This window comes from Avibacterium sp. 21-586, from assembly GCF_026226775.1.
Classification (GTDB): Bacteria; Pseudomonadota; Gammaproteobacteria; order Enterobacterales; family Pasteurellaceae; genus Avibacterium.
Map to the genome: position 1 here is coordinate 977,844 of NZ_JAKKOD010000001.1, position 115,343 is coordinate 1,093,186.

Annotated in this window: 84 protein-coding genes, 4 tRNA genes, 3 rRNA genes and 7 pseudogenes (2 of these 98 cut by a window edge); 51 read left to right on the forward strand and 47 right to left on the reverse strand. The window is 39.7% G+C overall.

Annotated elements, in window-relative coordinates; all coding sequences use genetic code 11:
• From csm2 to L5B71_RS04480, 6 genes are all read right to left on the reverse strand, one after another.
• Positions 1-225: the 5' portion of a type III-A CRISPR-associated protein Csm2 gene (gene csm2 / locus L5B71_RS04455; protein ID WP_265757187.1), read on the reverse strand. Its footprint begins 192 nt before the window's first position; the window shows 225 of its 417 coding nt (coding positions 1-225); its start codon is at positions 223-225; its stop codon lies beyond the left edge, outside the window.
• A gap of 9 nt (positions 226-234) precedes the next feature.
• Positions 235-2,532, reverse strand: a complete 2,298-nt coding sequence (gene cas10, locus L5B71_RS04460) for a type III-A CRISPR-associated protein Cas10/Csm1 (RefSeq protein WP_265757188.1) — start codon at positions 2,530-2,532, stop codon at positions 235-237.
• A gap of 574 nt (positions 2,533-3,106) precedes the next feature.
• Positions 3,107-3,222, reverse strand: a 5S ribosomal RNA gene (gene rrf / locus L5B71_RS04465).
• Positions 3,223-3,344: 122 nt separating this feature from the next.
• Positions 3,345-6,243, reverse strand: a 23S ribosomal RNA gene (locus L5B71_RS04470).
• A 213-nt stretch (positions 6,244-6,456) separates the two neighbouring features.
• Positions 6,457-6,532 (reverse strand) — tRNA-Glu (locus tag L5B71_RS04475).
• A gap of 98 nt (positions 6,533-6,630) precedes the next feature.
• Positions 6,631-8,171 (reverse strand): 16S ribosomal RNA (locus L5B71_RS04480).
• The 16S, 23S and 5S rRNA genes sit together here with 1 tRNA gene alongside, the layout of an rRNA operon.
• A gap of 458 nt (positions 8,172-8,629) precedes the next feature.
• On the opposite strand from L5B71_RS04480, the gene L5B71_RS04485 reads away from it, so the two are divergent.
• Positions 8,630-8,968, forward strand: a complete 339-nt coding sequence (locus L5B71_RS04485; RefSeq protein WP_265757189.1) for a YegP family protein — start codon at positions 8,630-8,632, stop codon at positions 8,966-8,968.
• 139 nt (positions 8,969-9,107) lie between these two features.
• Positions 9,108-9,938, forward strand: a complete 831-nt coding sequence (locus L5B71_RS04490; protein ID WP_265757190.1) for a DUF5718 family protein — start codon at positions 9,108-9,110, stop codon at positions 9,936-9,938.
• 62 nt (positions 9,939-10,000) lie between these two features.
• Here L5B71_RS04490 and birA read toward each other — a convergent pair whose 3' ends face one another.
• Positions 10,001-10,933: a bifunctional biotin--[acetyl-CoA-carboxylase] ligase/biotin operon repressor BirA gene (birA, locus tag L5B71_RS04495; RefSeq protein WP_265757191.1), complete on the reverse strand. Its 933-nt coding sequence runs from the start codon at positions 10,931-10,933 to the stop codon at positions 10,001-10,003.
• A gap of 174 nt (positions 10,934-11,107) precedes the next feature.
• On the opposite strand from birA, the gene guaB reads away from it, so the two are divergent.
• The 9 genes and pseudogenes from guaB to L5B71_RS04540 form a co-directional block, all read left to right on the forward strand.
• Positions 11,108-12,571, forward strand: coding sequence for an IMP dehydrogenase (gene guaB, locus L5B71_RS04500; RefSeq protein WP_265757192.1), 1,464 nt, complete (start codon positions 11,108-11,110; stop codon positions 12,569-12,571).
• 31 nt (positions 12,572-12,602) lie between these two features.
• Positions 12,603-13,319 (forward strand): hypothetical protein, encoded by a 717-nt coding sequence (locus L5B71_RS04505; RefSeq protein ID WP_265757193.1) that lies wholly within the window; start codon positions 12,603-12,605, stop codon positions 13,317-13,319.
• An 8-nt stretch (positions 13,320-13,327) separates the two neighbouring features.
• Positions 13,328-13,453: pseudogene (locus tag L5B71_RS04510) on the forward strand (glutamine-hydrolyzing GMP synthase); the annotation flags it as partial.
• A 150-nt stretch (positions 13,454-13,603) separates the two neighbouring features.
• Positions 13,604-14,494: a DMT family transporter gene (locus tag L5B71_RS04515; RefSeq protein ID WP_442780733.1), complete on the forward strand. Its 891-nt coding sequence runs from the start codon at positions 13,604-13,606 to the stop codon at positions 14,492-14,494.
• Positions 14,495-14,534: 40 nt separating this feature from the next.
• Positions 14,535-16,094, forward strand: a complete 1,560-nt coding sequence (gene guaA, locus L5B71_RS04520; RefSeq protein WP_265757195.1) for a glutamine-hydrolyzing GMP synthase — start codon at positions 14,535-14,537, stop codon at positions 16,092-16,094.
• A 359-nt stretch (positions 16,095-16,453) separates the two neighbouring features.
• Positions 16,454-17,440 (forward strand): annotated as a pseudogene (locus L5B71_RS04525) (IS256 family transposase).
• Positions 17,441-17,679: 239 nt separating this feature from the next.
• Positions 17,680-17,919: a hypothetical protein gene (locus L5B71_RS04530; RefSeq protein ID WP_265757196.1), complete on the forward strand. Its 240-nt coding sequence runs from the start codon at positions 17,680-17,682 to the stop codon at positions 17,917-17,919.
• Positions 17,920-17,947: 28 nt separating this feature from the next.
• Complete coding sequence (locus L5B71_RS04535; protein WP_265757197.1) at positions 17,948-18,304, forward strand: tyrosine-type recombinase/integrase; 357 nt, start codon at positions 17,948-17,950, stop codon at positions 18,302-18,304.
• Between the two features lie 79 nt (positions 18,305-18,383).
• Positions 18,384-19,173, forward strand: a pseudogene (locus L5B71_RS04540) (helix-turn-helix domain-containing protein); the annotation flags it as partial.
• A 111-nt stretch (positions 19,174-19,284) separates the two neighbouring features.
• Here the strand turns inward: L5B71_RS04540 and L5B71_RS04545 are convergent.
• Positions 19,285-19,470, reverse strand: a complete 186-nt coding sequence (locus tag L5B71_RS04545; protein WP_265757198.1) for an antitoxin VbhA family protein — start codon at positions 19,468-19,470, stop codon at positions 19,285-19,287.
• Positions 19,471-19,660: 190 nt separating this feature from the next.
• Here L5B71_RS04545 and L5B71_RS04550 point away from each other — a divergent pair.
• A pseudogene (locus L5B71_RS04550) lies at positions 19,661-20,310 on the forward strand (IS1595 family transposase).
• 122 nt (positions 20,311-20,432) lie between these two features.
• Here the strand turns inward: L5B71_RS04550 and xerC are convergent.
• Complete coding sequence (gene xerC / locus L5B71_RS04555) at positions 20,433-21,320, reverse strand: tyrosine recombinase XerC (RefSeq protein WP_265757199.1); 888 nt, start codon at positions 21,318-21,320, stop codon at positions 20,433-20,435.
• A gap of 109 nt (positions 21,321-21,429) precedes the next feature.
• Positions 21,430-22,079: pseudogene (locus tag L5B71_RS04560) on the reverse strand (IS1595 family transposase).
• A gap of 158 nt (positions 22,080-22,237) precedes the next feature.
• Between L5B71_RS04560 and L5B71_RS04565 the strand changes: the two are divergent.
• The 3 genes from L5B71_RS04565 to L5B71_RS04575 are packed head-to-tail and all read left to right on the forward strand — an operon-like array spanning position 22,238 to position 25,700.
• Complete coding sequence (locus L5B71_RS04565; protein WP_265757200.1) at positions 22,238-24,175, forward strand: MotA/TolQ/ExbB proton channel family protein; 1,938 nt, start codon at positions 22,238-22,240, stop codon at positions 24,173-24,175.
• Positions 24,175-24,864 carry an OmpA family protein gene (locus tag L5B71_RS04570; protein WP_265757201.1) on the forward strand — a complete coding sequence of 230 codons (690 nt, stop codon included), beginning with the start codon at positions 24,175-24,177 and terminating at the stop codon, positions 24,862-24,864. The genes L5B71_RS04565 and L5B71_RS04570 overlap by 1 nt, the downstream gene beginning before the upstream one ends.
• Entirely contained in the window at positions 24,864-25,700 is an 837-nt protein-coding gene (locus L5B71_RS04575; protein ID WP_265757202.1) for an HNH endonuclease, read from the forward strand. Before L5B71_RS04570 ends, L5B71_RS04575 begins: the two co-directional genes overlap by 1 nt.
• Before the next feature lie 88 nt (positions 25,701-25,788).
• On the opposite strand, the gene clpB is transcribed toward L5B71_RS04575, so the two are convergent.
• The gene (gene clpB, locus L5B71_RS04580) at positions 25,789-28,362 is read right to left on the reverse strand and encodes an ATP-dependent chaperone ClpB (protein ID WP_265757203.1); all 2,574 of its coding nucleotides are present in this window, start codon (positions 28,360-28,362) and stop codon (positions 25,789-25,791) included.
• A gap of 227 nt (positions 28,363-28,589) precedes the next feature.
• Here clpB and dapF point away from each other — a divergent pair, with 227 nt between their 5' ends.
• Positions 28,590-29,414, forward strand: coding sequence for a diaminopimelate epimerase (gene dapF / locus L5B71_RS04585; protein WP_265757204.1), 825 nt, complete (start codon positions 28,590-28,592; stop codon positions 29,412-29,414).
• A gap of 122 nt (positions 29,415-29,536) precedes the next feature.
• On the opposite strand, the pseudogene L5B71_RS04590 reads toward dapF, so the two are convergent.
• From L5B71_RS04590 to mltG, 6 genes and pseudogenes are all read right to left on the reverse strand, one after another.
• Positions 29,537-30,822: pseudogene (locus tag L5B71_RS04590) on the reverse strand (hemolysin family protein).
• Between the two features lie 66 nt (positions 30,823-30,888).
• A complete protein-coding gene (locus L5B71_RS04595) occupies positions 30,889-31,416 on the reverse strand; it encodes a DUF1523 family protein (RefSeq protein WP_265757205.1) in 528 nt (175 codons plus the stop codon).
• A gap of 30 nt (positions 31,417-31,446) precedes the next feature.
• On the reverse strand, positions 31,447-32,226 hold the full coding sequence (locus L5B71_RS04600; protein WP_265757206.1) for a TatD family hydrolase: 780 nt from the start codon (positions 32,224-32,226) through the stop codon (positions 31,447-31,449).
• 9 nt (positions 32,227-32,235) lie between these two features.
• Entirely contained in the window at positions 32,236-33,240 is a 1,005-nt protein-coding gene (locus tag L5B71_RS04605; protein WP_265757207.1) for a DNA polymerase III subunit delta', read from the reverse strand.
• A gap of 5 nt (positions 33,241-33,245) precedes the next feature.
• Complete coding sequence (gene tmk / locus L5B71_RS04610) at positions 33,246-33,875, reverse strand: dTMP kinase (protein WP_265757208.1); 630 nt, start codon at positions 33,873-33,875, stop codon at positions 33,246-33,248.
• Position 33,876: 1 nt separating this feature from the next.
• Positions 33,877-34,908 (reverse strand): endolytic transglycosylase MltG, encoded by a 1,032-nt coding sequence (gene mltG, locus L5B71_RS04615; protein WP_265757209.1) that lies wholly within the window; start codon positions 34,906-34,908, stop codon positions 33,877-33,879.
• Between the two features lie 353 nt (positions 34,909-35,261).
• Here mltG and L5B71_RS10615 point away from each other — a divergent pair.
• Positions 35,262-40,130 (forward strand): annotated as a pseudogene (locus tag L5B71_RS10615) (DEAD/DEAH box helicase).
• Positions 40,131-40,243: 113 nt separating this feature from the next.
• Here L5B71_RS10615 and serA read toward each other — a convergent pair.
• The 5 genes from serA to L5B71_RS04650 all read right to left on the reverse strand — a co-directional run bounded on the left by serA (position 40,244) and on the right by L5B71_RS04650 (position 44,550).
• Complete coding sequence (serA, locus tag L5B71_RS04630; RefSeq protein ID WP_265757212.1) at positions 40,244-41,476, reverse strand: phosphoglycerate dehydrogenase; 1,233 nt, start codon at positions 41,474-41,476, stop codon at positions 40,244-40,246.
• Positions 41,477-41,498: 22 nt separating this feature from the next.
• Positions 41,499-42,158 (reverse strand): ribose-5-phosphate isomerase RpiA, encoded by a 660-nt coding sequence (gene rpiA, locus L5B71_RS04635; RefSeq protein ID WP_265757213.1) that lies wholly within the window; start codon positions 42,156-42,158, stop codon positions 41,499-41,501.
• Positions 42,159-42,260: 102 nt separating this feature from the next.
• Positions 42,261-43,418: a radical SAM family heme chaperone HemW gene (gene hemW / locus L5B71_RS04640; RefSeq protein ID WP_265757214.1), complete on the reverse strand. Its 1,158-nt coding sequence runs from the start codon at positions 43,416-43,418 to the stop codon at positions 42,261-42,263.
• Entirely contained in the window at positions 43,418-44,032 is a 615-nt protein-coding gene (gene rdgB, locus L5B71_RS04645; protein ID WP_265757215.1) for an RdgB/HAM1 family non-canonical purine NTP pyrophosphatase, read from the reverse strand. The genes hemW and rdgB overlap by 1 nt, the downstream gene beginning before the upstream one ends.
• A 149-nt stretch (positions 44,033-44,181) precedes the next feature.
• The gene (locus L5B71_RS04650) at positions 44,182-44,550 is read right to left on the reverse strand and encodes a ComEA family DNA-binding protein (RefSeq protein WP_265757216.1); all 369 of its coding nucleotides are present in this window, start codon (positions 44,548-44,550) and stop codon (positions 44,182-44,184) included.
• Between the two features lie 229 nt (positions 44,551-44,779).
• On the opposite strand from L5B71_RS04650, the gene L5B71_RS04655 reads away from it, so the two are divergent.
• The 7 genes from L5B71_RS04655 to purA all read left to right on the forward strand — a co-directional run bounded on the left by L5B71_RS04655 (position 44,780) and on the right by purA (position 50,310).
• A complete protein-coding gene (locus L5B71_RS04655; protein ID WP_265757217.1) occupies positions 44,780-45,541 on the forward strand; it encodes a glycosyltransferase family 2 protein in 762 nt (253 codons plus the stop codon).
• 16 nt (positions 45,542-45,557) lie between these two features.
• Positions 45,558-46,586, forward strand: a complete 1,029-nt coding sequence (locus L5B71_RS04660) for a glycosyltransferase family 4 protein (RefSeq protein WP_265757218.1) — start codon at positions 45,558-45,560, stop codon at positions 46,584-46,586.
• A gap of 156 nt (positions 46,587-46,742) precedes the next feature.
• Positions 46,743-46,994, forward strand: coding sequence for a 30S ribosomal protein S16 (gene rpsP, locus L5B71_RS04665; RefSeq protein ID WP_265757219.1), 252 nt, complete (start codon positions 46,743-46,745; stop codon positions 46,992-46,994).
• A gap of 31 nt (positions 46,995-47,025) precedes the next feature.
• Positions 47,026-47,553, forward strand: coding sequence for a ribosome maturation factor RimM (rimM, locus tag L5B71_RS04670; RefSeq protein WP_103853871.1), 528 nt, complete (start codon positions 47,026-47,028; stop codon positions 47,551-47,553).
• A gap of 62 nt (positions 47,554-47,615) precedes the next feature.
• Positions 47,616-48,368, forward strand: coding sequence for a tRNA (guanosine(37)-N1)-methyltransferase TrmD (trmD, locus tag L5B71_RS04675; protein ID WP_265757220.1), 753 nt, complete (start codon positions 47,616-47,618; stop codon positions 48,366-48,368).
• Positions 48,369-48,433: 65 nt separating this feature from the next.
• Entirely contained in the window at positions 48,434-48,784 is a 351-nt protein-coding gene (gene rplS, locus L5B71_RS04680) for a 50S ribosomal protein L19 (protein WP_103853869.1), read from the forward strand.
• 227 nt (positions 48,785-49,011) lie between these two features.
• Complete coding sequence (purA, locus tag L5B71_RS04685; protein WP_265757221.1) at positions 49,012-50,310, forward strand: adenylosuccinate synthase; 1,299 nt, start codon at positions 49,012-49,014, stop codon at positions 50,308-50,310.
• A 303-nt stretch (positions 50,311-50,613) separates the two neighbouring features.
• Here purA and L5B71_RS04690 read toward each other — a convergent pair whose 3' ends face one another.
• The 3 genes from L5B71_RS04690 to epmA form a co-directional block, all read right to left on the reverse strand.
• Positions 50,614-51,765: a porin gene (locus L5B71_RS04690; RefSeq protein ID WP_265757222.1), complete on the reverse strand. Its 1,152-nt coding sequence runs from the start codon at positions 51,763-51,765 to the stop codon at positions 50,614-50,616.
• Positions 51,766-52,045: 280 nt separating this feature from the next.
• Positions 52,046-53,134, reverse strand: a complete 1,089-nt coding sequence (locus L5B71_RS04695; protein ID WP_265757223.1) for a porin — start codon at positions 53,132-53,134, stop codon at positions 52,046-52,048.
• Positions 53,135-53,595: 461 nt separating this feature from the next.
• The gene (epmA, locus tag L5B71_RS04700; RefSeq protein WP_265757224.1) at positions 53,596-54,567 is read right to left on the reverse strand and encodes an elongation factor P--(R)-beta-lysine ligase; all 972 of its coding nucleotides are present in this window, start codon (positions 54,565-54,567) and stop codon (positions 53,596-53,598) included.
• 306 nt (positions 54,568-54,873) lie between these two features.
• On the opposite strand from epmA, the gene frdA reads away from it, so the two are divergent.
• From frdA to L5B71_RS04725, 5 genes are all read left to right on the forward strand, one after another.
• Positions 54,874-56,673 (forward strand): fumarate reductase (quinol) flavoprotein subunit, encoded by a 1,800-nt coding sequence (gene frdA, locus L5B71_RS04705; RefSeq protein WP_265757225.1) that lies wholly within the window; start codon positions 54,874-54,876, stop codon positions 56,671-56,673.
• Complete coding sequence (locus L5B71_RS04710) at positions 56,666-57,436, forward strand: succinate dehydrogenase/fumarate reductase iron-sulfur subunit (RefSeq protein ID WP_265757226.1); 771 nt, start codon at positions 56,666-56,668, stop codon at positions 57,434-57,436. Before frdA ends, L5B71_RS04710 begins: the two co-directional genes overlap by 8 nt.
• Before the next feature lie 12 nt (positions 57,437-57,448).
• Positions 57,449-57,844 carry a fumarate reductase subunit FrdC gene (gene frdC / locus L5B71_RS04715; protein ID WP_265757227.1) on the forward strand — a complete coding sequence of 132 codons (396 nt, stop codon included), beginning with the start codon at positions 57,449-57,451 and terminating at the stop codon, positions 57,842-57,844.
• Between the two features lie 11 nt (positions 57,845-57,855).
• The gene (frdD, locus tag L5B71_RS04720; RefSeq protein ID WP_265757228.1) at positions 57,856-58,200 is read left to right on the forward strand and encodes a fumarate reductase subunit FrdD; all 345 of its coding nucleotides are present in this window, start codon (positions 57,856-57,858) and stop codon (positions 58,198-58,200) included.
• A 106-nt stretch (positions 58,201-58,306) separates the two neighbouring features.
• A tRNA-Ser gene (locus tag L5B71_RS04725) sits at positions 58,307-58,396 on the forward strand.
• Between the two features lie 148 nt (positions 58,397-58,544).
• Here the strand turns inward: L5B71_RS04725 and L5B71_RS04730 are convergent.
• The 3 genes from L5B71_RS04730 to dnaQ form a co-directional block, all read right to left on the reverse strand.
• Positions 58,545-58,621 (reverse strand) — tRNA-Asp (locus L5B71_RS04730).
• 13 nt (positions 58,622-58,634) lie between these two features.
• Positions 58,635-58,711 (reverse strand) — tRNA-Asp (locus L5B71_RS04735).
• A gap of 87 nt (positions 58,712-58,798) precedes the next feature.
• Positions 58,799-59,566, reverse strand: coding sequence for a DNA polymerase III subunit epsilon (gene dnaQ / locus L5B71_RS04740; RefSeq protein ID WP_265757229.1), 768 nt, complete (start codon positions 59,564-59,566; stop codon positions 58,799-58,801).
• Between the two features lie 79 nt (positions 59,567-59,645).
• Between dnaQ and rnhA the strand changes: the two genes are divergently transcribed.
• Positions 59,646-60,110, forward strand: a complete 465-nt coding sequence (gene rnhA, locus L5B71_RS04745) for a ribonuclease HI (protein WP_265757230.1) — start codon at positions 59,646-59,648, stop codon at positions 60,108-60,110.
• 152 nt (positions 60,111-60,262) lie between these two features.
• Here the strand turns inward: rnhA and dnaJ are convergent, their stop codons facing one another.
• Complete coding sequence (dnaJ, locus tag L5B71_RS04750; protein ID WP_265757231.1) at positions 60,263-61,387, reverse strand: molecular chaperone DnaJ; 1,125 nt, start codon at positions 61,385-61,387, stop codon at positions 60,263-60,265.
• A 95-nt stretch (positions 61,388-61,482) separates the two neighbouring features.
• Complete coding sequence (gene dnaK, locus L5B71_RS04755; protein ID WP_265757232.1) at positions 61,483-63,390, reverse strand: molecular chaperone DnaK; 1,908 nt, start codon at positions 63,388-63,390, stop codon at positions 61,483-61,485.
• A gap of 334 nt (positions 63,391-63,724) precedes the next feature.
• Between dnaK and lolB the strand changes: the two genes are divergently transcribed.
• The 3 genes from lolB to L5B71_RS04770 are packed head-to-tail and all read left to right on the forward strand — an operon-like array spanning position 63,725 to position 66,246.
• Complete coding sequence (gene lolB, locus L5B71_RS04760) at positions 63,725-64,354, forward strand: lipoprotein insertase outer membrane protein LolB (RefSeq protein WP_265757233.1); 630 nt, start codon at positions 63,725-63,727, stop codon at positions 64,352-64,354.
• Positions 64,354-65,247 carry a 4-(cytidine 5'-diphospho)-2-C-methyl-D-erythritol kinase gene (gene ispE / locus L5B71_RS04765; RefSeq protein WP_265757234.1) on the forward strand — a complete coding sequence of 298 codons (894 nt, stop codon included), beginning with the start codon at positions 64,354-64,356 and terminating at the stop codon, positions 65,245-65,247. The genes lolB and ispE overlap by 1 nt, the downstream gene beginning before the upstream one ends.
• 51 nt (positions 65,248-65,298) lie before the next feature.
• Positions 65,299-66,246 carry a ribose-phosphate pyrophosphokinase gene (locus tag L5B71_RS04770; protein WP_265757235.1) on the forward strand — a complete coding sequence of 316 codons (948 nt, stop codon included), beginning with the start codon at positions 65,299-65,301 and terminating at the stop codon, positions 66,244-66,246.
• A 61-nt stretch (positions 66,247-66,307) separates the two neighbouring features.
• Here the strand turns inward: L5B71_RS04770 and rdgC are convergent, their stop codons facing one another.
• Together rdgC and gyrA are read right to left on the reverse strand one after the other, a co-directional pair.
• Positions 66,308-67,222, reverse strand: a complete 915-nt coding sequence (gene rdgC, locus L5B71_RS04775; RefSeq protein WP_265757236.1) for a recombination-associated protein RdgC — start codon at positions 67,220-67,222, stop codon at positions 66,308-66,310.
• Between the two features lie 76 nt (positions 67,223-67,298).
• Positions 67,299-69,971, reverse strand: coding sequence for a DNA topoisomerase (ATP-hydrolyzing) subunit A (gyrA, locus tag L5B71_RS04780; protein ID WP_265757237.1), 2,673 nt, complete (start codon positions 69,969-69,971; stop codon positions 67,299-67,301).
• Positions 69,972-70,110: 139 nt separating this feature from the next.
• Here gyrA and ubiG point away from each other — a divergent pair, with 139 nt between their 5' ends.
• Complete coding sequence (gene ubiG, locus L5B71_RS04785; protein WP_265757238.1) at positions 70,111-70,824, forward strand: bifunctional 2-polyprenyl-6-hydroxyphenol methylase/3-demethylubiquinol 3-O-methyltransferase UbiG; 714 nt, start codon at positions 70,111-70,113, stop codon at positions 70,822-70,824.
• Positions 70,825-70,908: 84 nt separating this feature from the next.
• Positions 70,909-72,534: a phosphoethanolamine transferase gene (locus L5B71_RS04790; RefSeq protein ID WP_265757239.1), complete on the forward strand. Its 1,626-nt coding sequence runs from the start codon at positions 70,909-70,911 to the stop codon at positions 72,532-72,534.
• 72 nt (positions 72,535-72,606) lie between these two features.
• On the opposite strand, the gene era is transcribed toward L5B71_RS04790, so the two are convergent.
• From era to grcA, 5 genes are all read right to left on the reverse strand, one after another.
• On the reverse strand, positions 72,607-73,530 hold the full coding sequence (gene era / locus L5B71_RS04795) for a GTPase Era (RefSeq protein WP_265757240.1): 924 nt from the start codon (positions 73,528-73,530) through the stop codon (positions 72,607-72,609).
• The gene (rnc, locus tag L5B71_RS04800; protein WP_265757241.1) at positions 73,527-74,213 is read right to left on the reverse strand and encodes a ribonuclease III; all 687 of its coding nucleotides are present in this window, start codon (positions 74,211-74,213) and stop codon (positions 73,527-73,529) included. The genes era and rnc overlap by 4 nt, the downstream gene beginning before the upstream one ends.
• Before the next feature lie 22 nt (positions 74,214-74,235).
• Positions 74,236-75,267 carry a signal peptidase I gene (lepB, locus tag L5B71_RS04805; protein WP_265757242.1) on the reverse strand — a complete coding sequence of 344 codons (1,032 nt, stop codon included), beginning with the start codon at positions 75,265-75,267 and terminating at the stop codon, positions 74,236-74,238.
• A 12-nt stretch (positions 75,268-75,279) separates the two neighbouring features.
• The gene (gene lepA, locus L5B71_RS04810; RefSeq protein ID WP_265757243.1) at positions 75,280-77,073 is read right to left on the reverse strand and encodes a translation elongation factor 4; all 1,794 of its coding nucleotides are present in this window, start codon (positions 77,071-77,073) and stop codon (positions 75,280-75,282) included.
• A gap of 231 nt (positions 77,074-77,304) precedes the next feature.
• Complete coding sequence (grcA, locus tag L5B71_RS04815) at positions 77,305-77,688, reverse strand: autonomous glycyl radical cofactor GrcA (protein ID WP_265757244.1); 384 nt, start codon at positions 77,686-77,688, stop codon at positions 77,305-77,307.
• A gap of 276 nt (positions 77,689-77,964) precedes the next feature.
• On the opposite strand from grcA, the gene ung reads away from it, so the two are divergent.
• From ung to pfkA, 5 genes are all read left to right on the forward strand, one after another.
• Positions 77,965-78,633, forward strand: coding sequence for a uracil-DNA glycosylase (gene ung / locus L5B71_RS04820; RefSeq protein WP_265757245.1), 669 nt, complete (start codon positions 77,965-77,967; stop codon positions 78,631-78,633).
• Positions 78,634-78,654: 21 nt separating this feature from the next.
• Positions 78,655-79,431: a peroxide stress protein YaaA gene (gene yaaA / locus L5B71_RS04825; RefSeq protein ID WP_265757246.1), complete on the forward strand. Its 777-nt coding sequence runs from the start codon at positions 78,655-78,657 to the stop codon at positions 79,429-79,431.
• Position 79,432: 1 nt separating this feature from the next.
• Entirely contained in the window at positions 79,433-80,035 is a 603-nt protein-coding gene (locus L5B71_RS04830) for a hypothetical protein (RefSeq protein ID WP_265757247.1), read from the forward strand.
• The gene (locus L5B71_RS04835; RefSeq protein ID WP_265757248.1) at positions 80,035-80,949 is read left to right on the forward strand and encodes a cation diffusion facilitator family transporter; all 915 of its coding nucleotides are present in this window, start codon (positions 80,035-80,037) and stop codon (positions 80,947-80,949) included. Before L5B71_RS04830 ends, L5B71_RS04835 begins: the two co-directional genes overlap by 1 nt.
• A 113-nt stretch (positions 80,950-81,062) precedes the next feature.
• The gene (gene pfkA / locus L5B71_RS04840) at positions 81,063-82,028 is read left to right on the forward strand and encodes a 6-phosphofructokinase (RefSeq protein ID WP_265757249.1); all 966 of its coding nucleotides are present in this window, start codon (positions 81,063-81,065) and stop codon (positions 82,026-82,028) included.
• A 417-nt stretch (positions 82,029-82,445) separates the two neighbouring features.
• Here the strand turns inward: pfkA and nagE are convergent, their stop codons facing one another.
• From nagE to pepB, 4 genes are all read right to left on the reverse strand, one after another.
• On the reverse strand, positions 82,446-83,876 hold the full coding sequence (gene nagE / locus L5B71_RS04845; RefSeq protein ID WP_265757781.1) for an N-acetylglucosamine-specific PTS transporter subunit IIBC: 1,431 nt from the start codon (positions 83,874-83,876) through the stop codon (positions 82,446-82,448).
• A gap of 162 nt (positions 83,877-84,038) precedes the next feature.
• Positions 84,039-85,130, reverse strand: a complete 1,092-nt coding sequence (locus L5B71_RS04850; RefSeq protein ID WP_265757250.1) for a DUF871 domain-containing protein — start codon at positions 85,128-85,130, stop codon at positions 84,039-84,041.
• A gap of 903 nt (positions 85,131-86,033) precedes the next feature.
• Positions 86,034-86,456: a nucleoside-diphosphate kinase gene (ndk, locus tag L5B71_RS04855; protein WP_265757251.1), complete on the reverse strand. Its 423-nt coding sequence runs from the start codon at positions 86,454-86,456 to the stop codon at positions 86,034-86,036.
• Between the two features lie 9 nt (positions 86,457-86,465).
• Entirely contained in the window at positions 86,466-87,773 is a 1,308-nt protein-coding gene (gene pepB / locus L5B71_RS04860) for an aminopeptidase PepB (RefSeq protein WP_265757252.1), read from the reverse strand.
• A gap of 262 nt (positions 87,774-88,035) precedes the next feature.
• Here pepB and infA point away from each other — a divergent pair, with 262 nt between their 5' ends.
• The 3 genes from infA (at position 88,036) to L5B71_RS04875 (ending at position 90,792) form a co-directional block, all read left to right on the forward strand.
• A complete protein-coding gene (gene infA / locus L5B71_RS04865) occupies positions 88,036-88,254 on the forward strand; it encodes a translation initiation factor IF-1 (RefSeq protein WP_250363543.1) in 219 nt (72 codons plus the stop codon).
• A gap of 130 nt (positions 88,255-88,384) precedes the next feature.
• Positions 88,385-90,244, forward strand: coding sequence for an ATP-binding protein (locus L5B71_RS04870; protein WP_265757253.1), 1,860 nt, complete (start codon positions 88,385-88,387; stop codon positions 90,242-90,244).
• Positions 90,245-90,390: 146 nt separating this feature from the next.
• Entirely contained in the window at positions 90,391-90,792 is a 402-nt protein-coding gene (locus L5B71_RS04875) for an NUDIX hydrolase (protein ID WP_265757254.1), read from the forward strand.
• 50 nt (positions 90,793-90,842) lie between these two features.
• On the opposite strand, the gene L5B71_RS04880 is transcribed toward L5B71_RS04875, so the two are convergent.
• From L5B71_RS04880 to pntA, 6 genes are all read right to left on the reverse strand, one after another.
• Positions 90,843-91,430: a DNA glycosylase gene (locus tag L5B71_RS04880; RefSeq protein ID WP_265757255.1), complete on the reverse strand. Its 588-nt coding sequence runs from the start codon at positions 91,428-91,430 to the stop codon at positions 90,843-90,845.
• Positions 91,431-93,080: an LTA synthase family protein gene (locus tag L5B71_RS04885; protein ID WP_265757256.1), complete on the reverse strand. Its 1,650-nt coding sequence runs from the start codon at positions 93,078-93,080 to the stop codon at positions 91,431-91,433.
• 7 nt (positions 93,081-93,087) lie between these two features.
• Positions 93,088-93,828 (reverse strand): glycosyltransferase family 25 protein, encoded by a 741-nt coding sequence (locus tag L5B71_RS04890; protein WP_265757257.1) that lies wholly within the window; start codon positions 93,826-93,828, stop codon positions 93,088-93,090.
• A complete protein-coding gene (locus L5B71_RS04895) occupies positions 93,825-95,072 on the reverse strand; it encodes an O-antigen ligase family protein (RefSeq protein ID WP_265757258.1) in 1,248 nt (415 codons plus the stop codon). Before L5B71_RS04895 ends, L5B71_RS04890 begins: the two co-directional genes overlap by 4 nt.
• Positions 95,073-95,178: 106 nt before the next feature.
• Positions 95,179-96,630: a Re/Si-specific NAD(P)(+) transhydrogenase subunit beta gene (gene pntB / locus L5B71_RS04900; RefSeq protein ID WP_265757259.1), complete on the reverse strand. Its 1,452-nt coding sequence runs from the start codon at positions 96,628-96,630 to the stop codon at positions 95,179-95,181.
• Positions 96,631-96,642: 12 nt separating this feature from the next.
• The gene (gene pntA, locus L5B71_RS04905) at positions 96,643-98,172 is read right to left on the reverse strand and encodes a Re/Si-specific NAD(P)(+) transhydrogenase subunit alpha (RefSeq protein WP_265757260.1); all 1,530 of its coding nucleotides are present in this window, start codon (positions 98,170-98,172) and stop codon (positions 96,643-96,645) included.
• A 287-nt stretch (positions 98,173-98,459) separates the two neighbouring features.
• On the opposite strand from pntA, the gene sfsA reads away from it, so the two are divergent.
• The 8 genes from sfsA to hfq form a co-directional block, all read left to right on the forward strand.
• Positions 98,460-99,176, forward strand: a complete 717-nt coding sequence (gene sfsA / locus L5B71_RS04910; protein ID WP_265757261.1) for a DNA/RNA nuclease SfsA — start codon at positions 98,460-98,462, stop codon at positions 99,174-99,176.
• Between the two features lie 393 nt (positions 99,177-99,569).
• Complete coding sequence (locus L5B71_RS04915) at positions 99,570-108,596, forward strand: YadA-like family protein (protein ID WP_265757262.1); 9,027 nt, start codon at positions 99,570-99,572, stop codon at positions 108,594-108,596.
• A gap of 272 nt (positions 108,597-108,868) precedes the next feature.
• Entirely contained in the window at positions 108,869-110,056 is a 1,188-nt protein-coding gene (gene tyrS / locus L5B71_RS04920) for a tyrosine--tRNA ligase (protein WP_265757263.1), read from the forward strand.
• A gap of 143 nt (positions 110,057-110,199) precedes the next feature.
• Entirely contained in the window at positions 110,200-110,700 is a 501-nt protein-coding gene (tsaE, locus tag L5B71_RS04925; protein ID WP_265757264.1) for a tRNA (adenosine(37)-N6)-threonylcarbamoyltransferase complex ATPase subunit type 1 TsaE, read from the forward strand.
• Between the two features lie 21 nt (positions 110,701-110,721).
• A complete protein-coding gene (locus L5B71_RS04930; protein ID WP_265757265.1) occupies positions 110,722-112,068 on the forward strand; it encodes an N-acetylmuramoyl-L-alanine amidase in 1,347 nt (448 codons plus the stop codon).
• A gap of 23 nt (positions 112,069-112,091) precedes the next feature.
• Positions 112,092-114,026, forward strand: a complete 1,935-nt coding sequence (gene mutL / locus L5B71_RS04935; protein WP_265757266.1) for a DNA mismatch repair endonuclease MutL — start codon at positions 112,092-112,094, stop codon at positions 114,024-114,026.
• Positions 114,026-114,952, forward strand: a complete 927-nt coding sequence (miaA, locus tag L5B71_RS04940) for a tRNA (adenosine(37)-N6)-dimethylallyltransferase MiaA (RefSeq protein WP_265757267.1) — start codon at positions 114,026-114,028, stop codon at positions 114,950-114,952. The genes mutL and miaA overlap by 1 nt, the downstream gene beginning before the upstream one ends.
• Positions 114,953-115,057: 105 nt before the next feature.
• Positions 115,058-115,343, forward strand: partial view of an RNA chaperone Hfq gene (gene hfq / locus L5B71_RS04945; RefSeq protein WP_265757268.1) — the 5' portion only. Its footprint extends 8 nt past the window's final position; only the first 286 of its 294 coding nucleotides appear in the window; the start codon lies at positions 115,058-115,060; the stop codon falls past the right edge of the window.

Sequence of the window (115,343 nt, forward strand, 5' to 3'; positions counted from 1 at the left end):
CAATTCCTCAAACTTGATTTCTGGGTCTTTCGCTTGCTGAACTCGTTCGTTCCAAATCGCCAACTCATCATAAAACTTACGAATTTGTGTCGTTTTGTTCTTTCCTTTAACTCTTTCACTATTTTCATCAATTCGAATTGATTTTGCACATTTATCCGCAATATCAGAAAAAATAGTGGCAGGCTTTCCTGCGCCAAAGGTAATTTTTTCAATTTCTTTTATCATAGTCAGTCCTTAATTGTTGCGAAGTTTATAAAAATAGTTAAATAGCGGCACAATAAAATCTAATTTATGCTTTTCAATACCTTGTTCTCCCAATGTTTGAGTAATTTTTTGTAATGCAGTTTCTCTTACCTCTTTGTCCAGTTTATCAACCACATAACGTACCGTACGATAATAAAAACGGCTACGCCACATTGTATTTTCTAAATTCTTTTCCGAATTCTGAGCTTGTTTTGCAAAATAAATCAGCGAATAAAGATACGATGTTGAAATTCGATATGTATTTGCTAATGTTTCAATATTTCCCTCTAAATCAGTTAATTCAGCCCATTTTTGCCAGCTTAAAGAAGTTTGGAAAATCGTTACTGCATTTTTTCCATCTACTTTTTTCGCTTGTTCCAACGCTTCTTCCGCCATTTCACCTAAACGATGTACTGGCGTTCCAACTTTTGTCATCACCATACCAGCTGAAAAGTGAATATCAGGGTTGTGTACAACATAACGAGTAAAATATTGCTGCATTGTGAAAGCTAATTTTTGCGTTGAATGCCAAGGACCTATTAGGAAGAAATCATCTCCCCCCGCAAATACGGTGTACATATTTGGATTATATTCAGCACAATATGCTGGCAACCATAAACTAAAAAACTGGTTCATCTGACGAGAAAGTGCGGCCATTTTGGCAAAATTTGGCTGTGCTAATCCAGATTGGAAGATTAAACCTAAATTATCCACATCCCCTTTTAATGTCATTAGTGCGGCTTGTCCAATATAACCTTCTTTTTCTTTATCGCTTACACGATCTTCACAAGCTAAATAATCAAAGGTTTTAATCGCATCAGAATAATGTTTAAGATTTTCTTCCTCTACTATTTTATATTTATCTTTATTTGCTACACCTGTTTCTGTAAAGTAAGGAATATACGCATTAATATAGCGGCGGGCATAGCCATTCCACAATGAATCACTTGTCTTTTTAGGAAGCTCAAAATCCCATAAACGCTTAATTTGCTGTGTTCTTGCTGGCTGTCCAAATTTGCCAGTAATCTCTTCATTAGATGTAAAAATAATATGATAGCCAAATAATGGAACAGTTAATTTATTGGTGTCTGTATCTTGATAAATGGCTGATTGACGATCACAAATAATCACACGATGTTTTTTAGCTAGATTCTCGCCAATACTAATCTGATCCAACGAAATAGCAGATGCCTGTTGCTGATTATCCTGAGCGGGGAAATTACTATTATATTTACACTCACCAAAAGGATACGCCACATTCTGCACACTTTGCGTACTTTCAGTTAAATCCAAACGTTGTAATTTCGTTCTTTCAAGCTGTTTAAATAAGCTATTGCGTAACGTTCTAAAATTTTCTGCAAAAAAGTCCGCACTTGATGCCGATTTAATAGCAAGCCCTAGCCCGATTAATCCATAGGTATTTTCAATAAACCATTGATTTAACTCATTCTGAACTGCATTAATCGCATTTCTTACCTTCTCTGAATTTGGTGCAATAATTAAAAATTTTCCTGCAGCATTCATTAATTGACTGGTGCTTGGCAATTCACAAGCCTCTAATACTTTTAATGCAGCTAATTCAGTAAATAAGGAAACTTGGAACGAACGTCCACGCAATAATTTTGCTGCACGTTTATTCGTTTCTCGTCCACCTGAAAAGATGAAATCTTGAATACCAAAAAAATCACCTTGAATTAATAAGAACGGTTGATCCTCTTTATTTTCTTTGATCAATACTAAAGTTGTTGCAATTGCAGTACTTGTTTTTAATTGGTCATAAAGAGAAAGTTCCTCAGTATAACTCGACGGTACATTTGTCATAAAACATTGCAATGCTGTATCAAAATGATCTAACCATAGAGGCAAATTTTCACGGTGAGAGACAGGAATTTTACCCAATGATTGTAAAAAATCTTGCCATAATGAATTTTTTTTCTGATCTAGATCATTTTTAGGTTTATGAGGTGTTGGAAAAATCGCATCAGCAGTGAGTGAGTGAATTGGATAATAATATGCCTCTTTTTTCTGTATTTGATTTTTCTTTGCTGCTGTTAGTTGGATATTTTCAAACAATGTTTTCAGTAATGAAAAATTAGCTAATTTTAGCTGATGTGAGCCAAGTGCAATTTCATTTGCTATATTGATTTCTTCACGAAATTGCAAATCATTAAGAGAAAAAAAGGTGGGAATATATTTATCCATTGCAGATAAATTGTGCTGAGGTGCAAATTCTTTTAAGCCTTGCATTAAACACGCAAAAGCCACTTTGCAAGCATTTTCTAATGACATATCTACTCCTAATTAGTGAAACCTGTGTAAATATAATACAATAGCTTTCCCTTAGAAAGAATTACAAATTTGTAAAAATAGAACTAATCTGATCTGACGCAAAGAACTACGGTGAGATTCCACCTACTTTTTCCTTTTCGCTTTTGAATATGCCGAATCGTAACCTTATGATAAAAATGTTTGAAGTCAAAGTGAGTGTAAATTTATTTGTATGGTAGATTGATTGCTATGCGCATTTCACTATAGTTTTAATAATATTGCTTTTTAATCTTATGGCACCGTAAACACGCATTTCTCAGAATCACTATCTAACAGTATATCATCTACCTTTTACTCAAGCTTTAATAAAATTTTCCGGATAAGTTCCCAATCTCGTTTCACGTGGTTCTACTTCAACTACACTTAGTTGAAGTCTGGTCGGTTTTGAATTATTTTTTAGATTCACTCTCACCAACCAACAACGGTAGTCTATCATTTCCCCCAAGGATATACTGAGTGCTTCCCCCCATTTCTATCTTAACCACACAAAAAAAACGCCACCGAGTTCCCTCAATGGCGTTCTTCTTCATTCAATACCTGGCGGTGCCCTACTCTCACATGGGAATATCCCACACTACCATCGGCGTTACAGCGTTTCACTTCTAAGTTCGGCATGGATTTAGGTGGGTCCACTGCACTAACGCCGCCAAGATAATTCTTTCTATTCTTTAAGTCCTTTCTCTTAGTTCATAACTTCTATTATTTCGTTATCTCACTAAGTATTCTTACTCTTCCTTCTCAATCAAAAACAAGCCAAAACCCTTGAGCGTTGTATAGTTAAGCCTCTCGGGCAATTAGTACCGGTTAGCTCAACGGCTCACACCGCTTACACACCCAGCCTATCTACGTCTTAGTCTCAAACAACCCTTACAGCCTTATAGACTGGGAGAACTCATCTTGAGGCAAGTTTCGTGCTTAGATGCTTTCAGCACTTATCTCTTCCGCATTTAGCTACCCAGCAGTGCCTCTGGCGAGACAACTGGTACACCAGTGATGCGTCCACTCCGGTCCTCTCGTACTAGGAGCAGCCCCTCTCAATTCTCCAACGCCCACGGCAGATAGGGACCGAACTGTCTCACGACGTTCTAAACCCAGCTCGCGTACCACTTTAAATGGCGAACAGCCATACCCTTGGGACCTACTTCAGCCCCAGGATGTGATGAGCCGACATCGAGGTGCCAAACACCGCCGTCGATATGAACTCTTGGGCGGTATCAGCCTGTTATCCCCGGAGTACCTTTTATCCGTTGAGCGATGGCCCTTCCATTCAGAACCACCGGATCACTATGACCTGCTTTCGCACCTGCTCGACTTGTCTGTCTCGCAGTTAAGCTTGCTTATACCATTGCACTAACCTGACGATGTCCGACCGTCATTAGCAAACCTTCGTGCTCCTCCGTTACTCTTTGGGAGGAGACCGCCCCAGTCAAACTACCCACCAGACACTGTCCGAACACCCGTTTCAGGCGCTTCGTTAGAACATCAAACGTTAAAGGGTGGTATTTCAACAACGACTCCACGATAACTGGCGTTACCGCTTCATAGTCTCCCACCTATCCTACACATCAAAATTCAAGGTTCAGTGTCAAGCTATAGTAAAGGTTCACGGGGTCTTTCCGTCTAGCCGCGGGTACACCGCATCTTCACGGCGATTTCAATTTCACTGAGTCTCGGGTGGAGACAGCCTGGCCATCATTATGCCATTCGTGCAGGTCGGAACTTACCCGACAAGGAATTTCGCTACCTTAGGACCGTTATAGTTACGGCCGCCGTTTACTGGGGCTTCGATCAGGAGCTTCTCTTTCGATTACACCATCAATTAACCTTCCAGCACCGGGCAGGCATCACACCCTATACGTCCACTTTCGTGTTTGCAGAGTGCTGTGTTTTTAATAAACAGTTGCAGCCAGCTGGTATCTTCGACTGGTTCATGCTCCATCCGTATAGAACTTCACACTACGCCAGCGCACCTTCTCCCGAAGTTACGGTGCTATTTTGCCTAGTTCCTTCACCCGAGTTCTCTCAAGCGCCTGAGTATTCTCTACCTGACCACCTGTGTCGGTTTTCAGTACGGTTTAGATAAACCTGAAGCTTAGTGGCTTTTCCTGGAAGTGTGGTATCAATTACTTCAGCACCTTAGTGCCTCGTCATCATCTCTCAGTGTTTATAGTGAACCGGATTTGCCTAATTCACCCACCTACCAACTTAAACGTACATCTCCAACAGTACGCTAACCTAACCTACTCCGTCCCCACATCGCAGTTTATCCAAGTACGGGAATATTAACCCGTTTCCCATCGACTACGCTTTTCAGCCTCGCCTTAGGGGCCGACTCACCCTGCCCCGATTAACGTTGGACAGGAACCCTTGGTCTTCCGGCGAACGGGTTTTTCACCCGTTTTATCGTTACTTATGTCAGCATTCGCACTTGTGATACGTCCAGCAATCCTCTCGAACCACCTTCTTCCGCTTACACAACGCTCCCCTACCCAACAGTATTACTACTGATGCCGCAGCTTCGGTACTATATTTTAGCCCCGTTACATCTTCCGCGCAGGCCGACTCGACTAGTGAGCTATTACGCTTTCTTTAAATGGTGGCTGCTTCTAAGCCAACATCCTAGCTGTCTAAGCCTTCCCACTTCGTTTCCCACTTAATATAGATTTTGGGACCTTAGCTGGCGGTCTGGGTTGTTTCCCTCTCCACGACGGACGTTAGCACCCGCCGTGTGTCTCCTGTGCATTACTCTTTGGTATTCGGAGTTTGCATCGGTTTGGTAACCCGGGATGGGCCCCTAGCCGAAACAGTGCTCTACCCCCAAAGGTATTCACACAAGGCTCTACCTAAATAGATTTCGGGGAGAACCAGCTATCTCCCGGTTTGATTGGCCTTTCACCCCCAGCCACAAGTCATCCGCTAATTTTTCAACATTAGTCGGTTCGGTCCTCCAGTTAGTGTTACCCAACCTTCAACCTGCCCATGGCTAGATCACCGGGTTTCGGGTCTATACCTTGCAACTCTTCGCCCAGTTAAGACTCGGTTTCCCTTCGGCTCCCTTATTCAGTTAACCTCGCTACAAAATATAAGTCGCTGACCCATTATACAAAAGGTACGCAGTCACCCTTTCAGGCTCCCACTGCTTGTACGTACAGGGTTTCAGGTTCTATTTCACTCCCCTCACCGGGGTTCTTTTCGCCTTTCCTTCACAGTACTAGTTCACTATCGGTCAATCAGGAGTATTTAGCCTTGGAGGATGGTCCCCCCATCTTCAAACAGGATTCCTCGTGTCCCGCCCTACTTGTCGTAAGCTTAGTACCATCACCAATTTTTTAGATACGGGATTATCACCCTCTATGATTGAGCTTCCCAGCTCATTCTCCTAAATCAATGACTATCACTTACTGGCTACTCCGCTTTCGCTCGCCGCTACTCACAGAATCTCGGTTGATTTCTTTTCCTCGGGGTACTTAGATGTTTCAGTTCTCCCGGTTCGCCTTGTTTACCTATTTTATTCAGTAAACAATGATAGGTTCTTCACCTATCGGGTTTCCCCATTCGGACATCGTGGGTTAAACGCTTCTTATCAACTCACCCACGCTTTTCGCAGATTAGCACGTCCTTCTTCGCCTCTGATTGCCAAGGCATCCGCCCTGTACGCTTTCTCACTTAACTATACAACCTCAAGGATTCTCTCCCCGAAGCTATATCCATTCTCGTTGAGAACGCTTACTTGCTTTTGTTCAAGTAAGTCTTCTTCTACTCAGACTTTTTCAACTTAATAAGATATGGTCTTCTCATCCCATCATCTCATCAGCTTGAAAGTCTCTTCAGTTTTCAGCTTTTTTACATTGTTAAAGAGCAAATCGCTAAAAAATTAGCTTTAAATGGCGTCCCCTAGGGGATTCGAACCCCTGTTACCGCCGTGAAAGGGCGATGTCCTAGGCCTCTAGACGAAGGGGACTACATGTAAAGGTAATCTCTACGCAACATTCAGTTTCGCTATTCTTGTCTAACATCAATCATCACAATCTGTGTGAGCACTCATCTTCCCTGTTTCGTTAAGGAGGTGATCCAACCGCAGGTTCCCCTACGGTTACCTTGTTACGACTTCACCCCAGTCATGAATCATACCGTGGTAAACGCCCCCCTCGCGGTTAAGCTATCTACTTCTGGTACAACCCACTCCCATGGTGTGACGGGCGGTGTGTACAAGGCCCGGGAACGTATTCACCGCGACATTCTGATTCGCGATTACTAGCGATTCCGACTTCATGGAGTCGAGTTGCAGACTCCAATCCGGACTTAGATGCACTTTCTGAGATTCGCTTACCCTCGCAGGCTCGCTTCCCTCTGTATGCACCATTGTAGCACGTGTGTAGCCCTACTCGTAAGGGCCATGATGACTTGACGTCATCCCCACCTTCCTCCAGTTTATCACTGGCAGTCTCCTTTGAGTTCCCACCCGAAGTGCTGGCAACAAAGGATAAGGGTTGCGCTCGTTGCGGGACTTAACCCAACATTTCACAACACGAGCTGACGACAGCCATGCAGCACCTGTCTCATAGCTCCCGAAGGCACAAACTCATCTCTGAGCTCTTCTATGGATGTCAAGAGTAGGTAAGGTTCTTCGCGTTGCATCGAATTAAACCACATGCTCCACCGCTTGTGCGGGCCCCCGTCAATTCATTTGAGTTTTAACCTTGCGGCCGTACTCCCCAGGCGGTCGATTTATCACGTTAGCTACGGGCACCAAGCTTAAAGCCCAATCCCCAAATCGACAGCGTTTACAGCGTGGACTACCAGGGTATCTAATCCTGTTTGCTCCCCACGCTTTCGCACATGAGCGTCAGTACATTCCCAAGGGGCTGCCTTCGCCTTCGGTATTCCTCCACATCTCTACGCATTTCACCGCTACACGTGGAATTCTACCCCTCCCTAAAGTACTCTAGCGACCCAGTCTGAAATGCAATTCCTAGGTTAAGCCCAGGCCTTTCACATCTCACTTAAGTCACCGCCTGCGTGCCCTTTACGCCCAGTTATTCCGATTAACGCTCGCACCCTCCGTATTACCGCGGCTGCTGGCACGGAGTTAGCCGGTGCTTCTTCTGTGGCTAACGTCAAATCAGCGTGCTATTAACACACCAACCTTCCTCACCACCGAAAGAACTTTACAACCCGAAGGCCTTCTTCATTCACGCGGCATGGCTGCGTCAGGGTTTCCCCCATTGCGCAATATTCCCCACTGCTGCCTCCCGTAGGAGTCTGGGCCGTGTCTCAGTCCCAGTGTGGCTGGCCATCCTCTCAGACCAGCTAGAGATCGACGGCTTGGTAAGCCTTTACCTCACCAACTACCTAATCCCACTTGGGCTCATCTCATGGCAGGTGGCTAAAAGTCCCACCCTTTAATCTTCCGATTCTATGCGGTATTAGCCATCGTTTCCAATGGTTATCCCCCTCCATAAGCCAGATTCCCAAGCATTACTCACCCGTCCGCCACTCGTCAGCATCGAAAGCAAGCTTTCAACCCGTTACCGTTCGACTTGCATGTGTTAAGCCTGCCGCCAGCGTTCAATCTGAGCCATGATCAAACTCTTCAGTTTAATCTTCTCAATTCGTACACTAACTAAGCTATATGATTCAATTACATTAAATCACTATGAATTTCAGTTAAGCACTTATCGTTTATAAATCTTTTAATTTACACAGTATCAACAAGTGCCCACACAGATTGTCTGATTGATTGTTAAAGAGCAAAAAACAACGACGCGATTTGTATCAGTCTACTTTTACAACGTCGCGTCGTTGTCTGCCGCATATTATAGACATCTACGAAATCTTTGCAACTCCTTTTTGCAAAAAAATTGCAAATAATGCGAAAAATCATTGCAACTGATTATTTTGAAATCACACCGATGATTTATTAGGCTAAGTGCGGTTAAAAATCAGTAAGTTTTTCCTCAAACTTAGATTTCTATTTAACAAATTCATTGAAAAAACATAAAAAAGGCTTATGATCAAATTGTGGAATATCCCACGATTCATTAAGAAGGAAAATAGTATGGCTTTAGGCTGGTATGAATTGAAAAAAGCAAGTGATGGTCAATTTATGTTTAACCTTTATGCGGCGAACTCGCAAATTATCTTGACCAGTGAATTGTACAAAACCAAAGCGTCTGCGCTAAACGGCATTGAGTCTGTACAGAAAAATGGTAGTGATGAGGCGAATTTTGAGTTCCGCGCGACAAAAAATGACAAACCTTATTTCGTATTGAAAGCAAAAAATCATCAAGAAATCGGACGCAGCCAATATTATGCTTCTAAAGAAGGGGCAAAAAATGGCGTAAAATCAGTAGTGAACAACGCACCGACAACTCAAATCAAAGATTTAACTGCCTAATTTAAAAGATAAAAGCGAGGATTTCTCGCTTTTATTTTGTCAAAATAATAGATCGTTTAATCCCCCGCGATTTTCCCTTGAAAATTCCTTATAACCTTGTAGGATTTGGATATGGCATCAATATAAAAGGAGCAAGAAAATGACAAAAAATATTATCGGCCTTGGTGTAGCAGGCAATTTTGCAGGGCATTTGGAACAAGCAGGAGAAGCGAGGGATTTTGCGCAAGTGAAAACGGCAGAAACCCATCAACCCAAAGCGATTTTTCCTTTTTATGTACCAGCGGAGAATTTAGGCGACTATGAGTTTTTGGCAGAAAATCCGTTAAGTGCCGAGCATATTCGTTTTCCGCAAGCGGGCGCGGATAATTTACAGATTGAGCCTGAAATTGCCCTGTTGTGTAAAGTGCAATATTCTGACGAAAAAGTTACCGCACTTTTGCCTTACGCCTTTGCGGCTTATAACGATTGTTCGATTCGCCGCCCTAATGCCAATAAAATTTGTGAAAAGAAAAACTGGGGAGCTGAAACCAAGGGCTTAGCGACAACAACAATTCCACTCACGTCCTTTTCCTTAGGCAGTGAAATTGATGGTTATCGCATTGCTTGCTTTCATAAACGAGCTGGTGAGATGAATGCTTATGGTGTGGATAGCCCCGCCTTGGGATACAGCTATTTTCACCAAAAATTGCTCGATTGGATTGTGGGGCAAATGAATAATCAGCCTGATTTTGGCCCGATGAATCATATCGCTGATTTGCTGAAAAAAGCCAATTGCCCAACACAAGCTATCATTAGCATTGGTGCAACACGCTATACAGAATTCGGCACGAGCCATTTTCTGCAACCTGACGATGTGAGCATTGTGGTGGTGTATAACGGCAATAAATATTCGCCACAGCAAATTGAGCAAATGGCTGAGCAAGAACGTTTTGCAGAAGATATTTCAGCCCTAGTGCAGAAGGTGATTTAACGGAATTTGAATAATAAGGGGAAGCACAAACAGCCTTCCCCTTTTATTTAGACTTTCGGCGTTTACGCTTTTCGCCGTAACGACACTTCACCGCCATTAAATCGTACAACGCCTTGTTCCGTTTCTAATAAAAGGTAGCCTTCGCTATCTATGCCACGCTCAATCCCGTGTTGACTGGCATTTTCGCTGATTAAGCTCACGGGCTGATTAAGAAAAGCATCCCATTCTGCCCAGTTTGAATGAAAAAATGCCATTCCTTTTTGCTCAAAGAGATCGAGATAATGATAAAGTCGCTGCACTAGTGCGATGATGATTTCATCGCGATCAAAATGCGGTAGCATTTCTCGTAATTCTGCCCAAGGTTGACTAATATTAGCTTGTTTTGGTAAGGCAAGATTAATGCCAATGCCGATAATCAAATTTAGCAAACCATTCTTACGATTAGCAATTTCTACCAGCACGCCTGCCAATTTTCGCCCTTGCAATAACACATCATTCGGCCATTTCAACCCTATGCTTTGCGCGCCCAAGGCTTGCAAGGTTTCTGCAATGGCAATGCCGATGACTAAACTCAGCCCATTCAGCGAAATCTGCGGTGGAAGCGTCCAATAAGCACTGAGAATAATCTGCCCTGCAAAAGGCGAAAGCCAATCACGCCCACGTCGCCCACGCCCTGCGTATTGATATTCTGCTAAGCAAAGCTGCCCTTTTTCTAGCTGTTCAATCTGTTCCAATAAAAATTGATTAGTGGAATGAATCACAGGTTTGACCAGAACGGGATACGGTGCAAGACGTTGCTCTATTTTCTCTGCCGAAAGCAAGGGTAATTCTGGCTTGAGCCGGATTTCATCACCGTTCAGTTCAAACTTAATGCCCTGTTCGCTTAACGCCTGAATATGAGCATTGATTTGCGTTTCATCATAATGTAAAAGTGCGGTCAAATTTTGGCGAGAATTTTTCTTACCGTCCGCCAACAAGGTCAAAAGCTCAAACATTTCTTTTCCTTTTATAACTTTTTATAAATAGTAGCGAATTTTTTAAATACAAAAAATATTTGCGGTTTGCCATTCCCAACCCAGCATAAACTCTGTATAATCTCACCGCAATATTTTTTACTCATTTTTAATATTAACCAAAGGGATTTTTCCTTAAATAGAGAGAATATTGCTATGCTACGCGTATTAAAAGAAGCCCTCACGTTTGATGATGTCCTTCTCGTTCCAGCACATTCCACCGTGCTACCAAACACTGCCGATCTATCCACGCAATTAACCAAAACCATTCGTTTAAATATCCCCATGCTTTCTGCCGCAATGGATACCGTTACCGAAGCGAAACTTGCCATTTCCCTTGCACAAGAAGGCGGTATTGGTTTCATTCATAAAAATATGAGCATTGAACGCCAAGCCGATCGCGTACGTAAGGTGAAAAAATTTGAAAGTGGTATTGTCTCAGAACCAGTTACCGTATCGCCAGATCTTACCTTAGCTGAACTCGCTAATTTAGTAAAAAAGAATGGGTTTGCAGGCTATCCTGTTGTAGATAAAGAGGGGAATTTGGTTGGTATTATTACTGGACGTGATACCCGTTTTGTAAAAGATTTATCGCAAACCGTGGAAAAAATGATGACCCCTAAAGAACGTCTTGTTACTGTCAAAGAAGGAACATCGCGCGAAAGTATTTTAGAATTAATGCATAATCATCGTGTAGAAAAAGTTTTAATGGTTGATGATGCCTTCAAATTAAAAGGAATGATCACGGTTAAAGACTTCCAAAAAGCAGAGCAAAAGCCAAATGCGTGTAAAGATGAATTTGGACGCTTACGTGTGGGGGCTGCGGTAGGTGCGGGTGCGGGCAATGAAGAACGCATTGATGCGCTAGTAAACGCAGGCGTAGACGTGTTACTGATTGACTCATCACACGGGCATTCTGAGGGCGTGTTACAACGTGTGCGTGAGACTCGTGCAAAATACCCTAATCTACAAATCATTGCAGGCAATGTTGCCACAGCTGAAGGGGCAATTGCACTGGCTGATGCCGGAGCAAGTGCAGTAAAAATTGGTATCGGCCCCGGTTCAATTTGTACTACGCGTATTGTAACCGGTGTGGGTGTACCGCAAATCACTGCTATTGCTGATGCAGCAGAAGCCTTAAAAGAGCGTGGTATTCCTGTGATTGCTGATGGTGGTATCCGCTATTCAGGTGATATTGCCAAAGCGATTGCTGCCGGCGCAAGTTGCGTAATGGTGGGTTCAATGTTCGCAGGTACAGAAGAAGCGCCGGGGGAAATCGAATTATTCCAAGGCAGAGCCTTTAAATCTTACCGTGGAATGGGCTCCTTAGGTGCAATGAGCAAAGGTTCATCTGACCGCTACTTCCAAAGCGATAATGCCGCCGATAAACTCGTGCCAGAAGGCATCGAAGGGCGAATTCCATATAAAGGCTATTTGAAAGAAATTATCCACCAACAAATGGGGGGCTTACGCTCTTGTATGGGCTTAACTGGTTGTGCCACTATTGAAGATCTCCGCACTAAAGCCCAATTTGTACGCATCAGCGGCGCAGGCATCAAAGAAAGCCACGTCCACGATGTCACCATTACTAAAGAAGCACCGAATTATAGAATGGGGTAAAAATATAACTCTATCAATATTAGGATATAATATGGGTACACGTTTAAAGTCAATAGCTTTTCCATATGAAAAAACCAATGATGAATTAATAAAATTAGTAAAATCGTGGTTTTTTAATCCATTATTCAAAAATGAGATTATTGGTTATTCGCAAATTGGGATTGAACGAAGAGGTAATACTGTTGTCGTATATAATTTTCCTGTATTTAAAATATTGGACAATCCAGCATGTTGGGAGAATATTCTTGATGAAAGCGGTATAATATTTGATTGGTTCATTGTCCTTTTATGCATTACTTCAATGGATAACTATGGATATGCCCTGTATGAAAAAAATAACAATATCAAAACAGCATATGATTATTTTGATAATGATGCACCTATTTTTATAGGTGAAATGCTTGATATTGAGAAGCCTTATTTTAATGCACAACATTATTTTATTCATATTGATGATGACGAAGAATCTAACAAAATTTATACTATCTCTGAAAAAGAATCGGACAGCTATAGAGAGTTTTTAGATTTAGAAAATGGTGAGCAAGTTGAATATCGTTCTATGGTTGAATGCCTGATGATGGAATTATCGATGCAGTATCTAAACGTAAATATAGCATGGGATTTATTTGATTATGACTTTTCGATAAAAATAGATAATTCCAAATATGTTCCACTTGAAGAAAAGCATGTTAAAAAGAATAAAAAAAATCTTTTTAGCTGGTTTAAAAATATTAATCTATTTAAATAAAGGATAATATGAACAACACCCACAATCACAAATTTTTAATCTTAGACGTTGTTTCGCAATATCCCCAGCTTATCACTCGCCATGTGCGGGAAATTGGGCGGTATTGTGAGCTGTGGGCTTGGTACGTTACAGAATAATAAATCCGTGAATTTGGTTATGTCTCCGTTTCTTTACAAAATTCAACCACATTTTGTTTTTGAAAAGAAAATAATAAACCTTAGCAAAGCAGATGTTTGGACATTATCGGGCAGAAAAATATAATTATATTAAAGAAGCACAACAATATGTTAAATAATAGATATATTATTGCCTTTATTTATACTCTTGCAATAGGATTCGCATTTCCTATTATTCGGTATGTAAGTTTACATTTTCATATTCTAAATAATAATGCAATCCGGCTATTGTCGGCGGGCATTGTTTTTTTAGCCATTGTTATATGGAAATACAAGCAACAGACTATACTGATCATAAAAAGTCCAAAATTAATCCTAAATTTGCTCGCTATTGCAATCATTATGGTATGGAATATTTATCTCTCAACGGAAGGAATTAAATATACCACTGCACTTACAGGTAGCATTTTCGGCATTATTATGATGCCTGTCGCGGTCATAATGGCAGCTTTATTTTTTCAAGATGAACGAAAAGCATTACATTCAACCTATTTTTATATTGGCTCAACCATTGCATTAACAGGCTCATTTGCATTCGTTTTCTACGGGCAAGTACAAAGCGAAAGCCAAGATTTGGCAAAAGGCATTTTGTTTCTCATCGGCTGGATCATAGTACAACCGTTGCAAAATCTTATTGTAAAAAAAGTTGCTATGCAACTTCACCCTATTGTCATCAGTGCATCAACAGCACTGTTATCTGGAATCATTTATTTAGGACTAGCCACAGAAAACGGAGTAATTACCCAATTATATGAGACCAGTATTTTTATGCTGTGCGTACTTATCTTTGCTGGCATTTACTGCTTAATGGCAGGAATGTTTTTAGCCTTTTATATTGTACAACAGCAGGGATTAGTGTTTTTTAATGTGCTACAATTGCTTGTACCAATTTCTACTGCTATCATCAGTTTCATTTTATTAGGGGAAACTATTACTTTCCAACAGCTCATCGCAATGTTGTTAGTAATGTTTGGTTGCTTTATTGCATTAAAAAAATAATATTTTCTTGCCCATTGGGGCTGCACTTTAAAGGTAAAAAATGAACAATATCCACCACCATAAAATTTTAATCTTAGACTTTGGTTCGCAATATACGCAATTGATCGCTCGCCGTGTGCGGGAGATTGGGGTGTATTGTGAGCTATGGGCTTGGGACGTAACCGAAGAGCAAATCCGTGAATTTAATCCGACAGGGATTATCCTTTCTGGTGGGCCTGAAAGTACCACGGAAGAAAACAGCCCTCGCGCACCTGAATATGTGTTTAATGCTGGTGTACCCGTGCTAGGCATTTGTTACGGAATGCAGACAATGGCGATGCAGTTAGGCGGTTTAACGGAAACTTCTGACCATCGTGAATTTGGTTATGCCTCCGTTTCTTTACAAAATCCAACCGCACTTTTTGCCAATTTAGATGACGGTGAACACAAATTAGATGTTTGGATGAGCCACGGTGATAAAGTAACCCAATTACCCCCGCACTTTAAGATTACAGGCATTACACCAACTTGCCCGATAGCGGCAATGTCCGATGAAAACCGTCATTTCTATGGTGTGCAATTCCACCCTGAAGTAACCCACACTAAAAGCGGTTTAGCACTTTTAACCAATTTTGTGGTGAATATTTGTGGCTGTGCACGCAACTGGACACCTGAAAATATCATTGAAGATGCCGTCGCTCGCATTAAAGAACAAGTGGGTGATGATGAAGTAATTTTAGGTTTATCGGGCGGTGTGGACTCTTCTGTTACCGCACTTTTATTGCATCGTGCTATCGGCAAAAATTTGCATTGTGTCTTTGTGGACAACGGCTTGTTACGCTTAAATGAAGCAGATCAAGTGATGGAAATGTTTGGCGATAAATTTGGCTTAAATATCATTCGAGTGGACGCTGAAGATCGTTTCTTAAATGCGTTAAAAGGCATTGATGATCCTGAAGCGAAACGTAAAATGATCGGTAAAGTCTTCGTTGATGTCTTTGATGATGAATCGAAAAAACTAACCAGTGTAAAATGGCTTGCACAAGGCACTATTTACCCTGACGTGATCGAATCTGCCGCCAGCAAAACAGGTAAAGCACACGTGATTAAATCTCACCACAATGTTGGTGGCTTGCCTGATTATATGAAATTAGGCCTAGTTGAACCTTTGCGTGAATTATTTAAAGATGAAGTGCGTAAAATCGGCTTAGCATTAGGCTTACCAGCAGAAATGCTTAATCGCCATCCATTCCCTGGCCCGGGATTAGGCGTGCGTGTGTTAGGTGAAGTCAAAAAAGAATATTGCGATTTACTCCGCCGTGCAGATGCAATCTTTATCGAAGAACTCTACAATTCTGGTTGGTATTACAAAGTCAGCCAAGCCTTCACGGTTTTCTTGCCAGTAAAATCCGTTGGTGTAATGGGCGATGGGCGTAAATATGATTGGGTGGTTTCACTAAGAGCGGTAGAAACAATTGATTTTATGACCGCACATTGGGCACACCTGCCTTATGATTTACTTGGCAAAATATCTAATCGTATAATCAATGAAGTAGATGGTATTTCCCGCGTGGTTTATGACGTCAGCGGAAAACCACCTGCAACAATAGAGTGGGAATAACCCCCCTGCTTTTCATCATTATTCAATTCATTTCAAAAATAGTAACGCACTGTAATTGCAGGGCTTTACTATTTCATTTGATTTCACACCATTTCATAATAGTTTATTTTTCTGTCGGGATTTCTGACGGTAAAGTATTACCAATATCGTCAATCTAATGGCGGTAAATTTGACGTAAAATGCTAACAGATACAAAAATCAAATCTAATACCGCCCCGTAAAGTGTGCCTCTTGGAGGCAAAAAAAGGTCTCTCAAATTTTTTTAAGATTGTTTTGGCACCACAATCCCCAAAAAGAGAGACCTTATGACTACTTTACAACTAAGCCCAACCCAATTATAAGCCATTTGTAACGAGTTTATCGAAAAACCTAATGGCATCAATACGCTATTATCCATTATACTAAACAGCCTCATGAAAGCCGAGCGCAAGGATATCTTAACCACCAGCAATGGTAACAAAGCTAATGGCTACCGCAGCCTACGCGGACTGGATATCAATGAAGCGATTGAGCTTGCCATCCTCAGAGACCATTCGGGACAATTTAACCCCCTCCAGCTAGAAATCATGAGAGAACAGCAGGATATGCTGAATGAGCTGTGTTTTGATTTGTATGTCAATGGTTTAACCACCTGTCAAGTCTAAGACATTACTTAAAACATCTATGGCAAAAAACTTTCCAAGAGCGCGGTATCACGCATCACCGAAAACCTATATGAAGACATTAAAGCCTTTCGAGAACGCCCACTAGGGCGTCATTACGCTATCATCTACTTGGATGCTACTTACATTAAAACCAAGCGTAAGACCGTCTCTAGCGAAGCGTACTATGTTGTGCTCGGTGTGAAGCCAGATAAGACACGTGAGGTGCTCGGTATCTATAATGCCCCAACAGAATCTGCCAGCACTTGGGACAGCATCTGCCAAGATTTGAAAGACAGAGGCATACAACAGATTCAATTAGCTATCATCGATGACTTGAAAGGGCTAGATCAGACAATTGAAAAACACTTTGCCTGCCGTGTACAGAAGTGCGTACAGCACCTGAAAAGACGCCAGCTAAGCCAAACATACTATCCGAAAGCTCTTAACATACTGGCTGATGGGGATAAGCTAAGTTATTATTTAACCTATCTGTATGACGAAAGCGAGGTGCAAAATAGGATTTATACGCCCAATCAAATTGAGCGGTTGAATAAGTCATTTAAGCGTGTGTTAAAGATACGCAACAGTATGCCCAGTGTGGATTCTGTGTTAACGCTGATGAGTAAAGTTGCTATTGATATGGGTGAAACGACTTACCGCTACCCATTGAGCCGTTTTGCAGATTCAGTACTTTTTAATTAAACTGCCCATGCTAGCTTTCTTGCAAAAAGACATACTTTTGAGGATGGTATCTCAAATCTCTTAAACCTAAAGATAAAGTATATAAAGTCTCAGATCGAGACGGTCTCTATGTTTCTGTGTCCGTAGCAGGGACTATCATTTTCCGCTATGACTAGCGTATAAACGGCGGGCGAGAAAAGCTGACAATCGGTAAATATGGTACCGATGGGATTAATCTTGCTGAAGCTCGTGAGCGTTTGATGATTGCTCGTAAACAAGTTAGTGAGGGGATTTCGCCATCAAGCCAAAAGCGCGTTGAATGCAATCAAATCCGTAATGCTGATCGTTTTTGTGTTTTTGCTGAAAAATATCTTGCCGATGTTAAATTAGCTGAAAATACAAAAGCTTTGCGCATTGCGAAATACGAGCGAGATATTAAAGAAACCTTTGGAAATAGACTAATGAGCGAAATCACCACAGATGAAATTCGCTGTCATTGAGAAAAAATTAAAGATCGTGCCCCCCTCTGTGTCGATATTTGTTCGAGATCTCATTGTAAACATTTATCGTTATGCTATTCAACGTGGGCATAAATTTAGTAATCCCGCAGATGAGATTGCTAATTTATCTATTGCCACATTTAAAAAACGAGAACGAACATTAACGCCACACGAAATTCATCTATTTTTTAACGCTCTTGAAGAAACTCAATCGGACTTTGGATTGAAAAAAGCGATTAAATTTATTTTACTCACCCTTGTGCGAAAGGACGAACTCGTTAATGCGAAATGGGATGAAATTGATTTCAAACATAAAGTCTGGACAATTCCTGCAGAACGAATGAAAGCCAAACATACACATTGTAGAAGATCAGACTTGATCTGACAAATCATTATAAAAATGAGAGTTTCCCGTTTAGAATATGAGTGTCTAAAATTCAATCTAAACAAAAAAGGAAACTCTCATGTTTTATTCTAACAATCCTCTCATTAAACACAAGACTGGTTTACTTAATTTAGCGGAAGAACTTGGAAACATATCTCAAGCTTGCAAAACGATGGGAATGAGCCGGGATACGTTCTATCGTTATCAACAAGCTGTAGAACAAGGCGGTGTTGATGCATTACTGAATCAAACTCGTCGAGTACCGAACATCAAAAATCGAGTAGATGAAAAAGTTGAGCAAGCAGTCGTAAAATTTGCTCTTGATTTCCCCCGCGTATGGACAGGTTCGTGTGAGCAATGAACTTCGTAAGCAAGGTATTTTTGTATCTGCTGGTGGTGTTCGTTCTATTTGGCTACGTCATAATCTTGCTAACTTTAAACAGCGTTTAAATGCTCTCGAAAAAGAAGTTGCTGAAAAAGGTATTATCCTGAGTGAAAGCCAAGTTCAAGCTTTAGAACGTAAAAAAGACGGTGATATTGCATGTGGTGAAATTGAGACGGCTCACCCTGGCTATTTAGGCTCACAAGATACCTTTTATGTAGGCAATTTAAAAGGCGTGGGACGTATTTATCAGCAAACGTTTGTTGATACTTATAGCAAGGTTGCTTTTGCGAAGCTCTACACGATGAAAACAGCAATTGCTGCTGCGGATATGTTAAATGATAAAGTGTTACCGTTCTTTGTGTCAAAAGGCTTACCAATATTGCGAATTTTAACAGGTAGGGGAAGCGAGTATTGTGGCAAGGTCGAAAATCATGATTACGAGCTGTACTTAGTGATTAATGATATTGAGCATACAAAAACTAAAGTAAAATGTAGAAGATCAAAACCGCCTTTAATTGGCTTTATCTGCAACTCTAAAATACGCCTAAATGAGCGTTTATCTTTCAATTCATTTTCAGAATAGTCTTTTTTCATATTATAGCCCTTTTTGCAAAGCTAATTCATATTCTTCACCAAATTCTTCTATTGTTAAATCACCATTGATAAATTTATCCGCAATCTTTAACAAAGAATCTGATAATATTATCCCCTCTAAACCAACACTGGCTTTCGCATATTCTACGGCTTCACGTCTTTTTGCTTTTTCAGTTTCAGAAATCATAATTTACCTCCACACTCAAAAGTTAAAATAGTGAATATATTATACACCATCAATAATTATACTGAACATTATTATCATAAGACTTTAGATATTTAATGGATTTTGTTTAGCGTTTCTTTGTTGTTGGTGTTTAGTTTTTGGGACTGTCCTAGATAACGACTAAAAACTTCATTTAGGTTAAAATATATCTATGAGAAAAAGTCGTCTAAGTCAGCATAAACAAAATAAACTTATTGAGTTATTTGTTGCAGGTGTTACAGCAAGAACAGCCGCAGAGTTGGTCAATGTAAACAAAACAACGGCTGCATACTACTTTCATCGCTTACGTCTGCTCATCTATCAAAAAAGTCTTCATTTAGAGATGTTTGAAGGTGAAATTGAAGCAGATGAAAGCTATTTCGGCGGTACTCGTAAAGGTAAGCGTGGTCGTGGTGCAGCAGGTAAAATTGCGGTATTCGGGCTTCTCAAGCGTAATGGCAAGGTTTATACTGTTGCAGTTCCGAATACTCAATCAGCCACCTTGTTACCTATTATTCGGGAACAAGTGAAGCCTGATAGTATTGTTTACACGGATACTTATCGTAGTTATGATGTACTTGATGTAAGTGAATTTAGTCATTTTCGCATCAATCACAGTAGACATTTTGCTGAAAATCACAATCATATTAACGGAATTGAGAATTTTTGGCGTCAAGCAAACGCCATTTACGCAAGTTTAATGGTATTTAGAAAGCGCATTTTGAGCTTTATTTAAAGGAATGCGAATGGCGTTTTAATTACAGTGACATAAAAACTAAAATTTCCATTTTAAAACAATTAGTTAAAGGAAGTTTGGTTTAGTTATCTAGGAGGGCCATAACTTCTCATATCGCTCCCTTATTATTAGCAATCAATATTTTAATCCCTTTCGTACAGGGCAATGTCTTTTGATCTGACGCAAAAAAACTTCGATGAGATTCCTACTATTTTTCCCTTTTTGCTCTCGGGTGTGCGGAATCGTAAACCTGCGCTAAATGTTGGAAATCAAGGTGGGTGTAAATTTGTGTAGTAGAAAGATTGCTATGCCCGAGTAATTCTTGCACTACGCGCAAATCAGAACTACTTTCAAGCATATGCGTAGCAAAGGAATGGCGAAGTTTGTGGGGGTTCAAATGGCTAGATAGCCCTTGTTTAATGCCCCACACTTCCATACGTTTTTGGATTGAGCGATGGCTCATTCGATTGCCAAGCTGGCTAACGAACAACGCCTCATCTTTTGGATTAAATAACAAACGCACTTTTAGCCATTGTTGAAGCGCGTGTGAAGCATAGCGCCCGAAAGGTAAAATTCGCTCTTTATTACCCTTTCCGATCACTCGCACTTCACGCACACGCAGGTTGATACTATTCAAATTCAAACCTTGTAACTCGGATAAACGCAAACCAGAACTATACATCAGCTCCAACATAGCTTTATCACGCAAGTCTATTGGCTCTTTACTGTCATTGGCTAATAATTGTTGAACCTGTTCGTTATCCAAATTTTTTGGTAAATGTTTACCTTGCTTGGGAGCGGAAACGCCAACAGCTGGATTCACAAAAAGCGTGCCTTGCTGAACGAGAAAGCTCAAAAATTGGCGTAATGCAGATAAACGTAAGGCTAAACTTTTTTCGTGCAAGCCTGCTTTTTTACTTTGTGCTAGCACAAACCTCACTACACTTGGTGTAACTTGTTGCCAGTGAGAAATCTCATTTTCCTGCAACAACGCCACCACCGCCTCAAGCTGACGCTGATAATTGCTCAATGTATGTGGGCTTACCTGCCGTTCAATGCGTAGATACTTCCAGTATTTTTCAAGCTGCTGTTGCATTTATGATAACCTTCCATTGGTCAATAAAAATACTATAATTGCATGAATCTTGGTATGACAATTAACATAAATAATAACGCAAATTTTATTTTGGGACCCTCCTAGATAACTAAACCAAACTTCCTTTAACTAATTGTTTTAAAATGGAAATTTTAGTTTTTATGTCACTGTAATTAAAACGCCATTCGCATTCCTTTAAATAAAGCTCAAAATGCGCTTTCTAAATACCATTAAACTTGCGTAAATGGCGTTTGCTTGACGCCAAAAATTCTCAATTCCGTTAATATGATTGTGATTTTCAGCAAAATGTCTACTGTGATTGATGCGAAAATGACTAAATTCACTTACATCAAGTACATCATAACTACGATAAGTATCCGTGTAAACAATACTATCAGGCTTCACTTGTTCCCGAATAATAGGTAACAAGGTGGCTGATTGAGTATTCGGAACTGCAACAGTATAAACCTTGCCATTACGCTTGAGAAGCCCGAATACCGCAATTTTACCTGCTGCACCACGACCACGCTTACCTTTACGAGTACCGCCGAAATAGCTTTCATCTGCTTCAATTTCACCTTCAAACATCTCTAAATGAAGACTTTTTTGATAGATGAGCAGACGTAAGCGATGAAAGTAGTATGCAGCCGTTGTTTTGTTTACATTGACCAACTCTGCGGCTGCCCTTGCCGTAACACCTGCAACAAATAGCTCAATAAGTTTATTTTGTTTATGCTGACTTAGACGACTTTTTCTCATAGATATATTTTAACCTAAATGAAGTTTTTAGTCGTTATCTAGGGCGGCCTCTTATTTTACAAATTTTCATTGTAAAAAAATATTTATTCTTTATAATATTCCGCCATTTACATTCCTTAAAAATAAATCTCATTCCCATTTTATAAGGTGCCAAAGTAATGTTATCTATTAAACAAATCGAAAGTCTATTAACAACTATATCACCTGATAAAATTACATACTATTTTTATATTGTACTCATTGTTACTTTCTCTATTGGCTTATTATCTACGTTTCTCCCTAACTCCAGAAAAGAAAGTACAGTACCTAACTTATTAACTTCTCTAGGTATATTAGGTACTTTCACGGGAATTGTTGTAGGATTATTAAATTTCAACATAGACAATATTGATCAAAGCATTAATACATTATTAGCAGGAATGAAAACTGCTTTTTTAACTAGTGTAATTGGTTTATTATTATCCATTTGTTTAAAAATCACTTACCCCTTACTTAGGGACATTATTAGAAATATTTTCTACAAGAAAAATAATAAACAAGAGCAATCTCTCGACATTGATAAGATAATAAATAATATTTATCTTCAAACTGATATATTACAGCAGCAAGGAAAAAGTATTGAACAGCTCACACTATCTCTAGGTGGAGATAATGAGAGTAGTGTCATTGACCAATTAAAACTTTTAAGAACTGATTTATCTGATAAAAATAAAACTCTTGCCTCTCAAATTGAACCAATTATAACTAATAGTAACGCTATATTAGAAGTTATGGAGAAATCCCATACTAAACAATTAACTTTCCAATCAGCTCTATGGGATAAGTTAGAAGGTACTTTCTCTTTTCAAAACTCAATTCTAGATAAATTAGAAAACTTCCCTTCTTTCCAAGATACCATTTTAAGCAAATTTGAAGACTCCTTATCTTCCCAAGCTGCTATGTTAGGTAAACTAGAAAAATCTTCAGCATTTCAAGATACTATTTTAGATAAACTAGAGAACTTTTCATCTTTCCAAACTACACTTTGGGATAAATTAGAAAACTTTAGCCAGCTTCTATCCAGATCGGCAACTGAGGCCGTTATACAAGCATTAAACAATGTTATTTCTGACTTCAATAAGAATTTAACAGAACAATTTGGAGAGAATTTTAAGGAATTAAATAAGGCTGTTGGTGATCTATTAAATTGGCAAGTTCATTACAAGCAACAACTCAATGAGATGATCAATCTATTTGATAAAAAAATCAGTTCATTATCTCAAACTGAACAAGCTATATTGAACATTGAAAACTCAGCAAAATCAATTCCTGTATTAATTAATGAATTAAGTGAAGTCATTCAATTTAACCAACAGCAAATTAAAGGATTAAATATCCATCTCGAAGCATTCTCTGAATTGAAAGAAAATGCTGTTAGATCAATTCCTGAAATTCAGAATCAGATATCATTAATGCTAAAAAATACTTCTTCAGCTAACCAAGAATTCATTGATGTAATAAAAGAAAATAGTCAAATTTTTAGTCATTCTTTATCGCAATCATCTGAACAATTTATTGAATCAGTAACAAAGAGCGGTCAAAACTTTACGACTTCTTTAGTAACATCATCTACGCAATTAACAGACTCAATTGATAAAAACCAACAGCAACTAATTCAACAATCTAATATATTAGAGCAGAATTCTCAAGTAATGGTGAAACATCAAAAATCTCTTGTAGAACAACAACAAAAATCTATTGAACAAATTATGACTTTCATCTCGGAATGGCAAAAAAAATTAGATACACATACAACAGATGTTCAACAACGCTTTACTCAATCTTTGGATAAAATGATGCAAATACATATGGAAGAAAATTCAAGATTGATGGGGCGTCTAGAGAAGGAAAGTGAATCTGCGTTAATTCGTACGGGCGAAAGTATAGATAAGCAAATCAAAGCATTAGATAAAGCACTTGAAACAGAATTAGAACGTGTTATTGGTGATATGGGACGTGCGCTAGGTTCAATCAGCGGTCAATTTACTAAAGATTATAAAAGTCTTGTCGATGCAATGAATCGTATTGTTAGCCAATCAAATAAAAGGGGCTATTAATGAATATTAACCTCTCTAAATTAATCAAATCAGATAATCGTGAAGACTCACAATGGTTACCTGTATCAGATCTAATGTCTGGCTTAATGATTTTATTTTTGTTTATTGCTATCGGATTTATTCTTAATACAAAAAAGGTAGCTGAAAATTATCAAGATAAACAAAAGCAAATTTACCAAGCTCTAGAAAAAGAATTTTTCTATGATTTAACATACTGGAAAGCTAAAATCGATCAAAGTACTTTAACTTTTATATTCACTGATCCTGAAGTGTTATTCAAAACAGGAGATGCTACATTACAAGAACGTTTTAAACTCATTTTAAATGAATTTTTCCCAAGATACATAAAAGTGATTGATCACTATCAAGACTCAATTGAAGAAGTTCGGATAGAAGGACATACTAGCAGTGAATGGAATGCGTTTTCTCAAGAAGATGAGGCTTATTTTGAAAATATGCGTTTATCTCAAGATAGAACAAGGGCCGTTTTATATTATATTTACAACCTTTCTGAAGTAGAAAAATATCGTTCTTGGATGAAGGAAAATATCTCTGCCGTTGGATTATCGTCATCAAAAATAATTAAAGATAGTGATGGAAATGAAAATAAAGAAGCTTCAAAACGTGTAACTTTCCGTATTATCACAAATGCAGAAGAGCAACTTCGTAAACTATCGGAGATGAAATAATGAAATTAAATGTTAAATTTTCTTCTCTATACGCTTCTGCAAGAAAAATGGGGATAGAAAACTTTATCGATTTTTCTGTCAATCTTAATTCAATCCCAATAGATATTCACGTTGAGCCTTTAAGCAGCCCAAAAGGTGTTGAGGTGCCGATTAGTGCTGTAAGTATCGATCCTAATTCAGGTATCTTTAGCTATCAAGGTAAGCATATTATTTTATTCATTCCAGATCATAGCTTTAATTATGAAGAAGCCTTACAAAATCCTAAAGAAAAAGGAAACAAATTTCATCTAACTGAATGCATAACATTATCTAAAATGCGTGCTAGCGGACGCTTCAGACGCTACTTTGCAACAACAAATACAAACGGGCAATTTGAAATATTTAATTCTTCTGGAGAACGAGCGGAAGTACCACTATCGGTATGTCGAAATTGTCTTTCACAGCTTAACTATAAAAATTACATCAGCAACAGGCAAGTCTTTAATGAATTTACTCTCGCTGAGTTCTTTAAGCATTATGAAACTAAATTTGGTCGTATTCCAGAAAATGTGGGACAAGACGAAGGTGGATATACAGAAGATTGGCAAGAAGTTTCATTAACATATAGACGATCAGTCAGTTTTCGTTGTGAAGAGTGTAGTGTAAATTTATACGGTTTTCAATATTTACTTGATGCCCACCATAAAAACGGTGTTAAACAAGATAACCGCCCACAGAATCTAAAAGCAGTGTGTAAATTGTGTCATAGCTTAGAACCTGAACACGAGCATATGACTATTTCAGAAAGCTATCGTAGCCAAATCGAAAATTTAAGGCGTGTACAAAATATCACTTAAATAATATTTTTCTGAATACACAAAAAGCCCCGCTTTTGCGAGGCTCTAGTTTCCGCATTAATAAAGTGCGGTGCTTTTTAGGGAAGAATTACGATTGACTTGCTGTGATTTTACCATCAACGTAATCAAGGGTAATGGTTTTCCCTGGTATTAATTCCCCTGAGAGAATTTGTTGTGCGAGTGGGTTTTCCACTTCTTGTTGAATCGCACGTTTAAGCGGTCTTGCACCATAAATTGGGTCATAGCCAATTTCGCCGATGAAGTCTAACGCCGCATCTGTGAAAGCTAAGTGATAGCCATGTGATTCCATACGTGTTTCTAAACGTTTTAATTGGATTTTCGCGATGGTGCGAATGTTTTCTTTATCCAATGGGTGGAATACCACTGTTTCATCAATACGGTTAATAAACTCAGGGCGGAAATGTTGGCTTACCACCGACATCACTACTTCTTTCATTCCTTCATAGCCAAGCTCACGGTTGCCTTGGATTAAGTCTGAACCTAAGTTTGAGGTCATAATCACCACCGTATTACGGAAATCTACGGTGCGGCCTTGGCCATCAGTTAAACGTCCGTCATCAAGCACTTGTAATAAGATGTTGAAGACATCTGGATGCGCTTTTTCTACTTCGTCTAATAACACCACGGAATATGGACGGCGGCGAACGGCTTCGGTTAAGTAACCCCCTTCTTCATAGCCCACATATCCCGGTGGAGCGCCTACTAAGCGAGATACGCTGTGTTTTTCCATAAACTCGGACATATCAATACGTACCATTGCGTTTTCATCATCAAACAAGAAGTTGGCGAGGGTTTTACACAATTCTGTTTTACCTACCCCTGTTGGTCCTAAGAATAAGAATGAACCAATCGGACGGTTTGGATCAGACAATCCTGCACGGCTACGGCGAATGGCGTTCGCAACGGCAACCACGGCTTCATTTTGTCCAACCACACGTTTGTGTAATTCTTTTTCCATACGCAATAGTTTTTCTTTTTCCCCTTCCATCATACGAGAAACAGGGATACCGGTGGCTCGCGAAAGCACTTCTGCGATTTCTTCATCGGTTACACGATAGCGTAACAAGTGCATTTCTTTGCCTTCCGCACTTTCCGCTTGAGCCAGTTGTTTTTCAAGCTCTGGAATGCGTCCGTATTGCAATTCAGACATTTTGTTTAAATCGCCCACGCGGCGCGCTTGCTCCATTTGAGTGCGAGCATTTTCTAATTCAGTTTTAATGTGTTGCGTGCCAGAAAGCGCAGCTTTTTCGCTTTTCCATACCTCTTCCAATTCCGCATACTCACGCTCTTTTTCAGCTAATTCTTTTTCAAGCATTTCTAAGCGTTTGCGACTAGCGTTATCGTCTTCTTTTTGTAATGCTTGTTGTTCCAATTTTAGTTGGATAATACGGCGATCAAGTCTATCTAACGGCTCTGGTTTTGAATCAATTTCCATACGGATACTGGATGCCGCTTCGTCAATTAAATCAATGGCTTTGTCTGGTAATTGACGATCTGAAATATAACGATGCGAAAGTGTCGCCGCCGCCACGATTGCAGGGTCTGTAATTTGAACGTGATGGTGAATTTCATAACGTTCTTTCAACCCACGCAAGATCGCGATGGTGTCCTCAACACTTGGTTCATCCACAAAAACTTTTTGGAAACGACGCTCAAGTGCGGCATCTTTTTCAATATATTGACGATATTCATCAAGGGTGGTTGCGCCCACACAGTGCAATTCACCACGCGCAAGGGAAGGTTTTAATAAGTTACCTGCGTCCATTGCACCGTCAGTTTTACCTGCACCAACCATTGTGTGAATTTCATCAATGAATAAAATCACACGGCCTTCTTCTTTAGCGATTTCGTTAAGCACGGCTTTTAAGCGCTCTTCAAACTCACCACGGTATTTTGCACCCGCAATTAATGCGCCCATATCAAGGGATAGTACGCGTTTGTTTTTTAATCCTTCTGGCACTTCGCCATTTACAATACGCTGTGCAAGGCCTTCTACAATCGCGGTTTTACCTACACCGGGTTCACCAATTAATACAGGGTTGTTTTTGGTACGGCGTTGCAACACTTGGATTGTACGACGAATTTCTTCATCACGTCCAATCACTGGATCTAATTTGCCACTTTCCGCGCGTGCGGTTAAATCAATCGTATATTTCTCTAATGCCTGACGGCTTTCTTCTGCATTTTGGTCATTCACTGACTGACCTCCTCTAATTTGTTCAATCGCTTGTTGTAAATTCTCTTTTTTTGCCCCGCACTTACGTAATATTTCGCTTAAGCTTCCTTTTTCTTCTAACGCGGCTAATAAAAAGAGTTCTGATGAAATATATTTATCTTGTTTTTGTTGTGCGAGCTTGTCGCATAAATTTAATAAATTCACAAGGTTGCGTGAAATTTGCACATCACCACCGTTACCAGAAACCTGCGGTAAGCGGTTGAGTTCGGCATTAAGTTCGTTGCGTAACATCGCAACATTCACGCCACTTGCCGTTAAAATTGGTGCAACAGAGCTACCTTCTTGATTTAGCAAGGCCGCCATTAAATGCACGGGTTCGATAAACTGGTTATCTTTGCCTAAGGCTAAAGACTGTGCTTCGCTCAAGGCTTGTTGAAATCTTGTGGTAAATTTTTCTATATTCATAATCTATTCTTCCTCAATATTAAATCCAATTATCTCGCTTGTTTGCTAAGCTTGCTTGCTCAAGTAAGTGAGGACTAATTTGGCAATTTCAAGAGTAAAATGAAAAGTTTTTAAGAAAAATCTATTAATCATTTTAGAACAATAGGTTGCACTAATAGAGAGTTTACTCAATCTCACTTCACCTTTATAATTGCGACTAATTAATGATTTTCAATAAGGACGGGAAAATGCAATTTTCCAAAATGCACGGATTAGGCAATGATTTTGTGGTAGTAGATGCCGTTACGCAAAACGCCTACTTCCCCACTGAAACCATCAAAAAACTGGCGAATCGCCACACAGGAATTGGCTTTGATCAGCTTTTAGTGGTTGAGCCACCTTATGATCCCGATTTGGATTTTCATTATCGCATTTTCAATGCAGACGGTAGTGAAGTGGCGCAATGTGGCAATGGTGCGCGTTGTTTTGCCCGCTTTGTAACAATGAAAGGCCTGACGGATAAAAAAGACATCGCCGTTAGCACTGCCAAAGGCAAAATGCTCCTAACGGTGCAAGATGACGGAATGATCCGCGTAAATATGGGCGAGCCCATTTGGGAACCAGCGAAAATCCCATTTATCGCCAATAAATTCGAGAAAAACTACATTTTACGCACAGACATTGAAACCGTGCTATGTGGTGCGGTTTCAATGGGTAACCCACATTGTGTGGTGCAAGTGGAGGACATTACCACCGCCAATGTAGAACAATTAGGCCCACGATTAGAAAGCCACGAACGTTTTCCAGAACGCGTAAATGCAGGCTTTATGCAAGTGATTAATCGTAACCACATTAAATTACGCGTCTATGAACGCGGTGCTGGCGAAACCCAAGCCTGTGGTAGTGGGGCTTGTGCCGCCGCTGCGGTGGGCATTATGCAAGGTCTTTTAGATAACAAAGTACAAGTCGATCTGCCCGGCGGCAGCCTTATGATTGAATGGCAAGGCGAAGGTCACTCGCTTTATATGACTGGCGATGCCACGCATATTTATGATGGAGTAATCAAATTATAGACAGCATTTGAGTGTACCAACAAAAATAAAAAGCCCAATGGAATACAAGGCTATTGAATTAAACGCGTCTAACTTTTTCAAGATGCATTGCTGTTGGGCTTTTTCGAACAGCGCATGACAATTTACTCTTTCCGCAGAGAGACCATCAATTGGTCAATTTTAAAATTCTCGGTATCAATAATTTCAAACTTATATTGACCGAAGAGTACAAAATCGGTTTTCTTTGGAATTTTACGTAGCATATACATCATAAATCCGCCGATCGTTTCATAGTTTTCTGCATTAGGAAAGACTTCTATTTCTAAAGCACGCATTACATCTTCTAATGGCGTTGCACCATCAATCAGCCATGAATTTTCATCACGCCGAACGATTTGTTCTTCCTCGTTAGAAACTAATTCCCCCATGACAATGCTCATCACATCATTTAAGGTTACAATGCCCACGACCAAAGCATATTCATTTACAATCACGGCAAAATCTTCACCTGCGGATTTAAATAACTCTAATACTTCAAACAAAGATAACGTATCCGGAATAAATAATGGCTTGCGTAAAATACGCTGATCGGTGAGCTCAACCTGTTGTTCTTGCAAATATAATGTGAGTAAACTGTGTGACTCAACATAGCCTAATATTTTATCTAGCCCGTTATCACAAATAGGTAATTTAGAATGTGGAGTAGATTTAATCGTTGCCAATACGCTTTCCTGATCAAAAGTGCGGTCTAAAAAAACAATATTTTCACGCGTTGTCATCGTGGAGGTTACCGTACGCTCCTGCATATCAAAAATATTTTCAATTAAATAATGCTCTTGAGCCTTTAAAACGCCAGCCTCTGCCCCTGCATCCATCAATGCAACAATATCTTCTGGAGTAAGGTTGTCTTCTCGCACCGTGGAAATACGGAACAGACGAAACACACTATTGGCAATGGTATCAAATAGCCAAACGATAGGTTTAAATAAGAAAATGCAAAACAGCATAATTCGTACAGTACGTAATGCCACCGTTTCAGGTTTTGTCATTGCAATACGTTTAGGAATAAATCAGCCAACAAAATAAAAGCAATGGTAACAATGGTAAAAGCAAGCCAAGACGCAACACTTTGAAGCCATTGTGCTTGACTATATTCGACCAAGATTTTTTCAAAAAATGGACTAATTGCACTTTCACCGATCACACCGCCTAAGATTGCCACCATATTCAAGCCTATTTGTGCAACAGTAATAAATCGACCAGGTTGAGCTTGTAATTGTAGTACCAATTTAGCACGCTCATCTCCATCATTTGCGAGACTTTGCAGTTTCAGTTTTCTCGCTCCAGCTAAAGAAATTTCTGCTGAAGAAATTACCGAGCTTATGGCGATCAGGGTAGCTAAACTTAATATTGCTTCAAATAATCCCATTTTTATTGTCCTTAGACGAAAAAGGGTGCATCACAAGATACACCACTTTTTCATTATTTTTGATGATTATCGCTCACTATCAAACCAACCACGCACGAATTGAATTGAGAAAAATAGCGTAATCAACAAGAAGAAGTAAAACACGTAAGATAAGATTGGGTAAGACGTACCCTCCTCCAAGGTGACTTCTTTAATCGATGTAGCATTACGAAATTCATCAAATAGCACTAAACGCCAGCCATAATATTTTACCTGTACTAATTTATGCTCTACCGAAAAACTTTGCGCTTTAGCTTGCAAATCTGCCGAGCCAAATTTGAAATAAAACGGAAATCCCCAACGTGTATCTTCATTGCGGTAAACCATCACTTTCTCCTCATTTGGCTTTTGTGTATAAATGTAATACACATCTCGCGTCGGGCCGTCAGCTGGGTTAGATTTAGTAATAGGACCATCTTTATCAACACGCTTCACCTCTACCCCCGTTACTCGAGTAACATCATAATGAGGCGTAACATAATTGACGAGAGCAAACAGAAAACCATGGAATAAAAAGATAATTAAAATAAAAAAATATTTAAAAAAACGTCGCATCGCTTTCTCCTCAAAATAAAATAAGGCTCATTATAACTGAATTTTGAACAAACGCTCAAAATTTTGTGTGGTGATTTGGGCAAATTCTTCACTAGAAATCCCTTTTAAGGTTGCCACATAATCGCACACTTCACGAGTATAAGCTGGTTGATTTTGTTTGCCACGATAAGGCACCGGTGCAAGATAAGGGCTGTCGGTTTCCACTAGCAGGCGATCTAACGGCACTTGGCGCACCACTTCACGCAACTCTTCGGCATTTTTAAAGGTAATAATCCCCGAAATGGAAATGTAAAAACCCAAATCAAGCGCTTGTTTTGCCATTTCCCAATTTTCCGTAAAACAATGCAAAACACCACCGCACTGTTGTGCATTATTTTCTTTCAACAGCCCAATGGTATCTTCTCTTGCGGCACGCGTATGCACAATAATCGGCTTGTTTAACGCATTCGCCACGCCAATTTGCGCGGCAAACACCGATTGCTGTTGGGCTTTATTTTCCACGCTGTAATAATAATCCAAGCCCATTTCCCCAATGGCGATAACTTTATCGTCTTGCGCCAATTTTAACAGGCGATCTGCGTCAAAGGGCTCATCATCTAAATCTAACGGATGAACACCGCAAGCCAGCGAAATTTCAGAAAACGGCTTTAAAGTCTCGTACATTTGCTCAAAACGTTTTAAGGTTACCCCCACCGCAAGCAAATGCTGCACGCCACGTTGCTTGGCTTTTTGCACCACATCGGCGACATTTTGGTGTAAGTTTTCATAATCTAATGCGTCTAAATGACAATGACTATCTACAATAAACATTTTACTTTCCTAATGATTTTGTTCGGGTTCAAAAACCTCTGTAATCAGGCGTGTTAAGCCATCAAGCAAAATAATCTCTTGATTCACGCCATTAATTTGTAATAAATCCGACCGCACTTGCTGCATAATTTGACTGGCTTTTAGCAACCCTTGCGCGCTCTGCGTTTGATTAAAACGGGCAATGGCTTGCAGAAAATCCGCCTGCACCCACTGTTCAGGCACATTCAGCTTCATTTTCAGCGCATCACGCAAAAAGGCACTAAGCCAATCTAACTGTTGAAATAAAATCTCTTTTTCAAAGTGCGGTAATAATTCCAGCGGTGAACGGCGCATATAAAACTGCCAAAATTGGCGCAACAACTGCTTGCGCTTTTCCAATAATCCTTGCTGTAACATATCCAGCGCAGAAAGAGGGCGACCGTGCGAAACCTCAAGTGCGGTACGAATTTCTTCGATTTTTTCTACATTCTGCGTTTCTAGCTGTGTTTCTAGCCAAGCCAAGGCTTCAGCTCCAGCCGGATTGGGAATAAGCCAAGGTTGGCTACGGCTATAAATGGTTGCCAACAAACTGGCAGAAAGATCCGCTTGAAGCAGGAAATAAGTTTGCTCAGTGGGTTCTTCCAAGGTTTTCAGAATTGCATTCGCCGCAGATTCCGTCAAGCGATCCACCTGTTTAATCATTACCACTTTGTTGCCACCCTGCTGTGAACGCTGCGCGACTTTTTCATTCACTTCACGCACTTGATCAATGCCAATATCCTTATTTTCAACGGGTTCAAGCAGATAAAAATCTGGGTGATTGCCTGCATTAAACAGCTGACAGCTATGGCACGTACCACAAGGTTGGTTACCCTTTGGCGATTGGCACATTAACCACGCCGCCACGCCACACACTAGCTCATCACCACCAATGCCTTGCTCTGTTTTAAACAGCAAGGCGTGATGACCATAGCCCTGTTCAAAGGCATTAATGATTTTGTCGTAATAAGATTGCAACCAAGGATAACGTAACATAAGTTTTATTGATGATTTTTAACGAAATTTTGCACCGCACTTTGAATATCAGCACGCACTTGTTCAATCGACTGTTCCGCATTGATGATAACTGCTTTCGGATCATCTTTCACCAATGCTAAATAACGCACTCGCGTGCGTTGGAAAAACGCGATTTCCTGTTGTTCAATACGATCTAACTCGCCACGCCCTCTAGCTCGCGCCAAACCAATTTCAGGATCGAGATCTAAATATAACGTCAGATCAGGCGAAAAATCCCCTAACACCGTTTGCTTTAAAGTTTGCAACAGTTGTGCATCAATTTGTCGCCCGCCCCCTTGATAGGCCTGGGAAGATAAATCGTGGCGATCACCCACCACCCATTTGCCTGCGGCAAGGGCTGGTTTAATCACATTTTCCACCAACTGAATACGCGCCGCATAAAGCATTAACAGTTCCGCTTTATCGGTTACCGGTTCTTCCGTTTCATATTTGATCAAATGACGTAATTTTTCCGCCAACGGTGTGCCACCGGGTTCACGGGTAAACACTACATCGTCAATGCCTTCACGCGCTAGCACTTCCACAATGGCATCACGTGCAGTGGTTTTGCCTGCCCCTTCTAGCCCTTCGATCACAATAAATTTGCCAGTCATATTATTTCCCACTTTTTTGTTGGCGATACCAACGCAGATACTCTTGCACTGCTTGATTGTGCTGCTGTAAGTTTTTACTAAATTTATGTCCGCCCGTGCCATCTGCCACGAAATATAAAAACTCCGTTTTCTCAGGGTGCGCTACGGCCTGCAAAGCGCTTTCTGTTGGCATTGCAATTGGCGTTGGCGGCAAGCCGTCAATCACATAGGTGTTGTAAGGCGTGGCTTCTTCCAAATCCTTACGGCGAATATTGCCATTGTAACGCTCGCCCATTCCGTAAATCACGGTTGGATCGGTTTGCAATTTCATCTTTTTATTCAAGCGGTTAATAAACACAGATGCCACTTTGCCACGCTCATTATTCAACGCGGTTTCACGCTCAACAATAGAAGCCAAAATCAGCATTTCATAGGCATTTTTTAGCGGTAAATTGGCATCGCGCTCTGCCCACGTTTTTTCTAATAAGGCTTTCATACGATCTGCCGCCCGTTTCAATAAGGTCAGATCGCTAGATTTCGGCGTGTAACTATAAGTGTCAGGATACAACCAACCTTCAATTTTATGCGGTAAATCCGCCGGCAAATCCAATAATTGATAAATTTCTTCTTCCGTTTTATCTGCCAAAGTTTGTTGTAAATAAGGGGCTTTCGTCAGCGTTTTACGCCACGTTTTGAAGGTATCCCCTTCTAAAAAGCGCACATTCAATTGCACTTCCTTACCGCTGTTTAAACGTTGCAACAAATCCGCCACCGTCTTCACGCCCTCAAGGGAATAGGTCCCCGCCTTGATTTTATTTAACTCAGGCTTGAGCTTTAACAACCACGGCAAATAGGTGGCATCATCAAGCAGCTTTTCTTGCTCCAACAGCTTCGCTAATTTCGCCCCCGTTGTGCCACGCTCCACCGTTAATAGCTGTTCCGCCTGCACATTCACAGGGTGCTGCACCCATTGCGTTAAGTGCTGATAACCCCAAAGCGCTGCCCCACCAATCAAGAGCAACAAAAACAAAAGAAAAAAGAAAAATTTTTTCATCATCGATCCATCATCAAAAAATTGATGGCAAGTGTATCACAGACAGGCAAATTTTCAGAATGTTATGAAAAAACAAGAATAGGGTAAAAACAAAGTGCGGTGAAAAAATTCAAAAAATTTCCACCGCACTTGCCATCAACAAATTAAACCTATCTGTTTTGTTGAACTATGAAAACTGTCATAACCTGATATAATCACAAAATTTTAGTTCATCTAGATCATTAAATTAAAAATAAGGATTGTGAAATGAAAAATTTAGATCATAATACCAGCCAGCAGGATTATCCCATCTATTAAAAACCTATCAAGACATTTCTTTAACTGAACGTGAAAAAGGTACTTATTTTGAATATTTGACTATTCAGTATCTCACTCACGAACCAGCTTACCGCGATTTATACCAAGAAGTTCTCACCTTTGCCGACTGGGTAGAAAAATATCAACCTGAAGGAACAAGAAAAACCGATACCGGCATTGATTTAGTTGCTATTGATTTTGAAGGAAAATTCACTGCAATTCAATGTAAAAATTACTCTCCAGATCACCGCATTCAAAAAAGTGATATTGATAGTTTTTTCACGGCTTCAGGCAAAAAAATCTTTTCTCATCGCTTGATTGTTACTACCACAGATCACTGGTCTGAAAATGCAGCTGAATCCCTAAATGATCAGCAACCTCCTGTAACTGTCATCGATCGTTCAGCTTTAGAAAATAGCTTAATTGATTGGTCGTCATTCCAACCAAGCCAAGAAGTCAAAACTCGTGCGAAAAAAACATTAAGAGAGCATCAAATTACTGCCTTGAATAAAGTAAAAGCCGGATTACAAAATGCTGATCGCGGAAAATTAATTATGGCGTGCGGTACGGGGAAAACCTTCACCTCTTTAAAAATTGCCGAAGAGATTGCTGGAAAAGGGAAAAGTGTGCTCTTTTTAGTACCTAGCCTTGCCTTACTTTCTCAAAGCTTAACAGAATGGACACAAGAAGCTGATATTCCATTGCATAGCTTTGCAGTATGTTCCGATAGTGATGTAGGAAAGCATAATAAAGATAACAATGACTTAGTGCAAACACAAATTCACGAATTGCAATACCCCGCAACTACAAATGCTGCTAGCTTATTTAAAGCCGTAACATTTCGGCACAATGATGAAGCTATGAGCGTTGTTTTTTCAACATATCATTCCATAGATGTTATTCATCAAGCTCAGCAAAAAGGGCTACCTCCTTTTGATTTAGTCATTTGTGATGAGGCACATCGTACAACAGGTGCAAGCTTTGATGATGACGAAAATGAATCTGCATTCGTACGCATTCACAACAACGATTATATTAATGCCCATAAACGTCTTTATATGACAGCAACTCCTCGCATTTATACCGAAGATGCGAAAAAAACAGAGGGTGTGGTGGTTTATTCAATGGATGATAAAAATCTATTTGGAGATGAACTTGAGGTTATTAATTTTTCAAGTGCAGTAAAAAGGGGATTACTTGTAGATTACAAAGTTCTCGTTTTAGCCGTAGAAGAAAGCCATATTAATCGCCGCTTAGAATATTTACTAAATCAAGAAAACAATGAAATTCAAGTAGATGATGCAGCAAAAATTGTGGGTTGTTGGAAAGCCTTATCTAAGTATGGGGTTGAAAATGATCTTACTGACGATAGCCAACCAATGAAAAGAGCGGTGGCTTTTTGTCAAGTTATTGAAAAAGACTATAAAGGGTCAAAACACAAAGTCAGCTCCAAAGCCATTGCTGAAATGTTCGATACAGTGGTAACCGCTTATCAAGAACAAGAAATTGAAGCGCTTAATGAAATTAATCCAGAATTAAGCCTGAATCAATCGCTCACCTTAAAATGCGAAGCAGAACACGTTGATGGCTCAATGAATGCCAGCGAAAAATCCAGCAAAATCAATTGGTTAAAGGCAGATTCTGGTGAAAAAACTTGCCGAATTTTATCCAATGTTCGTTGTTTATCTGAAGGTGTCGATGTGCCTGCTTTAGATGCGGTATTGTTTTTAACAGCTCGAAATTCACAAGTAGATGTTGTGCAATCAGTAGGCCGTGTAATGCGAAAAGCAGAAGGCAAAAAACGTGGCTATGTCATTTTACCTGTGGTTATTCCTGCCAATAAAACACCGGAAGAAGCTTTGAATGACAATGAAAATTACCGTGTCGTCTGGCAAGTATTAAATGCGTTACGTTCACACGATGACCGATTTGATGTAATGCTCAACAAAATGGAATTTGATGGTGCAGCAAAAGACAAGATTGAAGTGGTTTCAGTCATTAGTGAAATCTTTAGAAAACAAACTAAAAAACAGCAATCAAATAAGAAAAAATATGATAAATCAGGGCGTGGACAACACAATATTGGCAACAAAAGTGATGATGACTTTGCTGGTCAGCAACTTGACTTCCAATTTGAAGTGGGTGAAATTGAACGGGCTTTAGTGGCAAAAATCGTAAAAAAATGTGGCAATCGAACTCATTGGGAAGAGTGGGCTGCAGACGTAGCAAAAATTGCACAAACTCATATTGATCACATTAATGCCGTCTTAGAAAATCCACAAAACACAGCGCAACGTGAAGCCTTTAATGCTTTTGCCAATGAATGACGCGATGATCTCAACAATGCCATTAGCGACAGCGATGTGGTAGAAATGCTGGCACAGCATTTAATTACCAAACCAGTATTTGATGCTTTGTTCGCCAATGATAACTTCAGTGCACATAACCCAATGTCAATGGCATTACAGGAAACAATTGATAAATTACAAGGGCAAAACATTGCTAATGCGGAGACCAAACGCTTACAAGAGTTTTATGAAAGCATTCAGCTCCGAGTCAGTAATATTCAATCCCCAGAAGGCAAACAACGCATTATCAAAGAACTTTATGAATCTTTCTTTAATAACGCCTTCCCTAAAATGCAAGAGCGTCTTGGCATTGTTTATACGCCGATTGAAGTGGTTGATTTTATCCTGCAAAGTGTTGAGGATGTACTACAACAAGAATTTAACGCCTCTCTTGCTGATGATGGCGTACAAATTCTTGATCCCTTTACAGGAACTGGTACTTTTATCACGCGTTTATTGCAAAGTGGCTTAATTCCAATCGATAAACTGCCAAATAAATATCAGCAAATTCACGCCAATGAAATAGTGTTACTAGCTTATTACATTGCGGCAATTAATATTGAATCGGTTTATCACGCCTTATTAGCACAAAATGAACAAGCAGATAAGGCTAAAAAACAAGATTATCAACCTTTTAAAGGTATCTGCTTAACCGATACCTTCCAACTTTATGAAAAAGAAGATTTGGTTGATGCCATTTTGGAAGAAAATTCTGCGCGCCGGAAACGCCAGAAAAAACTGGATATTCAGGTAATTATCGGTAACCCACCTTATTCAGCTGGGCAAACCTCTACTAACGATAACAATGCGAATGTCGATTATCCATTGTTAGATCAACGCATTAGTAATACTTATGCAAAATTTTCTAACTCCACCAACAAAAACAGCCTTTACGACAGCTATATCCGTGCGATTCGTTGGGCTTCAGATCGTATTGGTAAACAAGGCGTAATTGCTTTTGTGACAAATGGTGGTTTTATTGATGGTAGTGCAGCCGATGGAATGCGTTCTTGTTTGAAAGAAGAGTTTTCTTGTTTATATATTTTTCACTTAAGAGGAAACCAAAGAACTTCCGGCGAACAATCACGTAAAGAAGGTGGAAAAATATTCGGTTCGGGAAGTAGAGCCCCTATTGCCATATCTATTTTAGTACGCAACCCGGATGCTAAAGAGCAAGGAAAAATCTATTTTCACGATATTGGTGATTATCTTACTCGTGAACAAAAACTTGAAAAAATCTCTGAGTTTAACAGTATAAAAGGCATTTTCCAACAAAATGCTTGGCAAGAAATTATTCCCGATGAATTTAATGATTGGTTAAATCAGCGTGATACTACATTCGATAACTATCCAGCTTTGATAACTAAAAAAGAACAAAATGAATTTGATATTTTCCGTGAAAACTCTCTTGGTATAGGCTCTAGCCGAGATGCGTGGATATATAACTTTTCTCAAAAACAATTAGCTCAAAATATGAGTGCAATGACTGATTTTTATAACGAAGAGGTAAAAAAATACCTTAAACAATATAAAGAAAATCCTAATTTAGATGTTAATCAAATTATTAGCTTTGATAAAAAGAAAATTAGTTGGTCTAGTAGCTTAATTCCAAAATTAAAAAATGGAATATTCTCCGTTTTTTCTACTCACAAATTTAGAATTAGCTTATATAGACCATTTTCAAAATGTCATATGTATTTTGATTCAATCATGATTCATAGAATATCCCAAATACCACAAATATTCCCAACCATACACTCAAAAAATAGAATAATTTGTGTTACTGGATTAGGTACTACAAAAGATTTTTCATCAATTATCACTAATGTGATTCCCGATATTCAATTACAGGGAAATGGTCAATGCTTCCCACTTTATTTATACGAAGAGGATAAAAAAGAGCAAGGGAAATATCATCGCACTGATGCTATTACCGATCAAGGTTTGACTTATTTCACCGAATATTATGCTGATTTCAATATTCAAAAAGAGGATATTTTCTACTATATTTATGGCTTATTGCACAGTGAAGAATATCGTCAATGTTATGCCGATAATCTCAAAAAGCAACTTCCTCGTATTCCACGCGTGAAAAACATCAAAGATTTTTGGCTGTTTGTACAAGCCGGACGTGCATTAGCAGAACTTCATTTACATTATGATCAAGTGCCAATGTATGATGGCGTACTATTTTCTGGTGGATTAAAAATTATTGAAGATAAACTCACTGGTGGCGGCATTGCTTTTAAACCTGAAGATTTCTATGTAGAAAAAATGAAATTTGTGAAAAAAACAGATAAAAGCAAAGTGAAATATAACGAGAAATTCACGATTGAAAATATTCCGTTAGAAGCCTTTGATTATATTGTAAATGGCAAATCTGCCTTAGAATGGGTAATGGAACGTCAATCCGTTAAAGTGGATAAAGATAGTGGTTTAATCAACGATGCTAACGATTGGGCAAAAGAAACAATGCACAATCCAAAATATCCATTAGAATTATTCTTACGTGTGATTACGGTGAGTTTACGCACCAGAGAAATTGTACAAAGTTTACCAAAGTTAGAAATTGAATAATTAACGCGAGAATCACAACTTACCTAAAAACAAAGTGCGGTGAAAAAATTCATAAAATTTCCACCGCACTTTTCTTTTTTCGTTAGGCTTAAAATTCAAAGCTTAGCAAATGATTAATACAACACCCTTGCACGAATTGTGCCGTCAATTTCACGCAGTTGTTGTAAGAGTTGTGAGCAGTCATCGGTTTCTACGTCAATAACCACATAACCAATTTTCGGGTCGGTTTGTAGGTATTGGGCGGCGATGTTGATGTTTGCACCGACAAAAAGTTGGTTGATTTGGTTTAACACGCCCGGGCGATTTTCGTGAATGTGCAATAAACGCTTGGTTTTGCTGTGTTCTGGTAAAGACACTTCTGGGAAATTTACCGCAGAAAGGGTTGAGCCGTTGTCTGAATATTTCACGAATTTGCTCGCCACTTCAGTGCCGATATTTTCTTGTGCTTCCGCCGTTGAACCACCGATATGCGGGGTGAGAATCACGTTATCCAAACCACGCAATGGCGATACAAATTCTTCATTGATCGAAGCGGGTTCGGTTGGGAACACATCAAGGGCTGCGCCGCGCACTTTGCCTGCTTTAATTGCAGCGGCTAAGGCATCAATATCCACAACTGTTCCACGCGCCGCATTAATCAAAATGCTGCCCTCTTTTAATTGTGCGATACGTTCCGCACTCATTAAATTTTTGGTGGAATCATTTTCTGGAACGTGTAAGGAAATCACATCGCTAGTGGCGAGCAATTCTTCTAATGTTCCCACTTGTTGTGCGTTGCCTAGTGGTAATTTAGTTTCAATATCATAGAAAAACACGTTCATACCAAGGGATTCGGCAATCACGCTAAGCTGTGAACCAATGTGTCCGTAACCAACGATACCTAATTTTTTGCCCCGCACTTCGTGTGAACCTACAGCAGATTTGTTCCATAAGCCACGATGCACTTCGGCATTGGCTTGCGGTACATTACGCATTAAGAGCAAAATTTCGCCTAATACCAGCTCTGCTACCGAACGGGTGTTAGAGAATGGAGCATTAAAAACGGGAATACCACGCATTTTCGCAGCTTCAAGATCCACTTGGTTGGTGCCAATGCAAAAACAACCCACCGCGATTAACTTATTTGCACATTCCAATACTTCTGCAGTGAGATGTGTGCGAGAACGTAAACCTATAAAATGAGCGTCTTTAATCGCTTTTTTCAGTTCTTCTGGCTCAAGGGCTTTTTTATGATATTCAATATTGGTGTAGCCTGCGGCAGTTAACACATCAACGGCATTTTTATGCACCCCTTCTAAAAGTAAGAATTTAATTTTAGACTTATCTAGTGATACTTTTGCTGACATTTTGCTCTCCATAATCAAAAAATTATTCGATAATTTCTGCGCCTTGTGGTGTGCCGACAATCACAATATCCGCACCACGCAAGGCAAAAATTCCATTGGTGACCACCCCTGCCACGTTATTTAAGGTTTTTTCCATTTCGATTGGATTTAAGATTGGGAAATTATACACATCTAAAATCACGTTGCCGTTATCGGTTACCACGCCTTCACGGTATTCTGGTGCGCCACCAAGACTAACCAATTTACGCCCCACCTGCGAGCGCGCCATTGGGATCACTTCCACCGGCAGAGCAAAGGTTGAACCTAACACATCCACTTGTTTACTTTGATCGACAATGCAGATAAATTTTTTCGCTAGCGCCGCAACAATTTTCTCTCGCGTTAATGCTGCCCCCCCACCTTTGATCATCATTTTTTGTGGGTTGATTTCATCAGCGCCATCAACATAAATATCTAAACTGGATACCTCATTTGCACTGAACACTTCAATGCCTTGCTTTTTTAATAATTCTTCTGATGCTTTAGAAGCAGCCACTGCCCCTTTGATATCATTTTTCATTGCACCAAGTGCTTCAATAAAACAATTTACCGTTGAGCCGCTGCCCACACCCACAATCGTATCTGGTTTAACATATTGCAATGCTGCTTGTGCTGCTTGCTTTTTCATTGTGAGTTGATCCATATTCTTTTCCTTCATTCATAAAATCGGTGTTCAAATTTGCTATAAGTAAACGTTTGCGAACAAGGCATCTACTTTAATCCCATTCACGGGCAGATACAAGCCCTATTCGGGTAAAAACTCTGTTAACAATTCGTTTAAAAACAACTTACCTTGCTCGGTGATTTGCCAAGTGCGGTGGTTTTCTTGAATATATTTTTGTGATTTCGCCCAATCAATGTGTTCTGCGATGACATCACAGGATAATCCCGTCAAATTCTCAAACTCAATTTTGGGCACTGGTTCAAGCAAGCGAAAACGGTTCATAAAGAATTCAAAAGGACGCTCATCAAGGGGAATTGGCTTTTCTTCATATAAATATTCTCCACGCATATAGCCTTTCGGGTGCTTGGTTTTGGAAAAACGCAAAATATCGCCATTCGGGAAAGTCAATTTTCCGTGCGCGCCACAGCCTATTGCCAAATAATCGCCAAAGCGCCAATAATTCAGGTTATGGCGACACTGATCACCGGCTTTGGCATAAGCAGAGGTTTCATATTGCCCATAGCCTGCTTGGCTTAAAAGCTGATGACCTTGCTCGAAAATATCCCATAGTGCGTCATCATCAGGCAATGTGGGTGGACGGTAGGCGAACATTGTATTTGGCTCTATGGTGAGCTGATACCAAGAAAGGTGGCTCGGCTCAAGGGCAATAGCTTGGCGTAAATCATCTAGCGCTTGCGCAAGAGTTTGGTTTGGTAAGCCGTGCATTAAATCTAAATTAATTCGTCTAAAGCCCGCATCCTTTGCCATTTGCACCGCAGTTTTAGCTTCACGAGAGTTATGAATACGCCCTAAGCGTTGCAGTTTTTCATCATCAAAACTTTGTATGCCTAAAGAAAGGCGATTTACCCCAGCTTCCACATAGCCTGCAAAACGGCTTGCTTCTGCCGTACCGGGGTTGGCTTCTAAGGTGATTTCAATATTTGGCGTAAAAGGAATTTGCTTTTCGATCCCTTGCAATAATTGTGCAATGCCTTGTGCTGAAAATAAACTTGGCGTGCCCCCACCAATAAAAATGGAATGTAGCGTTCGCTCACCAACACTTGCTTGATAGCGCGCTAGATCTTGGCGTAAATCAGCCAACAAATGATCGATATATTCCTGTTCGGGAATGCCGCCTTTTTGCGCGTGGGAATTAAAATCGCAATAAGGGCACTTTTGCACACACCAAGGAATATGCACATAAAGGCTTAATGGGGGAAGCGGCGGAAAAACTCGCATTATTTGGACCGCTCTTTTGTTTGTAAGCGTGCTTTTAGCACACCTAATGCACGTGCACGATGTGAGATTTTTTTCTTCTCTGGTGTATCAAGCTCGGCGAAAGTGCGGTCTTTTTCAGGATAGAAAAATAGGCTGTCATAGCCAAAGCCATTTTCACCTTTTTCTTCAAAAGTGATTTCACCTGCGCATTCCCCTTCTGCAATAATCGGTGACGGATCGGTTTCGTGTTGCAAGAATACAATGCAGCTAACAAACTTCGCTTGGCGTTCGCTAGCTGGCACATGAGCTAATTTTTGTAATAATTTTTTACGATTTTCAGCATCGGCTTGCTCGCCATCAACACCTGCGTAACGGGCGGAATATAACCCTGGCTCACCATTGAGTGCATTCACCACTAATCCGCTATCATCAGCAATGGCGGGCAAACCAGACATTTTGGCGGCATAACGCGCTTTCAGCAAGGCATTTTCTACAAAAGTTAAGCCTGTTTCTTCAGGGCTTTCAATGCCTAAATCTGTTTGTGCGATCACTTCAAAGCCAAAATCTACTAGCACATCGGCCATTTCGCGCACTTTGCCTTGATTGCCCGTCGCAAGCACAATTTTTTGTTTCATTGTTGTTCCTTATAAAATAAAAAGGGCGACCACTAAGTCACCCTTGTAACACTCATTGAGTGGAAACCAGATAATGATCTCCATTCAGCTATAGTCTTCTTATGCCATATACTTAGTTTGATTAGTATAGTGCATTTTAATTGTGATCACTATTTGCTATTTTCACTAAATGATAAAGGATCAATGCGTTCTCTGTTTTTTTCTAATGTTGCTTTTCCAATACCTTGAACCTCTAACAGCTGTTCCACCGCAGTAAATTTGCCGTGTTTCTCACGATATTCAACAATCGCTTCAGCTTTTTTCGCACCAATACCAAGCAAAGCTTTTTGAATTTCACTGGCAGTGGCGGTATTAATATTCAGCATACTCCCAACAAAATTTGAAGATTTTTCCACCGCACTGATTTGCTGTGATTCTTGTGCAACTGGCGTTGTCTGCTGCACTGTTTGATCGGCAAAGACATTGGCACAGCTCAATAACCCCAACAATAATGATGCTAGCAGTCCATTAATTTTCATTACATTGCTCCTTCTAAAAATTGATAACAAAACGGATGTTGAAATTGATTCAACGAGACTACTGTGCAAATAAATTGCGTAATGCTCAATTGGGGCGGATAACTCTTACGATCTAGATCGCAAAAATCACTTAGCATAAGACAAAACCGGCTATTTTCTTTTATTAAAAATACGCTACACTAAGTATGAAGCCGTTACAGTACGCCAGTCAAAAAATAAGGATAAAGTTATGCCGACCATTAGTGTTGCAATGATTGTAAAAAACGAACAACAAGATCTCGCACAATGCCTAGCAAGCGTGAAAGATTGGGTGGACGAGATTGTGATTTTAGACTCGGGTAGCACCGATAATACCAAAGAAATCGCCCTACAATATGGCGCGAAATTCTATGAAAATACCGATTGGCAAGGCTTCGGCAAGCAACGCCAACTTGCCCAGCAATATGTAACTTCTGATTATGTGTTATGGCTAGACGCTGATGAGCGCGTAACCGATGAGTTACGAGAAAATATTCAGCAAGCGGTGGCAAAAAATTTGCCAAATGTGGTGTACGATATTCCGCGCATCAGCGAAGTATTCGGGCGCTTAATTCGTCACTCGGGCTGGTATCCTGATTATGTGGTACGCTTGTATCAAACCCAGTATGCAGGCTATAACGATGCCTTAGTTCACGAAAAAGTGGTATATCCTACCAATGCAAAAGTGGAAAAATTGGCGGGTAACTTGCTGCATTACCCTTATAAAAATTTACATCATTACTTGGTGAAATCGGCCAATTATGCACAAGCTTGGGCGGAACAGCGCCATAGACAAGGGAAAAAAGCCACGCTGTTTCAAGGTGTTACCCACGGAATTAGTGCTTTTATTAAAATGTACGTATTAAAAGCAGGATTTTTAGATGGTAAACAGGGATTTTTATTGGCGGTGCTTTCAGCTTTTTCAGTATTTTCTAAATATGCTCAATTATGGTCAAAAGATGTTTCTAAATAATTATTAAGGTAAGAATATGAGCGAGACTAAACCAGAAATTTTATTTATTAATATGGCAAAAGGCTTTGGTGGTGGTGAATTCCAAACTGAGCAATTAATGTTAGCATTGCCTGAGTATAAAGTTTACTTTTTTGGAAAAAAGAATGGTAAGTTTATTCAGAAATTAAGAGAGCATAAAAATATTACTATTTTAAATCTTTTTCAGATAATTAAACGTGTGCTGAATAAGAAACCATTGATTATCCATGCTCAAGATGGCAGAGGAGCCCATATCGCAGGCTTTCTGAAATTGATCTCTGGAAAATCTGTTGTAATAACAAGGCATGTTGCCTTTCCATTTAAACGTAAATCTTCCACAAAATCTTATAAAAATGCTGATATATTGGTTGGAGTCAGCGAGCAGGTTAGTCATAACTTAAGAGATCTAAATAGTAATGTTAAAACAATTTATGGCTGCATAAAGCCTTTATTAGAAAATAATCAATTTGAACAAACATTTTTTTCAGAGAAAACCAGAAAGTTATCTATCGCTCATATTGGTAATTTACAAAAAGTTAAGAATTTTGAATTAACTATTGAGCTAGCAAAAAATTTTCCTGAAATATTATTTTATATTGTTGGTTCAGGCGAATTAGAACAAGCCTTGAAAGAACAGGCTAAAGACTTAAAAAATGTTATTTTTATTCCCTTCACGCCTTATATTGGCTCTATATTTAAGCATATTGATGTACAAATTCTTCCATCTTTCTTAGAAGGGTTACCCGGAGTTATTTTAGAAGGTTACCAATATAATATTCCTACTATTGCTAATGCAGTAGGTGGAATTCCAGAGATTATAGAAGATGGCAAAACAGGCTATTTAATCAAACACAATACACCTGAGTCCTATCAAAAAGTTTTAAAAGATCTACTTAACCATCCAGAACAACTGATTGAGTTAAAAGAAAATATCAAGCTGTATATGCGACATAATGATTTTTCTGCACAAAATATGGCAAAACAGTATGCTGAAATTTATCAGCATCTTTTAGCCGAGAAACCATAGCCATTTATACCGTTTTTGTAACGAATATTTGTTGCCTTTTTATCGGAAAAGCGTATAATCCACAGGCTTTTTGTCTATATATACAGAGAAAAAAGTAAGCATTCCCACTCCTTCGATGTGGGTTTTCTTTTAGTATTCATTAATTAGAGGAAGGTTATGGTAACCATTCGTTTATCTCGTGGCGGTTCTAAAAAACGCCCATTTTACCAAATTGTAGTAGCTGACAGCCGTTGCCCACGCGATGGTCGTTTTATTGAGCGTGTTGGCTTTTTCAACCCTTTAGCGGCAGGTAAAGCTGAGCGTCTTCGTATCAATCTTGAGCGTGTAAATGCTTGGGTTGAGAAAGGAGCAAGCTTATCAGATCGCGTTAGCTCTTTGGTAAAAGAAGCTCAACAAGCTGCAGCTTAATTGCAGTTTTTAAAGTTTATAGGTGAATGAAATGACGCAACAAAGAATTGAAGTAGTTGGTAAATTAGGCTCAACATACGGAATTCGTGGTTGGTTACGCATTTATTCATCAACAGAACAAGCCGAAAGCATTTTTGATTATCAGCCTTGGTTTTTAAAAATTAAAGGTCAATGGCAGCCAACAGAATTAGAAAGTTGGAAACATCATAATCACGAACTTATTGTTAAATTAAAAGGCATTAATGATCGTGAAATCGCACAAACCCTAACCAATGTTGAAATTGGTGTAGATTTATCTGTATTCCCTGAACTTGAAGAGGGGGATTATTATTGGCACGATTTAATTGGCTGCCAAGTGGTGAATCTGCAAGGTTACAATATGGGAACGGTGGCTGAGATGATGGAAACTGGCTCAAATGATGTATTAGTTGTACGAGCGAGTCAAAAAGATGCTTTTGGAAAACAAGAACGGTTAATTCCGTTTTTGTATGAACAAGTAGTTAAAAGAGTAGATCTCACCACCAAGACTATTGAAGTGGATTGGGACGCTGGTTTCTAAACTCAGGCATACAGTGAGCTTTAGGTTGTAGCATTTCGAGCCTACAAACTAGGAAAATAACAATGTGGATTGGTCTTGTTTCATTGTTCCCCGAAATGTTTAAAGCGATTACTGAGTATGGGGTAACGGGTAGAGCCGTAAAACAAAATCTCTTGCAAGTAAAATGTTGGAATCCGCGTGATTTCACCACGGATAAACATAAAACCGTTGATGACCGTCCTTACGGCGGTGGGCCTGGAATGTTGATGATGGTGCAACCATTACGTGATGCAATCCAAGCGGCTAAAACGGCAGCAGGAGAAGGTGCAAAGGTGATTTATCTTTCACCACAGGGACGTAAACTCGATCAAAATGGCGTAACAGAATTGGCACAAAATCAAAAATTGATTTTAGTCTGCGGTCGTTACGAAGGTATTGACGAACGAGTGATCCAAACTGAGATTGACGAAGAATGGTCGGTCGGTGATTACGTTCTCACTGGCGGTGAATTACCTGCAATGACATTGATTGATGCCGTTGCACGCTTTATCCCCGGAGTGCTAGGCAAACAGGCCTCTGCAGAAGAAGATTCTTTTGCCGAAGGTTTGCTTGACTGCCCTCACTATACTCGCCCAGAAGTGCTAGACGGAATGTCTGTACCTGCGGTGTTGATGTCGGGCAACCACGCTGAAATTCGTAAATGGCGGTTAAAACAATCGTTATTGCGAACCTGGTTAAGACGCCCTGAGCTATTGGAAAGCCTAGCTCTGACTGACGAACAACGGAAACTGCTGGCACGAGTCAAACTTGAACAGCAGGCAAATAAAGTTGATTAGTTGATTGCGAGTTTAATCATTCGCAAAATCATCAGTTAATACTAGGATCTTAGAAGGATTACACAATGAGTAACATCATTAAACAAATTGAACAAGAACAATTAAAACAAAACGTACCTAGCTTCCGCCCAGGTGATACTTTAGAAGTTAAAGTATGGGTTGTTGAAGGTAGTAAACGTCGTCTGCAAGCATTCGAAGGCGTGGTTATTGCAATTCGTAACCGCGGCTTGCACAGTGCATTCACTTTACGCAAAGTATCTAACGGTGTGGGCGTTGAGCGTGTATTCCAAACTCACTCACCAGTTGTAGATAGCATCGCCGTTAAACGTAAAGGTGCGGTTCGTAAAGCGAAACTTTACTACTTACGTGAGCGTTCGGGTAAATCTGCACGTATTAAAGAACGTCTTGGTGACTAATTTTCCAAACGCAAATTATAAGGGCTTGAGAGCAATCTCAAGCCTTTTTTAAATCAGCTAGCCAAATTTAAATAAATTTTCTCCCCTCTTCCATTTCACCAATTTTCACACATATGCTCTCCTATAAAATAAAAGAAATTTTTATTTATCATTGAGATTACTTATATAAAATAGTAAAGTAGGCGATTGTTTCTTATTTATTTAAACTCAGCGTAAAGGCGGAATCTATGGGAAAAAGTGTTGTTATCTTAGGTGCCCAATGGGGTGATGAAGGTAAAGGAAAGATAGTTGATCTATTAACAGATCGCGTAAAATACGTTGTACGTTATCAAGGCGGACACAATGCAGGGCATACACTAATTATTAACGGTGAAAAAACTGTATTACGCCTGATTCCATCAGGTATTTTGCGTGAAAACGTCACCTGTTTAATTGGTAATGGCGTTGTGCTTTCGCCTGAGGCCTTGATGCAAGAAATGGGAGAATTGGAAGAACGTGGTATTAATGTACGCGATCGTCTTCTTATTTCTGAAGCTTGCCCACTAATTTTACCTTATCACGTTGCAATGGATCACGCACGCGAAGCCGCATTAGGCAAAAAAGCTATTGGTACGACAGGCCGAGGAATTGGCCCTGCTTATGAAGATAAAGTTGCTCGCCGTGGATTGCGTGTAGGCGATTTATTTGATCTAGAAAATTTTGCAGAAAAGCTAAAAAATATTTTAGATTACTACAATTTCCAATTAGTGCATTATTACAAAGTTGAACCTGTCGATTATCAGAAAGTATTAAGTGCCGTAAAAGAAGTTGCTCCAGTTATTACAGGAATGGTTGCTGATATTACTGCAATTCTTGATATTGCGCGTAAAAATGGCGATAACATTCTGTTTGAAGGTGCGCAAGGAACAATGCTTGATATTGACCAAGGGACTTATCCTTATGTAACCAGTTCAAATACGACAGCAGGTGGTGTATCTACTGGTTCAGGGTTTGGACCACGCCATATTGATTATGTACTAGGCATTATCAAAGCCTATTGTACCCGTGTTGGTGGAGGCCCATTTGCTACAGAATTATTTGATGAAGTTGGTGCTGAAATTGCACGTAAAGGAAATGAATTTGGTGCAGTAACAGGTCGCCCTCGTCGTTGCGGGTGGTTTGATGCAGTAGCAATGCGCAGAGCCATTCAAGTGAACTCTATTTCTGGTTTTTGTATGACTAAACTTGATGTCCTAGATGGGTTCGATGAAATCAAAATCTGTGTCGGCTACAAAATGCCAAATGGTGAAATCGCTGAATTTGCCCCTCTCGCGGCGAAAGATTGGGAAGGTGTTGAGCCTATTTATGAAACTCTCCCCGGCTGGAAAGAAAACACTTTTGGCGTAACCGATGTCAATAAATTGCCAGAAAACACTCGTAAATATATTAAACGTATTGAAGAAGTAACTGGCGTGCCTGTGGACATTCTTTCAACAGGGCCTGATCGCCTTGAAACAATGATTTTACGTGACCCATTTTCTGCATAATGCAATAATTATGTTCATCTACTAAAACAAGCCCAAGATATTTTTTCTTGGGCTTTGAAATTGCTGAAATTCCTACCGCACTTTTTTCTGCACTTACTAATTGTGCTTGCTTACTCATTATCTTTAGCCAGTTAATGGCATCATTTTTCAGCTATTCTGCCTTCTTCTTATTTTATCTAATACTCAGTAAGCTGATTTTATCTTTCTCAATTTCTAGAACATAAAAAAATCTGCACCCTACTTGGCTTTTGCCTTTTGAGTGCAGATTATTTATTCAGCAATTAAGCGAATAACTTCGTTAAATTAGAAGTAAACGCGTAAACCAACACCATAACGATTATCTTTAGCTGATGAAGTTGAACCAGTAACAGTCACATCATTACCTTCAATCGTGCCAGTACCTTTTACTCGAGAATGAGCATATTCAACATAAGCCACAACATTTTTGTTAAATGCGTAGTCTGCACCAACTAAATAAACGTTTTCTCTAAGTTTTTGATTTTGGTCAACACTTAATTCGCCAACGACAGAACGTAAGAAGTTCGCATCACCTTTATCAAAGCTTAATCCACCTTTGTAGCCTTTATATTCATTGCGCTCCCAAATAGCATAGACAGAAGCGTTATCTAAATATTGGTATTTAGCAGCAACTTCTAAGAAACGGCCTTTACCGCCTCTGTCTTGGCTTTGATGTTCTTTATAAGAAGATTGACCATATTCAGCACCAAAAGTTACTGGACCGTAAACAAATTGTGAAGCTACACGCCATGATTGAACTTTAAGGCCTGTATCGTTTGACAATGCAGAACCATTGTCATTAACTTCAACGGTATAACCGGCATTTAAATTTACACCAACGTCATCAAACTGAGCAGCATAAAATGCTGATGTACCATAAGCATATTTAAGGTTATCATCTGCATTATTTTTCTTAGCTTGACCGAAAGTATAATCAGCACCGAAACCTAAAGTTTGACCTTCAGCTAATTGATAGTCTGCTGAACGGAAAGAAACGACTTTATTTCCACCAGTGAATAGATTGTTGCTACCACCAAATAAATAAGAATGATCGTTAAGTTCTACTGAATCACCTGTAGTAGCCTGTTTACCAAATGAAACACGACCTAAATCATCTTTTTCAAGAGCCAACCATAATTTGTTAGTTTTGATGTTGTTGAATGAAGAATTAGTATCCCATTTATCACCACCATCATTGAAACGTAAACGGGTATAACCGATTACTTTAACGCCTTCACCTAAATCTTGTTGCGCTTTAAATTCTAAACGAGAGCCGTTGTTTCTTAAGTCAGCACGTTCGTTATCGTTAAATTTACCTAACACAACTTCTACACGGCCACCTACATCAACTTTTGTGCCATCTTGGTTATAAACTGTTGCTGCGTTTGCTGAAGTAGCTACAGCTGCTACTGCTAATGCTAATAATGTCTTTTTCATAATAAAATTCCTTTCAGAATTAAGTTGTTATAACAATTTAAAAGTAAATTAGCCTCATTTTTTGACAGAAAAGGGCAAATCCACTTCGCTTTAAGCGAGTTCATATTGGCAAAGAAATATTGCCCTGTCAACCAAAATTACAAAAAGTTCATTTTATTTAGCGCACAAAATTACATTTTTTAATAAATTTATAAATTCTTAGTACCTAAAATACAAATAATAATTAAAGAAAAAGCCCACATAAAAAGGTTTATGTGGGCAAATGAGAGAATAATTATTACTAGAATAACATACGAGCACCAACAGCGATACGATAATTTGCTTTTTCGTTCGCATTTAATACTCTTCCACCTTGGGTAACTTTACCTTTTCCCCCTTCAACATAAGCGACTAATTTTTTGTTGAATTTGTGATCTACCCCAAGCATCCAACCACGCATTTTCAATGCTTCCACACTAGGATCTGCTTTTTTACCCTTCGCAAAGTAATATTGCCCATAGACCGCATTTTGCTCAGTTACATCTACTTTTACCCCAACTAAAAAACGATCATTCTTATGTAATGACGCTTTATACCCTGCTATTTTTTGGAAACCAATATTACCACTTTCAACGCCTTGTTTAGATACTCGACCAAATGCCCAGTCAAAACCGACTCGAAGAACATCATATTTCACTTCTAAGCCTATACCGCCTCGTTTTAATTTATATTGATCTTGTTCTAATCCACTTGCGGATTGGGTAACTATAGAATAACCAGATCCAAAACGTACTCCGAAATCACCAAAGGTATTATCATAAAATAAACCAACCCCATAACCTTGACCTTCGTCCCAGCCCGTTGTACCGCTTGAAAGACCATTTGCCTTATTCGCTTGTCCAAAGTAATAATCTGCAGCAAAGCGGAAACCTTCAAATTTGTTTGACATAAAATGCGCTGCTTTCTTATGTGCATCAAAGAAGATATTACCACCACCATCGTAAGTATAATTTGCTTTAGGAATATGATCGCCTAGATGTAATTGGCGACCAAAAGTTAATGTTCCCACATCTTTTTGGCTTAATCCTAAAAATAAACGGTGCGTTCTTAAATTTCCACCGATAGCATCTACCGCCCCACTACCGTTAGAGAAGCGTAATTCAACACCACCAAACACTTTAAACCCTTCAGCCAAATCATGATATGCTCTTACGCGTACACGGGAACCAATATCTCGTAGATCACTACGCTGTCCCGAATCATTACGTAATTCAAAATGCATACGTCCATCAAGATCGAGCTTTGTGCCATCCTTTTCATAAAGTACAGTTGCACTTGCGGCTGTTGAAACCATTGCTACCACGGCTAATGCGATAAGTGTCTTTTTCATAATTAATTTCCTTTTTTCTAGGTTTATTATTAACAGAATAGAGCTTAATTTCCGTTCTATTCATAAAAATTCTATTTTTATGAATCTTTTATCAATGAAAAATATAGAAACGTTATTTTTTTCTGTCAAAAATTCTCTAAAACTGAAAACCCCATAAAAATCGCTAAGAAAACAATAAGTTAAAAGATAATATAATTTAAAAATACGCGAAAAAAGTGTGATATATATAACATTTTCTTACTTATCTCATTTTGACAAGATCACTATTAAAAAGAATAACATTATGAAATATAAGTTCTTTTTATCAATCCAAATGGAGCAATGAAGTAATATTCAAAAAAATAAATATTTTTAGTAACTTTACTTTATTTTTGTGTAGAAGATCACATTTCTGTGAAAAAAAACCGCACTTTCAGTAAGTTATCAATAAAAGTGCGGGGATTTTTTAGGGGATTTTAGGCTTACGCATTTTCAATACTAAACGCCATTGTCTCTTTAATACTATCGAGTTCTAAAGCTATCATTATTAAGCGATCAACACCTAAGGCAACCCCAGCACAATTAGGCACACCGGCTTGAAGTGCGGCAAGGAATCGTTCATCTAGCTGGCGAATTGGTAAGCCTAGTTTTTCACGTTGGCAATTATCTTGTTCAAAGCGATGGCGTTGTTCATTCGCATCGGTGAGTTCATTAAAACCGTTAGCTAGTTCAATACCTTTATAGTAGAACTCAAAGCGCTCCGCCACACGGTGATCTTCCGAGCTAATTTGTGCTAACGCGGCTTGAGTTGCGGGAAAATGATAAATGGCTACCGGACGTTCTTGCCCTATTTGCGGTTCGATCACGGTGCTGAATAAAAATTGTAGTAAGGTATCCCTATCTTCATTTTCAGCCCATTCTAAGCGGTATTCTTTTGCTTTAGTAATTAATTCTTCGTGTGATACTGAAAGCGGATCAATCCCCACATATTCTTGGAAGGCAAATTGATAGCTCATACTTTCTGCGGGCTCACAATCCAGAATTTGTTGTAATAGATCATCCACTTCATTAATTAAACGATACATATCAAAATGTGGACGATACCACTCCAACATCGTAAATTCAGGATTATGCTTTCTGCCTGACTCTTCATTACGGAACACTTTACATAGCTGAAAAATCGCGCCACTGCCAGCCGCAAGTAGACGTTTCATTGGATATTCTGGACTGGTAGAAAGCCAAAGTGTTTTTGATTGATGACCAAAAGGAGAAATAAATTCAGTACAGAAGGTAGCAAGATGCACATCCGTTACGCCAAATTCACTTAAAATAGGGGTCTCCACTTCTAATAAACCACGATCAGTGAAAAAGCGGCGAATTTCTGCCATTATCTTGGCTCGTGCTAATAAATTATGAATAGTAGCCGTTGGACGCCATTGGTCATTTTCTGTCATAAAATCCCCTAATAATTTCTTTGATAAGATAAAGTGCGGTTATTTTACCTGAAATATTTTTGCAAGATGAGTTATTTTTACATAATGTATTTATTCTATAAAAAGAGGAAATACTCATTAAGGTAGCCCTGCTAACCTAACTTTTTTGAGTTAGATCACACTTTCAAACTTTGCTCTGCTTTTTTGATAAAAAAGTCTGATTTATTTTATAAAAGCGTGGCAAAATAAGCTTACCCTAACAAATTTCAAACAATTTGAAATTTTCTCAGACATTTCAATTTCATCTACTTTATATTGGAGGAAATCGTGCAAACTGTTAATGTCGATATTGCAATTGTTGGTGCTGGTGGCGGTGGCTTACGAGCGGCAATTGCAGCAGCACAGGCAAATCCAAACCTTAAAATTGCCTTAGTTTCAAAAGTTTACCCTATGCGTAGCCATACTGTGGCTGCAGAAGGGGGCGCCGCTGCAGTAATCAAGGAAGAAGACTCTTATGATAAACATTTCCACGATACCGTAGCTGGGGGCGATTGGTTATGTGAACAAGACGTGGTGGAATACTTTGTAGAACATTCCCCTGTTGAGATGACACAATTAGAACGCTGGGGCTGCCCTTGGAGTCGTAAACAAGACGGTGATGTGAATGTGCGCCGTTTCGGTGGAATGAAAATCGAACGGACTTGGTTCGCCGCCGATAAAACAGGCTTCCACTTGTTACATACCCTTTTCCAAACTTCAATGCAATTCCCACAAATTCAACGCTTTGATGAGCATTTCGTGTTAGATATTCTTGTTGATGATGGCCACGCACGTGGTATGGTGGCAATGAATATGATGGAAGGCACATTGGTGCAAATCAATGCCAATGCAGTAATTATCGCAACCGGTGGTGGTTGTCGTGCATTCCGTTTCAATACAAACGGCGGCATTGTAACGGGTGATGGTTTATCAATGGCCTATCGCCACGGCGTGCCATTGCGTGATATGGAATTCGTGCAATATCACCCAACCGGCTTACCAAATACCGGGATTTTGATGACAGAAGGCTGTCGTGGTGAAGGTGGTATTTTGGTCAATAAAGACGGCTACCGCTATTTACAAGATTATGGTCTAGGTCCTGAAACGCCAATCGGTAAACCTGAAAATAAATATATGGAATTAGGCCCGCGTGATAAAGTGTCGCAAGCATTCTGGCAAGAATGGCGTAAAGGTAATACCTTAAAAACCGCAAAAGGCGTGGACGTGGTTCACCTTGACTTACGTCATTTAGGTGAAAAATATTTGCACGAACGTTTACCATTTATTTGTGAACTGGCTAACGCTTATGAAGGCGTTGATCCTGCAAAAGCACCAATTCCTGTACGTCCTGTTGTGCATTACACAATGGGTGGTATTGAAGTGGATTTCAACAGCGAAACCCGTATTAAAGGTCTATTTGCTGTGGGTGAATGTGCTTCATCAGGCTTGCACGGTGCGAACCGTTTAGGTTCTAACTCACTTGCCGAATTAGTGGTATTAGGCCGTGTTGCCGGTGAATATGCAGCAAAACGTGCTACTGAAGCGGCACCTGCCAACCAAACAGCGGTAGATGCGCAAGCTCGCGATGTGATCCAACGTTTAGAGGATTTATATAACCAAGAAGGTACTGAATCTTGGTCACAAATCCGTGATGAAATGGGCGATTCAATGGAAGAAGGTTGTGGTATTTATCGTACACAAGAAAGTATGCAACAAACCGTTGATAAAATTGCTGAACTAAAAGAACGTTATAAACGCATTCGCATTGCTGATCGCTCAAGCGTATTCAACACCAATGTACTTTATACCGTAGAATTAGGTTACATTTTAGACGTGGCACAATCTATCGCAAATTCAGCTATTGAGCGTAAAGAATCTCGTGGTGCTCACCAACGTTTAGACTACACAGAACGTGATGATGTGAATTACTTAAAACACACTTTGGCTTTCTACAATGAAGATGGTATGCCACGCATTGAATACAGCCCAGTGAAAATCACAAAATCTCAACCTGCAAAACGTGTTTATGGTGCGGAAGCTGAAGCGCAAGAAGCGGCAGCGAAAGCTAAGGAGCAAACAAATGGCTAATCAAGCAATGATGAATATCGAGGTTCTGCGTTATAACCCTGAAATAGATAAAGAACCTTATTTAAGAACTTACCAAGTGCCTTATGATAGCCAAACCTCATTGTTAGATGCACTTGGCTATATTAAAGATAAACTTGAGCCGGAATTGTCTTACCGCTGGTCTTGTCGTATGGCAATTTGTGGTTCGTGCGGAATGATGGTGAACGATAAGCCTAAACTCGCTTGTAAAACCTTCTTGCGTGATTATAGCGGTCATATGCGTATCGAACCATTAGCTAACTTCCCGATTGAGCGCGATTTAGTGGTGGATCTCAGCCACTTTATCGAAAGTTTAGAAAGCATTAAGCCTTATATTATCGGTAATGAAGCACCGCCATTAGATGGCAAACCGCACCCATCAGCGGAATTGGCGAAAAGCCGCACCAAGCAAACACCAGCACAATTAGAGAAATATCGTCAATTCTCAATGTGTATTAACTGTGGTTTATGCTATGCCGCTTGTCCACAATTCGGCTTAAATCCAGAATTTGTCGGCCCTGCTGCAATTACATTGGCACATCGCTATAACCTTGATAATCGTGATCACGGTAAAGCTGAACGAATGAAAATTCTTAACGGTGACAACGGGGTGTGGAGCTGTACATTCGTGGGTTACTGTTCTGAAGTGTGTCCAAAACACGTTAATCCAGCCTCCGCAGTGAACCAAGGCAAAATCGAAAGTGCGAAAGACTACGTTTTTGCAATGTTAAAACCGCAAAACTAAAGGAGAAGTAAAATGACAACAGTAACAGCAAGCAAACGCAAAAAATATGTGCGTGAAGTGAAACCAACTTGGTGGAAAAAGTTAGATTTTTACAAATTCTATGTATTGCGTGAAAGCACAGCCATTCCAACCCTATGGTTTTGTTTAGAGCTATTTTACGGCTTAATTTGCCTAGGCAATGGCACATTTGCCACAAACTTTGTTCATTTCTTGCAAAACCCAATTGTGGTGATTTTAAATATCATCACCCTAGGGGCAGTGCTATTAAATAGCTACACGTTCTTTAATATGGCACCACAAATGGCCAATATTATTGTGAAAAATGAACGCCTAGATGCCAAATTAATCTCTCGCATATTCTGGGGGATCACCGCTTTCGTTAGCATTATTACCTTAATTCTCGTATAGGAAATAAGAATATGAATAAACAAAATCCAAAACGTTCAAATGAACCTGTTGTATGGTTATTATTTGGTGCGGGCGGTGCAATCAGTGCCGTATTCTTCCCTGTTCTTGTGCTAATTTTTGGTTTCTTGCTTCCTTTTGATCTTATCTCTCCAGATAATATCATTGCCTTTGCTAGCACTTGGATCGGTAAGCTAATTATCCTAGCTATGCTCATTTTCCCTGCTTGGTGTGGTATTCACCGAGTACATCTTGGATTGCACGATTTTAAAGTGCATATCCCTGCTGCAGGTGTGATTTTTTATGGCTTAGCCTGTTTATTTTCTTTATTAACTGTCTTTGCTGTATTTAAAATCTAAACTATTAGATTAGAAAAGAGAGAACGCGAAAATAAGGATTTTAAAGATAGTTCGTATTATTACTTGACGCCGGAGACTCAACTCTTTATCATTCATTATCCTTAATGGAGGAATGGTCGAGTGGTTGAAGGCACCGGTCTTGAAAACCGGCGAGGGTTTACGCCCTCCAAGAGTTCGAATCTCTTTTCCTCCGCCATATTCTAAAAGCCAGCTCAATAGCTGGCTTTTTTATTAATCGCTAGCTCATTTCAAAATTGTTCAAATAATAAGGCACTCAATACGTAAGCAAGTTAAAGATAGGTATAAAAATGAGAGATTCAAGAAATGAAATTATCGTTTTATGTTGGCGGAACGGACGGGACTCGAACCCGCGACCCCCTGCGTGACAGGCAGGTATTCTAACCAGCTGAACTACCGCTCCGAATCAAAAGAAATGGCGGAATGGACGGGACTCGAACCCGCGACCCCCTGCGTGACAGGCAGGTATTCTAACCAGCTGAACTACCACTCCGCTTCAACGGTGGGAATAATAATCTTGAATAATAATCTGGTCAAGTGATTTTTATCTCTTACTGCTCAACTGGTTAATTAACAATCGCTAATGAATGACATCATTTTCAATTCGTTTAATCCACAAACAATTTTCTTTACTTTTCTTCGCTATCATTTTGAGATATTCTCGATGAGCTTCTAATTCCGCTTCATCAGCCGAGATAACAACAAAATCTTGCAAAATATCTACCGCACTTTGCACTTCTATTTTGCCCTCTTGTTCATTTAAAACTGGTTCAGCATCACTTTCCTCAAATAAACTGGTTTGACCGCCAGTCATTGCCAGATAAACATCACCTAAAATTTCAGCATCCAGTAATGCACCATGCAATGTTCGCTTACTATTATCTATATGTAAGCGATCACAAAGTGCATCTAAACTATTGCGTTTACCTGGATACATTTGGCGAGCCATTTGCAAAGTATCCGTTACCACACAAATATCACTCGTTTTTACGGGAATATTATGCTTTTCAAATTCATAATCCATAAAGCCCACATCAAAGGGCGCATTATGAATGAGTAGCTCTGCTCCTTTAATAAAATCAATAAACTCTTGTGCCACTTCAGCAAAACTTGGTTTATCTTTTAACATTTCATCCGTAATACCATGTACTTTGATTGCTTCTGGATCAACTTCTCTATCGGGTTTAATATATAAATGCAGTTTACGCCCTGTATACTTACGATTGATCATTTCTACCGCACCAATTTCAATGATGCAATGTCCTAGGTAGTGCTTGCCTAGCTGATTCATCCCTGTTGTTTCGGTATCTAGCACAATTTGACGCGGAGAAATTTGTGAATCTGTCATACAATCCTATCTCTTTAAATCGTTTTACTGTATTATCGCCTTATTTGAAAAAAATTTATAGCTATAATTCTTATATATAATGTTAAAAAAAATTGAAATTTTTACTGATGGTTCTTGCTTAGGTAACCCAGGTAAAGGCGGTATTGGCATTCTGCTACGTTATAAAGCACACGAAAAGCAAATTTCTAAAGGCTATTTTCAAACAACCAATAATCGAATGGAATTACGCGCTGTAATTGAAGCCTTGCGAACCTTAAAAGAACCTTGCGCTATTACATTACATAGTGATAGCCAATATATGAAAAATGGTATCACTAAGTGGATTTTTAGCTGGAAAAAAAATAATTGGAAGTCCAGTACGGGGAAAACGGTAAAAAACCAAGATCTTTGGATTGCTTTAGATCAGGCTATTCAGCCACACCAAATAAATTGGCAATGGGTGAAAGGACACAGTGGACATCGTGAAAATGAAATATGCGATGAGCTCGCTAAACAGGGAGCGCAAAATCCCACTTTAGAAGATGTGGGTTATCAACCCACTTAATCTATTTTCCTTGAATAAGGTAATCTGAAAATAAAGTATAGAAGAGCAGAGTCGCTCTTCTACAAATTAAATTTAAAGACTTTCACGCTAAACAAGAAACACGCATTTTTAGCATAACTTGCTATTTCTTCCGTCACAGCTGTAAAGACGATTTATTTCCCTAAATTATCAAAAAATCGTTTCACACCGTCCAGAAAGCTATCCGATTTTGGTCTATGCTGTGTTTTGCCCTCTAGACTCTCTTCTAACTTTCTTAGCAACGCTTTTTGCTCTTCATTAAGTTTTACAGGTGTTTCTACAATAATTCGACAAATTAAGTCGCCAGCATAGTTTAAACGTGTAGAACTTACCCCTTTTCCACGCATTCTAAACAATTTGCCTGTTTGCGTTTCTGCTGGGATTTTAAGCTTAACTCGTCCATCTAAGGTTGGTACTTCAATTTCACCACCAAGAGCTGCCATAGTGAAACTAATTGGTACTTCACAATATAAGTTATTACCATCACGCTCAAAAATATCGTGTGGTTTAACGTGAATTACCACATATAAATCCCCAGCAGGTGCACCCTGTTCACCAGCAGCACCTTCACCACTTAGACGTAATTGATTGCCAGTATCCACGCCTGCCGGAATTTTTACAGAAAGATTTTTCTGTTTATGCACACGTCCATCACCGTGGCATTTTTCACAAGGCTGTTCAATTTTTTTACCTGAACCGTGGCAGTGAGGACAAGTTTGTTCCTGTACAAAAAACCCACTTTGACGGCGGATTCGACCAGATCCGTGACAATAATGACAAGTTTCCACTTTTGAACCAGCTTTAGCACCAGAGCCGTGACAGGTGTCACACATAGCCAATGTATTGATTTTAATATCTTTACTTGTGCCTTTAACCGCTTCTTCCAAAGTGATTTCAAGATCGTAACGTAAATCTTCGCCACGCACAACTCGCTGACGGCCACGCCCACCGCCAAACATATCACTAAAAATATCCCCAAAAATATCGCCGAAATCAGCACCGCCAAAGCCGCCTGCGCCACCAAAGCCACCTTGTTCAAATGCAGAATGACCATATTGATCATAAGCGGCTCGTTTTTGTTGATCTGTTAGCACTTCATAGGCTTCTTGGATCTCTTTAAATTTTGCTTCGGCTTCTTTGTCGCCCGGATTACGGTCAGGGTGATATTTCATTGCCAAGCGTTTATATGCTTTCTTAATGGCTTTCTCATCGGCATTGCGTTCAATACCTAAAATTTCGTAAAAATCACGTTTTGACATTATGTTTCCACATTTATTGGTAAATTATTTTAATGCAAATCAATACACCAAAAGGGCGTATTACTACGCCCTTGGTTAAAGAAGAAAATCAATGATTATTTATCTTTCACTTCTTCAAATTCTGCATCAACAACATCATCACCACCTTTTCCGCTTTGAGTTTGTTGTGCATTGGCATCTGCTTGTGCTTGTTGCTGACCTGCTTGCATTAATTTTTCTGAAACTTGAATTAATGCTTGCACTTTCGCTTCAATTTCAGCTTTATCTTCACCTTTCGCTGCAGTTTCTAATTCATTTACTGCTTTTTCGATCGGTGCTTTATCATCGGCTGAAAGTTTATCACCTACTTCACTTAATTGTTTGCGAGTAGAGTGTACTAGATGATCAGCTTGGTTACGCGCTTGAACTAATTCTTCAAATTTACGGTCAGCATCTGCGTTTGCTTCGGCATCTCGCACCATTTGTTGAATTTCATCTTCGCTTAAACCAGATGAAGCTTTAATGGTAATTTGTTGTTCTTTACCTGTGCCTTTATCTTTCGCTGAAACGTGGATAATACCGTCAGCATCAATATCAAAGGTTACTTCAATTTGTGGCATACCACGTGGTGCTGGGTTAATACCTTCTAGGTTAAATTGACCTAACGATTTGTTTGCAGACGCTTGTTTACGCTCACCTTGTAACACGTGAATTGTCACTGCACTTTGGTTATCCTCTGCTGTTGAGAAAACTTGTGATTTCTTCGTTGGAATCGTTGTGTTTTTCTCAATTAAGGTAGTCATTACACCACCCATTGTTTCGATACCTAATGAAAGTGGAGTTACATCTAATAACAATACGTCTTTCACATCACCCGCTAATACGCCACCTTGTACTGCAGCACCAATAGCCACTGCTTCATCAGGGTTGACATCTTTACGCGGTTCTTTACCAAAGAACTCAGCCACTTTTTGTTGCACTAATGGCATACGGGTTTGACCACCCACTAAGATAACATCATCAATCTCTGATACACTTAATCCAGCATCGTTTAATGCAACTTTCACTGGCTCTAAAGAGCGAGCCACCAAATCCTCTACTAAGGCTTCTAATTTTGCACGAGTTAATTTAATGTTTAAGTGTTTAGGTCCTGTTGCATCTGCCGTGATGTAAGGTAAATTCACATCCGTTTGTTGTGCTGAAGAAAGTTCGATTTTTGCTTTCTCTGCAGCTTCTTTCAAACGTTGCATCGCAAGTGGATCGTTGCGTAAATCAACGCTTTGTTCTTTTTTGAACTCATCAACTAAGTAATTAATTACACGGTTATCGAAGTCTTCACCACCTAAGTGAGTATCACCATTAGTTGCTAACACTTCAAAGGTTTTTTCACCATCAACTTCATCAATTTCAATGATAGATAAGTCAAATGTACCACCACCTAAGTCATATACTGCGATAGTGTGATTGCCGTTACCTTTGTCTAAACCATACGCTAGCGCTGCCGCTGTTGGTTCGTTAATAATACGTTTAACATCTAAGCCAGCGATACGACCAGCATCTTTAGTGGCTTGACGTTGTGCATCGTTAAAGTAAGCAGGCACTGTGATTACCGCTTCAGTTACTGGCTGACCTAAGAAATCTTCTGCGGTTTTCTTCATTTTTTTCAACACTTCAGCAGAAATTTGTGGCGGTGCCATTTTTTCATCTTTCACTTCAACCCACGCATCACCGTTGTCAGCTTTCACAATGCTGAATGGCATAATATTCACATCACGCTGTACTTCTTGATCTTCAAAACGGCGACCGATTAAACGTTTGATTGCAAATAGCGTATTTTTTGGATTCGTTACTGCTTGACGTTTCGCTGGCTGACCCACTAAGGTTTCGCCATCATTTGTATAAGCAATAATTGACGGCGTTGTGCGATCCCCTTCCGCATTCTCAATAACACGCGGTTTATCGCCATCCATTACAGCCACACAAGAGTTTGTTGTACCTAAGTCAATACCAATAATTTTTCCCATAATATGTTTTCTCCTAATAAAACTCGATTAATTTGTTTACGATTCATTAAATTGGGCTTACTTTGCTAATTTCAAGAGGCACTTTGTTATTTTTTTGCATTTTTTATTTCGCCTTAAAAATACTAAAGCACGATCGCAAAAGTGCGGTTAAAAACTCGCACATTTTCAGCCCAACTCACTGTTGAAACTAAAGTGTTGGCTGAAAAGCAAATTTCAAGGGTTAAAGTGAAAAAATTATACTTTTTTGCAAAAAAACACCAAATTCCTTTCTCAGCCTTTACTCACTGCACACAAGCCCGTAAAATACATACAAATTTTCTATAACTGTAAACTAATGAAAGCGTTAAAACCCTTTTTTATTCCTTTATTTGTTAGCTTATTACTAGCAGGCTGCGCGCTTGATATTGATGATAACCGCCCAACCAACGTGCAATATATTGAAAAAAACGACCGCACTTGGCAGCAACATTTGCAACAAATTCAACAAATTAGTACTTACCAAGCAGAAGGACAAATTGGTTATATCAGTGCCAAACAGCGTTTTTCTACCGCCTTTGATTGGCAATATCAAAGCCCGAAAGCCTATACACTGGTGCTTTCTTCAGCTTTAAGTAGTTCCAAACTTACCTTTAAAATGCACGCGCAAGGTTTAACTATTTCAGATGAAAAAGGACGTCAGCGCTCCGCTAAAGATGCCCAAGCGTTATTACGCGAAATTATCGGAATGGATATTCCGCTCACCCAGCTGGCCACTTGGTTGAAAGGTGAAGCGAACAATCAACAAGATTACAATGTGGGCGTAAACCATTTGCTCGCCAACTTTACTTATGCCATCAATGGTGAGCAATGGACGGTAGATTATTTAAATTATCACCAAGATAGTTCGCCTGCGCTACCACGAGATATTTTGCTAAAAAACGCACAGCAAACCTTAAAAATTCGTGTTAATCATTGGAAATACTAATGAAAAATTATCATTTTTCCACCGCAATTTTAACACGCCCCTCAAATGGGTTATACCGCTTTCCTAGCCCCGCAAAATTAAATTTGTTTCTTTATATTAATGGGCGCTTGGAAAATGGTTATCACGAATTGCAGACCCTGTTCCAATTTCTGGATTTTGGCGATTGGCTAGAAATTGAAGTGCGGGACGATGCACAAATTATTCTTTCCCCCAAAATCCCCCATTTGAAACAAGAAGATAACCTAATTTATCGTGCTGCACATTTACTCCAACAACACTCGGGATGCCAGCTCGGGGCAAATATTCATTTAGATAAAATCTTACCTATAGGAGGGGGCGTTGGTGGGGGATCATCAAATGCCGCAACGACCCTTGTTGCCCTCAATACGTTGTGGAAAACGCAATATTCCCTTGAAGAATTGGCACAATTAGGTTTACAGCTGGGCGCTGATGTTCCCATTTTTATCCAAGGCAAAGCTGCTTTTGCTGAAGGTGTCGGAGAAAAACTTCATTACTGTAATCCACCAGAAAAATGGTATTTGGTGTTAAAACCTGACGTTTCTATTTCAACAGGACTCATTTTTCAAGCACCCAATTTACCACGCAATACCCCAAAAAAGCCACTCTCGCAACTTTTAACCGAAAACTATACAAACGATTGCGAAAAAATTGTGCGAGATCATTATCCAGAGGTTGAAGAGCTGATAAGCTGGTTGTTACAATATGCACCGGCAAGATTAACAGGAACAGGGGCTTGCATTTTTGCAGAATTTGACGATGCTAAATCTGCTCAAGCGGTATTTCTGAATAAGCCAGAACACTGTTTTGGTTTTGTTGCACAAGGGGTAAATGTTTCGCCATTACACCAAATGATGAAGCGTTTATTCAAATGAGATCAATATGTTACACTTTCTTCCATCTAAAATTCTGAGGTTAATTTTACAATGCCTGACATAAAACTTTTCGCGGGTAATGCTACGCCAGAACTCGCAAAACGAATTTCCGAACGCTTATACCTTTCTCTCGGTGATGCCACAGTGGGACGTTTTAGTGATGGTGAAATTCAAGTCCAAATCAATGAAAATGTACGCGGTAGCGATGTTTTCCTTATTCAATCCACCTGCGCACCAACAAATGACAACCTCATGGAATTGCTTGTGATGGTTGACGCTTTACGCCGTGCATCAGCAGGCCGTGTTACTGCCGTAATTCCTTATTTTGGTTATGCTCGCCAAGATCGCCGTGTGCGCTCTGCACGTGTACCTATCACCGCTAAAGTGGTGGCTGATTTCTTATCCAGCGTAGGCGTTGATCGTGTTTTAACCTGTGATCTTCATGCTGAACAAATTCAAGGATTCTTTGATGTTCCTGTGGATAATGTATTTGGCTCGCCAGTATTGATTCACGATATTTTAAAGAAAACCGATCTTGAAAATCCAATCGTGGTTTCACCTGACATTGGTGGTGTGGTTCGTGCTCGTGCGGTTGCTAAATTACTTAATGATACCGATATGGCTATCATTGATAAACGCCGACCAAAAGCAAATGTATCACAAGTAATGCATATTATCGGTGATGTCTCTGGGCGTGATTGTATCTTAGTAGATGACATGATCGACACGGGTGGTACGCTATGCAAGGCCGCTGATGCATTGAAAGAACGGGGAGCAAGACGAGTATTTGCGTATGCAACGCATGCTGTTTTCTCTGGTTTAGCTGCTAAGAATATAGCTAGTGATGCGCTTGATGAAATAGTAGTCACAGATACTATTCCCCTAACACCTGAAATTAAAGCCTTAGGTAAAGTCCGTGTGCTTACGCTTTCAGGAATGTTAGCTGAGGCTATTCGTCGTATCAGCAATGAAGAATCCATTTCTGCAATGTTTAATTAATCCAATAATGAAAGGGCTTAAAATCACTTTTTAAGCCCTTTTACTTTGAAAACAAACAACATTACAACCGCTCTTTTTCCCCGCCAAAATCATCAAGTAAGTTGTCCGTAAGATGAGTAAGAATACCTGTCATTAGTACAAAATCAGCATCGAATCGTTGTGCCACATCCTCTTTTAAAATATCGTCATTTTTTCCCCGCACTTCATCGGAAAATTTCAATCTTTTTAATGTGCCATCTTCATTTAATACAAAAGATAAATAGCCTTCCCATTCTAAAGCGAGCTTAGTAATACTTTTACCTGCTTGCAAAAGTGAAAGAATTTCTTCCGCATCGAGTGCTTGCTGTTTACAACGGATCACCGCATTATCCTGACTGCCACGCAACTCCGCATCTTCCAGCGGAATTAGCCAAGCTGGCGTAGTATTATTACTCACCCAATGGCTCATTACGCTACTCGGCTCATTAGCAAAAGCTAATGGCACAACAGGCAATGATCCTAAAGATTTTCGTAATAATGCAAGCACATCTTCCGCACGTTTACTTGATGCTGCATCAACATAAATGAGCTGTTTATCCGTATCAATCCAAATCGCTGTTTGTTGGTATTTACTGAACGCCCGCGGAAGCAACGTCGCCACCACATCATCTTTCAGTGCCTGTTTTTCCACTTTCTTTAATTTGCGATTTTCTTTCTGTTCTAGCTCGCTAATTCGCTGCTCCAACTCACGTTTTACGACTTGGGTTGGGAGCATTTTTTCTTCTTTTTTGGCTAATAATAAGCGCTGTTTACCCACAGAAAAATGTAATAAATCACTAGTTTTCAACGGTGGAACCCAACCGAATTTTTGCATATCACCCTGTCCACAAGGATAAAACTTCCCTTGTTCTAACTGTGATTGTAAATATTCAGCTGACCAATCTAATGTCTTCGTTAAGCGATAAATCATTAGATTTCTAAAAAATTGATATGCCATAATACGTTATCTTTCCATACTATTTCTATAAAATAAGCTACCATAGGTAGCTTATTGATTTTTCAAGGAGAAAGGATTATTCCGTTGTCGCTTCTACATTGCTTACGACAGTTTCACCTTCAACATCGCTGTCCTCCTCATCCACATCACAAATACGTTCTAGACTCACTACTTGCTCATCTTCTGTGGTGCGGATTAAACGAACCCCCTGCGTATTTCGACCAACAATGCTTACTTCACTGACACGGGTTCTTACTAACGTACCTGCGTCTGTAATTAACATAATTTGGTCGTTTTCTTCCACTTGGGTGGCAGCAACCACTTTACCGTTACGCTCACTTACCTTGATAGAAATTACCCCTTTGGTATTGCGGGATTTGGTTGGGTATTCGGCTAAATCGGTACGTTTACCATAACCATTTTGCGTTGCAGTAAGAATTGCCCCATCATTTTTTGGAATCACCAAAGAGACGACTTTGTCGATATTAAGATCAAGGGTTTCTTCAGCGTTATCATCAGAAATTTCTTCAAATTCCACCGCACTTTCATCTTCCGCCAAATCGTTAGTTAGGGCTAATTTAATACCGCGCACCCCTGTTGCAGTACGCCCCATTGAACGCACAGCACTTTCCGCAAAGCGCACCACGCGACCTTGTGATGAAAACAGCATAATTTCGTTTGAACCGTCTGTAATGTCCACGCCAATAAGCTCATCTTCATCACGTAAATTAAGGGCAATGATACCGTTAGAACGTGGACGGCTAAATTCTGTCAGGGCGATTTTTTTCACCATACCGCCTGCGGTTGCCATCACTACAAATTTATCTTCTTCATAAGCCGATATTGGCAAGATAGCGGTAATACGCTCATTTTCGTCTAATGGCAGAATATTAACGATTGGACGACCACGCGCGCCACGGCTAGCTTGTGGTAATTGATATACTTTGAGCCAATATAAGCGACCACGACTAGAGAAACATAAAATCGTATCGTGAGTGTTCGCAACTAATAATTTCTCAATGAAATCTTCTTCTTTCATTTTAGTGGCAGACTTGCCTTTGCCACCACGGCGTTGTGCCTCGTAATCAGTAATTGGCTGATATTTTACATAACCTTCGTGAGAAAGGGTAACAACAACATCTTCTTGGGCAATCAAGTCTTCTAGATTAATATCACCCGATGCCATTGTAATTTCAGTACGACGTTCATCATTAAATTCCGCTTTTATACGCTCCAACTCTTCACATACTACTTCTCTTAATCGCATAGTATTGTTCAATATGTGCAGTAATTTACCAATTTCGATCAAGATTTCTTGATATTCATTAACAATTTTCTCATGCTCTAAGCCAGTTAAACGTTGTAAACGTAAATCTAAAATGGCACGGGCTTGTTCTTCAGAAAGATAATATAATCCATCACGCACGCCAAATTCAGGGGCAAGATCTTCAGGACGAGAGGCATTCATTCCGGCAGCTTCTAACATTGCACTCACATTTCCTAAATCCCAACCGCGAGCAAGCAAAGCTTCACGAGCTTCATCACCGGTTTTTGACGCACGAATTAATTCAATAACTGGATCGATATTGGCTAAGGCAATGGCTAAGCCTTCTAAAATATGCGCACGCTCGCGGGCTTTACGCAGTTCAAACACCGTACGGCGTGTAACCACTTCACGGCGGTGCTTCACAAAGGCTTCAATAATTTGTTTTAAATTGAATAATTTAGGCTGACCGTGATCTAACGCCACCATATTGATACCAAAGGTGACTTGCATTTGGGTAAGCGCATAAAGGTTGTTTAGTACCACTTCACCCACTGCATCACGTTTGACTTCAATTTCAATGCGGAAACCTTCCTTGTTAGACACATCCAGCACATTACTAATGCCTTCAATTTTTTTATCTCTCACAAGCTCCGCAATTTTTTCCACTAACCTTGCTTTGTTTACTTGATACGGAATTTCCGTCACAACGATCGTTTCACGACCTTTTTCGCTCGTTTCAATTTCTGCTTTAGCGCGTACATAGACTTTTCCCCGCCCTGTTTTATAAGCATCTTCAATGCCTTTTCGCCCATTAATTAATGCCGCCGTTGGGAAATCTGGACCGGGAATAAATTCCATCAACTCATCAATAGTAATATCTTCGTTATCTAAATAAGCCAAACAGCCATCTAATACTTCACCTAAATTATGTGGAGGTATATTCGTTGCCATCCCCACAGCTATACCCGATGACCCATTAACTAGCAAAGCTGGGATTTTGGTTGGCAACACATCAGGGATCATTTCTTTGCCATCATAGTTTGGCGAGAAATCTACGGTTTCTTTGTCTAAATCCGTCAACAATTCTTGTGTAATTTTTTGCATCCGCACTTCGGTATAACGCATTGCCGCTGGCGCATCGCCATCAACTGAACCAAAGTTACCTTGACCATCCACCAACATATAGCGCAACGAAAATGGTTGTGCCATACGCACAATGGTATCATAAACAGCACTATCACCGTGCGGGTGGTATTTACCGATCACATCCCCCACCACACGGGCAGATTTCACATAAGCTTTATTATGGGCAATGCCACTTTGATCCATTGAATACAATACACGGCGGTGCACTGGTTTTAAACCATCACGAACATCAGGCAAAGCACGTCCAACAATTACGGACATCGCATAGTCAAGGTAAGAAGATTTCAACTCTTCCTCAATACTCACAGGGGTAACGCTTGAAACCAAATTCGTCATTGAAATATTCCCTAATTACATAAAAAATTAGATGAGATTGTAGCATAATTTGCAACATATCTCTAATTTTGTAATGAATTTTTACCGCAATTAGGGAATAATAAGAAAGAATTAAAAAACGAAATTGAGAATAACAATAATGCAAAACATCGACCAACAAGAACTTGAAAAATTTGAAAAAATGGCCAAAACTTGGTGGGATCCTGAAGGGGACTTCAAACCTATCCATCGGCTAAATCCATTACGTTTGGATTATATTTGTCAGCAGGCAGACGGTTTATTTGATAAAAAAGTGCTAGATGTAGGCTGTGGTGGTGGTATTTTAGCTGAAGCAATGGCAAAACAAGGTGCAAATGTGACTGGCATTGATATGACAACCGCCCCGCTAGAAGTAGCAAAATCTCATAGCCAAGAAAGCGGTTTAGCCATTGACTATCAACAAACCACAGTAGAAAATTTTCTGCAAAAACACACCGCACTTGGCGCTGAAAAATTTGATATCATCACCTGTATGGAAATGCTAGAGCACGTTCCCGAACCCTATTCAATCATCAATGCCTGCCAAGCCTTATTAAAACCTGATGGTGTATTATTTCTCTCTACTATAAATAGAACCTTAAAAGCTTGGGGATTAGTGATTGTTGGGGCTGAATATGTGCTTAAAATGCTCCCTAAAGGTACGCATAATTATGAAAAATTTATAAAACCGGCAGAGCTATTAGCTTGGACGGACAAAGTAAATTTAGAATGTGTCAATATGGTGGGCTATCATTACAATCCACTAACTGGCAAGTTCAAATTAAATCAGGACGTCAGCGCTAATTATATGGCGACATTTAAAATAGGGAAATAACAACCCACCTATCCTTATTCTGAACTTTTTTGTCTCTACAATGACAAAGAGGTTTTATTATGTATAGATTAAGGATATAAATTTATGTTTGTTTCCCATACTAAATTAAAAAGTAGTACCTTAATAGCGCTGGTTGCGTGCTATTTTACGCTCGTGCTAAATATTGCGTTCTACAAAAAAGTGTGGACTTTACACCCTTTCACAGGGCAACCCGAAGATTATTTTCTCTTAACGGTTCCTTTTTTTGTTTTTTTCACCCTTAATGCTGCATTCCAGTTACTCGCTTTGCCTATTATACACAAAGTAATTATTCCGTTACTGCTTCTGATTAGTGCGGCTATTGGCTATCAAGCCTTATTCTATGATGTGCATTTCACCACTGATATGCTCGAAAATGTCCTACAAACCACGCCAGCTGAAAGTCTTCGTATGCTCACTTGGCAATATCTTACTTGGATTATCCTTTTTGGGGGATTGCCTGCAGCCCTCTATATGAAGGTGAAGATAGACTATCACCGTTGGTGGAAAGAAATTGCTATCCGATTGGGTTTAATTGCTCTTTCAGGCGTAGTCATTTGGGGGATAGCAAAAGGGTTCTATCAAGATTATGCGGCTTTCGTTCGCAATAATAAAACCGTAGTCAGTCTAATTGTACCGTCAAATTTCATTGGTGCTAGCGTGAACAAAATCAAACGCGTGCGTGAAGCTAATCGTCCTTATGAAAACATTGGATTAGATGCACAACAGGCCAAACCCGATGAATATCGTCATTTCACCGTGATTGTGGTAGGAGAAACAACCCGTGCACAAAACTGGGGATTAAATGGCTACGCACGCCAAACGACACCAAAACTTGCTGCACGCGGAAAGGACATCATCAATTTTAATTCAGTATCAAGCTGTGGTACATCTACTGCAATTTCTGTACCTTGTATGTTCTCTTATTTAACCCAAGCTCAATACAATGGGGGGAAAGCGCAAAAAATGGATAATTTGCTTGATGTGCTACAACGTGCAGGCGTCAATATTTTTTGGCTTGATAATAACAGTGATTGCAAAGGCGTTTGTTTACGTGTTCCAAATGAAACTGTCAATATGAAAATGGAAACATACTGTAAAGAAGGCGAGTGCTTAGATGAAATTCTACTTAAAGATTTTGACAAAATTCTTAATGAAAGCAAAAAAGATACCGTGCTTATTCTACATACTATCGGTAATCACGGCCCGACTTATTACGAACGCTACACACCCGAATTTAAAAAATTCGTGCCAACTTGCGAGACCAACGAAATTCAAACGTGTAGCAATGAGCAATTAGTGAATACATACGATAACGGGATTTTATATATCGATAATTTTCTTGATCAAGTCATCCAAAAATTGGAACACCGTGATGATCTAGAAAGTGCGGTATATTATCTCTCTGATCACGGCGAATCACTTGGCGAAGATGGTATTTATCTGCATGGCACGCCTTATGCTATTGCCCCTGATTATCAAACAAAAGTCCCAATGATCTTTTGGTTCTCCAAAACCTGGCAACAAAATGAGAAGGTAGATTTAAATTGTCTGCACGACAAGGCAAAAACACAACATTATTCTCACGATAACTTATTTAGCACCGTGATTGGAATGATGGATATGAATTTAAAAACCGATGTGTATCAAAAGGATTTAGATATTTTGGCTAGCTGTAAAAAATCAGATTAATAACAAATAAAGCGCGGTGAAAAAGTTATACATTTTTACCGCGCTTTTGTATCAACTCATTATCTGATGCGATTATTCATCAATATAGCCTAAACTACGCAAGGCGCGTTCGTCATCTGCCCAGCCTGATTTCACTTTCACCCAAAGTTCCAAATGGACTTTGTTGTCAAATAAACGTTCCATATCGGCACGCGCTTCTGTGCCAATGACCTTGATTTTTTGTCCTTTGTTACCAATAACCATTTTTTTCTGGCCATCACGTTCAACTAAAATCAGGGCATTGATTTCATAAGTGCCGCGTTCGTTCGTTTTGAATTGTTCTATTTCAACGGTTACGGAATAAGGTAGTTCTTCACCCGTAAAACGCATTAATTTTTCGCGAATGATTTCAGACGCCATAAAGCGTTGTGAGCGGTCGGTAACATAATCTTCAGGGAAATGATGCACACCCTCACGCAAGGATTCACGCACAATTTTTTCCAGCTCTTGCACATTGTTGCCACGTTGTGCAGAAATTGGAATAATGGCTTTAAAATCAAATTGTTGGCTGATTTCGGTGATAAATGGCAGTAAGTCCTCTTTATCTTTGATATTGTCGATTTTGTTTATCGCCAACACCACCGGTGCGTTAGCACGGCGCAATTTATTCAGCACCATTTCATCATCGGCATTCCAATGAGTGCCATCCACCATAAAAATAATTAAATCCACATCGCCAATGGCACTACTTGCTGCGCGGTTCATTAAGCGGTTAATAGCTCGTTTTTCTTCAATATGCAGCCCTGGGGTATCTACATAAATAGCTTGATAAGGGCCTTCTGTTTGAATGCCTAAAATGCGGTGGCGAGTTGTTTGTGCTTTTCTTGATGTAATGGAAATTTTTTGCCCTAAGATTTTGTTTAATAAGGTGGATTTACCTACATTTGGACGCCCTACGATAGCAATAAATCCACAGTAAGTTAGCTGTTCTTGATGGTGTTCTGTTATTTGTGTCATTTTATATCCAATATTTTTAAAATTTGTTCAGCCGCCGCCTGCTCTGCTTTTCGCCGAGTTGAACTAACCCCAATAAAAGTGCAGTCAATTTTTTTGATTTTTTCCACACGACATTCCACAGTAAAGGTTTGATTGTGCGCTTCCCCTTTAATATCAATCACATTGTAACTTGGTAAAGGCAACCGTGAGGCTTGTAAATATTCCTGCAAACGGGTTTTAGGATCTTTTTGATTTTCACCCGGTTTAATATTTTTAAGTAGATCTTGATACCAGTTACGCGTAACTTGCGTGCTAGTTAGCAAATCTTGATCCAGTGAAATTGCCCCAATAATGGCTTCCACACAATCGGCTAAAATAGATGCGCGACGAAAACCTCCGCTTTTTAATTCACCGGGGCCGAGCTGCATATATTCGCCTAACTCAAATTCACGCGCCAGTTGAGCAAGGGTGGGTTCACGCACAAGGGTCGAGCGCATACGACTAAGCTCCCCTTCATTGCATTTCGGAAATTGCTGATACAAGGCATCTGCAATGGTGTAGTTTAAAATCGCATCGCCTAAAAATTCCAAGCGTTCATTATGATTTTTCGCCGCGCTGCGGTGAGTGAGTGCTTGCTTAAGCCAATTAATATCTCGGAATTGATAACCAATTTTACGCTGTAAGCGATCTAAGTTTTTTGTCATTGTGCTTATCGTTCAACTTTTTTTATTCAATTTTGCTAAACATTCTTTCAAAGCGCAGACCTGTTGGCCATTCGCCTTGTTTTTTATCAAGGCTTAGCCAAATATATTTCGCTTTGCCGACAATATTTTTCTCTGGCACAAAGCCCCAAAAGCGGCTATCTGCGCTGTGATTGCGGTTATCCCCCATAACAAAATATTCCCCTTCAGGCACAACCCATTCGGTGATGTAATTTTGTTGGTTACGGTAACCTTGATATAAGTAAGTGGCATTCGGCGGCTGTGGATCCCAATGAATTTGGTGCGTTACATCGCCTGTTTCAGTTACGTTTAACGGGTGAACATTGCTATATACCGGCTTGCCTTGGCGATCTTGCCCAATGATAATATTGAAATCCGCATCAGGTTGTGGTTGGCTATAAGTAAATGCCTTGGTGACGCAATTTTCCGTACATTCTTTGCCGTCTTTGCCATAAGTAATCGTAATATGGCGATCGGCTTCGTTATATTCAATGCGATCCCCCGGAATGCCGACAATACGTTTAATGTAATCTACATTTGGCTCTGGTGGTGCTTTGAATACGATAATATCGCCACGCTGCGGCTTACCTGTTTCGATCAAGGTATTTTGAAAAACAGGATCTTTGATCCCATAAGCAAATTTTTCCACCAACAGGAAATCCCCCACTCGCAAAGTAGGTTCCATTGAGCCTGACGGAATTTGGAACGGCTCAAATAAGAAAGAACGTAAAATCAAGACAAACGCCAACACAGGAAAAAGTGAAGCTAAAAATTCACCGCTCTCTGAAATGGGTTCAATCTTCGCTTTTTCTTCTTCTGTTAGCGCTTTTCCACTACGCTGTTCAACGCGTAAAATTTGGCGCTCTCGTTTAGGCTGCACGGCAAAACGATAATAAGCCCAAAGTGCACCACAAAGTGCAGTTAATAAAATTAATAAAATGGTGAAAGTATTTGGTAATCCTAAATGCTCCAACCATTTCCATATCCCATAACCTGCGGCAATTAATAGAATAAAAAATATGTTTGATTTTGACATTCTCTTTCCTTGTTAATCTTTGCCAACGTGTAAAATGGCTAAAAACGCTTCTTGTGGCACTTCAACGTTACCCAAAGACTTCATTCGTTTTTTACCTTCTTTTTGTTTTTGTAACAGTTTTTTCTTACGGCTTACGTCCCCACCATAACATTTGGCGAGTACGTTTTTACGCAACTGTTTCACTGTTGAACGGGCGATAATATGGTTACCAATTGCCGCTTGGATCGCAATATCAAATTGCTGGCGTGGAATCAACTCACGCATTTTTTCCACCAATTCACGGCCACGGTAAGGTGCATTATCTTTGTGTACAATTAATGCCAGCGCATCAACACGTTCACCGTTGATCATAATATCCACGCGTACCATATCTGAAGCTTGGAAACGTTTGAAACCATAATCCAATGAAGCATAACCACGCGAAGTGGATTTTAAGCGATCGAAGAAATCCAGTACCACTTCCCCCATTGGAATTTCATAAGTCAGCGCCACTTGGTTGCCGTGATATACCATATTAGTCTGCACACCACGTTTTTCAACGCACAGAGTGATCACGTTACCCAAATAAGTTTGTGGCAACAACATATTACATTCCGCAATTGGCTCACGAATTTCGCTAATATTATTCAGCGGTGGCAATTTTGATGGGCTATCCACATAAATCACTTCACCGTTAGTTTGCAACACTTCATAAACTACGGTTGGCGCGGTGGTGATTAAATCAAGATTATATTCACGTTCTAAACGCTCTTGAATAATCTCCATATGCAATAAGCCTAAGAAGCCGCAACGGAAACCAAAACCAAGTGCGGTGGAATTTTCTGGCTCATAGAATAAAGAGGCATCGTTTAGGCTTAATTTACCTAGCGCATCGCGGAAGGCCTCATAATCGTCTGAACTAATCGGGAATAAACCTGCATAAACCTGTGGTTTTACTTTTTTAAAGCCCGGTAACGCGGTGCTTGCTGGATTATTATGTAGGGTTAAAGTATCCCCTACTGGCGCGCCTAAAATATCTTTAATGGCACACACGACCCATCCCACTTCACCGCAGTTTAACACTTGGGTATCTACTTGTTTTGGGGTGAAAATCCCTAAGCGATCCACATTGTAAGATTGCCCTGTGGACATCACTTTGATCTTATCGCCCTTGCGTAACGTACCGTTTTTAATACGCACAAGAGACACCACACCAAGGTAATTATCAAACCAAGAGTCAATAATCAACGCTTGCAATGGCGCATCAGGATCGCCTTCAGGTGCGGGGATTTTTTTCACAATGTCTTCTAGCACATCTTCAATGCCTTGCCCTGTTTTGGCAGAACAACGCACGGCGTCCATCGCATCAATGCCCACAATGTCTTCGATCTCTTCCGCTACACGTTCTGGCTCAGCAGCAGGCAAGTCGATTTTATTTAACACTGGCACCACTTCCAAATCCATTTCAATAGCAGTATAACAGTTTGCCAAGGTTTGTGCTTCAACGCCTTGCCCAGCATCTACCACAAGCAATGCGCCCTCACACGCGGCAAGGGAACGTGAAACTTCATAAGAAAAATCCACGTGTCCTGGCGTGTCGATAAAATTCAGCTGATAGGTTTCGCCGTCTTTCGCGTTATAATTGAGCGTTACACTTTGCGCTTTAATGGTGATTCCACGCTCACGCTCTAAATCCATTGAATCTAACACTTGTTCCGCCATTTCACGGTCGGACAGCCCACCACAGGTTTGAATTAAACGATCTGAAAGGGTTGATTTCCCGTGGTCAATATGCGCAATGATCGAAAAGTTACGAATGTTCTTCATATTTTATAAATAAACTAAACTCTAAAATTTGACAAAATTTAACTGACCGATTGTACCTGAATATGCACTGCTATGCTATATGAAAGGGAAAGTATTTCGCACTTTAATCGATATCGTGATAAAGAAGTTAGTCGAAGTAATAAAGAATGGAATAAAAGAAAAAGTGGGGTGTCTTTAAACAAAAATTGCCCCAGTTTAAAACTAGGGCAATTTCCAATAATAAATAATAGATTATAAACTTTCAGTGAAAGTACGCGTAATTACATCACGTTGTTGTTCTGGTGTTAATGAGTTAAAACGCACTGCATAACCAGAAACACGGATAGTTAATTGTGGATATTTTTCAGGGTTTTTCACTGCATCTTCTAATGTTTCACGGCGTAAAACATTCACATTTAAGTGTTGACCACCTTCTACTTTTACAGTCGGTGCAACATTTACTGGCAATTCACGATATTCGATTTGACCTAATTCGCTTACTGCTACGATTTGATCTTCTTGGAAATCACCTTTTGCACATAAACAACGTGCTTCACCTTTTTCACTATCTAATAACCAAAATGAATTTAATAAGCTATCATTTGCGGCTTGAGTGATTTGAATACCTTTAATCATAAGAACTCCTAAATTTGTGTATTAATTAATCTAATCGGGATAGGATTTTATCAAATTATTTGAGTAATTCAATTATTTTGAGAATGGTAGAATTAATTTAATTAAAAAAATATTACTAAATTGATTTATATCAAGCTAATATAAATAAAATATTAATTACAAAACATTTTTTTAACATTTTTGCAATCCATTATCAACGATTGATAAATCTTATCCTATCAATTTATCTTAAGGTTATTTATAATTATCCCGAAGTTCAAGGCTGAGGAAAACAAAATGAAAATGTGGAAAGATATGATTGGTGGCGAGAAAAGCCAGCCCTATTTTCAGCAAATCTTGCAACAAGTCCAGCGTGAAAAAGCGGTGGGAAAAATTATCTATCCGCCGAGTAATGAAGTGTTTAACGCCTTCAAATTAACCGAATTTAATCAAGTAAAAGTGGTAATTTTAGGGCAAGATCCTTACCACGGGCCGAACCAAGCACACGGTTTATCTTTTTCCGTGAAACCCGGTATTGCACCACCACCTTCGTTAGTCAATATTTATAAAGAATTAGCCAATGATGTGGGCTTTCAAATTCCTCAGCACGGTTATTTAGTTAGTTGGGCAAAACAAGGCGTACTACTATTAAATACAGTTTTGACGGTGGAACAGGGCAAAGCGCATTCCCATTCAAACTTTGGTTGGGAAACTTTTACCGATCGGGTGATTTCCGTGTTAAATGACCAACGAGAAAATATTGTCTTTCTATTATGGGGTAGCCATGCGCAGAAAAAAGGGCAATTTATTGACAGGCAAAAACATTGCGTACTAACCGCACCACACCCTTCCCCTTTATCTGCGCATCGTGGATTTTTCGGCTGTAAGCATTTTTCGCAAACGAACGCCTATTTACAACAACATCAATTATCGCCGATAACATGGCAACTGCCCTTAACGCTTTAAAAAATTTATAAGGATTTCATTATGTTAGCGATTATCTCTCCCGCCAAAACTCTTGATTTTGAAAGTGCAGTGGAAAATTTTGAGATTTCTCAACCTGATTTAACTGAATATAGCGAACAGCTGATTGAGATTTGTCGTCAGCTTGCACCAAATGAAGTGGCTTCTTTAATGTCGATTAGTGATAAACTAGCCGCATTAAATGTTGCACGTTTTGCCGAGTGGAATAAGGAGCATAATGAACAAAACTCACGCCCTGCGATTTTTGCATTCAAAGGCGATGTGTATACCGGGTTAGACGCAGCGCATTTATCCCGTGACGATATTTTATTCGCGCAACAGCACTTGAGAATGTTATCGGGTTTATATGGTTTGCTACGTCCTTTGGATTTAATGCAACCCTACCGTTTAGAAATGGGAACAAAATTGGCTAACCAGAAAGGCAAGGATTTGTATCATTTTTGGGGCAATATTATCACCACAGCGGTGCAGCAAGCCTTGGATCAGCAAGGAGATAATGTCTTGGTTAATCTTGCCTCCGATGAATACTATAAATCCGTTAAGGAAAATGTGTTAAACGCCCAGATTGTGAAGCCAATATTTTTAGATAATAAAAATGGCAAATATAAAGTGATCAGCTTTTATGCGAAAAAAGCACGCGGTTTAATGTGTCGATACATTATTCAAAATCGACTTACTCAAGTGCAACAATTAAAAGATTTCGATCTCGGTGGCTACTGGTTTGATGCCGCTTCATCAACAGAAAAGGAATTCGTGTTTAAACGCGATTTAAGTGAATAAAATGAAACGATTACGCCAATGGATAACCAAACAAAAAAGTGCGCTACAAAAAGTTGTCTTTTTTTCAACCGCACTTTTGCTTACCGCTTGTACCAGTTCCCCACAACTTTCGGTGGAACAGCAGATTCAGCATAATGATAAAACCTATTATCTTGTCTCACAGCAGGATTTAGGTACAATTGCACGCTATGTTTATGTGCCAAAAAGTGAAACCGCCGAGAGATGGCATAGTGCCATTGAATTATTGCAAGATCGCAATAAGGATAAGCTTTCTTTAAAAGATCGCATTGCCTTGCGCAAACGGGTTTATCGCAATACAGGCGTAGAGCATTTTGATATTTACAGCAAAAAAAATGAGCTTTTTGCTTTTGTGATTTACGATCCCACTGAACAAAATCCTGATTGGCAGGTGAACGTGGCACGAGGTAAAGACATTCCCTTTTGCGGTTTTGTACAATATCAATATTCGGTAAAAATCGCCAAAAATCGCAAATTAATGAATATGACACACAACCGAGTGATCCGTTATTTGAAGAAATATGTTGTGGATAAAGAAATGCAAAAATTAAATCGTGCACATTTGACTTGGCGTTGTAATCCCTAATGCAAGAAGTCTATTCTAAACAGGTGAAGCAAGCGGCGAATTGTGCCATTTTCACCGCATTGTTACTAATTTTAATCAAAGGCTTTGCGTGGTGGAAAACTGACTCTGTCAGTATGCTTGCATCCATTACCGACTCCACGCTTGATTTACTAGCCTCTCTGATGAATATGCTAATCTTGCGTTTTGCGCTTATGCCAGCAGATCATAATCATTCTTTTGGACACGGCAAAGCGGAATCCCTTGCTTCGCTTATTCAAAGTGCGTTTATTTCAGGCAGTGCGATCTTCCTTTTATTACAAGGAATTTACCGCTTAACTTCACCGCAGCCATTAAATCAAACCTATCTTGGCATTGTGGTCACGCTGTTTTCCATTGTAGCAACCTTGCTGCTGGTGCTTTATCAAAGCCATATCATAAAGCAAACAGATAGTCCTGCGATTAAAGCGGATCGCTTGCATTATCAAACCGACTTACTAATGAATATTGCGATTTTATGTTCCTTAGGCTTGAGTTTATGGGGCGTGCTGTGGGCTGATGCGATTTTTGCTATTTTCATCGCCTTATATATTTTATTAAATGCCGCAAAAATGTTTTACGATGCAATTCAGCTACTGCTCGATCAAGCCTTACCTGCAGAAGAAATAGCACAAATTGAGCAGGTAATTCAATCGCAGCCGAATATTTTAGGTTTTCACGATTTGCGTACGCGCCGTTCTGGGGCAATTCGCTTTATTCAATTTCACTTGGAACTAGACGATCATCTCTCTTTTGTGGAAGCACATCAAATTACTGATCATCTTGAACAACGTTTACGCCAATGCTTTCCGAGTGTAGATATTGTGATTCACCACGAACCTACCAGCGTGGTGCAAATTGAACAGACTCAGGCTGATAGCTTACAGCAAAATAATTAGATATAAATCAAAATGTGATATAATTAACAAGATTTTTCTAGAGTGGATCTCACGAATAGTGTAATCTACGCACAGTTTTTATATTATTAACTTTGGATAAAGGTATTTTCTATATGATAAAAAAAATTGCCGTATTGACAAGTGGTGGTGACGCACCTGGAATGAATGCCGCGATCCGTGGGGTGGTACGTTCTGCCTTAGGCGAAGGCTTAGAAGTTTATGGTATCTATGATGGTTATCATGGACTTTATCACAATAAAATCAAACAATTAACTCGTTATAGTGTATCAGATATTATTAACCGCGGCGGAACATTCCTTGGTTCGGCCCGTTTCCCAGAATTTAAAAATCCAGAAGTGCGGGCAAAATGTGCGGAAATTTTACGTTCACACGGCATTGATGCCTTAGTGGTTATCGGTGGGGACGGTTCTTATATGGGCGCAAAATTGCTCACTGAAGAACACGGCTTCCCTTGCGTGGGTATTCCTGGCACGATTGACAACGATGTGGCGGGTACAGACTATACCATTGGTTATCAAACTGCATTAGAAACAGCCGTAACCGCGATTGACCGCTTGCGTGATACCTCAAGTTCTCACCAACGTATTTCCATTGTAGAACTGATGGGCAGACATTGTAGCGACTTAACCATCTCTGCAGGTATTGCGGGCGGATGCGAATACATTGTCGCATCAGAAGTAGAATTTAAGCGTGAAGAATTAATTCAGCAGATTGAACGCAGTATCGAAGCAGGCAAACGCCACGCAATCATTGCTATGACAGAACATATTTGTGATGTGAATGAATTAGCAGAAGAAATCGAAGCGCGTGTAAAACACGAAACCCGTGCAACCATTTTAGGTCATATCCAACGTGGCGGTACCCCTTGTGCCTTTGACCGTATTTTAGCCTCTCGTATGGGTGTTTATGCGGTTGATATTTTATTACAAGGCAAAGGTGGCTATTGTGTTGGTATCCAAAACGAACAGCTTGTTCACCACGATATTATTGATGCTATCAACAATATGCGCCGTGAATTTAAAGCTGACTGGCTGAAAATGGCAGCTCGTTTGGATTAATTCCCTCTTTTATATATTCCTCTCTAAAGAGCCAATTTTTATTGGCTCTTTTGTCTTATCAAACAACAAAAGATCGATAGGTTTAATCGTTGGTTGTTTATTGATTAATATCGTAACTTGAAATCATTATATAATGTTATTTATTAGCCTAGCGATTGCTAGACTTTTCTTATACTAAGTTATTTAAGTTTAACGATAAGCCAAAATAGTGAGATGTTGTTATAATGTCTTCAATCAATCTCAATCTGTTTCAACAATCCTTGTCCAGTTATCTTAAACTTTGATGAATTACATCTCGGCTATTTTCTAATAATAATTATGTTTTAAAATATAACTTATTATTACAGCGATAAAAAATAGAGCCAAATAATTTGGCTCTATGCTAGATTTAAAATGGATTACTTGCCTTTTGGGAGATTAAATAAGCTTTTTAAACTCATCATATACAAACTGTACTTTAGGCCCAATAATCACTTGAACACTATTTTTAGCTGGGCGTACCACACCAGCAACACCAGCAGCTTTAATTTTTGCTTCATCAACTTTTAAGCGATCTTTTACTTCAATACGCAAACGAGTGATACAATGCTCTGCAAGTTCGATATTATCTGCCCCACCAAGCCCAGCAAGAATTTTTTCAGCAAGTTCAGTATAATTGCTGTATGCTATCTCAATTTTAAGTTCCTCAGATTGATCGTCATCTTCACGTCCCGGCGTTTTCAGATTTAACGCTTTAATAAGTACGAGGAACACCACATAATAAGTAATAAATGCGGCAACACCGAGTAATAAGATAATCCACCAGCCTTCAGCGAATGGGTTTTTCAATGATAACACATAGTCCACTAAACCTGCAGAGAAGTTAAAGCCAGCACGAGCAGGTAAAAGTGCGGTTATAAATAAGAAAATTCCTGTAAGTAAAGCGTGAGCAAGATAAAGGATTGGTGCTAAGAACATAAAAGAGAATTCAAGCGGTTCGGTGATCCCAGTAAAGAATGAACATAATGCAGCAGAAGCAAGGATGCCAGCAGCATATTTTTTCTTTTTAAGATGGGCAGTCTGCCACATAGCCAAAGCTGCACCAGGTAAACCAAACATCATCATAGGGAAGAAGCCGGACATATACATACCTGTCACGCCTTTTACGCCACCTTCAACATTACCCCAGAACTTTGATAAATCAGCGATACCAGCAACATCAAAGAAAAATACCGCGTTTATGGCGTGGTGTAAGCCAATAGGAATTAATAAACGGTTAAAGAAACCAAAGATGCCCGCACCAATTGCACCTAGTCCGACAATAGATTCACCAAAGGTTATTAAACCACTGAAAAGAATTGGCCAAATAAAATAGAGTGGTATACAAAGCACTAGGGTGAGTAAAACAGACATTATTGGCACAGAACGTTTACCACCAAAGAAACCTAAAAATTCAGGCACTTGAAAGTGGCGGAAATGGTTGTAACAGTATGCACCAATACATCCACTCAAAATACCAATAAATTGATTGTTAATCTTTTTGAATGCTAAATCAGCTTCAACACCAGTCAAAGCACTCACAGTATCGGCACTAAGCATAATAGTTATGGTTAGAAAGGCAACAAGACCAGCAATAGCTGAAGTACCGTCTGCTTCGTCAGACATTCCAACGGCTACGCCAAGAGCAAAGAGTAATGACATATTGTCGATAAGAATACCACCCGCTTTCAATAACAACAAGGCAAGCATATTATTGGCACCCCAGCCGGTAGGGTCAATCCAATAACCGATTCCCATAAGAATACCTGCGACAGGCAAGGTAGCAACAGGTAATAATAAGGATCTACCTAATCTCTGTAATAATCTCATCATAATGTTATCTCCTCTTTAATAAGATTATTATGTGTTACTTTTTATAATTTGCATTCTTGAAAACAAAATATAAAAAGCATAGTCAGAAACTATACGATTATTAAAATATAATTTTATAGTCATTTAATATGAGGAAATATTAAAAAATAAATATGGCAACTATTCTTCAGTAAAAATAAATTTTTGCCAAGGTTTTAGATAATCAAGCAAAAATAACTCTTGCTTAACAATTCTGCCAACAACATTTGATTTTCCACTATTTTCCATATCTTTTAAAGCAATTTGTAGCTCTCCTGCATAATGTCCATATTCACTACTTTCAACTACAATATCCCCCCGTTTAATTAAAGCAGGCGTATTAAATAATGCAAAATGATGTCCTTTATATTTAAAACGAGGCTGCGATGAGCGGATCATATTTGCACTTTTATCCCCTCGATTTATATGCAATTCGTTTAATACTATTTTGCGTTCAATCTCCGGGAGATTAGAATGCAGCTGTACATTAAAATTGAGTACATCCAATCTTACTTTTTCTATTTTTTGCCATTCTTCAGCTGTAACATAACAGTTGGATACTAAAATATCATCAATGCCACCAAGTGCAACAAAATGTTTTATTTGCACATCAATAGGTAAAAAGCGATGTTTTTCCAATGTGGGAAGCCCTTGTGTAACAGGCCAAGGCCCAAAACCCTCTTCACATTGGCTTGTTACAAATGCCGCAGTGCGTAAACCATATTTTTTAAAGCGCTTTGTACAATTAATAAAATAATCTTCCTCTAATCCACTATAAGCGTGAGGGTAGAAATTATGACAACCACATAACAAATATTCATTTGGCTGATAATCCATTATTGTATCTAATGTAGCCACATTGTTGCTCATATTAATTTCTATTTTTAAACCATAAGGATTATAAGTCATTAGTGCTTCTTCATTGCCACTAAACCCCACATCTAATCGCAAACCATCTACATTTATTTGTTGGAAAAATGAAAGGTCTTGATAAGAAATATCTAATTTAGAAAATACACTAGGTGCAATATCAACAATAATTTCATAACCTAATTTTTTCGCATAAGTATGTATTTCTTTAAACTCATCAATAATTTCTTCTTTTGATTTATTGATGGATAATAAACAGGTAAATATACGTTTACAATTATATTTACTGCCTATTTCTAAATAGCGAAAAATATCTTCTTTTTTCGATTTTTCTGGATAAATAGATAGTCCTAACTGTCTCATTTTTCTCTCTTTACTTTGATCTTAAATAATCTAGATACAACATACTCAACAGTATTGTAGTATATCGATTATAAAAAATATGTGACAGCACTCACAAAATGAAGTCATTCTAATAATTCATAAGGATAAAAAATAAAACTTTCTATAATAAAACTATAGCTCTTATTGAAGAAGAATAGTATCGATTGAATATAATTATTTCTTTTTAGGCAGTCCTAACTATAGATTAAAACGCTATTTAGATTAAATCCTATGAAAAAGTCGTCTAAGCCTGTAAACTTATCAAACTATTTGAGCTAGGCTCCTAGAACATCTGATGATGTGAGTCACTGTAAACAAAACCACGACGTCAATTACCTCCATAATTAGCTATCAAAATAGCCCGCATATGGAGATATTTTAAGGCGAAATTAACGTAGATAAATTAATTTATCTTCGATTCGAAAAGGTGTGATTCAACGGGTAACAGTGAAAGATTTGCACTTTGTAAAGTATGATGGCAAGGTGTATATACTATTATTGTTCTTTCTTAATACATGATCTGCGAGCACTTTTACCAATTATTCGAGAAAAGATGAAACTCAATAGTCTTGTTTACGCCCATTTCTACAAAAGTGATGATGTGCTTGATATAAGTAAGTTTAATTATTTTTACATCAATCACAGCATTCACTTCGCAGAGAAACAAAAACATATCCACTAAATTGAAAATTTCGAGAACTAAACTATAACGCCATTTACGCAAATTTAATGGTATTCTCAAAGCACATATTTAATTGCCGTTTAAGAAATACAAATGGCGTTTTAATCACAACAACCCAAAATCACAAATTTCTATTTTGAAAAAATTAGTTAAGATGTAATCTAAGTTTTAGTTATCTGCCATAAGTCCTAATAAAACTATTATGCCCTTGGGCAAATTTCCCCATCGACAAAGAAATAGGCGATTTCACGCTCGGCACTTTCAGGGCTATCAGAACCGTGAACACAATTTTGCGTTTTGCTTAAAGCAAACTCTTTGCGCAATGTGCCCTCATCGGCTTCTTCTGGGTTGGTTTTGCCCATTAAAGTGCGGTAGTTTTTTATCGCATTTTCTTTTTCTAATACAGAAACCACCACAGGCGCGGAAGTCATATATTTGACCAAGCCATCAAAAAAAGGTTTTCCTTGGTGTTCCGCATAAAAGCCTTCGGCTTGTGCTTGGGTTAACTGCACCAGTTTCATTGCAATGATGCGAAATCCTTCACTTTCTAAGCGGTTAAGAATTTTACCAATTAAATTACGCTCTACCGCATCAGGTTTAATAATGGATAATGTCCGTTCCACACTTTCCTCCTATGAATTCGCTTGATTGAGTAAAAGATGTGCCAAGGTTTGCACACCAATGCCTGTTGCGCCCGTTGCCCATAAATCACTCGCGGATTTGCGATAAGTTGCAGAGCAATCAATATGCAACCAATGTTGTTGATAATTTTTCACAAAGTAAGATAAAAAGGCTGTTGCGGTGCTTGCACCGGCGCCCACTGGAGCTGTGCCGATATTGGCAATTTGGGCAAATTGAGAGCTGATTTGTGTGCGGTGAAACGCTTCAAACGGCAAGCGCCAGAAAGGCTCGTTAGCCGTTTGTGCGGCGTTAAATAGGCTTGCAACGAGTTCATTATCCATTGAAAGTACGCTGTGATAATCATTACCTACCGCCACTTTTGCCGCCCCCGTTAAAGTAGCGCAATCAATAATAAATTTTGGATTTTGCTTATCTGCTTCAATTAAGCCATCGGCTAGCACTAAACGGCCTTCTGCATCGGTATTCAACACTTCAGCGGTTACACCATTGCGATAAGTGATAATATCGCCTAATTTCATTGCATCTGCACTGACCATATTTTCCGCACAGCAGAGATAAAGCTTCACACGCTGGTTTAAGCCACCTGCAATAGCCATACCTAATGCACCGGTAACTAATGCCGCGCCCCCCATATCAGTACGCATTGTGGACATTGAATCACTTGGTTTTAAGCTATAACCACCACTGTCAAAGGTGATCCCTTTGCCGACTAAACAAGCTAACACTGGTGCATTCGGATCTTGGCTTGGGTTGAAGTCTAATTGTAACATTGCCGGCTTATGGCGGGAGGCTTTACCCACACTCCAAATGCCTTGATAATTTTTCTCGAACAAGGCTTCGCCAGAAATAATCTCAAAATTCACCGCATTTTCATTACCATATTCCGCCGCAAGTTCTGCGATAAATTGTGCGGAACGCTCAGCTAATTTTTGTGGCGTAATAACATCAGAAGGTAAGTTTATGATTTCTCTAACAAAATCACCGCACTGAATGCGAGCCAATAATTCTGCTTGTGGCTCATCATCTAAATGAGGAAATGTAATGGCATAATCCTGTTTTGCAGAATAAAAGCCTTGATAAAACGCCCAACAATTTTCTAAATCCCAATTTTCGCCTACTAATTCCACATCTTTAATGCCTTGATTACGCAATTTACGCGCAGCTTTTTGAATGAAAGTGCGGTCGGAATTTATGGAATTTTGTTTAATATGAACCATGCCTTCGTCATTAGCAAAACTCAATAACGCATTTTCGCCCCAAACTGGGCTGGCAGGTTGTGTTGAAAGGTGAATTAACATAATGATTATCCTGATTTAAATTAAGTCTAGTTATCCTAATACAAGAGAATAAAAAATCAAAATATTAAATCTTTTTTCCTTTTTTTATAAGCGGACAAATGGCCAAGACATCACTATAAAGACTCGTTATGATATATGCACTCATCACTTACTTAACCTTACAGATGAGATTAAATGTTAGAAAAAACTTGGTGAATGCGCTTGATGAGAGTATAATTCGCCCGTTTTTTGACTTATTTATTAACTAATATTAGAGGAATTAATGGCTAAAGAAGATTGCATTGAAATGCAAGGCACGATTTTAGAAACCTTGCCAAATACAATGTTCCGAGTGGAATTAGAAAATGGGCATATTGTTACCGCCCATATTTCAGGGAAGATGCGTAAAAACTATATCCGTATTTTAACTGGCGACAAAGTAACGGTAGAGATGACACCTTACGATTTAAGCAAAGGACGCATTATTTTCCGCAGTCGCTAATCTGGTTGTACATCTTTTCTTCTTACCTATTCAAATTTTGCCCTAGCCAATTTCTAGGGCAACCTTTTGTCTGCTTTTCACCATATTGTTATTATACAGATGCCTTATTGGCGAACTAAAAGGTTATAAAATGAGAAATATCAAACACTTTGCACAGCGTTATGTGGATTGGGTGATCCGTCTTGGTCGCGTACGGTTTTCACTGCTTGGCGTGCTTGTGCTTGCCGTGCTAGCCTTGTGTACACAGATGCTATTAAGCTTTTGTGTGGTGGGAACAGTCTATTGGTCGGATGTAGTGCGTTCCGTCGTGTTTGGTTTAATTTCTGCCCCTTTTGTAATCTATTTCTTCACCCTCTTAGTGGAAAAACTAGAAAAATCCCGTCTTGAATTAGCCAAATCGGTGGAAAATTTACGCTATGAAGTGTCAGAAAGAATGGTTGCAGAGAAAAAACTTTCCATTGCGTTAAACGATTTAGAGCAAAATAGTCGTAATAAAATAGCATTAATGACAACCATAAGCCACGAACTACGCACACCACTAAACGGCATTATTGGCTTGAGTCGTATTTTATTAGACAGCAATTTAACCGTCGAACAACAAAATTATCTTAAAACGATCAATATGAGTGCGGTGTCTCTAGGACATATTTTTAGCGATATTATCGATCTAGAAAAAATTGATGCACATAAAATTGAACTAAATCGTAAAGAGACAGATTTTTATGCATTCCTTAATGATATAGCAAATTTTGCCACCCTTATGGCAGAACAAAATCAGCTAAAATTTGAACTAGAATACGAACCAGATTTACCACAATGGCTGATGTTAGATAACGCCAGATTGAGCCAAATTTTATGGAACTTGATAAATAATGCCGTGAAATTCACACAAAAAGGTGTAATCAGGCTCAAAGTTACACGGACTGGCAAACAACAATTTGCTTTCGCCATTTCCGATACGGGCATTGGTATTGCAGAAAGCGAGTTAGCCAATATTTTTGAAATGTATTACCGCGTACAATCTAACCAATACCAGCACGCCGGCAGTGGCATTGGCTTAGCCGTTTCTAAAACCATTGCTAACTTAATGGATGGTGATCTAAGCGTACAAAGTGCGGTGGGAAAAGGTTCAGTTTTTACCTTGATCATTCAAGCTGAGCCTGTGAGTAAGCCGTTAGCATATCATCAATACCTCCCAAGCCAACTACACATTTTGCTGATTGAAGATATTGAAGTAAACGTGATTGTTGCAAAATCCATTTTGGAAAAATTAGGCTATCAAGTCGATGTAGCAATGACCGGACAACAAGCGATAGAAAAATTTGAGCAACATAGCTATGACTTATTACTCATTGATATTCAACTGCCCGATATGTCGGGCTTTGAAATTGCCCAGTATTTACGCCAAAAATACGAAAATGACGAATATGATTACCTTCCTCCCCTGATTGCACTTACCGCTAACATAATGCACGATAAGCAAGAGTATTTACAGCAAGGAATGGATGATATTTTACGCAAGCCACTCTCATTAGAGGAATTAACGGAATGTTTGTATCAGTATTTTACCAACGAAATTACGCCCCCTACGGCAATTTCCCACTCACGTCAATCTCTCCAACAAGCACAAGATTCTGTATTAGATCTTGCCCTATTAAATGAATTGACCGGATTATTAGGGGTGAAAACAATGAAAAATAACACCGCACTTTTCCAACAGCTCATGCCGGCATATATGACAGAATTAATGAGCGCTTATGATATTTATCAACACGATCCTAAGCATAAATTAGAAATAAGTCACGCTGCACATAAAATCAAAGGCGCGGCAGGCTCAGTGGGATTGAAACGTATTCAACAAATTGCTGATCAGGCACAACACAGCGAAAATACCGATTGGGAAAAGGATATTGCCACATGGTTGAATCAACTATCGCAATATTGGCAAAAAGACGTTGATAAACTCTCTGCGTGGTTAAATACATTTTAAGAGAAATGCGACAGTAAAATCGCTAAAACGCGTGAATATCCAACTCGAAAAATAGATGATAAAGAACAACTTGGATTTACATATAAAGTGGCAATAAAATATAACTAAGCAAAGACACCACGTTTTATTTTTAGTGAGGCAAACCTATGAATACTCAAATTGATAAACTTGCTTGGCTATACATCAAAGATAACCAAGTGCTAATGGCTCGCTCCAAAGGGAAAGAAAAATTTTATCTCCCAGGAGGAAAAAGAGAACCACACGAAAGCGATCAACAAGCCTTAATACGAGAAATTGAAGAAGAATTAGGGATTACACTAATCGCCAGCAGCCTCCAATATATTGGTGAATTTTCTGCTCAAGCAGACGGAAAAAACACCGATTGCATCGTCAAACTCACCTGCTATAAAGCCGATTTTATCGGTGAATATCACCCTCAAAGTGAAATAGACGAAATTGCGTGGATTCACTATCAAAATAAAGAAAAATGCTCTCTCGCCACACAGAAAGTATTGGAATATTTAAAACAACAAGGCCAATTAGAATAATCAAGTTTCCACAAACCCATTAATAAAAAACAACCACGTTTTTACTAACATTAACACAGCCCAGCTTTCTCAAAAAATGCTCGATAAGCGGCAACTTTTTTCTCAAAAGCTAACGGATAAGCCCTTGAGGTAGAAGGGAGACGGTATAAATTTAATGAAAAATTAAGGTAAGAATAAGGAATAAAGTGATTGGTTTTTGGTGCATTAACTTTTTCAGGCAATAATGCAAGCAGAATTTCAGTGGCTTTTCCACCAGTGGTGAAAATCCAATGGCATTGCGACACTTGGGGCAACACTTCGCTAAGATTTACGCTTTCCACCACTTTCAGAAATTTATCTGAGGCATTATCTTGCTCGCGAATGGCTTTGCGTACCGTTGGACATAATGCAATGCCCTTTTGCCATAAAAAATCCTTAATCCGTACGGGATCAAAACGTTTTTCATTGGGTACTTGAAAATAATCCGCACGCCCGAAAAACACTTCGCCATACACGCGCCACATATCATTTTGAAAATTGGGATAATGGAATTCCATACAGCGTTTTTCCGCCTTAGGGGGAAAACTTCCCATCATCATCACCGTTGCGTGCGGTGGTAAAATCGCAGGAAATGGGTGCGTTTCAATTTGCTCGCTCATCTATTTCGCCACCTTTAACTGTTGATACAAATAATGACGATAACCTGCCAGTAATTGCTCATCTTGGCAATCTTGCAGTTTTCCGCCACTCAATTTTCGCATTGCAATATTGGCTTGCATAAACTCATCGGCTGGCAATCCGGCAATTTCTAAAATCAAGCCACCTGCCTGCGCCAAATCAAGGAAATCCTGTTGTTGCTCAAAGTCAGTTTGCATATTGCTACGCACCACAAATTGCGTAATGTAATTTGGGTTTGGATAATCAAATTGATAAGCAGGCTGTGCCCCACCAATAGAAATCTGATGATCTCCAAAATACGCCAACACATAAGGCTTATTACGATTTTGCATATAACAATTGAAATCTTCGATAACCTCATTGAGCTTCACAATACGCTGAATATAATCATTCAACTCACCTGTACCTTTTTCACTAAAGCCCTGATTCTGCAAATTAAAAATATTCCCCACATCGTGATAAGGCCCGTGTTCACGCATTGTTAGCACATAAACAAATAAAGGCTGATTCACCTTTTCGAGTGCAGGAATACCTTCTTTTTGCAAAATTTTCTGTACATATTGGCTCATTTCATCACTGCCAATCGTCCATAAATTTTTGCTTAACGGCGCAGGATACCCCAATTCTTGTGGTTGCAACATTAAATCAAAACCAAGATGATCATAGGCTGGCTTGGCATTATAATTTCCCTTGGTAAAGGGCGATAAAGCTACGCAATAATAGCCTTGAGCTTTCAAGTTTTGGATAAAGCTATATTGTAAGTGTGGCACAACAGAATAAAACACGGCATTCGCCATTGCGCCAAAATCCGTTGAAGGCAGCCCCGACAGAAAAGCAAACTCTGATTTCCAGGTTGCCCCACCTAAGGTATGCACGCGTAAATGGCTGTTAAACTTAGTATCCGCTTGATTTTCATACATTGTAATTGGCGGGATATCGGCACGTTCAAACACAAAGCTATGTGGATTTAGGGTAGATTCTTGAAGCCATACCACAATATCGGGTTTCTCTGCCTGCGCGGTAAGTGGGTAATCAACAACCTGTTGTTTCTGTTTAAGAAAATAATCTGCATCACCATCAAAAACAGGCGCTTTAAAAAACACCCCACGGCAAGACATTGGTAGGTTTAAAAACACATCTCGCCCGTCATCAGGTAAAGAATCAAGCCACTGCTTAATAGCCGATTTATTTTTGCTGTAATGGCAAATGGCAAAAATCGTGAAAAAAAGCACCGCACTTGCTAAAATTCGCCATTCAATGCTTGCCACGTCAGCTGATGACCAGCCCATCACGGCATAAACTAGCAATCCAATCAAGCCAGCAATAGCGAAAATGGCCGAGCGATAATGCAACAAGGTTTCCCAATTTCGCCAATCCAGCACTAAAAAGAAATCAGACACCAAGAGCGGTTGTTTATAAAAATGTATTTTCAAACGATGGAAAAGCATCAACACCACAAACAACACCGCAGCAAAATTCAGCCCACGCTGCCATTGTCCTGTACTACTAAACATCAAACTAAAAAACAACACAAACTGCGCAATCGCAAAGAAATACGTCCAGCGATAATGCGAGTTAATAACAAAAATCACCGCCGCAAGGGTGAAAAGGGAGAGTAAGAGATATTGCATAGTCAAATTAATGTTTTAGCCTAAATAAAAAATTATGTACAAATCGATTAATACGATCTTTTAAGTTAAAGTATTCGCGTCTGATTTTCGAAAGCAGAGATAAATTCTTTTCGCCTCGTTTATCCTCTCCTATAAGAGAATCAATTCCCTCTATCCGATCAATACAAGGAGGATAAATTGCAAAATTCTCAATTTTGTTTTCATAAAAACGCGCCATTTGATCATCCACCGGAAAAATCCAAACTTTACAATAATCAAGCAATTTACTAGCAGCTTCAGGTGTTATAGCATAACCTTGGGCACAAAAATAGTCCTTATAAAACTTCATTACTGAAAAATCATCAAATTTTTCCACTTCAATTCTTTTAACATTACGATAATTTTTATGTAACCATAAAAAAGGGTAACTTTTTAAAACCTCATCTAAATTACTATAAACAGATTTAAAGTTATCAAGAATACTTATATCATCCTCTAATACAATGATAGGGGTGTTGCTGTTAGCACATTCTTTCCACAAAGAATAATGGCTAGCAAAACAGCCTAATTCACCTAATGAAAGCGTCCTTCCTTTTCTTTGAAAATGTTTTTCTCCATTATAATGAGAAAATAAAGGATGCTTAGGATTCTCTCTCGCATCAACAGCAGGAAAAAATTGAAATTTAATGGCTAATTTTTCAAATTGTTCTTTAATGATCCCCTCTCTATCTTTTGCTGATTCAATGTGGATCACATAAATAGGTATCATTCTATTACTCTCCTATTATTGTCAATTGTCATTGCATAAAAAATAACATTACACATATAAAAGAACATTGCATATTCCTTCAATCTTAATAAAGCATCACTAAGACTAAATGAAAGTAATGCAAGAACATTGATTATTCCTAGTAGAGCTATAAGTTTTTTTTCTTCATCCTTAGCTTCCTTATACATTTTTATATAGTAAAATCCTAAAGTGTAAATAAATAGAACTAGAAAAAACAACCCAATCATTCCTCTATAAAAAGCTTGCTCAATAAAAAGATTATGAGTATGAGGAAAGTCTTTAATAATAGAAGGAAAATCAGCGCTTTTAGATTGCTCAAGTCGCTTTTCATCCATACCATTTTTTCCCCAGCCTAATAATGGTCTCTCTTTGATACCTTGAAAAGCACTCCGCCATAATTCAAATCTCATTCCAATTGAAGTTTCTTTATTGATTCCATCAAAATATTGAGTAACATCACTAATTGCCTCATTATAGCGTTTCTGAATACCTGTCTGTGGAATAAAACTTGCAATAATCACTAAAGCTAAAATGGATGATAAGAATGGAATGACTATGTGTTTTAAATATTTTCTATAGTGAAAACTTAATACGATAATAGCCACAGGAAAAATCATCCAAGTTCCTCTTGAACCAGTTAAAATATTTCCCAAAAGCCCTACTGAGGCTGAACATAACATTAATATGGCTAATAGTTTCTTATTAACTCTTAGATAATCAATTCCGAATATAAAGCAATATAAAGAAACAGTCATTATGATCGCCCCAGCTGGAATTGGATGAATATAACTGAATGCTCTTTCTATCCCAATAAAGAATTTATTATATATGGCAGAAATACCATAAATAAAACTACTTACCCCAAAAACTAAAGCCATAAAATTAAAAGTAGGCTTATATTTCCAAATTAAGAGAATAATAGGGATTGATAGAATTAAAAAGTGATCAGATTTAAAGGAATTTGGGATTGCATCGCCATTAATAAAAGCTACGACAAAGGATATTAAGTAATAACCTATAGCAGAGAAAATATAATACTTTACATATTTTGAAATAGTAATTTCACTCTTATATACAGAGATATAAAGAATGGAAATTAAAAATAGAATTGAAGGTGCAATATAATAGGCGTTTTTTATATTTATTAATGTAGAAAAGAATATAAACAATAGTAAATTGATAGTATAAGAAAGGCTATTCTTCGTTAAGGAAAGTTTAAACATATAAGCACTCTTGGATATTTTTAAAATACACTAATAATCAAAGAAAACCGCACTTTCTCTAAAGTGCGGTTAATTTCTAACGTATTTTTAGTAAAATAAAATATGACTACAACGCCTTCAAAATATCATCCACGCGCTCTTTTGCATCACCGAAAAGCATTTGGGTGTTTTCTTTGAAGAAGAGTGGGTTTTGTACGCCGGCGTAGCCTACCGCCATTGAACGTTTGAACACGACCACGTTCGCAGCTTTCCACACTTCTAGCACGGGCATTCCTGCGATTGGGCTGTTTGGATCGTCCATTGCCGCAGGGTTTACGGTATCATTTGCGCCGATAACCAATACCACGTCTGTATCCGCGAAATCATCGTTGATTTCGTCCATTTCTAATACCACGTCATAAGGCACTTTGGCTTCCGCAAGCAACACGTTCATATGGCCCGGTAAACGCCCTGCTACTGGGTGAATACCAAAACGCACGTTCACGCCACGATCACGCAATTTTTGTGTGATTTCAGCCACTGGATACTGCGCTTGTGCCACCGCCATACCATATCCTGGGGTGATGATGACAGAGCTTGCATTTTTCAGCATTTCCGCCACTTCTTCTGCCGTTGTTTCGCGGTGTTCGCCTTGTTCTTCATCACCACTTGCCACCACATCATTACCAAAACCGCCAGCAATAACGCTGATAAATGAACGGTTCATCGCTTTACACATAATGTAAGATAAAATCGCACCTGATGAGCCCACTAATGCGCCCGTTACGATCAAGAGATCGTTATTAAGCATAAAGCCTGCTGCTGCGGCTGCCCAGCCTGAATAAGAGTTCAGCATTGACACCACCACTGGCATATCCGCACCACCAATTGATGCCACTAAGTGCCAACCAAAGGCAAGGGCAATGATGGTCATTAATAGCACTGGGAAAATATTTTCTGGTGAGCTTAAAAACGCAATCATTAATAAAGCAGAAACTACTAGCGCCGCTAAATTTAATTTATGGCGATGCGGTAACATTAGTGCTTTAGAGTTAATAATGCCGCGTAATTTACCGAATGCGACCACAGATCCTGTAAAGGTTACCGCACCGATAAAGATCCCTAAGAACACTTCCACATTGTGGATTGTGGCAAGGGTTGCTTGTTCTGCATCAAAGGCGGATTTCGCGTTTTCTAATGCAGCTTCGCTGATAAATGCTGTACCTTCTGGTGCAACAAATTCAGGGGTAACGTGTAAGCCAAAGCTGTTAAAGCCTACCAACACCGCTGCAAGACCAACAAAGCTATGTAGAATTGCGACCAGTTCTGGCATTTCGGTCATTTCTACTTTTAATGCACGTTGGATACCAATCACCGCACCAATCGCCATGGCGATTAAAATCCAAATTTGCCCTGACGTTTGTGGGCCAAAAATGGTTGCGATAAGGGCAATGGTCATACCCACAATGCCATACCAACAACCTGCTTTAGCAGTTTCGTGTTTAGAAAGCCCTGCTAAGCTCATAATGAAAAGTAATGCCGCTACAATATATGCAGCCTGTACTAAACCTTCTGACATTGCTTTTTCTCCTTAACCTTTTCTAAACATTGCAAGCATACGTTGGGTAACTTTAAAGCCACCAAAGATATTGATACTTGCCACTAAAATTGCGATAAATGCGAGCAGGCTGATAAAGAAACTGCCTTGAGCAATTTGCAATAACGCCCCCACAATGATGATACCTGAAATGGCATTGGTTACCGCCATTAACGGCGTATGTAAGGCGTGGCTCACATTCCACACCACATAGTACCCCACCACACAAGCAAGCACGAACACAGTGAAGTGTGATAAAAACGCCGCTGGCATCACTGAACCTAACCATAAGAACAACACGCCAATTGCGCCCATAATGCCGTATTTCACGCGTGGGTCTTGCGGTTTTTGTTCTTTTTTCTCAACGGCCACTTCCACTTTTTTCTGTGGTTGGGCAGAAACTTGAATTGGTGGTGCAGGCCAAGTGACCTCACCATCACGGATAACCGTTACCCCACGCAACACCACATCATCAAAATCAATATTGATTGTGCCGTCTTTCTCTTTACATAATAACTTGAGCAAGTTCACCAAGTTAGTGCCGTAAAGCTGGGAAGATTGCGTAGGCAAACGTGCAGGGAAATCGGTATAACCGATCACTTTCACTTGATTATCGGTAACGAACACTTCACCCGGTTTAGTGTACTCACAGTTCCCCCCTGTTAAGGCGGCTAAATCCACAATCACCGAACCCGGTTTCATTGAATCCACCATTTCTTTGGTGATCAAACGTGGTGCAGGTTTTCCCGGGATCGCAGCAGTGGTAATGATAATGTCCACGTCTTTCGCTTGGGCTGCATAAAGCTCCATTGCACGGCGATTAAATTCTTCCGACATTACTTTCGCATAGCCATCACCTGAGCCACCTTCTTCTTCAAAATCAATTTCTAAGAAGTCTGCGCCCATTGATTTCACTTGCTCTTTCACTTCAGGACGAGAGTCAAAGGCTCGCACAATCGCACCAAGGCTGTTGGCTGCACCAATCGCTGCCAAACCTGCCACACCCGCACCAATTACCAACACTTTCGCAGGTGGCACTTTACCCGCAGCCGTGATTTGCCCCGTGAAGAAGCTACCAAACGCATTGGCGGCTTCCACCACCGCACGATAACCTGAAATATTCGCCATTGATGAAAGGGCATCTAAGGATTGCGCACGTGAAATACGCGGTACGGCGTCCATTGCTAACACATTAATTTTTTTAGCCGATAATTTTTCCATTAAGGCTTCATTTTGGGCTGGCCAAATAAAGCTGATCAGGGTTGCCCCTTCTTTAATTAAGGCAATTTCCTCATCGGTTGGCGGATTCACTTTCATAATCACATCAGCATTCCAAGCCTCTTGTGCTGTGCCGATTTTCGCGCCGGCATTAATAAATGCCTGATCTTCAAAACTTGCTTTAAAGCCCGCATTCTGTTCAACCAGCACTTCAAAGCCAAGCTTTAAAATTTGCTGAACAGTCTTTGGCGTTGCCGCCACACGGGTTTCATTATCAAGCAGTTCTCTAGGTACACCAATTAACATAATGTTTCCTTCAAATTGATTGCTGATAAAATCTGGAAAACCTTGCTTTCCAGCCCATAAATGACAAAAGTCAAACTGCCCTAACTGTACCATTTATTGCAAAAAAGATACAAAAAGATTTTGCAAATTTCATTGAAAAAATTTACCTATAAATCAATTTTTTAAAAATCATCTAAAAAAGCCATAGCATCAATAATTAAAAATGAACAAAAAAAGCACCGCACTTTACTTTTTCACAATTTTACAAAATGATACACTCCCCTTTTTAATCAAAACAGGAACACAAAATGCAATTACCTGCACTTCAATCCGCCACGCTGATACGCCGTTACAAACGTTTTTTAGCCGATGTAGAGCTGGCGAATGGTGAAATACTCACCATTCACTGCGCCAACACAGGGGCGATGACAGGCTGTGGCGAAAAAGGCAATACCATTTGGTATTCCACCTCCGACAGCAAAACTCGTAAGTATCCCCACTCGTGGGAACTCACCCAGCTCAAAAATGGGCAAATGGTGTGCATTAACACGCACCGCTCCAATCAGCTCACCTTAGAAGCCTTGCAAAATAAGCGAATCAAAGAATTAGCCGCATACAGTGAAATTTTGCCTGAAATAAAATATGGCGAAGAAAACAGCCGCATTGATTTTCTGCTCAAAGGCGAAGGCTTGCCCGATTGCTATGTTGAAGTGAAATCCGTCACGCTTGTAAAAGGCAACCTCGGTATGTTCCCCGATGCAGTAACAACCCGCGGACAAAAGCACTTGCGTGAATTAATGGCGATGAAAAAGCTTGGCCATAGAGCGGTGATTTTTTTCGCCGGATTGCACAACGGTTTCGATCGCTTCAAAGTGGCAGAATATATTGATCCTGACTATGCCAAACTGCTCAGCCAAGCCATTAAAGAAGGCGTGGAAGTGTATGCCTATGCAGGGGAATTTGCATTTTCTCAACACATTCCCACCGCACTTTCTCTCACCAATTCCGTGCCTTATATCGAATAAAAAAATTATTGAGAATTATTTTCATTTATTTATTGACATGGTATTTGAGAACGATTATCATCTAACCATTCAAACAATAATAGATAATCACTCCAACATTTTCGTGCCTCTCCCCCCACAGAAAGAGGCACTTTTTTTCTCCTGTCATTGCTTTTCGCCTAGCTAATCTCCTAAAAGTTTACACATAACATCCAGTAGACGCTTACAATTTTTTACAAAAAATTAGCATTTTTTTATTTATCTTATTGTCTCATCATAGTATTATTTTGAACCTGTCTAATTATAACATTGGTCAAAATCTGTGATTTTCATTGAGGGTTAACCTGCTAACATAGCAAGTTGACGGTTAATTCCAGATTACAATAATCCAAAATAGGTTAAGAGAACAATCTCATGAATAAAATTTATAAAGTCATTTATAACAAAGCATTGCAACGTTTAGTTGTGGTGTCAGAACTGGGTAAAGGGCAAACGAAATCCTCTACCAGCACAGAAACAGTGGTAAGCCAAGCGGTAAACCGTGAAACTCTAGGCTTTGCAACTTTAACGCGTATAAGCCTCGCTATTGCTATGGCATTAACTGCAGGCAACGCTTTTGCAAATTATACGGTAGGTGGAGCAACGAATAATGGTTCTGACTCTGTTGCAATTGGCGCTGACAATGGCGCAGCCTCTGGTGTTTTAGGTACAGGTCGTACCCAAGGTTCTGTCGCTATCGGTCAACAAGCTACTACAGGGGTAGATGGACAGACAAGTGGTGGACAAGTTGCAGTGGGTAGCACTGTTCATGCAACCGGTGACCAATCCATTGCCATTGGTAATGATACGGATGTAACAGGACATTCATCAATTGGGATTGGTGGGGACGACGTTGATAAAGCCTCCAAAGGGCCTGATGGCGATTGGAATACTAGTGCTGCAGCAGTAAGTTATAAAGCAATCACAGGCTCAGCTTTTAGAACTGACTATCAAAGAACCACTGCATCAGGCAATGCAGCAGTTGCAATTGGTGTGCAGTCAGTAGCAAGCGGGAATTTAGCCACCGCCTTAGGTACTAAAGCCAGAGCAGAAAGTGTGGCGTCTGTGGCATTAGGGGTTGGTGCTACTGCAACTAGAGATGGTGCCATTGCATTAGGTGCAGGTAGTAGAACCGATGCGACTGCAACCAAGGTAACTCAAGCAACTATCCAATCAAGCGATGGTTCAAGTATTACCTATAATGGTTTCTTTGCAGGTGCCCAACAGGTGAGTGCAGGAGATCAAGTTTCGGTAGGTAGTGCTGGCCACGAACGCCAAATTGTCAATGTGGCACCAGGTAGGGTAGAAGCTAATAGTACCGATGCTATCAATGGTAGCCAGCTTTATGTGGTGGCGAAATCATTACAAGAGCAAACTATTAACTATTTCCACACGAATACTGCCAACGCTAGCCAAATTGCAGGTAATGCGGCAACTAACCAAGGTATAGTTGGTAGCAAGGCTGGGGCAACAGGTAACTATGCCGTAACAGCTGGCGTGAATGCTACCTCATCCGCTACCAATGCGGTTGCAATTGGTTATGGCGCACAAGCCTCTACGGCGAACAGTGTTGCTTTGGGTAATAATTCAACAACTGCAAACGCAGTTCCCACCGCTAGCCGAGAAATTAAAGGGACAACTTACAATTTTGCGGGCACAACTCCAACTGGTGTTGTGAGTGTTGGAGCATCGGGTAAAGAACGCCAAATCACCAATGTTGCAGCAGGGCAAATTTCAAATACATCTACCGATGCCATCAATGGTTCACAGCTTTATGCACTGACAGAAGCAATGAACAACCTTAGCACAGGCAGCACAATTCAATATTTCAGCGTGAATTCTACTGTAGCTGGTAATAAAGATAATACTGGGGCAACTGGCACAAATGCTATTGCGATTGGTCCAAATGCAAAAGCCAAAGCGGTTGATGTTGTGGCGATTGGTAATAATGCCGGTGATATTGCCTCTACTAATACAATTGCAGATGAGCAAAGCGTTTATATCGGTTCTGCTGCGGGGCAACTTAGCAACATAGGTACAGACCAGACTAAAAAAGCCAATGTCTATATTGGTCGTAATGCGGGTAAAAGTACAACAGGTGCGTGGAATACAGGTATCGGAACACAAAGCACCCTCTCAAGCACCACAGGTAGTATTAACACAGCCCTTGGACACGCTGCATTAAGTACTGTAACAGGTTCAGAAAATACGGGCTTAGGGGCATATGCAGGCCAACTATCTAATGGCAGTTATAATCTCTCTGTTGGTTCACAAACTGGGCGTAAATCAACGGGTAATTACAACACAGCTGTGGGTTACAACGCAGGCAGTGCGGTACATGGCAGCGACAGCGTAGCAATCGGGACTTATGCCGGTTCAGAGGTAACGGGTAGCAAGAATATCAACATTGGTTACCTTGCTGGTACTGGGGCTACCAGTTTCGTAGATGAAAACGGTACAGGTGTTGGTAAAACCGTATCTAATCCAACATACAGCAGTGCCATTAGCATTGGTGATCGTGCTTTTGCTCATTCCAATAATGCTATTGCAATCGGTACAAGTGCAGCTGCAAGCGATACTGATGCAATTGCAATGGGTAAAGATGCGAATGCAAGCGGTCCAAATTCCCTTGCCATTGGTAACGGTGCAATTGCTAGCGGTGATAAATCAATCTCTATTGGTTATAAAAACCAAGTAACCGGTCTTGGTGCAAGTGTTGTGGGTGATCCAAATATGAATGGCGGAACAAGCTCACATATCCAAGGTAATGATAACTTTATTGCCGAGGATTCAAATGGCATTCTGCTCTTTGGTAATAAAAACGTTGTCGGTGGTTATGAGGTAACTTATGCAGCAGACGGCAGTCTTGAGAATGGCTATGATAGCGGTATAAATGTTAAGAATTCTGCTGCTGTGGGTAGTAACAATAACATTACGCGCAATAACGTATTTATTTTAGGTTCAGGTATCAATACTGATGCCGACGGTAATAGGCTAGGGGGTGGATTCGGTGAGACTATCTCTAATTCTGTTTACCTTGGTGCGGACAGCTCAGGGATAACAGCTAATAGTTACCAGAAAACCAAAGACAGCGATATCAATGGCACAACCAAATCAGCCGGTGCGCAAACTGTAACAAGCGCAACGCTGAATGGCATTACTTACGGCAATTTTGCTGGTGGAAGTAAAACTGCAAATGGTATCGTGACTGTCGGTTATTCTGGTGGTGAACGCCGCATTCAAAACGTGGCAGCAGGTTTAATTGACCCATTATCAACTGATGCCATCAACGGTAGCCAACTTTATGCAACCAATGATGTGTTGGGTAACTTAGGCAATTCTGTTAAAAATGTGTTAGGTGGCAATGCAGTGCTTGCATCAAACGGCTCAATTTCAATGAGCAATATTGGTGGCACAGGTAAAAATACTGTTGATGAAGCCATTAAAGCAGCGAAAACCGAAGTAGCAGCGGGTACCAATATTGCAAATGTTACAAAAACGCCAGGTACAGATGGTCAGGCTATCTACACCGTAAATGCCAAAGGCACAACCGTTTCTGCTGGTTCTGATAAAGTAACAGTGACAAAAGGCACAACAGATGGCAATAATGTAACTGACTATGCGGTTGACTTAAGTGCCAACACTAAAGCCGACATCCAAAAAGGTGTAGATGCGAAAACAGCTATCGAAAGCCAAGGTATCACGTTTGCAGGCGATACTGGCACAAACGTTACCCGTAAACTGGGCGACACATTAAACATTGTTGGCGAACAAACTGATACCACAAAACTATCAAACGGCAATATTGGTGTGGATGCAGATGGCACTAATAAGCTAACAGTGAAATTATCGAAAGAGCTAAGAGGCTTAACTAGCGTACAAGCTGGTGATACCACAATTAATAATGATGGTTTGACTATCACTAATGGCCCAAGTGTAACTAAGAGTGGTATTAATGCAAATAATACTAAGATAACTAATGTTGCAAATGGTACAGCAGATTCAGATGCAGTTAATCTTAGCCAATTAAATGCGACCACTGCAGCAGCGAAAACCACTGTTGTTGGTGCAAAACAAGCGAATGTGACTTCTGCGGTTAAAGATGACGGCCATACAGAATATACCGTTAGTGCAACCAAAACAACGGTTGCTGGCTCTGATGCAGTCTCTGTAACAGGTGGTACAGAAGATGATAATGGTGTATTAGCATACAATGTTGATTTAAGCCAAGCAACTAAAGACAGCTTAACCAAAGCTGATAGTGCATTACAAAGCTGGAAGGCTCAAGTAAATGGCACAGATGCTAAAACTATCGACAAAGACAATAACACATTAAACTTTGTAAATGGTGATAATATCAATATCACTAATGAGGATGGTAGCATCAAAATTGCGACTACTAGCACGCCAAACTTTACCAATGTGACCATTAATAAACCAGCTGACACAAATGATGTGAAAGAAGGTAATACTAATGCAGTTACTGGTGGCGAAGTTTACAATGCAATTAACAACACCCAAGATCAGTTCAAAGGTGATAATGGTGCCATTGTCATTAAACGCAAACCGAGTGAAGTGCTTTCTGTTCTAGGTGGTGCAACTGATGTAACAGAGAATAATATTGGTACAGTAGGTAAGGCAGATGGCAGCATTACAGTGAAATTGGCTAAAACATTATCAGGCTTAACCAGCGCCACTTTTGAAGATGCAGCAGGTAACACCACTGAGATTACCGGTTCTTCAACAACATTGACTGATGCAAATGGCGATAAGCTTGCTGTACACACCGCAGAAGGTTCAACCTATATTGGTGGTGATAATGATGATGTAACGATTGGTAAAAATGGCTTAGACAATGGTAATAACCAAATCACCAACGTTGCAAGTGGCTTGCCAGCAGGCACAGAATTAGCCGACGCAACAGGTAGCACCCTAACCAATGCAGCAAATATTGGTGATCTGAAAAATGCAACAAAAGCATTAGAAGAAAAAGGCTTTAATATTATTGCTGATAATGACGTTTCAGATAAGGTGAAACTGGGTGAAACCGTTAAGTTTACTGATCCAGATGATAATATCATCACCACCATCACAGAAGATAACCAAGTTAACATTAGCTTAAATAGCACGGTGACTATTGGTGATAAAACTGCTCCAAATGCTAAACCAATCACCGTTGATGGTACAAATGGCACAATCAGTGGACTAACAACCAGCTTGCCAGTAACCTACAATATGGATGATATGGTGATTGATCCTGCAACAGGGAAGCCAACTACAACCCCTGCGACTGAGGATCAAGCTACGAAATCACAAGAAGCACCAAGTGCTGAAGAAGCAGCGAAACTTTACAACAACGCAGCTACTGTCGGTGATGTGTTAAATGCAGGTTGGAACTTGCAAGGTAATGGTGAAGCAAAAGACTTTGTGAAACCATACGATACCGTTAACTTTGCTGATGGTAACAATACGAATGCGTTTGTAGATACCACCTTAGATGGTAAACAAAGCACCGTTCGTATTAATGTTACGGGCTTACCAATTAGCTATGTGAATGATGAAGGTGATACCTTAGTTAAGGTTGGTGATAAATACTACAAAGCTAGCGATGTGACTAATGGTGTACCAAATGGAGAAGAACAAACGCCAACAGGTACTAAACTTACAGATAAAGATGGGGCGACAACCACTGCTCAAACTTTAGGTAATGTTACAAGTGGCTTGGGTACGATTTCTGAGGGTAAACCAGTAGATGGATTACTAAACTTAGAAACAGCAACTGGTGTCTCTGATGATACAGCGGCAACTGTTGGCGATCTGCGTAAAATGGGTTGGGCAGTAAGTAGCGATAAGACAACTGGCGACCTTAGTACACCTTATAGCCATACGGTGAACAATGCTCACGAAGTTAAATTTGTTGGTATTAATGCCGCTACGGTATCTGGCAAAACGGATTCTACTGATGAGCTTCACACCATTACCATTGATGTGAATGCCCAAGCCTTGACTAACAGTGCTCAATTGCCAGTGGTTTACACTAAAGCAGATGGCACAAAAGTAGTTAAAGCGAATGATGGTAAGTTCTACAACGCTGATGATGTGAATTCAGATGGTACAGTGAAAGTAGATCCAACAACTAACGCCGCACCAACCGAAGTTGCAGCAGGTGATATCATTACTTCTGTGAATGATGCAAACGGTAGCACCACCACACCTACTACATTAACCAATGTTAAAGGTAGCTTAGCACCAACTTATAATACTGGTGATATGACAATTGGTGCAGACGGTAAACCAACCACAACAGCAGCAACAGAATCAACAAAAGTACAAGCAGCACCTAGCAATGTTGGTGATATTTACAACAATGCAGCTACTGTCGGTGATGTGTTAAATGCTGGTTGGAACTTACAAGGTAATGGTGAAGCAAAAGACTTTGTGAAACCATACGACACCGTAAACTTTGTGGACGGTACGAACACCGTAGCCTCAGTAACTACTGCAGATGATGGCAAAACCAGTGAGATTCGTATCAATGTATCTGGCTTACCGATCAGCTACACCAACGAGGCTGGTGACACGCTAGTTAAAGTAGGCGACAACTTCTACAAAGCCAGCGATGTTGTTGATGGCAAACCAGCAGAGAACGCTGAAGTACAAACACCTGCAGGCACAACATTAGTTGACAACACAGGTGCAGCTACAGCGCAAACATTGGATAACGTAAAATCAGCGATTAATCCTGATGGTTCAAAAACAGGCGATGATTTCACTACTGCGCTGGAAACAGCAGCTAACGATGATCCAAATAAAGCGGTTAACGTAAGCGATCTGAAAAACACTGCTGATGCCCTAATGACTAAAGGTACAAAATACAGCGGTGATGTAGCTGAAGGTAGTGACAACGCGTTTACTCAAGCATTGGGTGAAGAAACTAAAATTGTTGGTGGCGTAACAAATAAAGACGACCTGTCTGATAACAACATTGGTGTTGTATCAAACGGTACTGATACGCTCACAGTTAAACTTGCTAAAGAATTAGCAGGATTGACTTCAGCAACATTTGGCACCGATGCAGCAGACCAAACGATGATCAATAAAGATGGTATCACTATTACGAATAGCAAAGCTGATCCAGCACAAAATGTGTCATTAACTGATGCAGGTCTCAATAATGGTGGTAACAAAATCACTAACGTAGCAAATGGTACAGACGCAACAGATGCCGTGAATGTTAGTCAATTAGATGCAGCGAAAACAGAGCTTGCTAACAAAGGCTTTGATATCACTGCTGATAACATGGGTGCTGGTATTACTGATAAAGATCATGTGAATCTAGGGGAAACCGTGAAATTCACCGATCCTGATGGCAACATTGTAACCACCGTAGAAGATAATCAAATCAAGCTTGGCTTGAAGAAAGATCTGACCATTGGTGACGATGAAAATGCAGGTTCTATTGATGTGAAAGGCAAAGATGGTAAGAATGGCGTTAGCATTAAAGGTGACACTGGTCAAGACGGTAAACCAGGTATCAGTATCGCAGGTAAAGATGGCGCTGATGGCGTAACCTTAACCACCAAAACAGATGGTAAACCGGGTGTTGATGGTACTGATGGAGAAACAAAACCACGTTTAGAAGTTAACGGTGAAGAAGTGGCTACCTTAAATGATGGCTTGAAATTCACAGGTAACCAAGGTGGTGAAATTGCTAAGAAACTGAATGAAACCTTAACGGTGAAAGGCGGTTTAGCTAATGACGCTTCTGCTACCGATGCGAATACTCGTGTTGATGTAGAAAATGGTGCATTAATTGTGAAAATGGCGAGAGAGTTAAGCGATCTCAACACCATCACTTTTGATGCAGCAGATGAAAATGGCAATAAACCAGCTGCAGATAAAACAGTTTCTCTTGGTAAAGATGGCTTAAATAACGGTGGTAACAAAATTACCAACGTGGCTGCAGGCACTGAAGATACTGATGCTGTCAACCTTAGCCAATTGAATGAAGCAACAAAAGCTGCGACCACTAAAGTAGAGGCAGGTGACAATATTGTTGTAACACCAGCTACTAATGCAGATGGAAGCACAACTTATACTGTTGCAACCACTAAAGATCTGAAAGTTGATAGTGTCACTGCTGGCGATACTGTCTTAAATCAAGATGGTGTGAAAGTTGGCGATGATGTGGCGCTCACCAAAGATGGCTTGAAAGTAGGTGATGTAAATATCTCCAAAGGCGGTATTAATGCCGGAGATAAGAAAATCACTGGCGTACAAGACGGTGACGTTTCTGAAAACAGCAAAGATGCAGTGAATGGTAGCCAGTTATATGCGGTACAAAAAGCAGCATCTGATGCGATTACTAACATTTCCAATGCCGACAACGGCGGTGGCTTTGGTTTAACTGATGATAACGGTGACACAGTTCAACAAGATTTAGGTAAACAAATTGCGTTGAAAGGTAAAAACGGTATCACAGTGACTAAAGCAGCTGATGGCTCAAAAGGCTTAGATATTGGCTTAGGTAAAGACCTCAGCGTTGGTGGTAACGGTGAAGACGGCACAATTGGTGTGAAAGGTGCTGATGGTGTCGCAGGTGTAGCTGTTAACGGTAAAGATGGTTCTATCGGTTTAACTGGTCCTAAAGGTGCTGATGGTACATCACCACAAGCAACGGTTAAAGTTGTTAAAGGTGAACCAGGTCTGGACGGTACCACACCAAAAGATCGTCTTGATGTAAATGGTGAACAAGTTGCAACCTTGAACGATGGTATTAAATATGAAGGTGACAAAGGCAAAGCCTCAACTAAGCTGAATAAAACAGCGAAAATTGTTGGTGGCGCAAAAGATGAGCTTTCAGACAATAATATCGGTGTTGTTGCGTCACAAGATGGTGAAAATGCGAAACTCACTGTTAAGCTAGCGAAAAAAGTCAAAGGCTTACAAAGTGTTGAGGTTGCTAATACAACCATCGATGAGAAAGGTGTATCGATTCCTTCTGATGCAGATCCACGTAACTCAGTGAATTTGGGTAGCAACGGATTAAGCAATGGTGGAAATCGTATTACTAACGTTGCACCAGGTATCGCAGATAGTGATGCAGCTACTGTAGGTCAAGTGAAAAATGTAGCTAAACATCTTGCTGGACGTATCGGTAAATTGAAAAAAGATATGGATGGTAATGCCGCAACAGCAGCAGCAATGGCAAGCTTACCACAGGCTTATATTCCTGGTAAGAGCATGGTTGCGATAGCTGGAGGTACACATGGTAACCAACAAGCCATTGCAGTAGGGGTATCGCGTATCTCTGATAATGGTAAAGTTATCATCAAACTCAATGCGGGTAGCAATACCAGAGGTAAAACTTCAGTCGGTGCGGGTGTAGGTTACCAATGGTAATCGCGCACTAGACAAAGTTTTAGCAAGATTCATCTTGATCTAAACTAAACGCGAATAAGAGCTGTAGTGATAAAATCATTACAGCTCTTTTTTATTGCCTAAATAAAATATGGGTTGCGCCACTTCTGTTGATCATTCGTTTTAAAGTGCGGTAGATTTTCAATCAAATTTTGCTATCAATAAAAGGTGAAGCCGTAATATTACCTTTTCATTTGGCTAATATTATCTATAATAATCAAGTTTGTATTAGCTAAATCAGATAGGAAAAACCAATGACAGAGATAAACAACATTCTCGCTGAGCTTAAACGTGGTACGGATCAAATTTTTTCAGAACAGGATTTAATTGAGAAACTTAAAGAAAATCGTCCCTTACGAGTTAAATTAGGGGCCGATCCAACCGCACCAGATATTCACTTAGGGCATACTGTCGTCCTAAATAAATTACGTCAATTCCAGAATTTTGGTCACCATGTGATATTTTTAATTGGTGATTTTACGGCGACAGTCGGCGATCCTTCTGGAAAAAATGCGACTCGCCCTCCTCTCTCTCGTGAAGATGTGCTTCGTAATGCGGAAACGTATAAAGAACAAATATTCAAGATCTTAGATCCTGAAAAAACAGAAATCGTATTCAACTCTGCGTGGTTAGGTGAATTAGGCACGGTGGGAATGATTCGTCTTGCCTCTAATTATACGGTGGCTCGAATGCTAGAACGTGATGACTTTAAAAAACGTTTTAGCAATAATCAACCTATTGCGATTCACGAATTTATTTATCCTTTATTACAAGGTTATGATTCAGTACATTTGAAAGCCGATGTGGAACTCGGTGGAACAGACCAAACCTTTAATTTGCTGATTGGCCGTGAATTGCAAAAATCAGAGGGACAAAAGCCACAAGTAGCCGTTACATTGCCATTGCTAGTGGGGTTAGATGGTGAGAAAAAAATGTCCAAATCCCTTGGTAACTATATTGGTGTAAATGATGCACCGAATGAAATGTTCGGTAAAGTGATGTCCATTTCTGATGAGCTGATGTGGGATTGGTATGATTTGCTTTCATTCCGTCCATTAAATGAGATTGCACAATTCAAACAAGAGGTTGCACAAGGGCGTAATCCGCGTGATGTAAAAGTGTTATTAGCGAAAGAAATTACGGCACGTTTCCATTCTGAAGCCGAGGCAGAAGCTGCCGAACAAGCCTTTATTAACCGATTCCAAAAAGGGGCACTTCCTGATGAAATGCCAGAATTCACGTTTGAAGGCGAAATGGGTTTAGCCAACTTGTTAAAAGAAGCAGGCTTGGTCAGTTCTACTTCTGAAGCAATGCGTATGGTGCAGCAAGGGGGCGTCAAAATTGATGGTGAAAAAGTAGAAAATGCGAAAGCGATAATTTCTTCATCAACCGCTGTATATCAAGTGGGTAAACGTAAATTTGCTCGAGTAACCGTCAAATAATACTTATCTACTGTCACTTTTTTTCTTAATACAAGATGAGCGGTATTGCAAAATACCGCTTTTTTATTAAGCATCTATAAAAATCCACAAAAGTGCGGTACAATTTGATACTTATTTTTATTCTAGTTTACCGCGAGGAAAGAATGCTTAATTTTACCCAGTATATCTCTGATGAAATGGCAATGTGCCAGTTTGGGGCAAAATTGATGCGCATCGCCAGCCAAATGACGGCTGAAAAAGCCATTGTTTTTTATTTAAGCGGTGACCTAGGTGCGGGAAAAACAACCTTAAGCCGTGGAATGATTCAGAGTTTAGGCTATGAGGGTAAGATAAAAAGCCCAACCTATACCTTAGTGGAGGAATATCATTTAGCTGAGCAATCAATCTATCATTTTGATTTATATCGTTTAAGTGATCCTGAAGAATTGGAATTTATGGGGATTCGAGATTATTTCAATCCACACAGTATTTGCCTTATTGAATGGGCAGAAAAAGGGCAAGGTTTGTTGCCTGAACCTGATTTAATTATTCAAATTGATTATGCTGATGACGCACGAAATCTCACCTTGCAAGTAAGAAGCAAGCAAGGTCAGCAGATTGTTCAACAACTCATCGCATCACAAATTGATAACTCAATAACCTAAGCTATTTTGTGACGTTTTATAATGAGAAACCTTTACCAATTTATTTATCTTTTTTTCTTATGTAGCGCATTTGCCGCTTCAAACGCTTTCGCCAATATTTGGACGATCGCCATTGACCCAGGACACGGCGGAAAAGATCCCGGTGCGATTAGCCGTACACAACATATCTATGAAAAAAATGTGACCCTTTCTATTGCAAAAGAATTAAAAGCGCTGCTAGATAATGATCCTAATTTTCGTGCAGTACTAACCCGTAAAGGGGATTATTATATCTCTGTGCCTGATCGTTCAGAAATTGCGCGTAGATATAAAGCCAATTATCTCGTTTCCATTCACGCCGACTCTTCCGTTTCTCCTGATTTACGCGGGGCGTCTGTGTGGGTACTCTCTAATCGCCGTGCGAACAGCGAAATGGGGCAATGGCTAGAAGACCACGAAAAACGTTCTGAGCTATTAGGCGGCGCCGGTTCAGTATTAGCATCACATAAAGAGAAATATTTAGATCAAACGGTACTTGATTTGCAATTTGGTCATAGCCAACGTGTGGGTTATGAGCTTGGTTCGATTGTGTTACGCCGCTTTGCCAACATCACCACCTTAAGCCGTAGCACGCCACAGCACGCCAGCCTTGGGGTGTTGCGTTCCCCTGATATTCCATCTATTTTGGTGGAAACGGGTTTTTTATCCAATCCTGATGAAGAGAAAAAGCTCAACTCTCTCGCTTATCGTAAAAAATTAGCAAGGGTGATTTATGAAAGTTTAGTGGATTTCCGCCGCCGTAATGTAAAAAGTGAGATTAATGTAGCCAAAACTCCTGCCATCAATACCGAAAATGAAAGTGCGGTGAGAAATTCGCAACAAAAATCCTCTTTAAACAAAGCATTACCGAAAGACAGTGGTATTCGCCATAACGTAAAAAATGGTGAAAGCCTTGGTGGATTGGCAGCTAAATATGATGTAAAAATGAGCGATATTATCGCCTTAAATAAGCTCAAACGCCGTGAATTATGGATTGGTGAAACCATTAAAATTCCTGACAATGGCAAAAATACTAAAACGCTAGCCAATAAATCTGAGCAGAAAAACAGTAAAACAACAAGCAAAACAGAAAACAAAAAAGCAGATAATAAAAAGACAGATAAGTCAAAAACCGATAATAAAAAAGCGGATAACACGGTAAGCAAAAACACAAAAACCGAGAATAACGGAAAAGACAAAACAACGCCGAAATTCCATACAGTGAAAAAAGATCAAACCCTGTATGCGATTTCGCGTGAATATCATATTCCTGTGCCAACACTGTTAAAACTCAATCCCAAATTGAAAAACGGTAACGTTCAAACAGGGCAAAAAATTCAGCTACGTTAGGACTGTTGATCATAGGAATGCCAATGCCAATCCAAATTCTACCACCGCAACTTGCTAACCAAATCGCTGCTGGCGAGGTGGTGGAACGCCCTGCGTCTGTGGTGAAAGAATTAGTGGAAAACAGCCTTGATGCGGGTGCAAACAAAATTCAAGTGGATATTGAAAATGGTGGTGCAAGCCTGATCCGTATTCGTGATAATGGTACAGGCATTCCTAAAGACGAACTTTCCCTTGCCCTTGCACGCCACGCCACCAGCAAAATTGCTAGCATTGAAGATTTAGAAGCCATTCTAAGTTTAGGCTTTCGTGGTGAGGCACTGGCAAGTATTAGCTCCGTTTCACGCCTTACCCTCACCTCTCGCACGGAAAGCCAAAAAGAAGCGTGGCAGGTTTATGCTCAAGGGCGTGAAATGGAAACCATTATTCAACCTGCATCTCACCCTGTTGGCACGACCGTTGAAGTGGCTAATTTATTTTTTAATACGCCTGCGAGACGTAAATTTTTACGCACCGATAAAACAGAGTTTTCTCATATTGATGAAGTGATTCGCCGTATTGCTTTGGCAAAACCCCATATTGCGTTCACACTCACGCATAATGGCAAAATCGTGCGTCAATACAAAAGTGCGGTGGATTTTTCGCAAAAATTAAAGCGTATTGCTGCCATTTGTGGCGATACCTTTATTAGGCACGCTTTGCATATTGATTGGAAGCACGATGATTTGCACCTTTCTGGTTGGGTGGCTGAACCGCATTTTAAGCGTTCGCAAAACGATCTCACTTATTGCTATGTGAATGGCAGAATGGTGCGTGATAAAGTGATCACTCACGCCATTCGTCAGGCCTATGCAGATTATTTAGGTTCAGAAGAATACCCTGCTTATATTCTGTTTATTGATCTCAATCCAAACGAGGTGGATGTGAATGTACACCCGACCAAGCACGAAGTGCGTTTCCAGCAAGCGCGTTTGGTGCACGATTTTATTTATCAGGGTGTACAAAATGCTTTACAAACAAGCGTTGAATTAGGGCGTAATGAGACTGCGACAGTACAAAGCCTAACCTCACAAGTGGCAAATGAGCCATTCCAAACGCCATTGCAAGTGCAAGAACCGCAAGGCTTATGGCAACCTAATCAGGGTTCGGCAAACCGTGCGGCGGCAGGACGCAATATTTTTCAACCAATGTCTGATTATGCTGAACGGAATGAGCGGAATACGGTGGGGAAAAGCACGGCTGAAAAAAATATACCAAAAGAAAGTGCGGTAGAAAAATCAGCAAAATTTACACCGCACGTTGCATATTACACCAAAACGTCTTCTATCTCAAAAACGGCACGTCAGACCTATGGTGAATTACTGCAAACCACACAAACAGCCATCGCGAGCAATATTCAATCGGTGCCTGAAATGCCGTTTGAACAATCTAGCCATATACTACGCACGTTGGCATTAGTCGAACATAAGGCATTGTTATTACAACAAGATCAGCAATTTTATTTGTTACCAATGAAAAGATTGCAACAAACGCATATTCAATTAAGCTTGCAACAAAATAATGTGCCGCAACAAGCCTTGCTGATCCCCATAATGTTTCGTTTGAATAATGACCAGCAAGCCCATTGGAAGCAACAAAAAATCTTCTTTGCACAAGCAGGTTTTGATTTTAATGAAAATCTTGTGCAACATCGCATTAGTTTAAGCAAAGTGCCAAGCTGTTTGCGTCAACAAAATTTACAGCAATGTGTGGGCAATCTGTTAAATCAAAACATAGACAATTTCACACAGTTTTTAACCGCACTTTGCCACCAACTGGATTATGCTGAGATTGATATTTTCAGTGATGCGGTAAATTTGCTCAGTGAAACCGAAAAGCTGGCGCAGCAACAGGCAGAATTTGATTTATCGCCGTTATTTATCGCCATTGATTGGCAAACTTATTTAGCGCAGGAGCAATAATGTCAGCCAAACCTCGTGCAATTTTCTTAATGGGGCCGACGGCTTCAGGTAAAACAGACTTAGCAATTAGATTATGCCAACATTTGCCTGTGGAAGTGATCAGCGTGGATTCTGCCTTAATTTATCGTGGAATGGATATTGGCACGGCAAAACCCAATGCGGAAGAACTGGCGCTCGCGCCACACCGTTTGATTGATATTAAATATCCCAGTGAAAGTTATTCTGCCGCAAACTTTCGTCAAGATGCTTTGCGTGAAATGGCGGACATTACGGCGCAAGGTAAAATTCCTTTGTTAGTAGGAGGCACAATGCTCTATTACAAAGCCTTGCTTGAAGGGCTTTCACCATTGCCTTCAGCAGATGAAAGTTTGCGTCAAGAAATTGAGCAAAAAGCCGCGCAAATTGGTTGGAATGGCTTGCACCAAGAGCTGGCAAAAATCGATCCGGTTTCTGCACAACGCATTAATCCTAACGATAGCCAAAGGATCAACCGTGCGTTAGAAGTGTTTTATCTCACGGGCAAATCGCTCACTGAGTTAACCGCACAAAAAGGCGAAGCGCTTCCTTATGAGATCACGCAATTTGCTATTGCTCCACAAGATCGTCAAGTGTTACACCAACGCATTGAACAGCGTTTCCATAAAATGATCGAACAAGGTTTTCAGCAAGAAGTGGAAAAACTCTATCAGCGCGCTGATTTACACGCCAACTTACCTTCTATTCGCTGTGTGGGCTATCGTCAGATGTGGGAATATTTGCAAGGCGATTATAATCACGATGAAATGATCTTCCGTGGGATTTGTGCTACACGGCAGCTAGCCAAACGGCAAATAACTTGGCTACGCGGTTGGAAATTCGCCCTCACTTGGCTAGATAGCTTAGCCACTGAAAAATCTTTCGCACAAATGATGCAAACGTTGAAATAATTAGTACACAGTGATGACATTAAGAAAGATTATTGCTATATTGAAAAGCGGAGACGATTTTTGTTCTCATAAAACCCTATAACTAATATAAGAAGGAAAATAACTATGGCAAAAGGACAATCATTACAAGATCCTTACTTAAACGCATTACGTCGTGAGCGTATTCCAGTTTCAATTTATCTCGTCAATGGGATTAAATTACAAGGACAAATTGAATCCTTCGATCAATTTGTTATTTTATTAAAAAATACTGTTAATCAAATGGTTTATAAACACGCAATTTCCACAGTTGTACCCGCGCGAGCTATTTCTCACCATAACAACCAATCCCACCAACAACAGCAACCAACAACACAAGAATCGACAATGGAAGCACCGACAGAAACACAAG

Coding starts and splice junctions, on each gene's coding strand:
- cas10 (WP_265757188.1), bottom strand. CDS start 2,532: ATGTCATTAGAAAATGCTTGCAAAGTGGCTTTTGCGTGTTTAATGCAA.
- L5B71_RS04485 (WP_265757189.1), top strand. CDS start 8,630: ATGGCTTTAGGCTGGTATGAATTGAAAAAAGCAAGTGATGGTCAATTT.
- L5B71_RS04490 (WP_265757190.1), top strand. CDS start 9,108: ATGACAAAAAATATTATCGGCCTTGGTGTAGCAGGCAATTTTGCAGGG.
- birA (WP_265757191.1), bottom strand. CDS start 10,933: ATGTTTGAGCTTTTGACCTTGTTGGCGGACGGTAAGAAAAATTCTCGC.
- guaB (WP_265757192.1), top strand. CDS start 11,108: ATGCTACGCGTATTAAAAGAAGCCCTCACGTTTGATGATGTCCTTCTC.
- L5B71_RS04505 (WP_265757193.1), top strand. CDS start 12,603: ATGGGTACACGTTTAAAGTCAATAGCTTTTCCATATGAAAAAACCAAT.
- L5B71_RS04515 (WP_442780733.1), top strand. CDS start 13,604: ATGTTAAATAATAGATATATTATTGCCTTTATTTATACTCTTGCAATA.
- guaA (WP_265757195.1), top strand. CDS start 14,535: ATGAACAATATCCACCACCATAAAATTTTAATCTTAGACTTTGGTTCG.
- L5B71_RS04530 (WP_265757196.1), top strand. CDS start 17,680: ATGATTGCTCGTAAACAAGTTAGTGAGGGGATTTCGCCATCAAGCCAA.
- L5B71_RS04545 (WP_265757198.1), bottom strand. CDS start 19,470: ATGATTTCTGAAACTGAAAAAGCAAAAAGACGTGAAGCCGTAGAATAT.
- xerC (WP_265757199.1), bottom strand. CDS start 21,320: ATGCAACAGCAGCTTGAAAAATACTGGAAGTATCTACGCATTGAACGG.
- L5B71_RS04565 (WP_265757200.1), top strand. CDS start 22,238: ATGTTATCTATTAAACAAATCGAAAGTCTATTAACAACTATATCACCT.
- L5B71_RS04570 (WP_265757201.1), top strand. CDS start 24,175: ATGAATATTAACCTCTCTAAATTAATCAAATCAGATAATCGTGAAGAC.
- L5B71_RS04575 (WP_265757202.1), top strand. CDS start 24,864: ATGAAATTAAATGTTAAATTTTCTTCTCTATACGCTTCTGCAAGAAAA.
- clpB (WP_265757203.1), bottom strand. CDS start 28,362: ATGAATATAGAAAAATTTACCACAAGATTTCAACAAGCCTTGAGCGAA.
- dapF (WP_265757204.1), top strand. CDS start 28,590: ATGCAATTTTCCAAAATGCACGGATTAGGCAATGATTTTGTGGTAGTA.
- L5B71_RS04595 (WP_265757205.1), bottom strand. CDS start 31,416: ATGCGACGTTTTTTTAAATATTTTTTTATTTTAATTATCTTTTTATTC.
- L5B71_RS04600 (WP_265757206.1), bottom strand. CDS start 32,226: ATGTTTATTGTAGATAGTCATTGTCATTTAGACGCATTAGATTATGAA.
- L5B71_RS04605 (WP_265757207.1), bottom strand. CDS start 33,240: ATGTTACGTTATCCTTGGTTGCAATCTTATTACGACAAAATCATTAAT.
- tmk (WP_265757208.1), bottom strand. CDS start 33,875: ATGACTGGCAAATTTATTGTGATCGAAGGGCTAGAAGGGGCAGGCAAA.
- mltG (WP_265757209.1), bottom strand. CDS start 34,908: ATGAAAAAATTTTTCTTTTTTCTTTTGTTTTTGTTGCTCTTGATTGGT.
- serA (WP_265757212.1), bottom strand. CDS start 41,476: ATGTCAGCAAAAGTATCACTAGATAAGTCTAAAATTAAATTCTTACTT.
- rpiA (WP_265757213.1), bottom strand. CDS start 42,158: ATGGATCAACTCACAATGAAAAAGCAAGCAGCACAAGCAGCATTGCAA.
- hemW (WP_265757214.1), bottom strand. CDS start 43,418: ATGCGAGTTTTTCCGCCGCTTCCCCCATTAAGCCTTTATGTGCATATT.
- rdgB (WP_265757215.1), bottom strand. CDS start 44,032: ATGAAACAAAAAATTGTGCTTGCGACGGGCAATCAAGGCAAAGTGCGC.
- L5B71_RS04650 (WP_265757216.1), bottom strand. CDS start 44,550: ATGAAAATTAATGGACTGCTAGCATCATTATTGTTGGGGTTATTGAGC.
- L5B71_RS04655 (WP_265757217.1), top strand. CDS start 44,780: ATGCCGACCATTAGTGTTGCAATGATTGTAAAAAACGAACAACAAGAT.
- L5B71_RS04660 (WP_265757218.1), top strand. CDS start 45,558: ATGAGCGAGACTAAACCAGAAATTTTATTTATTAATATGGCAAAAGGC.
- rpsP (WP_265757219.1), top strand. CDS start 46,743: ATGGTAACCATTCGTTTATCTCGTGGCGGTTCTAAAAAACGCCCATTT.
- rimM (WP_103853871.1), top strand. CDS start 47,026: ATGACGCAACAAAGAATTGAAGTAGTTGGTAAATTAGGCTCAACATAC.
- trmD (WP_265757220.1), top strand. CDS start 47,616: ATGTGGATTGGTCTTGTTTCATTGTTCCCCGAAATGTTTAAAGCGATT.
- rplS (WP_103853869.1), top strand. CDS start 48,434: ATGAGTAACATCATTAAACAAATTGAACAAGAACAATTAAAACAAAAC.
- purA (WP_265757221.1), top strand. CDS start 49,012: ATGGGAAAAAGTGTTGTTATCTTAGGTGCCCAATGGGGTGATGAAGGT.
- L5B71_RS04690 (WP_265757222.1), bottom strand. CDS start 51,765: ATGAAAAAGACATTATTAGCATTAGCAGTAGCAGCTGTAGCTACTTCA.
- L5B71_RS04695 (WP_265757223.1), bottom strand. CDS start 53,134: ATGAAAAAGACACTTATCGCATTAGCCGTGGTAGCAATGGTTTCAACA.
- epmA (WP_265757224.1), bottom strand. CDS start 54,567: ATGACAGAAAATGACCAATGGCGTCCAACGGCTACTATTCATAATTTA.
- L5B71_RS04710 (WP_265757226.1), top strand. CDS start 56,666: ATGGCTAATCAAGCAATGATGAATATCGAGGTTCTGCGTTATAACCCT.
- frdC (WP_265757227.1), top strand. CDS start 57,449: ATGACAACAGTAACAGCAAGCAAACGCAAAAAATATGTGCGTGAAGTG.
- frdD (WP_265757228.1), top strand. CDS start 57,856: ATGAATAAACAAAATCCAAAACGTTCAAATGAACCTGTTGTATGGTTA.
- dnaQ (WP_265757229.1), bottom strand. CDS start 59,566: ATGACAGATTCACAAATTTCTCCGCGTCAAATTGTGCTAGATACCGAA.
- rnhA (WP_265757230.1), top strand. CDS start 59,646: ATGTTAAAAAAAATTGAAATTTTTACTGATGGTTCTTGCTTAGGTAAC.
- dnaJ (WP_265757231.1), bottom strand. CDS start 61,387: ATGTCAAAACGTGATTTTTACGAAATTTTAGGTATTGAACGCAATGCC.
- dnaK (WP_265757232.1), bottom strand. CDS start 63,390: ATGGGAAAAATTATTGGTATTGACTTAGGTACAACAAACTCTTGTGTG.
- lolB (WP_265757233.1), top strand. CDS start 63,725: ATGAAAGCGTTAAAACCCTTTTTTATTCCTTTATTTGTTAGCTTATTA.
- ispE (WP_265757234.1), top strand. CDS start 64,354: ATGAAAAATTATCATTTTTCCACCGCAATTTTAACACGCCCCTCAAAT.
- L5B71_RS04770 (WP_265757235.1), top strand. CDS start 65,299: ATGCCTGACATAAAACTTTTCGCGGGTAATGCTACGCCAGAACTCGCA.
- rdgC (WP_265757236.1), bottom strand. CDS start 67,222: ATGGCATATCAATTTTTTAGAAATCTAATGATTTATCGCTTAACGAAG.
- gyrA (WP_265757237.1), bottom strand. CDS start 69,971: ATGACGAATTTGGTTTCAAGCGTTACCCCTGTGAGTATTGAGGAAGAG.
- ubiG (WP_265757238.1), top strand. CDS start 70,111: ATGCAAAACATCGACCAACAAGAACTTGAAAAATTTGAAAAAATGGCC.
- L5B71_RS04790 (WP_265757239.1), top strand. CDS start 70,909: ATGTTTGTTTCCCATACTAAATTAAAAAGTAGTACCTTAATAGCGCTG.
- era (WP_265757240.1), bottom strand. CDS start 73,530: ATGACACAAATAACAGAACACCATCAAGAACAGCTAACTTACTGTGGA.
- rnc (WP_265757241.1), bottom strand. CDS start 74,213: ATGACAAAAAACTTAGATCGCTTACAGCGTAAAATTGGTTATCAATTC.
- lepB (WP_265757242.1), bottom strand. CDS start 75,267: ATGTCAAAATCAAACATATTTTTTATTCTATTAATTGCCGCAGGTTAT.
- lepA (WP_265757243.1), bottom strand. CDS start 77,073: ATGAAGAACATTCGTAACTTTTCGATCATTGCGCATATTGACCACGGG.
- grcA (WP_265757244.1), bottom strand. CDS start 77,688: ATGATTAAAGGTATTCAAATCACTCAAGCCGCAAATGATAGCTTATTA.
- ung (WP_265757245.1), top strand. CDS start 77,965: ATGAAAATGTGGAAAGATATGATTGGTGGCGAGAAAAGCCAGCCCTAT.
- yaaA (WP_265757246.1), top strand. CDS start 78,655: ATGTTAGCGATTATCTCTCCCGCCAAAACTCTTGATTTTGAAAGTGCA.
- L5B71_RS04830 (WP_265757247.1), top strand. CDS start 79,433: ATGAAACGATTACGCCAATGGATAACCAAACAAAAAAGTGCGCTACAA.
- L5B71_RS04835 (WP_265757248.1), top strand. CDS start 80,035: ATGCAAGAAGTCTATTCTAAACAGGTGAAGCAAGCGGCGAATTGTGCC.
- pfkA (WP_265757249.1), top strand. CDS start 81,063: ATGATAAAAAAAATTGCCGTATTGACAAGTGGTGGTGACGCACCTGGA.
- nagE (WP_265757781.1), bottom strand. CDS start 83,876: ATGAGATTATTACAGAGATTAGGTAGATCCTTATTATTACCTGTTGCT.
- L5B71_RS04850 (WP_265757250.1), bottom strand. CDS start 85,130: ATGAGACAGTTAGGACTATCTATTTATCCAGAAAAATCGAAAAAAGAA.
- pepB (WP_265757252.1), bottom strand. CDS start 87,773: ATGTTAATTCACCTTTCAACACAACCTGCCAGCCCAGTTTGGGGCGAA.
- infA (WP_250363543.1), top strand. CDS start 88,036: ATGGCTAAAGAAGATTGCATTGAAATGCAAGGCACGATTTTAGAAACC.
- L5B71_RS04870 (WP_265757253.1), top strand. CDS start 88,385: ATGAGAAATATCAAACACTTTGCACAGCGTTATGTGGATTGGGTGATC.
- L5B71_RS04875 (WP_265757254.1), top strand. CDS start 90,391: ATGAATACTCAAATTGATAAACTTGCTTGGCTATACATCAAAGATAAC.
- L5B71_RS04880 (WP_265757255.1), bottom strand. CDS start 91,430: ATGAGCGAGCAAATTGAAACGCACCCATTTCCTGCGATTTTACCACCG.
- L5B71_RS04885 (WP_265757256.1), bottom strand. CDS start 93,080: ATGCAATATCTCTTACTCTCCCTTTTCACCCTTGCGGCGGTGATTTTT.
- L5B71_RS04890 (WP_265757257.1), bottom strand. CDS start 93,828: ATGATACCTATTTATGTGATCCACATTGAATCAGCAAAAGATAGAGAG.
- L5B71_RS04895 (WP_265757258.1), bottom strand. CDS start 95,072: ATGTTTAAACTTTCCTTAACGAAGAATAGCCTTTCTTATACTATCAAT.
- pntB (WP_265757259.1), bottom strand. CDS start 96,630: ATGTCAGAAGGTTTAGTACAGGCTGCATATATTGTAGCGGCATTACTT.
- pntA (WP_265757260.1), bottom strand. CDS start 98,172: ATGTTAATTGGTGTACCTAGAGAACTGCTTGATAATGAAACCCGTGTG.
- sfsA (WP_265757261.1), top strand. CDS start 98,460: ATGCAATTACCTGCACTTCAATCCGCCACGCTGATACGCCGTTACAAA.
- L5B71_RS04915 (WP_265757262.1), top strand. CDS start 99,570: ATGAATAAAATTTATAAAGTCATTTATAACAAAGCATTGCAACGTTTA.
- tyrS (WP_265757263.1), top strand. CDS start 108,869: ATGACAGAGATAAACAACATTCTCGCTGAGCTTAAACGTGGTACGGAT.
- tsaE (WP_265757264.1), top strand. CDS start 110,200: ATGCTTAATTTTACCCAGTATATCTCTGATGAAATGGCAATGTGCCAG.
- L5B71_RS04930 (WP_265757265.1), top strand. CDS start 110,722: ATGAGAAACCTTTACCAATTTATTTATCTTTTTTTCTTATGTAGCGCA.
- mutL (WP_265757266.1), top strand. CDS start 112,092: ATGCCAATCCAAATTCTACCACCGCAACTTGCTAACCAAATCGCTGCT.
- miaA (WP_265757267.1), top strand. CDS start 114,026: ATGTCAGCCAAACCTCGTGCAATTTTCTTAATGGGGCCGACGGCTTCA.